Below are 113,525 nucleotides of genomic sequence, written 5' to 3'. Positions count from 1 at the left end.
AATGCTGCCGAGCTGTTTGTGAGCCGCCGGGCCCGTAAACAGTCGATTTCGGACCCCCACCCCGGAGGGACCGCCCCCCGGCCCCCGCACCTGCGGGGGCCGGGGGCGGCGTCGATGGGCGCCCGCGGCAGCGGTCAGCGGCGCAGCGGGCCCTCGCACGAGTAGTCGCTCGTGCCCGCCAGGCCCGACGACCACACATCCACCGACCCGAACGTGCAGTTCATGTCGGCCAGGTTGTTCGCCGCCGCTCCCGCCCGGTCGAGGAGGAAGTAGTCGACGGTCTCCGACATGTCCTTGAAGACCCGGTCGGGGTTGCCGGAGTCGGAGAGGTTGGCCGTGACGCGGCCGGTGCAGGTGAAGCGGACCTTGTTGTCCCAGTCCGCGTTGTCCTTGCAGACAGGGGTGTTGGCGGTGGCCGCGGCGAACGCCGCCTGCACTTCGGCGGCCGTGGCGAACGTCAGCGACCCGTTGGCCGTGTACTGCGTGTCGGGCACGTACAGCGTCGCGACCTGGGCGATCTGCCGGTCCAGGAAGGCGTCGTACTCCCGCTGGAGCGCGGCGTCGGCGCCGGTTCTGGTGCGCCAGGCGTCGAAGCCGGCCGGGTCGTCGGCCCGCTCGTAGCCGTACATCTCGCGCAGCAGCGTCGGGTGCTCGGTCCACAGGAACTCGAAGAACGTGCCCGCGTAGTCGTAGAAGCGGAATCCGTCGCCGTCGTAGGTGGCGTGCAGCAGCTGGTCGACGCTCATCCGCGGGCCGCCGCCCGCGGTGTCGTCGATGACGCCCTGCACCAGGGACTTGCGGACCTTGATGCCGTCGTCGCGGGTGCCGCCGTCGAAGAACTCGGCGGTCCCCTCGTCCATGGCGGTGGTCAGGTCGTTGGAGTACCAGCGGGTGTCACCGAAGGTGCCGGGGACCGCCCAGCGGCCGTTGAGGTAGTGGGTGTACTCGTGGCGGAACAGCTCCTCCAGGGTGAGCGAGGAGTCCTGCGGCACCCGGCGCTGGTAGGTGTAGAAGTTGGCGCCGTCCTCGATGTAGATGCCGCCGTTCTTGGTGCCGTAGCCGGTGAGCAGCGGCTGGAAGACCTCGTAGTCGGCGCGCGACGCGTACAGGTGGATGTGCAGGGTGGTGTTGGTGTCCCCGGCCAGCGGAGTGGAGGTGCCCAGGACGCGCAGGAACTGGGTCTTGACCTGCTTGCTGGCGTAGTAGAGCTGGTCGACGGTGGCCTGGTCGAGGCCGGTGTGGACCTCGATGGCGCCGTTGTCGTACGTGTAGGTGTGGGGGAAGAGCATCGCCTCGATCTGAGCCTTGCAGACGTTGAACCGCGCGCAGTCGTCGTAGTAGTTGAGCCAGGACGCGGCGCTGACCCAGGGCGGGCTCATCCTGCCGAAGGCCGCCTCGGTGGTGCCCAGCAGCGTGCCGAGGTCGTTGACGATCGCCGGCTTGAGGGCGTCGATCTGGCCGAACCGGCCGTACTCGCCGACCGCGTCGCGCGCCACCCAGTCGTTGGTGGTGCCCTTGAGGTGGCCGTAGCCGCCGAACACCCGGAAGGCGCCGCGGTAGGCGGCGTCCGCGGTGGCCGCCGCGCGGAAGGCGGTGTCGTTGTTCCCGGGGTAGACGCCCAGGTAGTTGACGGACAGGGCGGCGAGGACGGCGCCGCCCCAGTCGGCGCTGGTGGCGGTGGCCGCGCCCGGGGCCATGGTGGCGAGCACCTTCTTGATCAGCGGGAGCTGGTACTGGCGCAGGCCGGGCGCGCTGGCGGCGTAGAGCGCCTCGCGCAGCGTCTGGGCGTTCTGCTTCGTCGCGTCGAAGGTGCGCAGAGCGGTCCCGAAGGCGGCGATGGCCTTCTGCATGGCGGCGACCGTCGGGGCGTCGGTGACGTCGATCTCGGTGTGCGAGTAGTCGTGGTACGCGACGGCGTGCAGATACGTGAACATCTCGTACAGGTTGTTGGCGTTGGTGCCCCGGTGTTTCGGCGCGAGCAGGGCTATGCGCTGGGAGACGGCCTGCACATGAGCGTCGGACATGACGGGTATGAGGCGTGGGTCCCAGGTCCAGAGCAGCTTGCTCAGACAGTTCTCCACGGAGACGGTGTAGTTGTCGGCGAGGAAGTCCGCGAAGCGTTTCGGGCGCAGCTTGGTGATGGCGTCGAGGGTGCAGGGCACGGTGCCGCCCAGCGCCTTCGCCGGAGCGGCCGGCTTGGCGCGGGCGGCCACCGCCGGGCCGCCCGCCGGTGCGGACTGGTCGCCGGGCAGCTTGCCCTCGGCGTGCGCGCCACCGCCGGGGGCGGGCGCCTGGTGGGGGGCGACGGTGCCGGCCTTGGCGAGCCGCTGGACCTCGTCGAATGGGTTGCCGTCGGACGCCCGGGCCCCCGCGCCCGGCGCTCCGGCGAAGGTCGCCGGGACGGCCGGAGCGGCGGGAGCGGCCTGCGGACCTGCCGGACCTGCCTGCCCCGCCTGGGCGACGTTCATCATCGGCAGGGTCAGGGACGCCGACAGGGCGGCGGCGAGCAGGCTCTTACGCACGGCGCGGGTGGTGCGGGCAGTGCCGGTGGTGCGGGTGCTTCCCGCGGGACGTGCGGAACGGGCGTGGGACACCAAGGACTCCTCGGAGTGGGGTGGAGTGGGTGGGACACCATCGGTAGGGGCCGTTCGTGATCGGCCGGCCAGGCCCTGGGGCGTGTCTTCACAGCCCCGTCCGGCCGGCGGGCGCGGGCTCCGGGAAGTGGCAGGCGGCCTGCCGCTGTCCCGGGCCGGCGATCTGCAGCAGTGGTGCTTCGGTGCGGCAGATCTCCCGCGCCTTGTGGCAGCGCGGGTGGAAGGTGCAGCCCGCCGGCGGATGCGCCGGGCTGGGGGGATCGCCGAGCAGCACGATCCGTTCACGGGCCCGCTCCGCCGCCGGGTCGGGCAGCGGTACGGCGGACAGCAGGGCCCGCGTATAGGGGTGGGCGGGAGCGCCGTAGACCTCGGCCTTGTGGCCGATCTCGACGATCCGGCCGAGGTACATCACCGCGACGCGGTCGCAGACCCGCTTGACGACCGACAGGTCGTGCGCGATGAAGAGGTAGGCGAGGCCGAGTTCGCGCTGCAGGGTCTCCATCAGGTTGACGATCTGGGCCTGGATGGAGACGTCGAGCGCGGACACCGGCTCGTCGGCGATGATCAGCCGCGGCCGGGTGGCGAGCGACCGGGCGATGCCGATGCGCTGCGCCTGGCCGCCGGAGAACTCGTGGGGGTAGCGGTCGAGATGCTCGGGGATGAGGCCGACCAGCTCCATCAGCTCGGCGGCCCGCCTGCGGGCGTCGGCCGCTCCACTGCCCTGCGCCAGCATCGGGTCGGAGATGATGCGGGCGACCGTCTGCCGGGGGTTGAGGGACGAGAACGGGTCCTGGAACACCATCTGCACATGGCGCCGTACCGGACGCAGAGCGCGCGCGGACAGATGGCTGATGTCGCGGCCGTCGAAGGTGACGGAGCCCGAGGTGGGCTCCAGCAGCCGGACGATCATCCGCCCGGTGGTGGACTTCCCGCAGCCCGACTCCCCCACCAGGCCCAGCGTTTCGCCCGCGTTGATGTCGAACCCGACGCCGTCCACGGCCCGGACGGGGGCGCCCGCGCGCCCGCCGCGGGTGCGGCGGCCGGGGAACGTCTTGACGAGATCGCGGACGGACAGCAGCGGCGGCGCTCCGCCGTCCGCCGGGCCGCCGGTGGCGGCGACCGTCTCCAGGGCGCTCATCGTGATCCTTCCGGGGCCGGAGTCGGGGCCGGAGCTGGGGCCGGAGCTGGAGCTGGAGCTGGGGCCGGAGCTGGAGCTTTGGCCGGAACGGCGGCAACCGCTTCCAACGGGTAGTGGCAGGCCACGCGATGCCCGCCGGCCGATGACGCCGCCAGGCCGAAGGCCGGACGCTCCGAGGCGCACCGGTCCCGTTCCGCCGCGCTCCCGGCCGCCGCCCGCGGGCAGCGCGGCACGTACGGGCAGCCGGGCGGTGGCGCGAGCAGCGAGGGCGGGCTGCCCGGGATGGCGCGCAGCGGCGCGTCGTCGGTGTCGTCGAGCCGGGGCAGCGAGTCGAGCAGCCCGCGGGTGTAGGGGTGCGCGGGCGCGGTGAACAGCTGGTCCACCGGCGCCTGTTCCGCGGCCCGGCCGCCGTACATGACCAGCACCTCGTGGGCGACGCGGGCGACGACGCCCAGGTCATGGGTGATCATCACGACGCCGAGGCCGCGGTCGGCCTGGATGCGGGCGATGAGTTCGAGGATCTGCGCCTGCACGGTGACGTCGAGCGCGGTGGTCGGCTCGTCCGCGATCAGCAGGTCCGGTTCGCAGGCCAGCGCCATGGCGATCATGACGCGCTGCCGCATGCCGCCGGAGAACTGGTGCGGATGGTCCGCCGCCCGGCGGGCCGGCTCCGGGATGCCGACCTCGCCGAGCATCTCGACGGCCCGCCGCCGGCCGACCGCGCGGCTGGCCTTGAAGTGCACCCGGTAGTGCTCGGCCACCTGCTCGCCGACCGTGTAGTAGGGGTGCAGGCTGGACAGCGGGTCCTGGAAGATCATCGCCATCCGGCGGCCGCGCAGCCGGTTCAGTTCACGGTCGGGCAGCGCGGTGAGCTCCCGGCCGTCGAGCGCGATGGATCCGCTGACGGTCGCGTCCCGGTGCAGGCCCATGACGGCCAGCGAGGTGACGGACTTCCCGGATCCGGACTCGCCGACGATGCCCAGCGTGCGGCCCGCCTCGACGGTGAAGCCGATGCCGTCGACGGCGCGGACCGGGCCCGCCGGGGTGGGGAACGTGACCTGGAGGTCACGGACTTCGAGCAGGGGGCCTGGCGCGGCCATCAGTACCTCACTCTCGGGTCGAGAAGGGCGTAGAGGAGGTCGACGACCAGGTTGGCGATGACGATGAAGAACGCCGCCAGCAGGGTGACGCCGAGGATCACGGGTTGGTCGGAGCGGACCAGCCCGTCGTAGAAGAGCCGTCCGACGCCCGGCAGTCCGAAGATGGACTCGGTGATGACGGCGCCGGCCAGCAGGCCGCCGAGGTCCATCCCGAAGAGGGTGAGGATGGGCGTCATCCCGGAGCGCAGCCCGTGCTTGACGATGACGGTGCGCTCCGGCATGCCCTTGGCGCGGGCGGTGCGGATGTACGGCTCGGCCATCGCCTCGATCATCGAACTGCGGCTCTGCCGGGCGTACATGGCGGCGTAGAGCAGGGCCAGTGCCAGCCAGGGCAGGATCAGGTTGGAGGCCCAGTCGAGCGGGTCGGCGGTGAAGTCGGTGTACGTCGGGTACGGCAGCAGGCCGGCGATCCTGATCACGCCGTAGATCAGCATCACCGAGGTGAAGTAGACCGGCATGGAGGCCGCCGCGACCGCGCCCACCATCAGGGTGCGGTCGACGAGGGTGTCCTTGCGCAGCGCGGCCGTCACACCGGCGCCGAGGCCGAGCAGCAGCCACAGCGCGGACGCGCCGACGGCGAGCGAGACCGAGACCGGCAGCCGGTCCATCAGCAGGTCCCAGACCGGGACGGAGTTCTCGTAGCTGTAGCCGAAGCAGGGGAATCCGCAGTGCAGCGCGTGCGGCCCCTCCCCCAGGGTGCGGCCGGAGAAGATTCCGGTGAGGAAGTCGCCGAACTGCCGCCAGACCGGCTGGTCCAGGCCCATGTAGTGGCGGACCAGTTCGAGGCGCTCGGGACTGCAGCTCTTGCCGCAGGCGGCCGCGGCCGGGTCGGAGGGCAGGACGTAGAAGATGGTGAAGGTGATGGCGGAGATCGCGAAGAGCACGCCGGCGACTCCGGCGAACCGGCGGGCGAGGTAGAGGATCACCTGCGGCCTCCCCGGGGATCGAGGATGTCGCGCAGCGCGTCGCCGAGGAGGGTGAAGGCGAGGACGGCCAGGAAGAGGAAGAGGCTGGGGATGATGAAGTACATCGGGTCGGTCTCGTAGAACGCGACGCTGTCCGCGATCATCAGGCCCCAGGAGGGCGTGGGCGGCCGGACGCCGACGCCCAGATAGCTGAGGGCGGCCTCGGTGCTGATCATGCCGGGGATGAGCAGGGTGGTGTACGCGATGATCGGCCCGGAGACGTTGGGCAGGATCTCCCGGCCGAGGATGCGCCAGGCGCCGGAACCGCCCACCCGGGCGGCCTCGACGTATTCACGGTGCTTGACCGAGAGCGTCTCGCCGCGGACGACGCGGGCGATGCCGGGCCAGCCGAAGACGCCGATGATGGCGGTCATCAGGAAGATCCGGTTGACGTCCTGGGCCACCGACATCATCGCGATCATGAAGATGAGGGACGGGAAGGACATCGTCAGATCCATCAGACGGCTGAGCACGGCGTCGGTGCGGCCGCCGAAGTAGCCGGCGGCGATCCCGGTGGCGGTGCCCGCGAGGACGACCACCGCGGTGGCGCTGAGCGAGATCAGCAGCGAGACCTGGGCACCGTTGACGACCCGGGCGAACAGGTCGCGGCCGGTGACGGGTTCGACGCCCAGCCAGTGGTCGGGGCCGATTCCGCCGAGCGCCCCGAGCGGCAGGCCGCCGAGGTAGGGATCGACGGCGGTCTGGTCGAACTCGGTGGGCGACCAGCCGCCGAGCGCGCTGAGCAGCGGCGCGCCGGCGGCCATCACGACCAGCAGCGCCACGACCACCAGGCCGAAACGGGCGGCGGGCCGGCGGCTCAACTGCCGCCAGGCGAGCCGCCACGGCCCGTACCCGGGCGCGGCTCCGGGTGCCGCTTTCGGGGCGGGTTCAGGGGGAGGTACCCGGTCGGGCACCGTGAGGGTGGCCATCGCCGTACGCCCCTCAGCCCTGGCTCTTGGACGGGTCCTTGAGGCCGATGGCCGCGTAGTCGAGCTGGCCCGACCACACCGGGTGGCCGAAGGCGCCCGCGATGTTGGTGCCGACCAGCAGCGGCTTGCGCTCCAGCATCAGCGGCACGGCCGGGGACTTGGCCATGATCTGCGCGTCGAGGTCGATCCAGGCCTGGTTGGCCTTGGCCGCGTCGGACATCGCGGCGATCTCGTCCATCCGCTTCATGACCGCGTCGTCGCGGAACTGCGAGTAGTTGCCCTGGTTGCCCTTGTCCCTGATGGTGCGGCCGTCGAAGACGAAGGGCAGGAAGGTGGAGCCCGACGGGTAGTCGGGGCACCAGCCGGCCATCACCATGTCGGGCGCGCTCTTGATGTCGCCGATCGACTCGTAGTAGGCGGACGGGTCGACGGTGTTGATGGTGACCGCGACCCCGACCCGGGACAGACCCTGCTGGATCGCCTCGCCCCTGGTCTTGTCGCCGGTGGAGACGGTGAAGGTGGCCCCGAAGCCGCCGTCCTTGCCGGCCGCCTTCAGCAGGTCCTTGGCCTTGGCGACGTCGCCGGCCGGCGCGATCTTCAGGGTGTCGGCCTGCTTGGCGCCGGTGAGGGCCGGCGGCAGATAGGCGGTGGCGATGTCGTTGAGCGCGGGGCCGCCGGACGCGGTGAGCAGCGACGCCTTGTCGACCGCGTACTGCATGGCCTCACGGACCTTGGGGTCGTTGAACGGGGCCTTGCTGGTGTTGAGCTGCAGCATCCCGGTGCAGCCGGATGACTCGGCGATCAGCCGGCCCTTGACGTCGGCCTTGGGCAGCACCTTCGGCGCGCTCTCCGGCCGCATGTTGGACCACTCGATCGTGGAGGCGTCGCCGCCCGCGGAGGCGATGACGCGGTCGTCGACCTGGCCGCCCTTGAGCCCCTGGACGAACACGAAACGGTCCGGGTACGCCTTGCGGACGGTGTCGGTGGCGGCGTCCCAGTTCGTGTTGCGGACCAGGACCAGCTTCTTGCCCCGGTCGTAGCTCTCGACCTTGTACGGGCCGGAGGAGAACGGCCGGGCGTCGTACTGCGCGCCCTTCTCCTGGGCCTGCGGTACGGGCGAGAAGGTGGGCAGCGTGGCCGTGGAGGCGAAGTCGGCGACCGGGCGCTTGAGCTTGAAGACGATGGTGAGGTCGTCGGGGGTCTCGATGGAGCTGAGGTGCTTGCCCGTCAGGGGGCCCTGGTAGCCCTTGGTGTCGGCCAGGTACTGGGCGGCGTAGTCGGGTCCGCCGGTGAGGTCGGGGGAGAACGACCGCTCGACGTTGTACTTGACGTCCTTGGCGGTGATCGGGGTGCCGTCCTCGTACTTCAGGCCCTTCTTGAGGGTGAAGGTCCACACCTTGCCGCCCTCGGTGGGCGTGCCGAGGTCAGTGGCCAGGTCGGGGACGATCTCGCTGCCGGCCTTGCCGGGCTCGCTCTTGAAGGTGGTCAGGGTCCGGTAGAGCAGCCGGATCCCCATGTCCATGTTCGGCATCGTCCAGTTGCGGGCCGGGTCCAGGTGCGAGAAGTCCTGGTTGGACAGGACGGTGAGGGTGCCGCCCTTCACCGGGGTGCCGCCGACGACCTGACCTTCGTTGGCCGCTGCCGGGTTCTTCCCCTTGCCGCTCCGACTGCCCTTCGCATCGTCGGAACAGCCCGCGAGACCGAGGGTGAGGGACGCCAGGAGGGCGGTGGACAGGGCGAGTTGGGTGCGCTTGGTCATATGAGTCACTCCGCTGAGAAGAACGGCACTCTAAGATGTGACCCGTAACATAGTAATGTGAAATTGCACTGACAAGATGTGTGCGTCGCCGTTACCGACCCGTGTCCGAAGGAGCTCATCGATGAACGGAACCCCCGCCCGACTGCATACGGGAAGTCATGATCTGCCCACCTCGCCGGCGCTGGACGCCTTCATGGGCGCCGGCTGGGCCGCCACTCCGCTGCCCGACGGCACCCGCGTTCCCGCCTCGCACCTCACCCCTGCCCGCCGCGACCGGCTCTCCCCCCGCTTCCCCGGCGAGCGGCTCGTCGTCCCCGCCGGGCAGCTCAAGGCCCGCTCCAACGACGACGACTACCGCTTCCGCCCGCACAGTGCCTACGCCTGGCTCACCGGCCTGACCGGCGAGGACCAGCCCGGCAACGTCCTCGTCCTGGAGCCGTCCGGTCCCTCCGGGCACGAGGCCGTGCTGTATCTGCGGCCGCGCTCACCGCGCACCGAGGCCGGGTTCTACCGCGACCGCCGCTACGGGGAGTTCTGGGTCGGGCGCCGCCCCGACCTCGCGGAAGCCGAGCGGATGACCGGCATCCGGTGCGAGCACCTCGACGGGTTCGGCGCACTGCCGCCGGGCCGCGACGCCACGACGGACACCGAACTCGCCAGTGCGCTCTCGGAGTTGCGGCTGGTGAAGGACGCGTGGGAGGTCGGCCAGCTGCAACTCGCCGTCGACCACACGGTCGCCGGCTTCGAGGACGCCGTACGGTCCCTGCCGCGCGCCCTGCGGCACGCGCGCGGCGAACGCTGGATCGAGGGGGCGTTCAACCAGCGCGCCCGCGCCGAGGGCAACGGCACCGGGTACAACACCATCGCCGCGTCCGGCGCGCACGCCTGCGTACTGCACTGGATACGCAACGACGGCGCGCTGGACCCCACGCAACTGCTGCTGCTCGACGCGGGCGTGGAGGCCGACACCCTCTACACCGCCGACGTCACCCGCACGCTGCCGCTGTCCGGCATCTTCTCCCCCGTCCAGCGCCAGCTGTACGAACTGGTCCTGGCGGCCCAGGACGCCGGTATCGCGGCCCTCAAACCCGGCGCCAGCTTCCGGGACTTCCACCTCGCGGGCATGCGCGTCATCGCCGAAGGGCTCGCCGACTGGGGCGTGCTGCGGATCTCCGCCGACGAGGCGCTCGCCGAGGACAGCGGCCTCTACCGCCGCTACACGCTGTGCAACAGCGGCCACATGCTCGGCCTCGACGTGCACGACTGCGCCCAGGCCCGCGCCGAGACCTACCTCGACGCGGTACTGGAGGAGGGCCATGTCCTCACCGTCGAACCGGGCCTGTACCTCCAGCCCGACGACGAGACGCTGCCGCTGGAACTGCGCGGCATCGGCATCCGGATCGAGGACGACCTGGTCATCACGTCCGACGGGGCCCGCCTGATGTCGGGGGCACTGCCGCGCGATGTCGCGGGGATCGAGAGCTGGATGGGCGAGCTGCTCGGTTAGCGGGGGCGCCCTGCGGGGCTTTCGCCCTCGCCCCGCAGGGCAACCGGCCTAAGCCTTGCCGAGCTTGCGCTTGAGGACCGGCTCCGGCTTCGCCGCGGCCGGCTCCTCCTTGCCCACCGCCCACAGCGACCGCACATGCCCGAGGTGCCGGGCCATGCACTCCTCCGCGGCCTCCGCGTCCCCGAAAATCATCAGGTCGAGCAGCTCGATGTGCTCCTCGGCCGACGAGACCAGCTCGCCGCGCTCGTCCAGCCGCGTCAGCCCGTACAGCCGGGAGCGCTTGCGGAGATCGCCGACGGCCTCGACCAGCCGCTCGTTCCCGGCCAGGCCGAGGAGGGTGAGGTGGAAACGGCGGTCGGCCTCCAGATAGCCGATGAGGTCGTGCGCCCGGGCGGCGGCGACGATCTCCTCGGCGGCCGGCCGCAGTTCCTCCAGCTGTTCCGGGGTGGCGGTGCGGGTGACCCGGCCGACGGTCGGGACCTCGATGAGGGCGCGGATCTCGGTGTACTGGTCGAGGTCGCGCTCGTTCATCTCGGTGACCCGGAAGCCCTTGTTGCGCACCGGTTCGACCAGGCCCTCGCGCGCCAGGTCGAGCATCGCCTCACGCACCGGGGTGGCGGAGATGCCGAAGTCCGCGGCGAGGGCGGGCGCCGAGTAGACCACGCCGGGGCGCAGTTCACCGGCGATGAGCGCGGCACGCAGGGCGTGGCCCACCTGATCGCGCAGCCGCTCCTGCGCTGTGATCAGGTTGCGCTGCTTCAGGTCACCCATCGCTGTTCCTCCGTCATCGCGCGGAGCTCCAGCGTACAATGTCACGTTGCTTTCGCGGCCCGGAAGATCTCAGCAGCTACGGCGAGATCCTGCCACGCCATACCCGTGCCCTTGAAGAAGCGCGGGCGGCCCGCTTCAGGGCGCAGCCGGCCGGCGACGAGGTCGGCGAGGGTGCCCGCGAGATCCTCCGGCCGGTAGGCGCCCTCCGCGATCGGGACCAGGATGTCCCCCGCCTCGCGCAGCGCGGCCGACCGCGCCTCGACGACGACGGTGGCCCGGGTCACCAGCGCGGTGTCGGTCTCGCGGGCCGACGCTTCGTGCGAGCCGACGGCGACCACGGTCGTGTGCCCGGCGACGGTGCTGCCGTCGAACAGCGGAGTGCGGGCCGTGGTGCAGCAGATCACCAGGTCGGCCTTGGCCACCGCGTCGGGTCCGCCGGTCACGGCGTCCAGTCCGAGCCGGCGGGCGTGGGCCACCAGCGCCTGCGCGGGCTCGGGCCTGCGGGCGACCACGGTGAGCCGGGTCAGCGGCCGGACCGCGAGGGCCGCCGCCAGGTGCCCGTACGCCTGCGGTCCCGCTCCGAACAGGACGAGGTGCGAGGCGTCGGGCACGGCCAGGTGGCGGATCGCGACGGCGGACACCGCCGGGGTGCGCAGCGAGGTGAGGGCGGGCCCGTCGAGCAGCGCGACCGGCTGGAGGGTCGCGCCGTCGAGGAGGAGGTAGCTGCCGGTGATCCGGGGCAGCCCGCGGGCCGGGTTGCCCGGCGCCACCCCGGCGATCTTCACTCCAGCGAAGTCCTTCGTGGCGGCGGGCATCAGCAGCAACTCGCCGGCCGGGACCGGGACGCCGGTGCGCGGCGGCCCGGTCTCCGGGTCGAGCCCGCCGCGCAGCACCGCTTCGACGGCGTCCGCCGCGTCGGCGGGCCCGAGGAGCCGGGCGATGGCGGTGGCGTCGAGGTGCGGCAGTGTCACAGCGGTGGTCCCGTTCCCGGAAGGTCGTCGGAGGGCGGCACCGCGGCCCGGTGAGCCCCTTCCTCCCGACCGTACCCGCCGTCGGTGATCACAGCAGGAACCCGCCGGGGAAGGGGTCGGACGGGTCGAGGAAGTACTGGGAGGTGCCGGTGATCCAGGCGCGGCCGGTGACCGTGGGCACCACGGCGGGCAGCCCGCCGACCGTGGTCTCCTCGACGAGCCGGCCGGTGAAGAACGTTCCGATGAAGGACTCGTTGACGAAGTCGGTGTGCAGCGGGAGTTCACCACGCGCGTGCAGCTGCGCCATCCGCGCCGAGGTGCCGGTGCCGCACGGCGAGCGGTCGAACCAGCCGGGGTGGATGGCCATCGCGTGCCGGGACAGCCGCGCGTCGGAGCCGGGGGCGATCAGCTGGACGTGCTTGACCCCGTTGATGTCCGGGTCCTCCGGGTGCACCGGCCGGTCCGCCGCGTTGATGGCCTCCATGACGGCGAGCCCGGCGGCGAGGATGTCGTTCTTGCGCTCCCGGTCGAAGGGCAGCCCGAGGTCGGCCAGCGGCAGCATCGCGTAGAAGTTGCCCCCGTAGGCGAGGTCGTAGGTGAGCGTCCCGTGGCCGGGGACGTCGACCTTGAGGTCCAGGCCGGCGGAGAACGCCGGGACGTTCCGGAGGGTGACGGCGGTGGCCTCCCCGTCCTCGACCTGGACGTCGACGGTGACGAGCCCGGCGGGGGTGTCCAGCCGGACGGTGGTGACCGGTTCGGTGACCGGCACCATCCCGGTCTCGACGAGGACGGTGGCGACGCCGATGGTGCCGTGGCCGCACATCGGGAGGTAGCCGGAGACCTCGATGTACAGCACCCCGTAGTCCGCGTCGGGCCGCGTCGGCGGCTGCAGGATCGCGCCGCTCATCGACGAGTGCCCGCGCGGCTCGTACATCAGCAGCGTGCGCACCCGGTCGTGGTGCTCCATGAAGTACAGCCGGCGCTCGGCCATCGTGGCGCCGGGGATGACGCCCACGCCGCCGGTGATGACGCGGGTCGGCATGCCTTCGGTGTGCGAGTCGACGGCGTGGTAGATGTTCCGGCTGCGCAAGGGGTCCTCCTTCTCGTCGGAGTTCTCGTTGACTGGCTCATTGGCCAGCTCGTTGGCCAGCCCGTCGGCCAGCCCGTCGGCCTGCTCGTGGGTCAGCCGAGTCCTTCGGCCATCGCCTTCTCGGTCGCGGCGCGGACCACGGCCTCGATGTCGGCCGGGAGCGGGGAGCGCGGCGGACGGACCGGGCCGCCGGGCCGGCCCACGAGGTCCATGGACACCTTGATGGCCTGGACGAACTCGGGCTTGGAGTCCCAGCGCAGCAGCGGGTGCAGCGCGCGGTAGAGCGGCACGGCGGTGTCGAGGTCGCCGGAGAGCGCCGCCCGGTACAGGGTGGCGCAGGCCTCGGGGAACGCGTTGGGGTAGCCCGCGATCCAGCCCACGGCGCCCGCGATGCCGAGTTCGAGCAGGACGTCGTCGGCCCCGACCAACAGATCCAGTCCGGGGGCGAGTTCGGCGATCTCGTAGGCCCGGCGGACATCGCCGGTGAACTCCTTGACCGCGACGATGCTGCCCTCGTTGTAGAGCTCGGCGAGCAGCTGCGGAGTGAGGTCGACCTTGGTGTCGTACGGGTTGTTGTACGCGACGACCGGCAGCCCGGCCCTGGCCACCTCGGCGTAGTGCGCGCGCACCGCCCGCTCGTCGGCGCGGTAGGCGTTGGGCGGCAGCAGCAGGACGGAGCCGGCACCGGCCTCTCCGGCCTGTTCGGCCCAGCGGCGGGCCTCGTCGCTGCCGTAGGCGGCGACACCGGGCATGACGCGGTCCCCGTCACCGGCCGCCTCGACGGCGGTACGGACGACCCGGGCCCGCTCGTCGTCGGTCAGGGTCTGGTACTCCCCCAGGGAGCCGTTGGGAACGACACCGTCGCAGCCGGACTCGATGAGCCAGGCGACGTGCTCGGCGTAACCGTCGTGGTCCACGCGCAGGTCGGCATGGAACGGGAGGGCGGTGGCGACCATGATGCCGTGCCAGGGCTGGTCGCGGGGCGGGGTGTTCGTGGTCACGGTGGTTCTCCCTTAGTGAGATGTGACATTTTACTGTGTCGTGGACGGAGACCACAAGAGGCTCACCGAGGAGAGTCCTACGGTTCTTCCGTGCTCACGAGCGGGGCGGCCCGTCCGGACCGGACAGAGCCGCCGGTCGGGACAGGGCGGCCAGCGGAACGGGACACGACAGCGGTCGGCGGTCGGGGCCGGCGTCCGCATCTGCGTCTGCGTCCGCATCTGCGTCTGCGTCTGCGTGCGAGTCGGCGCGCGCCAGGCAGTCGACCGCCGGGCCGCACATCCGGCCCTGGCACCAACCCATCCCGGCGCGGGTGAACAGCTTGACGGTGCGGGCGTCATGGGCGCCGAGATCGGTGACCGCCGCGCGGACCTCCCCTGCGGAGACCTCCTCGCAACGGCACACATCGGTGTCGTCGCTCAGCCAGTCCGGCCAGCCGGGGCCCGGCCGGTGGGCGGCGGCCATGACCGCCGCGAAGGCCCGCAGCCGGGCTCGGGTACGGCGCAGCGCGACCGCCCGCCGGGCGTCGGGGCGTACCGCGGAACGCGACACGGCCGCGATGGCGAAGGCCGCCAGTTCCCCCTCGGCGAGGGCGAGTTGGGCGCCGCCCACTCCTCCGGCCTCGCCGGCCGCCCAGACGCCGGGCACCGAGGTCCGCTGGCTGTCGTCGAGAGCGAGCGCGTACGTGCCGTCGGGGGTGCGGTGGGTGGCGCAGCCGAGTCCGGTGGCCAGCTCCAGCTGCGGCACCAGACCGTGGCCCACCGCGAGCGCGTCGCAGGCGATGCGGCGGCCGGTGCCCGGCACGGGACGCCAGTCGCGGTCCAGCCGGGAGACGGTGACGGCCTCCACCCGGTCGGTGCCGTGAGCCTCGGTCACCGCGCTGCGGGTGCGCGGGCGCAGGCCGTGGCGCAGCAGGGCGGCGCCGTGCACCGCGCCTTCGAGCAGCTTGCCGGGGTTGGCGGCCAGCGTCCGGGGGCTTCCGGCGTACGCGGTGTACCCGGCCGCCTCGACGACGGCGGGCACCTTCGCGCCCGCGGCGGCCAGCGAGCCGGCGACCGCCAGCAGCAGCGGGCCGCTGCCCGCGACGACGATCCGCCGTCCGGGCAGCACCAGGCCGGACTTGAGCATCGCCTGGGCGCCACCCGCACCGACCACCCCGGGCAGCGTCCAGCCGGGGAACGGCAGTTGGCGCTCGTAGGAGCCGGTGGCCAGCAGCAGTGCGCGTGACGTCACGGCCGCCCGGCCCTGCTCCGGCCCGTCAGGACCGGTCACGGCATGCACCGTCCACGCCGTCGAACTGCCGCGTTCCACCGTCCACACATGGTGGTGGGTCAGGTGCCGGACCTTGCCGGTCCCGGTGTGCCGGCCGAGCCGTCGCACCAGCGCGGCGAAGGCGGCCCAGCCGTGGTGCAGCGCCTCGGGGCGCGCGGCGCCGAGTCCCGGCGCGGGATGGCGGTAGTACTGACCGCCGGGGGCGGCGGCCGCGTCGAGCACGACGACGCTCAGCCCGAGATCGGCCGCGGCCACGGCGGCCGAGAGCCCGGCGGGGCCCGCGCCCACGATCGCGAGGTCGTACTCCGGAGGTACCGGCGGCTCAGACGGCGAGATCGGCACGGCCGTGGCCCTCCTGCGTGGTGACGAGATCGCCCGGACGGGCCGGGACCAGGCAGGCCCGCTGGTTCGGGGCGCCGTTGACGGTGGCGAGGCAGTCGAAGCAGGAGCCGATGCCGCAGAAGGCGCCGCGCGGGCGGCCGTTCACCCGGGTGGTACGCCAGGCGAGGATGCCGGCCGACCACAGGGCGGCGGCGATGCTCTGGCCCGGCAGCGCGGGCAGGACGCGGCCGTCCATCGTGATCTCGAACGACGGCTCGGGGGTGGCCCCGGCCAGCTCGACGGGGTTACGCGCCATCGTCATGTCCTCTCGGGTCCGCGGGTCCGCCCGGTTCCCCGCCGGGAATCGGGTCCGCGGCGGGAAAAGCGGTCGGGGCGGAACGGTGCCAGGTCCAGGGCGGGCCGCTGGCCCCGGATCGCGGCGGTGAGCAGCAGTCCGGTCGCGGGCGCGAGTCCGATGCCGGCGCCCTCGTGGCCACAGGCGTGGAAGAGGCCGGGGGCGCGCGGGTCGGGCCCGATCGCGGGCAGATGGTCCGGCAGATAGGGCCGGAAGCCGTGATAGGCGCGCATCACCCGGACCCCGGCCAGCACCGGGAAGAGCCCGGCGGCCCCGGCCGCGAGCCGGCGCAGCACCTCGACCCGCAGCGTCCGGTCGAAGCCCACCCGCTCCCGGCTGGCGCCGATGAGCACCGGTCCCGAGGGGGTGCCCTCGACCACCGGTGACGTCTGCAGGGCCGCGGAGCCGCTCGCCACATCGGCGACGTAGTCGGCGGCGTAGACCTTGTGCCGGACGATGCGGGGCAGCGGTTCCGTGACGAGGACGAAGCCGCGCCGGGGCATGACCGGCAGGTCCACCCCGGCCAACGCGGCGAGTTCGCCGCCCCAGGTGCCGGCCGCGTTGACCACGGCGGGTGCCGACAGTTCACCGCGGTCGGTGCGCACCCCGCGGACCGCGCCGCCAGGGCCGGTCAGGACGGCGGTGACCTCTTCGCCGAGACACAGCAGCGCGCCGGCGCGCCGGGCGGCGCGCAGCAGATGGGCGGCGGCCAGGGCGGGCTGGACCTGGGCGTCCTGCGGGTAGTGGAAGGCGCCGGCGAGGCCGGGCGCCAGATGCGGTTCGAACTCGTGCAGCCGGTCCGCCGGCACCCGGGCCGCGGTGACACCCGCTGCCGTCTGCTGGGCCGCGAACGTGCTCAGGGCGTCCAGGCGGGCCTCGTCGGACGCTACGACGAGGCCGCCCTTGGACTCGAACTCGATCTCCGGTGGGAGTTCGTCGGCGAGCTCGCGCCAGAGCCTGGTGGACAGCAGCGCAAGGTCGAGTTCAGGGCCGGGCTCCTTGTCGGAGACCAGCAGATTGCCTTCACCGGCGCCCGTGGTGCCGCCCGCGACGGAGCCGCGGTCGACCACGGCGACGGACAGTCCGGACCGGGAGGCGTAGTAGGCGCAGGCCGCGCCGACCACCCCGGCCCCGACGATGACGACGTCCAGCGAGTGTCTCGTGAGCACGGCAGTAATATGTCACATGGCTTACGCGGTGCCAAGGGACGCCGCGGGATCCCGTCCGCGCACGCTTCCCGCGCTACGCCAGGACGGCGATCCCGTCGAGTTCCACCAGCGCTTCCTCGTCCCACAGCCGGACCACCCCGACGACCGCCATCGCCGGATAGTCGCGGCCCGCCAACGACCGCCACAACCGCCCGAGTTCGGCGGCGTGCTCCCGGTAGGCGGCGACGTCGGTGGTGTGGACGGTGATCCGGGCGAGGTCGGCGGGGCCGCCGCCCGCTGCGGCCAGCGCCGCCAGCAGATTGGTGAGCGCCAGCTCGAACTGGGCGGGCAGCGTGTCGCCGACGATCTTGCCCGCCTGGTCGAGGGCGGTCTGGCCGGCCAGGAAGACCATCGTGCGGCCGGTCGCGGTGACGGCGTGGCTGAAGCCGGTGGGCGGCGACAGCTCGCCCGGGTTGATGCGCCGCAGGCTCATCGGTACAGCTCCTTCGCGATGATGGTGCGCTGGACCTCGGTGGCACCTTCGTAGATACGCGGCGCCCGCACTTCACGGTAGAGGTGTTCGAGCAGATGGCCGCGTTCGAGGGCGCGGGCGCCATGGATCTGGACCGCGCGGTCCACGGCGAACTGCGCCGTCTCGGTCGCGTACAGCTTCGCCATCGCCGACCGCTTGGCGATATCCGGCGCCCCGCTGTCGTACGCCTCCGCCGCGGCGTAGACGAGCAACCGTGCGGCCTCCGTGCGGGTCGCGGTCTCCGCCAGCGCGTGGGACACCGCCTGCAGATCCTTCAGCGGCCCGCCGAAGGCGGTGCGTCCGCCCGCGTGCTCGGTGGCGGCGTCGAGCGCGGCCTGCGCCATGCCGACGGCGAACGCCCCGACGCTGGGCCGGAACAGGTTCAGGGTGCCCATGGCGACCCGGAAGCCCCGGCCCGGCTCGCCCAGCAGATCGCCGGGGCCGACCGGGACGCCGTCGAAGGCGAGCCGCCCGATGGGGTGCGGGGAGAGCATGTCCAGATGCTCACCGGACAGCCCCGGCCGGTCGGCGGGGACGAGGAACGCCGTCACCCCGCGCGACCCCGCGCCGGGTGTGGTGCGGGCGAAGACTGTGTAGAAGTCGGCCTGCGGAGCGTTGGAGATCCAGCACTTCTCGCCGGTCAGCCGCCATCCCGTGCCGTCCGGCTCGGCGGCCAGCTCCAGCGCCGCCGCGTCGGAGCCGGCGGCGGGTTCGGTGAGCGCGAAGGCGGCGACGGCCCGGCCCGCCGTGACCTCCGGGATCCAGCGGGCGGCCAGCTCGGCGTTGTGCAGCACCGGGTGCGCGCCCAGTCCCTGCAGGGCGAGGGCCGTCTCGGCCTCGGTGCATTCACGGGCCAGCGATTCCCGCAGCAGGCACAGGTCCATCGCCGACACCTTGCCGCCGGGCGGGAAGACCCGTTCCAGCAGCCCGAGTTCGCCCAGTTCCGCGAGCAACGGGCGGTTGACCCGGCCGGGTTCGCCCGCCTCGGCCAGCGGCCGCAGCCGGCCCGCCGCGAGGGAACGGACCTCGGCGCACCACTTCAGCTGTTCCGGGTCGAGAGCGAACGCGGGCATCCGGCGCCTCCAAGCGGTATCGCGTACCGTTGACTGTCGTCAGCAACACGTTACGCTGAATTCGTCCGCTCTCAGGTGCCAACGAAGGCGGTACCGCCATGGACCTGCTGCCATCCGCCCACGTGGACACCTTCGCGCGGGACCATCTCCCGCCGCGCGACCAGTGGCCGGAACTCGCCTTCGAGCTGCCCGCGCTGCACTACCCCGACCGGCTCAACTGCGCGGCCGAGCTGCTGGCCGGCGGCAGCCCCGGCGCCCCCTGTCTGCGCACCCCCGGCGGCGAGGTCTGGTCCTACGAGGACCTGAACGCCACCGCCGCGCGTATCGCGCACGTCCTGGCCGACGACCTCGGGGTGCGGCCCGGCAACCGGGTCCTGCTGCGCGGCCCGACCACCCCGTGGCTGGTGGCCTGCTGGTTCGCGGTGCTCAAGGCGGGTGCGGTGGCCGTGACCGTACTGGCCGCGCAGCGTTCAGGGGAGCTCGCGACGATCTGCGACATCGCGGCCGTCCGGCACGCGCTGTGCGATCTGCGGTCGGTGGACGACCTGGCCAAGGCCGAGATCCCGGACCTGCGGATCACCACGTACGGCGGAGAGGCGCCCGAGGACCTGTTGCGCCGGGCCGCCGACAAGCCCGACCACTTCACCGACGTCGCCACCTCGTCCGACGATGTCGCGCTCATCGCCTTCACCTCGGGGACCACCGGCCGCCCCAAGGGCTGTATGCACTTCCACCGCGACGTCCTGGCCATCGCCGACACGTTCTCCGCCCAGGTGCTGTGCCCACGCGCCGACGACGTCTTCGCGGGCAGCCCGCCGCTCGGCTTCACCTTCGGCCTCGGCGGGCTGGTGATCTTCCCGATGCGGGCCGGGGCGTCCAGCGTGCTGCTGGAGCAGGCCGGACCGGAGCAGTTGCTGGCGGCCGTCGCCCGGCACCGGGTGAGCGTGCTGTTCACGGCGCCGACGGCGTACCGGGCGATGCTCGGTCACCTGAATGACGCAAGCAGCTCCGCCTCGTACGATGTCTCGTCGCTGCGGCGCTGCGTTTCGGCGGGTGAGAATCTGCCCGCGGCCACCTGGCAGGCGTGGCACGACCGCACCGGTCTGCGCATCATCAACGGCATCGGCGCCACCGAGCTGCTGCACATCTTCATCTCCGCCGCCGACGACGCCATCCGCCCCGGCACCACGGGCCTGCCGGTGCCCGGCTACCGGGCGCGGATCGTCGACGCCGCCGGGGAGCCGGTCCCCGACGGCGAGCCGGGGCTGCTCGCGGTGCGCGGCCCGACGGGCTGCCGCTACCTCGCCGACGAGCGTCAGACCGTGTACGTGCAGGGCGGCTGGAACCTCACGGGAGACACCTATGTCCGTGAACCCGACGGCTACTTCCGCTATGTGGCCCGCGCCGACGACATGATCATCTCGGCGGGCTACAACATCGCGGGCCCGGAGGTCGAGGAGGCGCTGCTGCGGCACCCCGACGTCAGTGAGGCGGCCGTCATCGGCGTCCCGGACGAGGAGCGCGGCCAGATCGTCCGCGCCTTCGTCGTCCTGCGCGACGGCGTACCGCGCGGCACGGCCACGGTGGGGGCGCTGCGCGACTTCGCCAAGGGCGTGATCGTGCCCTACAAGTGCCCGCGCGACATGGTCTTCCTGGACGCCCTCCCCCGCACTCCCACCGGGAAACTGCAGCGCTTCCGGCTGCGCGACCTAGAGTGATCATGTGACCGAGCACACCCCCAGTTCGCTGATCGTGACCTTCTTCGGCGCCTACGGGCGCGCCGAACTGGACGGCCGGGTACCGGTCGCCGCCCTCATCCGGCTGATGGGCGCGGTGGACGTCGACCCGCAGTCGGTCCGCTCGGCCGTCTCCCGGCTCAAGCGGCGCGAGCTGCTGGTCCCGGACCGTGTCGGCGGCGCCGCCGCGTACGCGCTCTCCGACGACGCCCGCCAGCTCCTCGCCGACGGCGACCGCCGCATCTACGGCGGCCCCGGCTCTGCCGAAGGCGACGGCAACAGCGACGGCGACGGCTCCTGGGTGCTCGCCGTCTTCTCCGTCCCCGAGACCGAGCGCCACAAGCGCCATCTGCTGCGCTCCCGGCTGGCCCGGCTCGGCTTCGGCAGCGCGGCGCCCGGCGTCTGGATAGCCCCGGCCCACGTCCAGGAGGAGGCCCGCCACACCCTGCGCCGCCTCGAACTCGACTCCTACGTGGACCTCTTCCACGGCACGCACCTCGGCTTCGAACCGACCGCCACCGCCGTCCGCCGCTGGTGGGACCTCGACGCCATCGCGAAGCTCCACCGCACCTTCCTCGACGCCCACGAGCCGGTGCTCGACCGCTGGTCCCGGCGTCCCGACGTACCCCCGCGCGACGCCTTTCCCGACTACCTCCGCGCCCTCGACTCCTGGCGCCAACTCCCCTACGCCGACCCCGGCCTCCCCACCGCCCTGCTGCCCCCCGACTGGCCGGGCGCCCGCGCCTCCCAGGTCTTCACCGAACTGCACCAACGCCTGCACGCAGCAGGTGCCGCCTTCGTCCGCGCGGCTCCCGGGCCCGCCTGAGCGGGCCGGGGAACCGTCGGGTACCGCACACCGTCTCCCGCCCCATGCGGACACCTTCACCACCCGGCAGGTTCACGCCCTTCGGCTCCCGCCACCGCATGGCCGCCTGGGCACTCGCGGGAATCCACGGTGCGCTCGCCGGCTTTCTCGCCGCCTACCTGGTCCTGCTGGCCCCGGTCTCGTGCCATGCCGGGACGGGCCCGGGTCCCGACCTCCTGCGGCTGTTCGTCCACACCCCGGCGATCCTGATCGCGGCCGTCGCGACCGCGCTCGGCACCTTCGCCCTGGCGGTGCGCATCACCCTCTCCGCGCCCCTGGCCGTCCGGCTGACCGTGCCGCCCTTGCTGCTCTGCACGGCGCTCGCGCTGCTCGTCTGGGCCGACTTCGCGTGGTTCGGAGCGGTCGCCGGGGTACCCAACCCCGGGCTCTGCCCCGCGGACAACGTCCCTCCGTGGTGGCCGCACTGGATACCGGCCTGAGCGCGGGTGCCGGGGCAGGTGATGTCGGCGCCGTCGGCGTATCCATGCCGTGCGCAGCGCCGATGGCTGACCGTGCCACCCCTCATCGACGGGTGCATGATGAAGGCATGAGCGACCGCGACGATTTCCTGGCGTGGGTGAAGACCGACCTGTACGAGGCGGAACGTGCGCTGCACAACGGCGATCCGGCTCCCCGCCGGGCGCTCTGGTCACGCAACGAGCCCGTCAGCGTCCTGGGGGCGTGGCGCAATGCCAACGGTCAGCAGGAGATCGACCAGCTCTTCAGCTCCCTCGGGAAAAGCTTCTCCGACTGCACTTCGTACGTGTTCGAGCTGCAGGCGTACGACGTTCTGGGCGACATGGCCTACACGGCGGGTCTCGAGCACACGTCCGCCTCCGTCGACGGACAGCCGCGCACCTACACGTTGCGTGCCACCCAGGTGTACCGCCGCGAGGACGGCGAGTGGCGGGTGGCCCATCGGCACGGCGACACCGTGACCGAGTGACGGCCGGGTGACGTTCGCGGGCCGAGCGCGGTACCCGGCCGGGGAGGCCGGGTACCGCGCTCGGTCATGACTGCGGAGAGTGCGGCGCGGTCAGCCCTCGGCCGGGAGCTCGTAGACGTTCTTCGGGGTGATGATCGAGGTGATCGCCTTCGCGAAGAGCGTGCTCGGCTCGAAGCCGTCGTGCAGGATGTCGGTGTTGAGCAGGATCACCATGGTGGCGTCCTGCTTCGGCAGGTACATCGTCACGCTCTCGTAGCCCGGCAGCGAGCCGTTGTGCCCGATCCAGCCATGGGTGTTGAAGAGGCCCAGGCCGTACGCGGCACCGTCGAACCCGGGTACCGGGATGAACTTCTCCCGCTGCGCCTGGGTGGCCGGGGTGAGCAGCGTGCCGGTGGCGACCACCTTCGCCCAGTGGTGCAGGTCGTGCAGGTCGGAGATGATCGAGCCGGCCGCCCACCCCCAGCTCGGGTTCCAGTTCGTCGCGTCCTCGACATCACCGGTCAGCGTCTGGTTCGTGTACCCGTGCGCGTGCGGCGACGGGAACTCGGCGCCCTTCGGGAGGAACGTGTGGTTCAGGTGGGCCGGCCCGGTGACGCGCTTCTGGATGAACTCGGCGAGCGGCATCCTGCCGAGCTTCTCCACGAGCAGACCGAGCAGGATGTAGTTGGTGTTGGAGTACTGGAACTCCGTACCCGGGGGGAAGACGTTCGGGTTGCTGAAGGCGTAGGCCAGCAGTTCCTTCGGGGTGAACTGCCGGGTCGGGTCGCTGAACAGCGCCCGGGCGAAGTCCGGGTCGGCGCTGTACGAGAACAGGCCGCTGCGCATCTCCAGCATCTGGCGGACGGTGATGTGCTCGCCGTCGGGCACGCCGTGGAGGTAGGTGGAGATCGGCTTGTCCAGTTTGACCAGCCCCTGGTCGACCAGCTCCAGGACGGCCGTGGCGGTGAAGGTCTTGGTCTCGCTGCCGATCCGCATGTTGAGGTCGGGCTTCATCGGCGCGCCGGTCGCCTTGTCGGCCACCCCCGTCGACCGGATGTAGCTGCCACGGCCGGGCAGCCACAGACCGACGGTCACGCCGGGGACGCGGGCCTCCTTGCGCACGTCCTCGATCGCCTTGTTGAGGCGGGCCACGAGCTTGGGGTCCAGGCCTTGCGGCGGGCAGTCGTCGGCAGACGGGTCGACGGCGGTGACCGCGGCCGTGGGCGGGGCGGCCTGGGCCGCGGACGACGTCAGGGTGAGCGGGACCAGGGTGGAGAGGGCGAGGAGGGCGGTGGCGAGTCGGCGGGTGGGGGCACGACGCATGGCGGGATGCCTCTTCCAGAGGTGAGGGACCCTGCGAGGCCAAGATGACTTATCGCACCGGCCGGGACCCCGCGCCCACGGTCACCACCCGGCAAGTCCACCCGTACGGCCCCGGGGCCCGGCCTCCTGCGGTGGTCCGTCCGCACCGCTCGTTGATCAACGCACCTGGAGTGTGAGGGGCGGCTGATGCACCTGGCGTGTGAGCCTCGGCTGATGCGGCTAGAGCGTGAGCCGGGGCTTCGGGGCGTCCGTGCGGCCGCTCGGGGGGCGGCGGCTGCCTGCCGCGTACTGCTGCGGCCAGGGGGCGGCCGGGCCGCGGTAGTTCTGTTCGGCTGCGGCGTGCAGGGTCCAGTTCGGGTCGTAGAGGTGGGGGCGGGCCAGCGCGCAGAGGTCGGTGCGGCCGGCCAGGAGAAGGGAGTTGACGTCGTCCCAGGAGGAGATGGCGCCGACGGTGATGACGGGGACGCCGAGCTCGTTGCGGATGCGGTCGGCGAACGGGGTCTGGTACGAGCGGCCGTACCGAGGGCGCTCGTCGGCGACGACCTGGCCGGTGGAGACGTCGATGGCGTCGGCTCCGTGGGCCGCGAAGGCGCGGGCGATGGCGACGGCGTCGTCCTCGGTGGTGCCGCCCGGCGCCCAGTCGGTCGCGGAGATACGGACGGTCATCGGGCGGTCCTGCGGCCAGACGGCCCGGACCGCGTCGAAGACCTCCAGCGGGTAGCGGAGCCGCCCGTCGAGGTCGCCGCCGTAGGCGTCGGTGCGGTGGTTGGTGAGCGGGGAGAGGAAGGACGAAAGCAGATAGCCGTGCGCGCAGTGCAGTTCCAGCAGGTCGAAGCCGGCGCGGGCGCCGCGCGCGGCGGCCGCCGTGAACTCCTCTCGGACGGCGGCGAGACCGGCCGAGTCGAGCTCGCCCGGCACCTGGTTGACGCCCGGCCGGTAGGACAGCGGGGAGGGGGCGACGAGCGGCCAGTTCCCGTCCGGGAGCGGTTCGTCCATGCCCTCCCACATGAGGCGGGTGGAGCCCTTGCGCCCGCTGTGGCCGAGTTGCAGGCCGATGGCGGCGGACGACTGCGTGTGGGCGAAGTCGGTGACGCGCCGCCAGGCCGTCTCGTGCTCGTCGGTGTACAGGCCGGCGCAGCCGGGGGTGATGCGGCCGTTCGGGCTGACGCACACCATCTCGGTCATGACGAGGCCGGCGCCGCCGAGTGCCCGCGCGCCGAGGTGCACGAGGTGGAAGTCGCCAGGGGTGCCGTCCACGGCCGAGTACAGGTCCATCGGCGAGACGACGACGCGGTTGCGCAGGGTCAGTGCGCCGAGCCGGAAGGGGGTGAACATCGGCGGGGTTGCGGGTTCGGTGCCGAAGTCCCGTTCCACGGCGTCGGTGAAGCCCCGGTCGCGCAGCCGCAGATTGTCATGGGTGACGCGGCGGCTGCGGGTGAGGAGGTTGAAGGCGAACTGCAGCGGCGGCTGTCCGGTGTACTGCGCGACCTGCTCGAACCATTCGAGGCTGGCGCGGGCCGCGCGCTGGGTGCTTTCGACGACGGGTCTGCGCTCGGTTTCGTACGCCGTCAGCGCGGCCGGCACGTCCGGCTGCTCCTGCAGGCAGGCGGCGAGCGCGAGCGCGTCCTCCATGGCGAGTTTGGTGCCTGAGCCGATGGAGAAGTGCGCGGTGTGGGCGGCGTCGCCGATCAGTACGGTCCGCTCATGCCACCACCGCTCGTTGACGACGGTGGTGAACGCGCCCCAGCGCGAGCGGTTGCCGTGCAGCGCGTGGCCGTCCAGGCAGCCGGCGAAGAGCTTCTCGCAGCGGGCGATCGACTCCGCCTCGTCGAGCCGGTCGAACCCCGCGCGCAGCCAGACGTCCTCCCGCATCTCGACGATGAACGTGCTGGCGCCCTCGCGGTACGGATACGCGTGCCCCTGCATGACGCCGTACTCGGTCTCGGCGATCTCGAATCGGAAGGCGTTCAGGGGGAGGTCGCTGCCGAGCCAGATGTAGCGGCAGCGGTGGCCGGTGAGCCGCGGCCGGAAGACATCGGCGTGCGAGGCGCGGGTGGTGCTGTTGGCACCGTCGGCGGCGATGACGAGGTCGTGGGTCGCGGCGAGCTCCACGGCGGCGGGGCCGGTCTCGCGCAGCCGCAGCTCGACGCCGAGGTCACGGCACCGCTGGTGCAGGATCGTCAGCAGCCGGCGCCGGTCGAGGGCGGCGAAGCCGTGCCCGCCGGAGGTGACCACCTCGCCGCGGAAGTGCACGTCGATGTCGTCCCAGCGGGTGAACTCCGCCTGCAGGGCGCGGAAGACGACCGGGTCCGCGTGCTCGATGCCGCCGAGCGTCTCGTCGGACAGGACGACGCCGAAGCCGAAGGTGTCGTCGGGGGCGCCGCGTTCCCAGACGGTGATGTCGCGCGCGGGGTCGAGGCGCTTGAGCAGGGCGGCCGCGTACAGGCCGCCGGGGCCGCCGCCGATGACCGCGATCCGCATGGCTAGCGCCCTTCCCAGCGGGGCGGGCGCTTCGCGGTGAACGCGGCGTGGAATTCGGCGTAGTCGGCGCTGGTCATGAGCAGTGCCTGGGCGGCGGCGTCCATTTCGACGGCGGCCGCCAGCGGCATGTCGAGCTCGGCGGTGAGCAGCGCCTTGGTCTGCTGGTAGGCGAGCGAGGGGCCGGCGGCCAGCCGTTCGGCCAGCGCGGCGGCCACGGCGTCGGCCTCTCCTTCGGCCGCCGTCTGGCTGACCAGCCCGATGCGCTCCGCCTCTTCGGCACCGACCGTCTCGCCGAGCATCAGCAGCCGGGTGGCGTGGCCGAGCCCGACCATGCGGGGCAGGAGGTACGCGGCCCCCATGTCGGCCCCGGCGAGCCCGACCCGGGTGAAGAGGAACGCGAACCGGGCCGTCGGCTCGACGATCCGGAAGTCGGCGGCCAGGGCGAGCACGGCACCCGCGCCCGCCGCGATCCCGTGCACGGCGGCGATGACGGGGAACGGTGCCTCGCGGATCGCCCGCACGACCTGGCCCGTCATCCGGTTGAAGCCGAGCAGCTCGCCTGTGCCCATGCCGAGGGTGGCGCCGATGATCTCGTCCACGTCACCACCGGAGCAGAAACCGCGGCCCGCACCGGACAGCACCAGCACCCGGGTCTTCCCGTCGTGCGCCAGCTCGGCGAGCAGGTCCCGGAGGTCGGCATAGGAGCCGAAGGTGAGGGCGTTCAGCTTGTCGGGGCGGTCGAGGGTGACGGTGACGACGCCACCGGCGCGCTCCACCCGCAGGTGTTTCCACTGGCCGGTGGGGCTCGCTGAGCTCGGATAGGGACTCAAGGCACGTCCTCCTTGGCGGGGGGAGGGGGTGCGGACGCCCGCAGAGCGAAGTTATCACTCATCTGTGACCGCCGTCACGATTGCGAGATATCGGCGGCGGTGCCGCTGGATCCGCGCGGGCGCCCCGAGCGGGTGCCGCCGGGATCCGCGCGGGCGGCGGGGCGGACCACCGGGATCCGGGCCGCGCCGTCAGGCCAGCGTGGCCACCAGGATCGCCTTGATGGTGTGCATCCGGTTCTCCGCCTGGTCGAACACGACGGAGTGCGCGGACTCGAAGACCTCGTCGGTGACTTCGAGCGAGGTCAGGCCGTGCCGCTCGTAGATCTCCTGGCCGATCTTCGTCCCGAGGTCGTGGAAGGCCGGCAGGCAGTGCAGGAACTTCACGTCGGCGTTGCCGGTGGCGCGGAGCACGTCCATGGTCACCGCGTACGGGCCGAGCAGTTCGATCCGCTCGTCCCAGACCTCCTTGGGCTCCCCCATCGACACCCACACATCGGTGTGGACGTAGTCCACGCCGCGCACGCCCTCAGCGACGTCCTCGGTGAGGGTGACGCGCGCGCCGGTGGTCTCCGCCAGCCGGCGGGCCTCGGCGACCACCGAGTCCTGCGGCCACAGCTGCCGGGGCGCGACGATCCGGACGTCCATACCGAGCAGCGCGCCCGTGATGAGCAGCGAGTTGCCCATGTTGTAGCGGGCGTCGCCGAGGTAGGCGTAGGCGGTCTCGCCGAGCGGCTTGTCGGTGTGCTCGGACATGGTGAGCACATCGGCGAGCATCTGGGTCGGGTGCCACTCGTCGGTGAGACCGTTCCAGACCGGCACACCCGCGTACTGCGCGAGTTCCTCGACGATCGCCTGTCCCGCGCCCCGGTACTCGATGCCGTCGAACATCCGCCCGAGCACCCGCGCGGTGTCCTTGGCCGACTCCTTGTGCCCGATCTGCGAGCCGGAGGGGTCGAGGTAGGTGGTGCTCGCGCCCTGGTCGGCGGCCGCGACCTCGAACGAACAGCGGGTCCTGGTCGAGGTCTTCTCGAAGACCAGCGCGATGTTCTTGCCGGCCAGCCGCCGGACCTCGGTCCCCGCCCGCTTGGCCGACTTCAGCTCGGCCGCCAGCTCCACCAGGTGGCGGAACTCCTCGGGGCTGAAGTCCAGCTCCTTGAGGAAATGACGACCCTTGAGGTCGATGGCCATGGGGACTCCTAGGTAGCGGCAGAGGGGAGGACCTTGGAAGTCTATACGATCAATGACATGTTTATACAGATCTGCTTTTCCGTGCCTAGACCGCCTCGCGTTCGATGGGACAGCTCATACAGCGCGGGCCGCCGCGCCCCCGGCCCAGCTCGCTCCCCGGGATCTCGATCACCTCGATACCGCACTTGCGCAGGAAGGTGTTGGTCGTGACGTTCCGCTCGTAGGCCACCACCACCCCCGGCTCGACGGCGAGCACGTTGCATCCGTCGTCCCACTGCTCGCGCTCCGCCGAGTGCACGTCCTGCGTCGCGGTCAGCACCTGGATGTCGTCCAGGCCCAGCGCCGCGGCGATCGCGCGGTTCATGTGCTCGGCCGGATGATCGGTCACCTTCAGGTCCCGGTCCCCCGCTCCGGGCTCGATCGAGTACGAGCGCAGCATCCCCAGCCCGGCGTACTTGGTGAAGGTGTCGCCGTCCACCATGGTCATCACGGTGTCCAGATGCATGAAGGCCCGCTTCTTCGGCATGTCCAGCGCCACGATCGTGCGGGCGGAACCCGCCGCGAACAGCCCCTGCGCGAGCATCTCCACCGCCTGCGGGGTGGTTCTCTCGCTCATCCCGATGAGCACCGCCCCATTGCCGATGACCAGGACGTCACCGCCCTCGATGGTCGACGGATATGCCGCCTGCCCCTCGGACCAGATGTGGAAGTCACCGCCGGCGAACAGCGGATGGTGCTGGTAGATCGCCTCGAAGTGCACGGTCTCGCGCTGCCGGGCCGGCCAGCGCATCGCGTTGATGCTGACCCCGTCGTAGACCCAGGCGGAGGTGTCCCGGGTGAAGATGTGGTTCGGCAGCGGGTTCAGCAGGAAGTCGTCCAGGCGCATGGCGTGGAAGAGCACCGAGATCGGCTCGGCGAACCGCTCGAGGAACTCCCGTTTGGTCATCCCGCCGACCAGCGCCTCGACCAGGTCGGGCACGGACAGCTCGTCGAACGACGCGCGCAGATGATCGGTGGCCAGCGGCCCGTACTGCTTCTCGTCGAAGACCCGGTCCAGCACCAGCGCCCGCGCCTCCGGCACCGCCAGCGCTTCCCGGAGCAGATCCCCGAAGAGATGGACCTCGACCCCGCGGTCGCGCAGCACATCCGCGAAGCCGTCGTGCTCCGCGCGCGCCCGGCGCACCCACAGCAGGTCGTCGAAGAGCAGCGCGTCCTTGTTGGACGGGGTGAGCCGCTTCAGTTCAAGGTCGGGTCGATGGAGGATGACGCGGCGCAGCCGCCCGGCCTCGGAATCCACGTGAAAGCCCATGGACACAGTCCTTCCCCTCTCACAGGCGCCTCGCACGCCCGGCGCACGCCCCGGTACCGGATGGACGTGTGGGGCGGGATCCACGGTGGCAGGGCGGTAGCCCTGCCGGTGTCCGGCGAGCACCGGGCGCGTGCCCGGCAGGGTGTCACACCTCGTGGCGCATCACCTCCGCCAGCGCGGCGATCTGCTCGGGCCCCACCCGGCAGCAGCCGCCGATCAGCCGGGCTCCCGCGGACCGCCAGTCGCGGACCCGGGAAGCCTCGAAGGTCACCTCGCCCTGCCACTTCCGGGCCTGGGCGTCCCACTCCTCGCCGCTGTTCGGATAAACCACGACGGGCTTGCCGGAGACCTCCGCGGCGAGTGCCACGGCGTGGTCGGCGTCCCGCGGGGCGCAGCAGTTGACGCCGACCGCCACCACATCGTCCCGCCCGGCGGCCAGTGCGAAGGCCGCTTCCAGCGGCTGCCCGGCGCGGGTCAGGTCGCCGTCGATGCTGTACGAGAGCCAGACCGGCACCCCGATCCCCTCGACCGCGCGCAGCAGTGCCTCCGCCTCGTCCGTGTCCGGCACCGTCTCCAGGGCGAACAGATCGGGCCCTGCCTCGGCCAGCGCCTCGATCCGCGGCCGGTGGAAGCGCTCCAGCTCCCGCACGCTCAGCCCGTACCGCCCCCGGTACTCGCTGCCGTCCGCCAGCATCGCCCCGTACGGGCCGACGGACGCCGCCACCAGCACGTCGGTACGGCCGCCCGCGGCGCTCCGCGCCAGCTCGACGCTGCGCCGCAGCAGCGCCGACGCCTCCTCCCGACCGGTCCCCCGGCGGGCGAAGCCCTCGTAGGTCGCCTGGTAGCTGGAGGTGATGAGCACCCGCGCACCCGCCCGGACATAGGCCGCGTGCGCCGCCTCGATCTGCTCGGGCGCGTCGGCCAGCAGCCGGGCCGACCAGAGCGGGTCGGACAGATCACAGCCCTGGGCGGCGAGTTGGTTGGACAGCCCGCCGTCCAGGACGAGCGGGGTGCCCAGGGTCAGGTCGGGCGGCATGACGGTCGCTCCTTGCTTCGGCCCCGGATCGGGTGCACCGGAGGTTCGTTCAAAGGGTCAGATCAGGTCGGTTCAGTGCAGGTGAGGTGAGGTGAGTTCAGTTCGGTTCGGTTCGGTTCGGTTCAGGTGAGTTGGGACTGGACCTCGGCGGAGATCAGTTCCAGATGGTCCAGATCGCCCAGGTCGAGGATCTGCAGATAGAAGCGGGTGGAGCCGGTCGCGGCGTACTGACCGATCTTGTCGATCACCTCGGCCGGGGACCCCGCCAGCCCGTTGGCCTTCAGCTCGTCGACCTCCCGGCCGATGGCCGCGGCACGGCGCGCGACCTCGGCGTCGTTCCTGCCGACGCAGGCGACCAGGGCGTTGGAGTACACCAGCTCGTCCTTCTTGCGCCCCTCCGCCTCGGCCGCCTCACGCACCCGGCCGAACTGCCGCCTGCTGTCCTCGACGGAGGCGAACGGGATGTTGAACTCGTCCGCGTAACGGGCGGCGAGCGCCGGGGTCCGCTTGGCACCGTGCCCGCCGATCAGCACCGGGATCTTCGTCTGGACCGGCTTGGGCAGCGCGGGCGAGTCCTTGAGCTGGTAGTACGTCCCGTCGAAGTCGAAGGTCTCCCCGACCGGCGTGGCCCACAGACCGGTCACGATCGCCAGCTGCTCCTCCAGCCGGCCGAACTTCTCCTTCGGGAACGGGATGCCGTACGCGGTGTGCTCCTTCTCGTACCAGCCGGCGCCCAGTCCGAGTTCGACACGCCCGCCCGACATCTGGTCCACCTGCGCGACCTGGATGGCGAGCACGCCCGGCAGCCGGAAGGTGCCGGCCGTCATCAGGGTGCCGAGCCGGATACGGCGGGTCTCGCGGGCCAGCCCGGCCAGGGTGATCCAGGCGTCTGTCGGGCCCGGCAGCCCGTCTCCGCCACCCATGCTCACGTAGTGGTCGGAGCGGTAGAACGCATCGAATCCGAGGTCCTCGGTGGCCTTGGCAACCGTGAGGAGGGTGTCGTAGGTGGCCCCCTGCTGGGGCTCGGTGAAAATGCGAAGATCCATGCCTCCCATCCTCCACGCCGGACCGCCCCGCACGTCAACCACGCGTCAAGACGTCGTCGATCTTGTGCACCGGTGGGTGTGTCCAGGGCCAACCGGACCCGTCTCCTGAGCCGCGGGCTTCACGAACCGAACGGCTTCACGAACCGAGCGGCCTCATGAACCGAGCGCGCCGAGCAGCGCGCAGACCCGGTCCTTGGATTCCTCGGCGGCGTCCATGGCGTCGATGCACTGCCAGTACACCGCCTCCTCCTCCGCGGAGCAGGCCAGCCCCACGAGGGCAGCGCCCAGCTCCGAGAGCAGGTCCCGCAGTTCCGTCAGCGCACGGGCCGGTTCCCGCACGCAGGTGAGTATCGACGCCCGGACGGTCTCCGGCCGGGCGCCCGGCAGCCCCGAGAGCCCGGCCGGTCCGCAGGCCCGGCCGCCACCCGGCTCGCACACAGTGAACCCGGCGGCCCGCAGCTCCGGCGGTCCGTGCAGGGCCAGATGGCCGCCCACCGCCTCCGCGAGTGCCTGCGCCTGCCACGCCTCCGTGATCAGGTCCTGAACCTGCCACGCCTGTTCGAGGGCGTGCCGGGTGGCCAGGATGAGCCGTACCGCGTCCATGATGTACTCCCCCTGCCGCTGCGTGCTACCGACCTGTTACCCAGAGTGACGGTCGATGGCCGCGAGCGGAAGGGGGGTCCCCGCGCCTGTGGATTACTCGCCGGTTGTGGATATCCCGGTCACCCGGTCGGATGAAGCGTGCCCGGTCCCTCGTCCTCCGCCGGCATCGGGAAGCGCAGTTCATTGCGGTCGATCTTCGCCGAGAGCGCCTTCAGCACATCGATCTCCAGCACTTGGCAGAACTGCAGCAGATACGCCAGGACGTCCGCCACCTCGTCCTCCACCCGGTGCGCGGTCCCGGCGTCCTCCATCACCCGGCCCGCCTCCTCCGGGGTCATCCACTGGAAGATCTCCAGCAGTTCGGACGCCTCGACGCTCAACGCCGCGGCCAGGTTCTTGGGTACGTGATATTGCTGCCAGCGCCTGGCCGCCGCGAAGGCGGTCAGACGGCGCTGCAGCGCCTGCAGATCCTCGCTCATCCGCACAGGTCTACCGCATGGTCGGCGCCGAACGCGCGGGCACCCGCTCCCCGGCACCCTCCCCCGCTTCCGGCCCCGTCCCGGTTCCGGGCTCCTTGCGCGGCTCGGTTCCGGGATCCCCGACGGCCGCCCCCTCCGCCTCCGCCTCCGCCCCCGCCTGCTCCGGCCGCCGCGGGCGGACGAAGTCGATGACCGACACCCCGCCCAACCCCTCGGCGACGGAGGCGTCGTGCACCGCGCCCAGCAGCCGGATATGGCCGCGGCCGGCCGCCATGCCCGCCAGAGCGAGCAGCTCACGGGTCTGCCGGCGGTCCATCCCCAGATCGAAGCCGTCGCTGAGCACGGTCAGCACCTGGGCGGCCGGGAGGAGTTCGGCGCTCGTGTCGACCGCCAGCACTCCCGGCCCGGTCAGCAGGACCAACGCGATGGCCAGGAAGCGCAGTTCCCCGTCGCCCAGCCGGTCCACCGGCACCAGCCCCAGCGGCCCGCGGTCCACCGCCGCGATCACGGACCGCAGTTCGGCCCCCGAATCGGCGCCGGCCGCCCGGGACCGCAGGACGGTCAGCCCGTCGACCGGCGGGCTGCAGACCTCCCGCATCGCCCGCACCAGCGCCGCGTGCCGTGTACGGCACTCGCCTTCGGTCCTGGCCAGGACCGCCGAGAGGTTCTCGCAGCCTCGGCGGAGCATCCCGTCCCCGGCGTCCACCGGCGCCCGCATCGTCTCCGGCCGCGGCTCCACCGGGAACACCCCGCGTAACGCCAGCACCAGTTGTTCCACCGCAGCCAGCACCAGCCGCTGGCCCTCGGTGCGGCCCGCGACGCGCAGCGGCAGCAGCGCCGTCGCCAGCAGATCGTCGGGGAGTGGCGCGCGGGTGACGGGCACCAGGCCCGCCGTGTGCCACGCCGCCTGGACGGTGCGCCGTTCCGGATCGCGCAGCGCGGTGGTCAGCAGCGTCTCCCCGCCGCCGGTCAACCGCTCGCCGACAATGCGCAGTTCGGGCTCGGCCTGCACGGCCACATCCAGCCGGACCGGTCCGACGGGTCCGGTGACCGTGCAGCCGATCCGGAATCCGCGCCGCCCTTCGGCGTCCGGCTGCGCACCCTGCGGCACGCAGGCCGCGGCCCCGCCCCGCACGCTTCCCGTCCCGTTCCCGGACCCGTACCCGGACCCGGACCCGTTCCCGGATCCGTCGAAAACCTCGCTCAGCGTCTCTCCGCCGGCCAGCCGCCCCAGCGCGGTCAGCGCCTCCAGGACGCTCGATTTCCCTGTCCCGCTGGCGCCGGCGAGCAGGGTGAGCGGACCCAGCGCGAAGCTCGCGCCCCGGTGCGACTTGAAGGCGGACAACCGCAGTTCGGTGACAGCGGGACGCTCACTCGTGAAGTTCATATCCGCGAACGTAGCCAGCGCGACTCCTGCCGAACCGTTACGTCAGCCCCCACGTCCTCCGAACGGGCGAAGCCCGGCAGGATGACGGTATGGAGATCAAGGATTCCGGCCCCGCAGCGGGCATCGATCTGACCTCGTTCGGCAGCCACGGCGTGCGCCACGTGAGCATCCACCGGAACGCCGGCCCCGGAACGCCATCCGGGCCCGCGTCACCCGTGGTCGCGGTGGCCCTCATGCACCTGGCCCCCGGCGGCCGCCTCGGCCGGCATCAGGCGACGATCCCGCAGGCGCTGACCGTGGTCGCGGGCGACGGCTGGGTGAGTGGCGCGGAAGGCAGAGCGGTTCCGATCACCGCAGGCCAGGCTGCCTGCTGGGCGGCCGGCGAGGACCACGAGACCTGGACCGACACCGGCCTCACGGCCGTGGTCGTCGAAGCGGCCGAACCACACCCCACCGGCCTGCTCGGGCGCGCCCCGGTCACCGAAGCCTGAGGTTAGAGGTCAGACGTCAGAGGTCAGAGGTCAGAGGTCAGAGGTCAGAGGCATCGTCCGACCCCTGGTCTACGGTGGGCCGCGTGACGAGCTATGTGGCGCTGCTCCGCGGGATCAATGTGGGCGGCAAGAACAAGGTGCCGATGCAGACCCTGCGCGAGCTGCTGACCGGGCTGGACTGTACGGACGTCAGAACCCATCTCCAGAGCGGCAACGCCGTCTTCGGCCACCCCCGGGCCGACCCGGCCGCGCTGGCCACCGGCCTGGAGGCACGCATCACCGAGGAGTTGGGGCTCATCATCCGCTGCCTCGTGCGGGACGGCGCCGATCTCCAGCGGGTGGTCGAGCAGAATCCCTTCGACATGGAAGGCGTCGACCCGTCCCGGTTCCTGGTGACCTTCCTGTCCGGCCCGCCGGAACAGGAGCGGCTGACCGCCATCGATCCCGCGGCCTACACCCCGGAGGAGTTCCGCCTCGCCGACCCCAAGGCCCCGAACGAGATCTATCTGCACCTGCCGACCGGCATCCAGAAGTCCCGTCTCGCCCTGCTGTTCACCGACAGGAAACTGGGGGTGACCGCGACGGCCCGCAACTGGAACACGGTGCTCAAGCTCGCCGCGATGGCGGCCGAGTAACCCGGGACCGGCCGCGCCGGAACCCGGGCGGCCCGGAGCCTCAGGCCGACTTCGCCACCGGCGCCAGGATCGCGACGCACTCCACGTGGTGCGTGAGCGGGAAGAGGTCGAAGGCGCGCAGGGACACCGGCTTGTAGCCCGCCTCCGCGAAGTACGCCAGGTCGCGCGCGAGCGCGGCCGGGTCGCAGGCCACGTAGGCGATGCGGCGGGCGCCGAGCGAGGCGAGGTGCTTGACGGTGGACTTGCCGGCGCCGACCCGCGGGGGGTCGAGGACGATCAGGTCGGCCTCGGTGATCTTGGTGCGCGGCAGTACGGTCTCGACCTTGCCGTGCTCGATCCGCACACGCTCCAGATCGGCCAGGTTGTGCCGGGCGTCCTCCACCGCGCGCTTGCCGGACTCGATGCCGAGCACCGCGCCGGTCTCGCCGACCTTCTCGGCGATCGCGCCGGCGAACAGGCCGACGCCGCAGTACAGGTCGAGGGCGGTGTCGCCGTCACGCGGCTGGAGGCCGTCCAGGACCGCCTCGGCCAGCAGGTCGGGGGCCTGCGGGTGGACCTGCCAGAAGCCGCCGGAGCCGACCCGCCAGGTGCGGCCGACGGCGCGCTCGCGCACGAAGCCACGGCCGTGCACCTTGTGTACGCCGCCCTGCTCGTCGACGCGGGCGACCGAGACCGGCCGGTCCAGCTCGACGATCGGCAGCCGGCCGTCGGGGGTGGGCGTGACGATGACCTGGCGGTCGTTGGAGCCGGTTGCCGCGATGGCCTCGACGGACGCGGTGTCCGGCCACTCACGGGTCTCGATGCCGAGCTCGGTGACACCGGGCGCCGCGATCAGGCACTGGTCGATCCGCTCGATCTCGTGCGAGCGGTGGCGGCGCAGTCCCGCGTAGCCCTCGGCGTCGACGGCGAACTGCACGCGGGTGCGCCACGCGGGCACCTTGCCCTCGACGCCCTTGTCACCGGGCGCGGGCTCGACGGTGCCGTCCCAGCCGGCGTCCTGCGGGCTCAGACCCGCGAGGCGGCTGAGCTGCTCGGTGATGACGTCGACCTTCAGCCGGCGCTGGGCGCCGGGGGCGACGTGCTGCCAGTCGCAGCCGCCGCAGGCGCCGGGGCCGGAGTACGGGCAGGGCGCCGGGACGCGGTCGGGGGACGCCTGGAGGATCTCCACGGCGTCGGCGCGCAGGAACTTGGAGTCCGGTCCGCCCTCGGTGATCTTGGCGACGACGCGCTCACCCGGCAGTGCGTGCCGGACGAAGAGCACCCGTCCTTCGTGACGGGCGATGCAGTGACCGCCGTGCGCGACGGGCCCGACCTCGACCTCGTAGCGCTCCCCGACCAGCTCGTCGGCCTGTTCCTTCGTACGGTTCTGCATGATGAACAGGCTCCTGCGAGAGGTGGTGCGGCGGGGTGGTGCGGGCGGGACCGTAGAACGGCAGCTCACCAGTCTACGTCCCGCCGCACCCCCCGCCTTACGGCCTACTTCTGGCCGGTGTGTTCCTTGTCCCGCTTCGGCGGGCTGACCGGGCCGCGCCGGATCGCGCCGGGGGCGTTCCAGTCGGCACGCTTGCGCGCCCGGACCTTGGCCCGCTCGGAGGAGTCCAGCTGCCACGGCACCGAGGTGACCATGACGCCCGGGGTGAACAGCAGCCGGCCCTTGAGCCGCAGGGCGCTCTGGTTGTGGAGCAGGTGCTCGTACCAGTGGCCGACGACGTACTCGGGGATGTAGACGCTGACCACGTCGCGCGGGCTGGCCCGCCGCAGGCCCTTCACGTACTCGATGATCGGCCGGGTGATCTCGCGGTAGGGCGAGTCCAGGACCTTCAGCGGTACGTCGATGCCGCGCCGGGTCCAGTCGGCCTGCAGGGCCTTGGTGTCGGCCGGGTCGACGTTGATGCTGAGCGCTTCGAGGGTGTCGGAGCGCATCAGCTTGGCGTAGGCCAGGGCGCGCAGCGTCGGCTTGTGGACCTTGGAGACCAGGATGATCGAGTGCACCCGGGACGGGCGCACCTCCTCGTCGGTGCGCTCGTCGCCCGCCGCGATCTCCTCGGCCACCCGGTCGTAGTGGCGCCGGATGGCGGTCATCATCCCGTAGAAGAGCACCATGCCGAGGACCGCGACCCAGGCGCCGTGCGTGAACTTCGTCAGCAGGACGATGATCAGCACCATGCCGGTGAAGAAGGCGCCGAAGGTGTTGATCGCCCTGGACCGGTGCATGTGGCGGCGCTTGGCGGTGTCGGTCTCGCTGCGCAGATGGCGGTTCCAGTGCCGGACCATGCCGATCTGGCTGAGCGTGAACGAGACGAAGACGCCGACGATGTACAGCTGGATCAGCCGGGTCGAGTCGGCGCCGTAGATGTAGACCAGGACGGCGGCGAAGCCGGCCAGCACCACGATGCCGTTGGAGAACGCGAGCCGGTCGCCACGGGTGTGCAGTTGGCGCGGCAGGTAGCGGTCCTGGGCGAGGATCGAGCCGAGGACCGGGAAGCCGTTGTACGCGGTGTTGGCCGCCAGGAACAGGACGAGCGCGGTGACGGCGGCCAGGAAGATGAACGGGATCGAGTTGTGCCCGAAGACGGCTTCCGCGACCTGCGCGATGACCGGGTCCTGGGTGTAGTCGGGGCCCACCGGCTTGCCGTCGACCAGCAGGTCGGTCGCCGGGTTCTCGGCCATCCGGACGTTGGTGTACATGGCCAGCGCGATGATGCCGCAGAACATGGTGACGGCGAGCACGCCCATGGCGGCGAGCGTGGTGGCGGCGTTCTTCGACTTGGGCTTCTGGAACGCCGGGACGCCGTTGCTGATGGCCTCGACCCCGGTGAGCGCGGCACAGCCGGAGGAGAAGGCCCGTAGCAGCAGGAAGACCAGGGCGAAGCCGCTGATGCCGCTGACCTCGGCATGGATCGTGTAATGCGCGGTGGGCGCCTCCATGGTGGCGCCGGTGGCGATCTTGATGCAGCCCCAGACGATCATGGCGAAGACGCCGGCGACGAACGCGTAGGTCGGGATCGCGAAGATCGACCCGGACTCGCGCACCCCGCGCAGGTTCATCACCATCAGCAGGAAGATCATGCTGACCGCGCCCAGCACCTTGTGGGTGGCGAAGAACGGTACGGCCGAGCCGAGGTTCTCGATGCCCGAGGCGACGGACACGGCGACGGTCAGCACGTAGTCGACGAGCAGCGCGCTCGCGACGGTGAGACCGGCCTTCGGCCCGAGGTTGGTGGTGGCGACCTCGTAGTCACCGCCGCCGGACGGGTACGCGTGCACGTTCTGCCGGTACGACGCCACGACGGTGAACATCAGCACGACGACCGCGACCGCGATCCACGGGCTGAAGTGGTAGGCGGACGCGCCCGCGATCGACAGGACCAGCAGCACTTCGCCGGGCGCGTACGCGACCGACGAGAGGGGGTCGGAGGCGAACACCGGAAGCGCCAGCCTCTTAGGGAGGAGGGTTTCTCCCAACTTGTCGCTGCGCAGGGCGCGGCCGATCAAGATCCGTTTCGGCAGGTCAGTCAGTTTGGGCACGGAGAGGATGGTAAGCGCTGCGCCGTACGTGCATGCGACCGCCACCCTCCTAAGAGAAGGCAAAGTCCCGCTCGGGCCGTCCGCAACCTCCCACTGGGGTGCAAGCGTGTGTAGCTTGGGCCGCGGTCTGAGACGCTTATCGGGTATCGGCCAAAAATGTTGACAGCCGGAAGGACGGGCGTGCACGTCGTGATTATGGGCTGCGGAAGGGTGGGTTCCACTCTTGCGCAATCCTTCGAACAGCAAGGTCATACGGTCGCTGTGGTGGACCAGGACCCGACGGCTTTCCGCCGTCTGGGATCCGGGTTCGGCGGGCGCCGGGTGACCGGAGTCGGGTTCGACCAGGACACGCTTCGCGAGGCCGGAATCGAGGAGGCAGGCGCCTTCGCGGCGGTCAGCAGCGGCGACAACTCCAACATCATCGCGGCCCGGGTGGCCCGGGAGATGTTCGGTATCGAGAACGTGGCCGCCCGGATCTACGACCCACGGCGTGCCGAGGTCTACCAGCGGCTCGGCATCCCCACCGTGGCCACCGTGCGGTGGACCGCGGACCAGATGCTGCGCCGGCTGCTGCCTTCGGGCGCCGAGCCGCTGTGGCGGGACCCGAGCGGCGGTGTGCAGCTCGCCGAGGTGCACACCTCGCCCGGCTGGGTGGGTCACAAGATCAGCAAACTGCAGGACGAGACCGGGGTCCGTGTGGCATTCCTCACCCGGCTGGGCGAGGCGATGCTGCCTTCCTCCCAGACGGTGCTGCAGGAAGGCGATCTGGTGCACGTGATGATGCGCACGGACGGAGTCGCCGAGGTCGAGGCCGCGTGCGCCAAGGGTCCTGAGGAGGCGCACTGATGAGAGTCGCCATCGCCGGAGCCGGCGCGGTCGGCCGCTCGATCGCGGCCGAGCTGCTGGAGAACGGGCACGAGGTCCTGCTCGTCGACAAGAATCCCACCTCCATCTCGGTGGAGCGGGTACCGCAGGCCGAGTGGCTGCTCGCCGACGCCTGCGAGATCACCTCGCTGGACGAGGCGGCGCTGCAGCGCTGCAACGTGGTCATCGCCGCCACCGGTGACGACAAGGTCAACCTCGTCGTCTCGCTGCTCGCGAAGACCGAGTACGGGGTGCCGCGGGTCGTGGCCCGGGTCAACAACCCCAAGAACGAATGGCTCTTCAACGAGTCCTGGGGCGTCGACGTGGCCGTCTCGACCCCGCGGCTGATGTCCGCGCTGGTCGAGGAGGCCGTGAGCGTCGGCGATCTCGTGCGGCTGATGCGCTTCAGCCAGGGCGACGCCAACCTGGTGGAACTCACCCTGCCGCCGGAGGCCGCGCTGGTCGGCACCCGCGTCGGCGACGTGGAGTGGCCGCAGGACACCTCGCTGGTGACGATCATCCGGGGCAACCGGGTGCTCACGCCGTCCAAGGACGACGCGCTGGAGGCCGGTGACGAGCTGCTGTTCGTCGCCGCACCGCACCGCGAGGAGCAGCTGGAGGACCTGCTGTCCGTCCAGCGCGAGGACTGACAGGACCGGTCATGACGACGGGCGCCCCCGACCGGGAAGGTCCGGGGCGCCCGTCGTCATGATGAGCGGGGATGAGCGGAATCGAGCGGAATACGCCGAGGTCAGGACGCGGCGGCGGCCTTCTTCGCCTCTTCCTCGGCTTCCATCTCGGCGATCACGTTGATCGGCGGCGGAGCCTTCGACAGGAAGATCCACGTCAGGTAGACGGACAGCAGCATCGGCGGGATGCCCAGCGCGACCTTGACCCAGCCGAGCTGAGTGGCGTCCCCCCACCAGTACAGCGGGAAGAGGATCGCCGACTTGGCCAGCAGGATCAGCCCCCAGGCCCAGCTGGCCTTGGTGTAGGCGCGCAGCCGGCCGGGGTTGCGCTTGCGCCAGGAGAGGTTCTCCTTGAAGACCGGGCCGAGGATCAGGCCCAGCAGCGGGACGCCCGCGATGGCGGTGGCGATGTACGCGACGGCCAGCCCGAGGGTGTACAGCATCCCGGGCAGGTAGAAGTTCTTGGCATCGCCGGACATCATCGCGAAGACCGCGCCGAAGGCCACCCCGAAGACACCGCTGAAGGCGTGCTTGAGGGTGTCCTTGCGGGCCAGCCGGGCGATCCCGAGCAGCACGGAAAGACTGAGCGCGGCGATGGCCGCGATGTGGATATCTCTGTTGATCGTGTAGATCAGGACGAAGACCAGGCCGGGCACGGTGGTCTCCACCATGCCCCGGATGCCGCCGAACGCCTCGAAGAGAGCGGCTTCGGTGATCGCCTTGGAATCGCCGTCCGTACCCTCCCCGGTCCGCGGGTCCTCTGTCTGCTTGTCGATCGACGCCACCGACTACTCCTGTCCGACCGGACGCAGTTCGTACTTGGGATTGAACAGGACGGGACGGCCGTGGTTCATCGAGATCCGGCCCGAAGCGATGATCTTGCGCCCCGGCTCTATCCCGCTGATACTGCGGCGTCCCAGCCACACCACGTCAAGGGCTGCGGAGCCGTCGAACAGCTCCGCCTCCAGCGCGGGCACTCCGGCCCGTGGTCGCAGTGTGACCGTGCGCAGACTACCGGTCACCGTCACTATCTGCCGGTCTCCGCAGTCGCAGATCCGCGTGCAGCCGACGGACAGGGCGTCCTTCTGCAGCTCCTCGGAGTGCAGCTCCTCCTGGGAGGACGACAGGCGGTCTATCATGCGCCGGAAGCGGCCGGTGGGTCGGTCCGAACGGGTGGCACCACTCATGTATCCAGCGTACCGGGCCCGGCCGACAAGGCGTCCGGTACGCCGGACGGCCGATCACCGCCCCGCGGATGTCCGTTCAGTGCCCGAAGGGGCTTTTCAGTGCTCGAAGCGGTAGCCCATGCCCGGCTCCGTGATGAAATGCCGCGGATGCGCGGGATCCGCCTCCAGCTTGCGGCGCAGCTGCGCCATGTAGACCCGCAGGTAGTTGGTCTCGGTGCCGTACGAGGGCCCCCACACCTCCTGCAGGAGCTGCTTCTGGCTGACCAGCCGCCCGGTGTTGCGGACCAGGACCTCCAGCAGATGCCACTCGGTCGGGGTGAGCCGGACGTCGGCGCCACCCCGGTTGACCTTCTTGGCCGCCAGGTCGACGGTGAAGGTCTCGGTCTCGACCGTCGCGGCGTCGTCCTCGGGCCCGCCGGGCGCCGCCCGGCGGACGGCGGCCCGCAGCCGGGCCAGCAGCTCGTCCATGCCGAACGGCTTGGTGACGTAGTCGTCCGCTCCGGCGTCGAGCGCCTCGACCTTCTCGTCGGACGTCTGGCGGGCCGACAGGACGATGATCGGCACCCGGGTCCAGCCGCGCAGCCCCCGGATCACCTCGACGCCGTCCATGTCCGGCAGGCCGAGGTCCAGGACGATCACATCGGGGTGGCGGGCGGCGGCCAGCTGCAGCGCGCTCGCGCCGTCGTGGGCGGCGTCGACCTCGTACTTGCGGGCCCGCAGATTGATCACGAGCGCGCGCACGATCTGCGGCTCGTCGTCCACCACGAGCACCCGGTACATGGAGTTCCTCTTCTCGGTCACATCGGTCACATCGGTCGGATCGGTCACCGTCACATCGGTCGTGTCAGCTGCTTCGGTCGCGTCGGTCACGGTGCTGCTGCCCGCCCTCTCGACGTCGCCCCCGCCGGCAGGTCCGGGCGGGCCGGACGGCCGCCGAGGGCGGCCTGGAGGGTGAGCACCATGGTCAGGCCGCCGCCGGGGGTGTCCTCGGCGACCAGCGTGCCGCCCATGGACTCGGCGAAGCCGCGGGCGACCGCGAGGCCCAGGCCCACGCCGTTGCCGCGCGGTGCGTCGCCGTAGCGCTGGAAGGGCTCGAAGATCCGGTCCTTGGCGGTCTCCGGCACCCCGGGGCCGCGGTCGACGACCCGCACCTCCACCCGGTCGCCCAGCGCGCTGGCGGCCACCACCACCTTGGACCCCGGGGAGCTGTACTTGACGGCGTTCTCGACGACGTTGGCGACGCTGCGCTCCAGCAGGCCGGGATCGACGGCGACCATCGGCAGGCTCTCCGGGATGTCGAGGACGACGCTGCTCTCCGGGACGCCGCCGAGCGCCATCGGCACCACCTCGTCGAGATCGATCTCGCGGATCAGCGGGGTGACCGTGCCGGTCTGCAGGCGGGACATGTCGAGCAGGTTGCCGACCAGGTGGTCGAGCCGGTCGGCGCCGTCCTCGATGCCGGCCAGCAGCTCGGCCTCGTCCTCGTCGGACCAGGCGACGTCGTCGGCGCGCAGCGACGACACCGACGCCTTGATGGCCGACAGCGGTGTCCGCAGGTCGTGGGAGACGGCTGCGAGCAGCGCGGTGCGGATGCGGTTGCCCTCGGCCAGCTCGCGGGCGTGCTCGGCCTCGCCCTCCAGCCGCTGCCGGTCCATGACGACGGCCGCCTGCGCGGCGAAGGCGGAGAGCACCCGGCGGTCCGAGGCGGGCAGCACCCGCCCGGTGAGGGCCAGCGAGAGCCGGTCGCTGACCGGCACCTCGACGTCGGCGTCCTCGGGGCGCAGGCAGGGGCGCTCCCCCACGCTGGCCTCCCGGGTCCAGGCACCGTGGTCGCTGTCGCGGGCCAGCAGCACCACCGAGTCCATGCCGAACGTCTCGCGGACCCGTTCCAGCAGGGCCTCGAGGGAGCTCTCGCCGCGCAGCACGCTGCCGGCCAGGTACGACAGGATCTCGGCCTCGGAGCGCAGCCGGGCGGCCTGCTGGGTGCGGCGGGCCGCGAGGTCCACCACGGAGGCCACCGCGAGGCCCACCACGACGAAGATCACGATCGCGATGATGTTCTCGGGCTCGGCGATGGTGAAGGAGTGGGTGGGCGGCGTGAAGTAGTAGTTGAGCAGCAGCGATCCGGCGAAGGCGGAGGCCAGCGCCGGGAGCAGCCCGCCGACGAGGGCCGCCGCGACCGTGAGGGTCAGGAAGAGCAGCATCTCGGTGGCCTGGCTCATCCCGGGGTGCCAGTTGGTGAGCAGCAGCGCCAGCAGGACGGGACCCACGACCCCGGTGAGCCAGCCGGCCACGACCCGGGAGCGGCCCAGGCTGGCGCCGCGCGCGGAGGGCAGTCCGCGGCCCTTGGCGGCGTGCTCGTGGGTGACGATGTGGACGTCGATGTCGCCGGACTCGCGGGCGACGGTGGAGCCTACGCCGGGCCCCAGCACGTACTGCCAGGCCTTGCGGCGGCTGGTGCCGAGCACGATCTGGGTGGCGTTGACCCCACGGGCGAAGTCCAGCATGGCCTCGGGGATGTCCTCCCCGATGACGTGGTGGAACGATCCTCCGAGGTCCTCCACCAGGGTCCGCTGGGCGGCCAGCTCCTTGGCGGAGCCCGAGGCCAGCCCGTCGCTGCGGACGATGTGGACGGCGAGGATCTCGCTGCCCGAGCCCTTGGCCGCCATCCGGGCGGCCCGGCGGATCAGGGTGCGGCCCTCGGGTCCGCCGGTGAGGCCGACGACGATCCGCTCGCGGGCCTGCCAGGCGGCGGAGATCCGGTGGTCGGCGCGGTACTCCTGGAGGTACTCGTCGACCCGGTCGGCGACCCACAGCAGCGCCAGTTCGCGCAGCGCGGTGAGGTTGCCGGGCCGGAAGTAGTTGGACAGCGCCGCGTCGACCTTGTCGGAGGCGTAGATGTTGCCGTGTGCCATCCGGCGCCGCAACGCCTGTGGCGACATGTCGACCAGCTCTATCTGGTCGGCACGGCGCACCACCTCGTCGGGCACGGTCTCGCGCTGCCGGACGCCGGTGATCGACTCGACCACGTCGCCCAGCGACTCCAGGTGCTGGATGTTGACCGTCGAGACGACGTCGATCCCCGCCTGGAGCAGTTCCTCGACGTCCTGCCAGCGCTTGACGTTGCGCGAGCCGGGCACATTGGTGTGCGCGAGTTCGTCGACGAGCGCGACCGCTGGATGCCGCGCGAGCACCGCGTCCACGTCCATCTCGGTGAACTCCGCGTCGCGGTACTCCAGCTCCCGGCGCGGGATCTGCTCCAGGCCGTGCAGCATCACCTCGGTGCGCGGGCGCCGGTGGTGCTCGACGAAGGCGACGACGAGGTCGGTGCCACGCTCGGTACGCCGGTGCGCCTCGGAGAGCATGGCGTAGGTCTTGCCCACGCCGGGGGCCGCTCCGAGGTAGATGCGCAGTTTGCCGCGTGCCATGGCCCCATCGTTCTGCTCGGATGCGCCTGTCGCCCGGACGCGCGTGCGGCGCTTGTCTCGACCTTAGAACGACCGAAGGGGACATATGGGACCGGGGTGGCCGCCGGGGAGTACCTTGACGGCGCCTTAACCCCTCCGGGTGACCCTCCGGACCCTTGCCGGCCGCAGGGTTCCCCGTTCATCAGGGGGCCGCGATGGGCCGCGGCAGCGTGTGACAAACCGCGTTCGCAGGACTGCCATACGGACGTAACGCCGGACCGTTGACCCGCCGCGCGCCGCCAGCGAGCATCGGCGCATGCCCTCCACCGACCGCCCGCCATGGCTCGTCGCCCTGCCGTCCGTGCCCGCGCCGGCCGCCGGCCGCGGCGGCGAGGGCGGCGCCACCGGGGCGGTGCTGCGGGCCGTGCTGCGGGGCGGTCCGGTGGCCAGGACCGCGCTGGCGCGGGACACCGGGCTGAGCCCGGCCGCCGTCTCCCGGCACACGGCCGAGCTGATCGGGCTCGGGCTGCTGCGCGAGCTGCCGCCGCCGGACGGTCCGCCACGGGCCGGCCGCCCCCAGGTGCCGGTGGACGTCGACCCCGCCCACCACGCCGTCTGCGGGGTGCACATCGCGCTGCCGCACACCACCTTCGCCGTGGTGGACCTGCGCGGGCGGGTGACGGCCCAGGAGCGGTTGCCGCACGACGGCTCGGTGGGCGACGTCCTGGGCGGGATCCGCGGCCATCTGCCCGGGTTCCTGCACCGGCACGCCGCCGGGCGCCGCCGGGACGTCCGGCAGCGGCAAGGTCACCCTGCGGAGCGGTTTCCAGGGACAGAGCGTGGCCACCACGCTCAAGGCGGCGGACGGCGGCTGAGCCCCGGTGCTCAGGCCGCCGGCTCAGCTCTCGTCGACGATCCGGCCGTCGCGCAGTTCGAGCACCCGGTCGGCCAGGGCCAGCAGCTGGGCGTCGTGGGTGGCGACGAGGGCGGTGACGCCCTCGCTGCGGACGACGGCGCGCAGCAGTTCCATGACGGCGAGGCCGGTCTCGGCGTCGAGCTGACCGGTCGGCTCGTCCGCGATGATCAGGACGGGCCGGTTGGCCAGGGCGCGGGCGATGGCGACCCGCTGCTGCTGGCCACCGGACAGCTCGCCGGGGCGCTGGGCCGCGTGGTCGGAGAGCCCGACGAGCGACAGCAGCAGCTCCACGCGCTCCTCGCGCTCGCGCGGCGGCACCTTGCGCAGCCGCATGGGGACGCCGACGTTCTCGGCGGCGGTGAGGATCGGGATCAGTCCGAAGGACTGGAAGACGAAGCCGATTCGGTCGCGGCGCAGCGCCAGCAGGCCGTTGTCGCCGAGCCCGGCGAGGTCGGTGCCGTCGAGCGTGATCCGGCCGCCGTCCGGCGAGTCCAGGCCGCCCACCAGGTTGAGGATGGTGGTCTTGCCGGAGCCGGATCGGCCCTTGAGGGCCACCAGCTCACCGCGCGGCACCCGGAAGGAGACACCGCGCAGCGCGTGCACGGCCGTCTCCCCGCTGCCGTAGGTGCGGCGAAGGTCCTCGACGACGACCATCTCCCCCGTCGCCGGCCCGTCCGCGACCGCCGTCCCCGCGTGCCCCGTCGACTGCTCGCTCATGCGCTGTCCCCCTCCTGACCCGGATCACCGGGCCACACCCCGTTGTGGTCGTTCCCGGCCGTGCGCCGCACCCGTCGGCCCCGGCCGCCGTACTGCTACTGCGTGTACGCGCTTGCCAGCTGGAGCCTATCCACCTGGTCAAGGATTTCCCGGCCCGGGCTCCTCCGGACATGGCGAAGGGCCGGATCCGTGATCATGGATCCGGCCCCTGGCCGTGGTCGGTCATCCGACGCACCGGTGGAACGGGGTGCGGCGGGTTCTAGGGCGTGTTGCGAAAGTCCCGCCTGGCCCACGGCGTCTGGCACGCGCCCTCGCTGCGTTGTCGGGCTCGTCCCAGTACGTCCAGTACGAGGACGACCCTCCGCCTTGCGAGCGCACGCACCAGACGCCGTGGGCCACGCCCTCCGGGCGAACGGCGCTACTTTCGCAACCCGCCCTAGTGTTCTGAGTCGGGAATTTTGTTCAGATGTGTAGGCTTGGCCTATGGCACGGATGGGGCGGCCGAAGGCCGAGTTGACGCTGTCGGATGAGGAACGGGCCGCGCTCGAGGAGTGGGTGCGGCGTCGTTCCACGCCGCAGGCGTGGGCCCTGCGGTGTCGGATCGTTCTGGCGTGTGCTGACGGTGTCCCGAACAAGGACGTGGCGGCTCGACTCGGTTCCACACCGCAGGCGGTGGGGCGCTGGCGGGCCCGGTTTGTACAGTTCCGGATTGCCGGCCTGGGTGACATGCCGCGTCCGGGTGGCCCCAGGACAGTGACGGACGAGCAGGTCGCCGCGGTGGTCACCAGGACGCTGGAATCCACGCCGAAGAACGCGACGCACTGGTCGACCCGTTCGATGGCGAAGGAAATGGGCTTGTCGCAGTCGACGGTGTCGCGGATCTGGCGGGCGTTCGGCCTGCAGCCGCACCGGTCGCAGACCTTCAAGTTGTCGACGGATCCGTACTTCGTGGACAAAGTCCATGATGTCGTCGGTCTCTACCTGGACCCGCCCGAGCGGGCCCTGGTCTTCTGCGTGGACGAGAAGTCGCAGATCCAGGCCCTGGACCGGTCCCAGCCCGTGCTGCCGATGATGCCCGGAGTTCCCGAGCGAGCCACCCATGACTACGTCCGTGCCGGCACCACCACCCTGTTCGCCGCGCTCGAGGTCGGCACCGGCAAAGTGATCGGGTCCCTGCACCGCCGCCACCGGGCCGAGGAATTCAAGAAGTTCCTGATCAAACTCGACAAGGAAGTGCCGGCCGGCCTGGACGTTCATCTGATCTGCGACAACTACGCGACCCACAAGACACCTGCGATCAAGAAGTGGCTGCTGGCCCACCCCCGCTTCCACCTGCACTTCACCCCGACCGGATCGTCCTGGCTGAACCTTGTCGAGCGGTGGTTCGCCGAGCTGACCAACAAACAGATACGGCGAGGCGTCCACAAGTCCGTCCAGGCCCTGGAGAAGGACATCCGTAACTGGATCGCCGCATGGAACACCGACCCGAAGCCCTACCTCTGGACGAAGACCGCAGACGAGATCCTCGAACGCCTCGCCTCATATCTGAACAGAATTCCCGACTCAAAACACTAGTGGATCTGGGTGATCTCCGGGCCGCGGCGCAACGGGTCGAGCCCGTCGCCGAACTTCGGCCCCTCGGTCTCCTCCTGCGCGATGCCCTCGGGCACCATCTGGGCGTCGGTCGGCAGCTTCAGCACGATCGGGTCGCGCGGCGCCATCGGCGTCTCGCCGCGCACCACGACGGTGTCGCGGAAGACGGTCTCCAGCAGGCCCGCGGCCTCCGGCTGCACCGCTCCCTGGCCGGAGATGACCCCGCGCAGGAACCAGCGCGGGCCGTCACAGCCGATGAAGCGGACCAGCTGCACACCGTTCGTACCGTCCGGCAGCTGTACGGGCACCTGCGCGCGCAGCTCCCAGCCCAGCGAACCTTCGATCTCGTCGACGATGCCGCCCTGCTTGGTGATGCCGGACGCGATCTCGTCCCGGACCTCGCCCCAGATGCCCTCGGACTTCGGGGCGGCGAACGCCTGCAGCTGGACAGCGCTGTCGTTCAGCACCACGGTCGCGGCGACGATCGACTCACCGGCCACCTCGACGCGCAGCTCCATGCCCTCGACACCGGGCACGAACAGTCCGCCGAGGTCCACCCGGCCCTCGCCGGGCTGCTTGACCTCGCTCAGGTCCCAGGGCCCGTCGGGCCTGGGGGCGGGCGGAAGGTTGTACCGACCCGATTCGCCGGAGTCGTCGGACTCCCCGGCGTCTTCGGCGTCCTCGGCCAGCTCGTCCGGGCTCGCGCCCTCGAGCTCGTCGAGGGCGTCTTCGCGCTCCTTGCGACGACGACGGAACACGGTCACTGTCCTTCCCGGTCTGCAACGACCGAAGCGAATCCATTACTGGTCTGGCCGTCGGGGGCATCACCTACCGAGGCATGCCCCCCGGTGGAGCCGAAGCCCCCAGCGGCCCTGGCAGAACCGGGAAGTTCCGCGACCTCGTGGAAGCGGACCCGTTCGACCTGCTGGACGACCAGTTGGGCGATCCGGTCTCCCCGTTCGAACCGCACGCTCTCGCGTGGGTCCAGGTTGACCACGATCACCTTGATCTCCCCACGGTACCCGGCATCGACCGTTCCCGGGGCATTCACGAGGGTCACTCCGCACCTGGCCGCGAGGCCCGAGCGGGGGTGCACGAAGGCCGCATACCCGTCCGGCAGCGCGATGGACACGCCGGTGGGGAGCACCGTTCGTTCGCCGGGGGCGAGTTCCGCGGCCTGGGTGGTCACCAGGTCGGCTCCCGCGTCGCCGGGGTGCTCGTACGCCGGAATGGGCACCGAGTCGTCGAGACGGCGGATGAGAACGTCCACGGGACGCCGTGCCGCTTCACTCACGGGTTCACCTCGAAGGCGCGGGCGACCTTGACCTGGTCGGGGTCGGACATCGCGGCCTGGATCTCCTCGGGACGTCCGTTGTCCGTGAAGTGGTTGAGCTTCACTTCCAGGAACAGGGCCTCGGCGCGGACCGCGACCGGGCCGTCGGGGGCGCCGATCCGGCCCTCGGCGGTGCTGTAGATCTTCCGTCCGGCGACCGCGCGGCAGTGCGCCCGCAGATACAGGGTGGTGCCGACGGGCACCGGGCGGACGAAGTCCGTCTCCAGCCGGCCGGTCACCGCGATGACCTGCAGCAGCCAGTTCAGCGAGCCGAGCGTCTCGTCCAGCGCCGAGGCCAGCACGCCGCCGTGCGCGAGGCCCGGCGCGCCCTGGTGGGCGGTCTGTACGGTGAATTCCGCGGTGACGCTCACGCCATCACCCGCACGGGATTCCAGGTGCAGTCCGTGCGGCTGTCCCTCGCCGCAGCCGAAACACTGGTCGTAGTGCGCCCCGAGCAGTTCGCCGGGCGCGGGCGCACCGGGATGCCGTACGGGCAGGCCTGCGTCTGGCGGCGGCTTCAGGCCCGGCCGGCCAGGGCTCTCGGATGCGGTAGCTCCACTCACGCCCGAGACCCTACCCTCCTGCGGGATCCTTTCCCGTCGGCCGTCCGTTGACCCGTACCGGCTTCCACCCCACCTTGACCGGAGCGCACATGAGTCCCAAGTCCGTCGTCGTCACCGGAGCCGGCCGAGGCATCGGCCTCGCCGTCACCCTCGAGCTCGCGCACGCCGGATTCGACGTGATCGGCACGGTGCGGACGCCGGAGAAGGCCGAGACACTGCGGGCGGTGGTGGAACGTACGGGGGCGGCGGTGCGGACGGTACTGCTGGACGTGGCCGACGCGACGTCGTGCGTCCAGGCGTTCACGGAGATCGCGATGATGACGGACGGCGGCCCCTGGGCGGTGGTCAACAACGCGGGTTTCGCCCAGCCCGGTGCCGTCGAGGACGTGGGCGACGAGCAGGTGCGGCGCCAGCTGGAGACGAACCTGATCGCCCCGGCCCGTATCGCCCGGCTGGTGCTGCCGGCGATGCGGGAGCGCCGGGACGGCCGGATCGTCAACATCTCGTCGGTCGCCGGCCGGGTCTCGCTGCCGATGCTGGGCTGGTACTGCGCCAGCAAGCAGGGCCTGGAGTCGGTGACGGACGCGCTGCGCATGGAGACCGAGTCCTTCGGTGTGAAGGTCGTGCTGATCGAGCCGGGCTCGCACCGCACCGGGATCTGGGAGCAGGGCGCGGAGCTGCTGCCGGCCGGGCGGACCTCGGCCTACCGCGACCAGTACTCCGGCGCCGACCAGGTGGTGCGCGACGCCCGGACGCTGCCCGGTCCGCGTCCGGTGGCCCTGGCGGTCCTCAAGGCGCTGAACGCCCGGCGCCCGCTGGCGCGGTACCTGGTGGGCGGCGGCGCCCGCTCCGCGGCGGCCCTGGACGTGCTGGCGCCGACCGTCGCGACGGACTGGGCCAAGCAGCTCGCGAGCGGTCTGCGGGCCGCCCCGCCGCGGGTGGCGCGGGCGGTGGACCGGCTGCGCGGGAAGTGACCGGCCGGGCGGTGGACGGCCGGAAAGCGTCTGCCAAGCTGGGTGCCATGCAGCCCTACGACGAACGCCTCACCGTCCCGCGCTCCTGGTGGCTCCTGGCTCTGGGGGCGGGAGTCTCCGCCGCGCTGATCCTTTTCCCCTTCGGGGTGCTGCCGATGCTGGCGGGTCTGGCCGGCGGGACCGCGCTGGCGGCGATGGGCCTGAGTTCGTACGGTTCGGCGCGGATCCGGGTGGTGGCCGGCTCGCTGGTCGCCGGCGAGGCGAAGATCCCGGTCGCGGCGTTGGGCGAGGCGACGGTGCTGGACCCGGCGGAGACGATCGCCTGGCGCGGGCGGAAGGCCAACCCGCGCGCCTTCATGCTGCTGCGCAGCTACGTGCCGACCGCGCTCAAGGTGGAGATCACGGACCCGGCGGACCCGACGCCGTATGTCTATCTGTCGACGCGCTCCCCGGAGCGCCTGGCACAGGCCCTGGAGGCCGTCAGAGCTCGATAGCGGGAGGCGGGGGAGCCTGGGGCAGCTCGGGGCCGGGCAGCGCGTCCCAGGGGATCTGAGCGGCACGCAGGTCCTTTCGGACCTTCTCCGCGAGCCTCTTGGTGTCGCGCCGGTTCATCGTGGCGCCGACGGCCGCGCCGATCATGAACGGGGTCAGCGTCGGCAGGTTCCGCACCGTGCGCTTGATGAGCTGCTGGCGCAGCTCCCGCTTCATCTTGCCGCCGAGTGCGACGTTGAGCGAGGACAGCTTGAGCACGTCGATGCCGCGCTGCTCGGTCCACGACCACAGGTAGGCGGTCGCGCGCTCCCGTACGGTGCCGGCCGCACGGAGCCCGTAGACCTCGTGCAGCTCGGCGATGAGCTTGTACTCGACCGCCGCGACGCCGAGCGTCTCCGCGGCCAGCTCCGCCGGCATGGCGGGCGGGGTCGGCAGCATCGCCGCCGCTCCCACGCCTGCTCCGACGGTCATGGTGCCCTTGACGGCACCGGCGATGAGTTTGTCCGCGATGTCCTCGGGACCCAGACCCGGGAACTGCTTGCGCAGTGTGTCCAGGTCGCGCACGGGGATGCGCGGGGCCGCGTCGCCGAGCGGCTCGGCGAGCGAGCCCATACCGACCCGCGCGCCCCTGCCGCCCTTCCTGGCCCCGCTCTTCACCCCGCGCCCTATGGCGGCCGCGAGCGAGGCCGCACGGCCCCGCTCGTCGTCCTCCCGGCCCTCAGGCGAGCCCTTCACGGCTACCCGCTGCCTCAGGCCGCGCAGTCGCGGCAGATCGGGTCGCCGTTCTTCGCCTCGCCGGCCAGCTGGCTGCGGTGGTGCACCAGGAAGCAGGTCATGCAGGTGAACTCGTCCGCCTGCCGGGGAAGCACCCGGACCGAAAGCTCCTCGTTGGAGAGGTCGGCGCCGGGCAGCTCCAGGGACTCGGCCTGGTCGAACTCGTCGACGTCCACCGCGGACGTGGACTTCTCGTTCCGGCGAGCCTTCAGTTCCTCGATGCTGTCCTCATTGACGTCATCGTCAGTCTTGCGTGGTGTGTCGTAATCCGTTGCCATGTGTCGCTCTCCCCCTCTGGGTATCTGCTGGTGTCTGCGCACGTAACGCGCGGGAGGCCGGACTTGTGCCCGACCTGAGGCGGAGATTTTGCCTCACATCAAGGCCTGTTACTCAATCGACACCCAACGTCACCCCGGATGAGGTGATCGTGGCAGTGGCCGATCAGGACCTGTTCCGGTCTGAAAGTCGCACATCACTCGTGCCAACACGTGTACTTCCCGTGATCATGACCAGCGGAAACATGGATTTTCCGGTCTTTTTTCGGGCGTAGTGATCACGCAGGGTAGGCAGGACCGGAATTCCAGGTGTGATCAATCACACCAGCTCCCCTCGATTCACAGACCGCGAAATTACTCGCAAAGCGAACACGATCCGACCCTCACGAGGGGTTCTGCGGCCCTCGGAAGACCCTTCGGAAGACTTCGGCCGACCACGGCGGACCCTGCCACCGGGTCCGCCGCCGGGTTCGCGGTCAGAGCGGGATCACCACCCGCATGACCAGGCCACCGCCCTCCCTCGGCTCCGCCGAGATGAAGCCGCCGTGAGCGCGCGCCACGGAGCGCGCGATGGACAGCCCCAGGCCCACGCCCTTGTCGCTGCCCGTTCGCTCCGTACGGAGCCGGCGGAAGGGCTCGAAGAGGTTGTCCACCTCGTAGGCGGGCACCACCGGGCCGGTGTTCGTCACTATCAGCAGGGCCTGGCCCGCCTCGGTGCCGGTCGTCACCTCGACCCAGCCGTCGGCCGTGTTGTACCGGACGGCGTTCTGCACCAGGTTCAGCGCGATCCGCTCCAGCAGCACGCCGTTGCCCTGCACCACCGCCGGCCCGAGCTCGCTGCGCAGCTCCACGCCCTTGGCCTGCGCCTCGGCGCGGGTCTGGTCGAGGGCCTGGGAGGCCGCCTCCGCGACGTCCACCGGCTTGCGGTGCACGATCTCGTTGTCGCTGCGGGCGAGCAGCAGCAGGCCCTCCACGAGCTGCTCACTGCGCTCGTTGGTGGCGAGCAGAGTCTTGCCGAGCTGCTGGAGGTCGGCCGACGCCTCCGGGTCGGCCAGCTGCACCTCCAGGAGCGTGCGGTTGATCGCCAGTGGCGTCCGCAGTTCGTGCGACGCGTTGGCCACGAAGCGGCGCTGCGCGTCGAAGGACCGCTCCAGCCGGTCGAGCATGTCGTCGAAGGTGTCGGCGAGCTCCTTGAGCTCGTCGTCAGGGCCGTCGAGCTCGATCCGGCGCTTGAGGTCGGAGCTGACCACGCCGCGCGCGGTGCGGGTGATCCTGCCCAGCGGCGAGAGCACCCGCCCGGCCATCACGTAGCCGAAGGCGAAGGCGACCACGGTCAGCCCTATGAGGGCCATCAGCGAGCGCCTGAGCAGCGTGTTGAGCGCCAGCTCGCGCTGGTGCTGCATGCAGATGTTCAGCGCGGCGTTGAACTGGTCGATGGTGCTGCTGCCGCTGCTGCTCTGCAGATTGGGACACGCGTCCGTCGGCTGCACATTGGCGCCCAGCAGCCGGAAGGGCAGCTCCATGCCCTGGTGCAGCGCCTGTGCGGCCAGCAGGTAGTTGATCCACAGCAGCAGGACGCCCGCGATCAGGAACATGCCGCCGTACAGGACCGTCAGCCGTATCCGGATCGTCGGCCGCAGCCACGGGGGCGGCGCCTCGGCCGGCAGCAGGTCCCAGCCGGGGCGGCGGGGAGCGGCCCGGTCGGCGGGTGGCCTGGCGGGGGGCGGGGGCGGGGCGGAGGAAGTGGTCACGCCGGTCAGATCCGGTATCCGGAGCCCGGCACGGTGACGATCACCGGGGGCTCGCCGAGCTTGCGGCGCAGCGTCATGACCGTCACCCGCACCACGTTCGTGAACGGGTCGGTGTTCTCGTCCCACGCCTTCTCCAGGAGCTGCTCGGCGGAGACCACCGAGCCCTCGCTGCGCATCAGCACCTCCAGCACCGCGAACTCCTTCGGCGCCAGATGCACCTCGGCGCCGTCCCGGAAGACCTCCCGGCGGTTGGGGTCGAGCTTGATGCCGGACCGCTCCAGGACCGGCGGCAGGGCCGTGGTCGTCCGGCGGCCCAGCGCGCGGACCCGTGCGGTCAGCTCGCTGAACGCGAAGGGCTTGGGGAGATAGTCGTCGGCGCCCAGTTCCAGCCCCTCCACCCGGTCGCTCACATCGCCGGCGGCGGTGAGCATCAGCACCCGGGTCGGCATCCCCAGCCCGACGATCTGCCGGCAGACGTCGTCACCGTGGACGACCGGAAGGTCACGGTCGAGGACCACGACGTCGTAGTCGTTCACCCCGATCCGCTCCAGGGCGGCGCCACCGTCGTACACGACGTCGACGGCCATGGCCTCGCGGCGAAGTCCGGTGGCAACCGCATCGGCGAGCAGTTGCTCGTCCTCGACGACCAGTACGCGCAAGGCGCTGTTCCTTCCGTGAGCAGTACGAATGTGCTCCCATCCTGCACCGGACGGCCGTAAACCGGCGGTAAGTGGCGACCGGACCGGAATTCGTCGTCCGCTCGAGGTTTCCTCGTCGCCGGGCCCGGGGAGGACCCGTCGTACACCCACCAACCAAGCCCCGACGCGCTTCCCGCCGCGCCGTTATGGGCTTTGACACACCCCGTGTCAACGACGACGACGAGGGGGCGCCAGCTGATGGACGCATTCACCACCGGAATCCTGCAGCGGATACACAGCACTGAATCCGACCTCCACCACGCCCGTGAGGCCGGCGACGAGTTCCTTGCCGAGGTCGAACAGGGCGAGCTCGACGATCTGCGGCGCCTGGCCGCGGAACACGGCGTGCACATCCAGTCCAAGGTCGCCTGACCAGTACGCCCGGCCGGGCCGCCAGGCCCTGGCCCCCGAACCGGAACGGCAGAGCAGCAGCCGTCGGCACGCCCCGGACACCTCCCTGGTGCCGGGGCGCTTCCGTGCCCGCTGCCGCACCCGGACGGGCGTGCGGCAGCGGGCGGTCGTCGGCCGAGCGGTCAGACGGAGTGGTAGCCGAGGACGTCGACCACCAGGTCGATGTTCCCGCCGCTGCCGTTGAAGAACGAGATCTTGCCGTCCCCGATCGGGACGACGACCTGGTTCGGGACCGTCTGACCGGCGATCCAGTTGATGTTGGAGGCCACCGGCTTCTGCCGCCCGTGCGGGTACACCGTCAGAAAGCCCGGTGCGCCCGTGCCGGTCACCGTCACGTTGAGCGTGAGCGACGTGGTATCGGAGGTCTGGTAGCAGTTGAGGGCGACATCGAGCGTCCCGCCGGGCGGGATGACGGCGGCCGGACGGTCCTGGTCGGTGCAGTCGCTCAGGTCGGCCTTACGGGTGTCCAGCACCCGGAAGGGTGTCTCGGCGTGGAAGGTGTTGTGCCCCTGGCCGCTGTAGTAGCCGGCCACATCCGCGATGACCTGCACCGTGCCAGGGCCGGTGCCGCCGCTGTAGAAGGACACCTTGCCGTCCACCACGGGGACCGTCACCAGGTTGGCGACGGTCCTGCCCGGCGCCCAGTTGAGGTTCGAAGCGACCGGACGGGTCGCGCCGTGCGGGTACACCGTCAGGAAGCCGTAGGCGGTCGGCGCGGTCGTCGTCACGTTCAGCGTCACCGCGGTGACGCCGGTCGCCGGGACGCCGTTGGTACCCGCGATCTGGAGATCGACGGAGCCGCCGGAGCGGACCGCGCCCTGCGGCGCGCCCGTGCCGTTCCTGGTGTCCATTGCCCGGGTGGGGCCCGCGGTGGTGAAGACGCTTCCCTTGGCGCTGTAATAGCCCGCCAGGTCGGCGATCACATCGGTGGTGCCCTGACCACCGCGCTGGATGGTGATCCGGCCGTTGTCGTCCACCGGAACGGTCACCAGGTTGGCGACGGTGTCGCCCGCCGCCCAGTTGAGGTTCGAGGCGATCGGCTTCGAATAGGTCGGGTAGACGGCCAGAAAGCCCGCGCCGGTGGTACCGGTGGCGGTGACGTTCAGGGTCACCGCGGTGACGCCGGTGGCCGGCACCCCGTTCCGGCCGGTCACCTGAAGCTGCATGGAGACGGCCGTCGGCAGCTGCGTGGCGTCACCATGCGACGAGCGGGTGTCCAGCAGACGCGTCGGCCCCTGCGGGGTGTAGAGGCTGCCGACGTCCAGCCACTCCCGGGCACCCCGGTCCCGGTGGCCGCCGCCGCTGTTCGGCGTCAGCGGGTCGTCCACCGCCTTGTTGCCCTGGGAGTCGACGTCGAGCATCCCGGGGGCGGTGATGTCCGCCGAGTCGATGGCCGGCAGCGGCTTGGCGTGCTTGTCGCCCTTCCAGGGGACGAGCGGATCGGCGAAGAAGTCGTGCGTGCCCTGGCCGGTCGCGGACCTGAAGGCCGGCTGGTACCCGTACGCGGTGCCCGCCCAGTTGTACGCCGACCGGCCGTCGATCGTGCTGAGGACGTTGTAGTCCGTCTTCGTTCCGGTGACGGAGCCCGGGGCCACGGTCAGGCGGGTGGGGTGCTCCGAGAAGCACTCGAAGGAGTCCCAGCCGGGCACGTCGGTCGGCGCGATGACGTTGTTCGCGATCGTCGCACCGGAGGAGGCCCCGGCCAGCACGATGCCGTCGTGGCAACGGCTGAAGACGGAGTTGCCCACCACGACCGCGCCGGGTGAGTCCGTGACGGAGATCCCGTCGCCGTCATACGCGTTCACGTGGTTCGTGGTCAGCACGGCGCCCTTGACACCGGGGTCCACCACGATGCCGGGACCGCTGATGACGTCGAGGTTCAGGCGCCCGACGGTGACCTTCTCGGAGGTGCCGAGCACGTGGACGGCGGCCGTGGCGGCCCCGGTCACCCATCCGCTGACGTACGACACGTCCGAGGAGTTCTCGATCCGCACCCCCTCGTCGACGGCGGCGAAGTTGAGGCTCTTGATCCGGATGTGCTGGGCGCCGCTGATCGTCAGCCCGCGGGCCGTACCGCCGGCGTCGCGCTTGCCGATGGTGGCCGAGTAGTAGGCGCTGGACCACACCCCGGATGAGGACACGGGGTCCCCGACGAGAGTGATCGGGGCGGCCTCCGTGCCCGACTTGGTGAGATTGACCTGCTCGGGATAGGTCCCCTGCGGCGCGATGTGCACCGTCTGGCCGGGCTGCACCGCGGCGACCGCGGCGGAGACGGTGCAGAACGGCTTGGCCTCCAGGCCGGAGCCGGTGTCCGTGCAGTGCGCGGACGCCGCGTTGTTGACATACAGGTTGGCCGGAGCGGCGGCCGCGGCCGGCTGCAGGACGACCGGAAGGGCGACCGCCCCCAGCAGTGCGGCGGCGCCCCACGCGCCTATGCGAATGTTGATGATTCCCCCATGAACGATGCTGAACGGCCCCCCTTGAGCCGCTCGGCGATCATTTCACAGGGCCCTGACACAGCACCCGGAGCGCCCTTCCCGCGAGCGCTGCCCGACCCGCTGCCGCCCGCGGACGGCCGTGCCGGTCCAGGTCAGTCGTGCCAGGCTCCCAGGTCCTCCAGCAGGCCCTGGAGCGCCTCGAAGAGGCCGGGTCCCGCGGCGACGGTCAGCTCGTTCGAGGGAGCCTGCCCGGGGCGCCCGCCGGTGCGGACGCCCGCCTCCCGGGCGAAGAGGGCGCCGGCCGCGAAGTCCCAGGGATTCAGGCCGCGCTCGTAGTACGCGTCCAGCCGTCCGCAGCCCACGTCGCAGAGGTCGATCGCGGCGGATCCGCCGCGCCGGATGTCGCGCACCTTCGGCAGCAGGGTGCGCAGCACCTCCGCCTGCGTCACCCGCCGGTCGGTGAGGTAGCTGAAGCCGGTGCCCACCAGGGCGTGCGCGAACTCGGGCACCGGGCGCGGCCGGGCCGGGGTGTCGTTGACGAAGGCGCCCTGCCCGAGGACCGCCCGGTAGGTCTCGCCGCGCATCGGGGCCGCGACGACTCCCACCACCGTCTCGCCGTCCACTTCGGCCGCGATGCTCACGGACCAGGAGGGCAGCCCGTACAGGTAGTTGACGGTGCCGTCGAGCGGATCGACGACCCAGCGCACCCCGCTGGTGCCCGGGCTCTCGGTGCCCTCCTCGCCGAGGAAGCCGTCCTGGGGACGGTGCTTCGCGATCAGTTCGGTGATCAGCTTCTCGGAGGCGATGTCCATCTCGGTGACGACGTCGATCGGGCTCGACTTGGTGGCCGCCACCCCGAGGTCGGCCGGCCGGCCGGTGCGCAGCAGTTCGCCCGCCTTGTGGGCGGCTTCCAGCGCGATCTCCAGCAGTTCGGTGCTCACGGCTCTCCTCAGTCGGTGCCCGCGACAGCGGGCTTGGGGCTCCGGGACGGGCAGCAGCCCGCCGGGCAGACGTCGTGGCTCGGACCGAGCGAGCCCAGCGCGCAGGGCCGCGGTGCCAGGCCGCGCTCGCTCGCCGCCCGCTCCAGGACCAGGTCGCGCACGGCGGCGGCGAACCGGGGGTCGGCGCCCACGGTCGCGGCCCGCGCGACCGGCAGCCCCAGTTCGGCGGCCTTGGCGGCCGCCTCGGTGTCGAGGTCGTACTTGACCTCCATGTGGTCGGAGACGAAGCCGATCGGCACCATGACGACGGCGGGCACGCCGCCCTCGTGCAGCTCCGCGAGGTGGTCGCAGATGTCCGGCTCCAGCCACGGGATGTGCGGGGCGCCGCTGCGCGACTGGTAGACGAGCTGCCAGGGGTGCTCGGTGCCGGTCGCCTCCCGTACCGCGTCGGCGATCACCCGGGCGGTGTCCAGGTGCTGCGCCACGTAGGCGCCGCCGTTCCCGTGGCCCTCCACCGGGCCCGAGGTGTCGGCGGCGGCGGTCGGGATGGAGTGCGTGGTGAACGCCAGACGGGCGCCGGCCCTGACCTCGACGGGCAGTTCGCCGAGCGCGGTGAGGACCGCGTCGGTCATGGGTTCCACGAAGCCGGGGTGGTTGAAGTAGTGCCGCAGCTTGTCCACGCTCGGCACCGGCCGGCCCTCGGCCGCGAGCTCGGCGAGGGCGCCGGCCAGGTTCTCCCGGTACTGGCGGCAGCCGGAGTAGGAGGCGTAGGCGCTGGTGGCGAGCACCAGGATGCGGCGGTGCCCGTCGTCGGTCATCTCGCGCAGCGTGTCGACCAGGTAGGGCGCCCAGTTGCGGTTGCCCCAGTAGACCGGCAGGGCGAGGCCGTGCTCGCCGAAGTCCTTGCGCAGCGCGTCGAGCAGCTCGCGGTTCTGCGCGTTGATCGGGCTGACCCCGCCGAACAGGAAGTAGTGCTGCCCGACCTCCTTGAGCCGCTCCCGCGGGATGCCCCGGCCGCGGGTGACGTTCTCCAGGAACGGGACGACGTCGTCGGGTCCCTCGGGGCCGCCGAAGGACAGCAGGAGCAGCGCGTCATAGGGCACGGCCGCGGGACCGGCCTCGTTGTGATCGGACATGGGTCCGATCCTGCCACTGGTGCCCGGCGTCCAGAAAAGCGATTGCCCTGCCACGTAACCTGTGGAGGACAGTCACAAGCCTTACCGACGCCGGCGAAGACGCCGTGGAGTGCCCGTGTCCAGCCCGTATCGCGCGATCTTCGCAGCACCTGGAACCAAGGGTTTCTCGGCCGCCGGTTTCATCGGCCGGCTGCCGCTGTCGATGCTGGGCATCGGCATCGTGACGATGATCTCCCAGGTCACCGGCCGCTACGGGCTGGCGGGCGCGCTCTCCGCGACGCTCGCGATGTCCGGCGCCGTGATGGGCCCGCAGGTGTCCCGGCTCGTCGACCGCTACGGGCAGCGCCGCGTGCTGCGCCCGGCGGCCGGGGTCACCGTGATGGCCGTGGCGGGGCTGCTGCTGTGCGTCGTGTGGGACGCGCCGGACTGGACGCTCTTCGTCTTCGCCGTCATGGCGGGCGCCACTCCGAGTCTGGGCGCGATGGTCCGGGCCCGCTGGGCGGTGATCCACCACGGCACCCCCGCGATGCACACCGCGTACTCCTTCGAGTCGGTGGTCGACGAGGTCTGCTTCATCGTCGGCCCGATCCTGTCGATCGGGCTGTGCACCGTCTGGTTCCCCGAGGCCGGCCCGCTGCTCGCGGCGGTCTTCCTCGCGATCGGCACGTTCCTGCTGACCGCTCAGCGCTCGACGGAACCGGTCCCGCACCCCACGGCCTCCCACGCGGGCGGCTCGGCGCTCCGCTCCCCCGGCCTCCAGGTGCTGGTGACCACCTTCGCCTGCACCGGCGCGATCTTCGGGTCGGTCGAGGTCACGACGGTGGCCTTCGCCGACGAGCTGGGCCACAAGGCCGCGGCCAGCCTGGTCCTCGCGGTGTACGCGTTCGGCTCCTGCGTCGCGGGGCTGGCCTTCGGGCTGCTCCGGCTGAAGGGGCCCGCCTCCCGGGGCTTCCTGGTGGGTGTGTGCGTGATGGCTGTGAGTATGATCCCGCTCCTACTGGTCGGAAACTTGTGGTTCCTGGCCGTAGCGCTGTTCGCCGCGGGCCTGTCCATCGCACCGACGATGGTCATCACCATGGCCCTGGTCGAACAGCTGGTACCGCGTGCGAAGCTGACCGAAGGCATGACGTGGGTGAGCACAGGCATCACGGTCGGCGTGGCTCTCGGAGCCTCGGTGTCCGGGTGGGTGATCGACTCGTCGGGGGCGGAGGCGGCGTTCGCGGTACCGGCCGCCGCCGGGGCACTCGCCGTGGTGGTGGCGGTCCTGGGGTTCCGCCGGCTGCGGCCGGCGCCGGAGCAGGAGGGGGCGCGTACGTATGAGCACGACGAGCACGATGAACGGAACCGCCGAGAAGGCGTGGCGTAACTGGGCGGGGAACGTCACCTCCCAGCCGCGGCGCAGTGTGTCGCCGGCCTCGGTGGACGAGCTGTCCGCCGCCGTTCGCCAGGCCGCCGAGGACGGGCTGACGGCGAAGGCCGTGGGCACCGGGCACTCGTTCACCGCCGCGGCCGCCACCGGTGGGGTCCTCATCCGGCCGGACCGGCTGGCGGCGATCCGGGAGATCGACCGCGAGCGCGGCACGATCACCGTGGAGGCGGGGGTTCCGCTCCACCAGCTGAACGCGGCGCTGGCCGCCGAGGGCCTGTCGCTGACCAATATGGGCGACATCATGGAGCAGACGGTGGCGGGCGCCACCAGTACCGGCACCCATGGCACCGGCCGTGACTCGGGATCGATATCCGCCCAGATCAAGGGCCTGGAACTGGTGCTGGCCGACGGCTCGGTGCTGACCTGCTCGGCGGACGAGAACGCCGATGTCTTCGCGGCGGCCCGGCTCGGGCTCGGCGCCCTCGGGGTGATCAGCGCGATCACGTTCGCGGTCGAACCGCTGTTCCTGCTCACCGCCCGCGAGGAGCCGATGGGCTTCGACCGGGTCATGGCGGAGTTCGACCAGCTGACGACGGAGAACGAGCACTTCGAGTTCTACTGGTTCCCGCACACCGACAGCTGCAACACCAAGCGCAACAACCGCAGTCAGGGCCCGGCCGCCCCGCTCTCCCCCGTCAAGGGCTGGATCGACGACGAGCTGCTCTCCAACGGCCTGTTCCAGGCCGCCTGTTCGCTCGGAAAGGCCGCTCCCGGCACCATCCCCGGCATCGCGAAGGTCTCCAGCCGCGCGCTGTCGGCCCGTACGTACACCGACATCGCGTACAAGGTCTTCACCAGTCCGCGCCGGGTGCGGTTCGTGGAGATGGAGTACGCCGTGCCGCGCGAGGCCGCGGTCGGGGCGATCCGCGAGCTCAAGGCGATGGTCGAGTCGTCGGGGCTGCGGATCAGCTTCCCGGTGGAGGTGCGGATCGCGCCCGCCGACGACATCACCCTGTCCACCGCCTCCGGCCGCGACAGCGCGTACATCGCCGTCCACATGTACCGGGGCAGCCGCTACCAGGAGTACTTCACCGCGGCCGAGAAGATCATGACCGCGCACGAGGGCCGGCCGCACTGGGGCAAGGTCCACACCCGTGACGCGGAGTACTTCTCCGGGGTCTATCCGCGCTTCGGCGAGTTCACCGCCCTGCGCGACCGGCTGGATCCGCAGCGGCTCTTCGGCAACGACTACCTGCGGCGGGTGCTCGGCGCGTAGGACCGCTCAGGGTCCGCCGCGCACAGGGCTGCGTCCCGGCGCCCGCGGCGGCCCCCTGGGCGCCGGGAGACGCGCTGCCGCCCGCCCCGCCCTTGCCGTCGTCCGAGGACTGGCCGGGGTCCGGGGTCGGCGAGGTGCTGGTGCTCGGGCTGCCGCCCGAGGACGGGGAACCGCTGGGATCTGGCGTCGGCGAGCCGCTGCCGCTCCCCGAGGGGGTCGGTGACGGCGACGAGGACTCCGAAGGAGTCGTCGACGATCCGGGCGAGGGGGTGTCCCCGGGGGTGCGGGCCGGATCGGAGGCCGGGGCGCTCGGCCGGTCGGCCGGCGGCCGGTGGTGCGATCCGCCGCCGTCGAAGACCGCCGTGACCGACGGCTCCGATCCGGTGGCCAGCTCGATCGAGGTGACGGTGCCCATCGCCAGCACGAAGACGACCACGGCGCCGATCGCCGACTTGCGCCAGCCGCGCTTGGTCGTGCCGTGCACGGTCGCCTCGCCGTACTCCCCGTCGGGGATCCCGTCCTCGCCCGGTGGCGGCAGCTCTTCCAGCAGCCGGGCGGAGCCCGCCTCCGGGTCCGTCCCCGGGACGGAGACCGGCAGGTGCCGGGTGGACACCGTGCGGATCTGCTCGCCGGTGCGCCGGAAGAAGTGCTGGAAGACCGTGCCGCCCGCGGTGGCCACGATGCTGACCACGCCGGCGCCGATGATCGTCCCGTACACACCGAGCTGCGACGCCAGGAGTGCCGCGGTCACGGCCGCCAGCGCACTGCCCGCCACTTGGGGGACGCTCAGGTCCAGCCGTCCCCGCTGGGACGTTTCCTCGCGCTCGTCCTTTTCGTCCATATCCATACCTGGGTAGCCGATCTCATCCTCCTTGCACAGAGAAGAGACATATGGGCGAAGGCAGTAGTTCCACTTGCGGCCATTCTGTGAGCCTCGCCACTCAACTCCCTTGTCGCGGAAGAACTTCGGCAGCGCCGCAACCCACCCCAGTGGCCCGAATGGAGTACTGTGGCGAATCCTGGCTCCGGCTTCCCGTCCGGTTGCCCGGACCAACGGGAGGGGAGCCCGGAGGCGGTGCTCATCCCGGGGTGCCGCGTTTGGTCACTCTGAGTGGTCAACTGGTCACCGTCCCATAACGGCGAGTCACGGCACCTGCCCGACACGCCGGGTAACCCTGCAAGGTTGTGGCGTGCCGCACCTGGGCAGGCCACACTCGTCCAACGGGAGCAGCGACGCACGTGACGTCGGCAGGCACCACCCGGGAGGTTCCCATGCCCGAACTGCGTGTCGTGGCCGTCAGCAACGACGGCACACGACTGGTGCTCAAGGCTGCAGACAGCACGGAATACTCGCTCCCCATCGACGAGCGACTCCGGGCAGCGGTACGCAATGACCGTGCCCGCCTCGGCCAGATCGAGGTCGAGAGCCACCTGCGGCCAAGGGACATCCAGGCACGGATACGAGCCGGAGCCTCAGCGGAAGAGGTCGCCCAGACCGCCGGTATTCCGGTGGAACGGGTCCGCCGCTTCGAGGGTCCGGTGCTCGCCGAGCGCGCCTTCATGGCCGAGCGGGCCAGGAAGACCCCGGTGCGGCGGCACGGCGAGAGCGCCGGACCGCAGCTCGGTGAAGCGGTCGCGGAGCGGCTGCTGCTGCGCGGCGCCGAGAAGGAGACCGTTCTCTGGGACTCCTGGCGGCGCGACGACGGCACCTGGGAAGTCCTGCTGGTCTACCGGGTGGCCGGTGAACCGCACTCCGCGAGCTGGACGTACGACCCGCCCCGGCGGCTCGTCCAGGCCGTGGACGACGAGGCACGGGCGCTGATCGGCGAGACCACCCAGCAGGAGACCCCGGAGACCCAGGACTCCAAGGAGCCGCCGAGCTTCCCCTTCGTGCCGCGGATCGCCCGGCTGCCCAGGGACCGCCCGCTGGACCGGGCGCTCGACCGGCAGCTGGAACGGCCCGACCGGCCGCAGGAGCGCAGTGCCGAACGTGCCGAGGAGGACCGGGACTCGCTGACCAGCCTGCTGGAGGCGGTGCCGAGCTTCCGCGGCGACATGGTCGTACCGTCACCGCCGTCCGCGCCCCCGGAGACCGCTCCGGCGGAGCAGCCGGAGGAGCCGGCGGCCGAGGAGGCCGCTCCGCCCGCGGCGAGCACGGGTGCGGGCTCCGCTTACGCGGACGTCCTGATGCCGCGGGCCGTCGCGGGCCACCGCGACCGGCTGGTCGGCACCACGGACCGGCAGGCCGAGGCGGACGGTGTCCGGCCGGGACGCCGGGCGACGGTGCCCAGCTGGGACGAGATCGTCTTCGGCAGCCGCCGCAAGAAGCAGGAGTAACCGCAGAAATCGACGGTAAGGGGCGGCGCACCTGGTGCGCCGCCCCTTACCTGTTCGCCCTACCCCTGTCCGGGGCCCTGTTCCGAGGTCAGCCCGGCTGCGCGCCGGTGGCGACCGGGCGGTCCGGGTCGGCCGTCCATTCGCTCCACGAACCCACGTACAGCGCGGCGGGGATGCCCGCGACCGCCAGCGCCAGCACCTCCTGCGCCGCCGAGACGCCGGAGCCGCAGTAGACGCCGACCTCGGCGGAGTCCTTGGCGCCCAGCTCCGCGAACCGGGCCGCCAGCACCTCGGCCGGCAGGAAACGGCCGTCCGCCGCGAGGTTCTCCGTGGTCGGAGCGCTCACCGCGCCCGGAATGTGGCCGGCGACGGGGTCGATCGGCTCGACCTCGCCCCGGTAGCGCTCGCCCGCCCTGGCGTCGAGCAGCAGACCGCGCCGGGCCAGCGCCGCCGCGTCCTCGGCGGTCAGCAGCGGGGTCGATCCGACGGCGGGGGTGAAGTCACCGTGGGCGGGATCCGCCGTTCCGGTCTCCAGCTGCAGCCCGGCGGCGGTCCAGGCGGCCAGCCCGCCGTCCAGGACCCGGACCCGGGTGTGGCCGGTCCAGCGCAGCATCCACCAGGCGCGAGCGGCGCCCCAGCCCTGCGCGGCATCGTAGACGACCACGTCACGGTCGGCGCTGACACCGGCCGCGCGCATCGCGGCGCCGAAGATCTCCGGGTCGGGCAGCGGGTGCCGGCCGGCCGCGCCGGGTTCGCCGGCCAGCTCGGATTCGAGGTCGACGTAGACCGCTCCGGGAATGTGGCCCGCCTCGTACTCCGGACGGCCCGGAGGGGCCCCGAGCTGGTAGCGGACGTCGAGGACGGTGGTCCGGCTCAGCTCGCTCGCGAGTTCGACTGCAGCGATAATGGGTTCCATACGTCCATTGTGGGCCTCACACGTTGGACGTTCGACTGATCGCCATCGCGCGGCCACCGTCTCAAAACGGAAGTCAAATACCAAAACGGGCACTATTCAGCACTTAGGGGTTGGATGCGGCGCGGCCGGGGCGCGCCGCGGGCCCGGTGGTGGAACCATCGACTTCGGCACCTCCCCCGAATGCCCCGCGCGCCGGCCCCGAGGAGAGAATTCAATGACCGAGGTACCGAGCCGGCGTCCCCCCGGCACGCCCTGCTGGGTCAGCTTGATGGCACACAATCTGGATGCGGCCCAGGAGTTCTACGGTGCCCTGTTCGGATGGGAGTTCCACGAGGGACCGCAGCACCTCGGCCCCTATGTCCGGGCCGAGCTGGGCGGGCGGCAGATCGCCGGGATCGGAGACGGCCCGAAGGACCGGCATCTGCCGGTCTCCTGGACCACGCTGCTGGCCTGCGACGACGCGGACGTCACCGCGGAGCTGATCCGTGAGTGCGGCGGCACGGTGGGCGTCGGCCCGCTGGACGCGGACCACGAGGGGCGGATGGCGGTGGCCGTCGACCCGTCGGGCGCGGTCTTCGGCATCTGGCAGGCCCAGCGCCACCCCGGCGCCGACGTGATCGGCGAGCCGGGCACGCTGGCCTGGAACGAGCTGGTGACGCGCGAGTCGTCGACCGTCGCGAAGTTCTACACCGATGTCTTCGGGTACGAGACGGAGCCCGAGGCGGCGGCGGACTTCGACTACCTCACCCTACGGCTGAAGGGCCGCCCGGTGGCCGGGATCCACGGCGTCGGCCAGTCGCTGCCCCGCGACCGGGGCGCGCACTGGATGACGTACTTCGCCGTGGCGGACACCGACGCGGCGACCCGCCGGGTGGTCGAGCTGGGCGGCCGGGTGCTGCAGCCGGCCCGTGACTCCGGCTACGGGCGGCTGGCGACGGTGGCCGATCCCGAGGGTGCCGTCTTCACCGTCATCGACGCGGCCCGCTGACCCCGTTCCGGTCGACTGCCTGGTCCACCGGCAGGACGTCCGGGGACAGGGTCGCGGCCTGAGCGCTCGCCGCCGTCATCCGCCGGGTGTGGTGACGGCGGCACAGCACCTCGTAACCCACCTCGCTGGCCGGGCGGTTGACGTCGCCGACGACGACCTGCGCGCCTTCGACGACCATCTGGCCGTCTATGGTGCGGGCGTTGTGGGTGGCGCGGGCCCCGCACCAGCACAACGCCTCGACCTGCAGGACCTCGATACGGTCGGCCATCTCGACGAGCCGCTGCGATCCGGGGAAGAGCTTGGTCCTGAAGTCGGTGGTGATGCCGAAGGCGAAGACGTCCAGGCCCAGGTCGTCGACGATCCGGGCGAGCTGGTCGATCTGGGCGGGCGCGAAGAACTGCGCCTCGTCGACCAGGACGTAGTCGGCACGGCCGCCGCCCGACAGGTGCGAAACCACATAGCCGTAGAAGTCGACGTCGTCGGCGGCCTCGATCGCCTTGGTGGACAGGCCCAGCCGGGAGGAGAGCACGCCCTCGCCCGCCCGGTCGTCGCGGGTGAAGATCATGCCCTGCAGCCCCCGCGTCGAGCGGTTGTGCTCGATCTGAAGAGCGAGGGTGCTCTTTCCGCAGTCCATCGTTCCGGAGAAGAACACAAGCTCGGGCATGAGGAGGACGTCGGCCTTTCGGGAAGCAGGACGGAGGAGGGGCTGCGCTGCGGGTCAGGAACGTACTTCGAGCAGCGGTACCTGCTGCTCGACGGGGGTCATCGAGCCGTGCAGGCCGACCATCTGGGACTCCCCCGCCTCGGTGCGGCTCGCGATGACCGCGATGTCGTCGCGGGCCACGGCGATCACATCGCCGATCCTGCCGAGCACCCGTTCGTCGACGGGGTCGCCGGGGCGGCCGAACCAGCCTGCCGCGACGGCCTCTTCGCGGGTGGCCACCCACATCTGCTCGCCGAGCACCTCGCTCCACACCGTGTACACGTCGGCAGCGGCGCCCGGCACGGCGTAGACATGGCGGGCGCGGGCCTCGCCGCCGAGGACGGCGACGCCGGCACTCAGCTCCCAGTCCTCGTCGAAGTCGATCCTGGACTCGTCGTCGAACGGGATGTCGATCATGCCGTGGTCGGCGGTGATGTACAACGCGGAGCGCGGCGGGAGTTGCTCGGCCAGCCGCTGGGCGAGCCGGTCGACCATCATCAACTGGCCGCGCCAGGCGTCGGAGTCGACGCCGTGCCGGTGGCCCATGGAGTCCAGCTCGCTGTAGTACGTGTAGACGAGCGTCCGGTCGGCGGCGCCGAGCCGGTCGGCCGCCAGGTCCATCCGCTCGTCACCGGTGAGCCGGCCGTGGAAGGTGCCGCCGCTGAGCGCGATCTTCGTCAGCGGGGTGTGCTGGAAGTTCGGCGAGGACACCTGGCACGTCTCGACCCCGGCGGCGTCGGCGAGCTGGAAGACGGTGGGGTACGGCTGCCACACGTGCGGATCGGTCCAGGGCTGCCAGCGCAGCTGGTTCATCAGCCGGCCGGAGGACGGATCCAGGACGGTGTAGCCGGCGAGCCCGTGGCGGGCCGGCGCCAGGCCGGTGCCGACCGAGGCGAGCGAGGTCGCGGTGGTGGACGGGAAGCCCGCGGTGAGCGGCTGCCCGGTGCCGCCGGTCGAGGTGTGCATCAGGGAGGCGAGAAAGGGCGCCTCCTCGGGGTGCGCGCGCAGCAGTTCCCAGCCCATGCCGTCGACCAGGAAGACGCAGACGCGGTCGGCGGGGGCCAGTTCGAGGCCGGTGACGGGCATCCCGGGGACGGCGAGCCCGGCGGTGGCCGCGGGGAAGAGGTCGCAGAGCGAAGCGGTGCCGTAGAGCGGTGCCGGTGCGGTACGCGGATCCAGTGGCGCGGGGTCGTAAGCGGGTACGGCGTGCACCATCAGCGGTCGGCCGCCGTCGCCTCGGAGAGCGCCTGCGCGAAGGCCAGGGCCTGGCGTACCGCGTCGGGCCCGTCGCCGGCCTCGCTGACGCGGAGTGACAGGTCGTCGGCGGTCGAGGAGCCGGTGTAGCCGTGGTCGGCGTCGCAGTTGGGGTCGCCGCAGGCGGCGGGCTCCAGGTCCAGCCGGCTGACGGCGCCCCAGCCGATGGTCAGCACGACCTCGCGCGGCAGCGTGCCGGGTACGTACGCCTCGGGGTTGGCCACCACGCGGCTGACCACCACGGACGAGATCCGGCCGATCTTCACGGACTCGGTGGAGGTGGTCGCGTACGGGGTCGGGGACGTGTCGTCGGCGGCCTGCTCGTCGGTGTGGCTCACGATGAAGCGGTGGTCGGTGATGACCAGCACCGTCACATGCCGGCGCACCTCGTTCGCGTCGAACGTCGTCTCCTGATGGACCAGGTACGACGCCACCGGTTCGCCGCCCACCGCTGCCTCGACGGCCTCGGCCACCAGGGCCGGGTAGTAGCCGCTGCGCTCGATGGCCGTGCGCAGGCCCTGGGTCGTCATACCGGTCTTCGCCATGGGGTCCATCTTAAGGGCGGGTACCGCTCAGAAGGACGACAGTGCGCGTGGTCCGAGATCGGTTCTGGCGGGCGGCCGGTCGAGCCGGACGGATGCTCCCAGCACCGTGAGGCCGTGGGCTGCGACGACCACCGGCTCCAGGTCGACGGCGACCACTTCCGGGAGGTCGTCGACCAGCAGCGAGACCCGCAGCAGCAGCTCCTCCAGGGCCGCCGTGTCCACCGGTTCGCTGCCGCGCCAGCCGAAGAGCAGCGGGGCGGCCTTGATGGAGCGCACCAGTTCCGCGGCGTCCCGGTCGGTGGCCGGCACCAGCCGGTGCGAGGTGTCCCCCAGCAGCTCCGAGGGGGCTCCGGCCAGGCCGAACGAGAGCACGGCGCCGACCGCCGGGTCGACCGTGGCGCGGACGACGGTGTCCACCCCGCGCGGTGCCATCGCCTGCACCACCAGCAGCAGCTCCTCCGGTTTGCCGAGCCGCGCGGTCAGCTCCTCGTAGGCCCGCCGCAGATCGCCCTCGTCGGCGAGGTCGAGCCGGACCCCGCCGAGGTCGGCCCGGTGCCGCAGGTGCGGCGCCGTCGTCTTGAGCGCCACCGGGTAGCCGAGCCGCCCCGCGGCGGCCAGCGCCGCGGCGATCCCGGGCGCGGGCAGCGCGGACCGCACGGTGATCCCGTAACGCCCCAGAAGCGCGGCGGCGGCCGCCTCGTCGAGGACGACGCCGTGCTCGCCCTCGGTCTCCCCCGCGTCCAGCAGCCGTGCCACATCGGCGGCCGCCGCGCTCTCCTCGATGTCCGTGAACTGCGGCACCCGGCCGGGCGTCTCGGCCCCCTGCCGCCACCGCGCGTACTCCACCGCCTCCGCCAGCGCCCGCACCGCACGGTCGGCGGCGGGATACGCGGGAACCCGCGCCTGGGCGGTCCCGTCCGCAGCGGCTTCGGCCCCGTCGGACGCGGCCTCCGGGACCGGGGCGCCCAGCCGGTCGGCCATGGTCTCCAGGGCGAGATGGGCGACGACGACGGGTTTGCCGGAGCCGGCCGCGGCAGCGCGCAGCGCGCGGGCGAGGGCGGGGTCGTCGCCGGACTCGGGGTCGGGGGCGTCCTCGCAGCCGACCCGGGGGATGGCGGTGACGACCACCGCGTCGCTGCTGTCGTCGGCCAGTGCCGCGGTGAGCGCGGTCCTGAAGTCGTCGGGGCCGGCCGAGGTGGTGAGGTCGATCGGCGCGATCGGCCGCAGCCCGGCGGTCAGGGCCGCGTCGTAGGTGAGCAGGCCGAGGGAGTCGGAGTTGCCGAGGATCGCGACCCGGCCGCCGCGCGGGATGGGCTGGAAGGAGAGCAGCAGGCCCACGTCCAGGAGTTCGGTGACCGTGTCGACGCGGATCACCCCGGCCTGCCGGAAGAGCGCGGACACCGTGCTGTCCGGGATCCGGGTCGGGGACACGGCGTGCCCGGCCGGGGTGGTGCCGGAGTGCAGGGCGCCCTTGACGACCACGACCGGCTTGCTCGCGGCGGTCCGCTTGGCGAGCCGGGTGAACTTGCGCGGGTTGCCGAAGGATTCGAGGTACATCAGGACCGCGTCGGTGTCCGGGTCGTCCTGCCAGAACTGCAGCAGGTCGTTGCCGGAGACATCGGCCCGGTTGCCCGCCGACACGAACGAGGAGAGGCCGGCGCCGCGCCGGTGCAGTCCGGAGAGCAGCGCGATGCCGATCGCGCCGGACTGGGTGAACAGCCCGAGCCGTCCGGTGGCCGGGACCTCGGGCGAGAGCGAGGCGTTGAGGCGTACGCCCGCCGCGGTGTTGACGATGCCGAAGGCGTTGGGGCCGATGACCCGCATGCCGTACGAGCGGGCCTGGCGCACCAGTTCGCGCTGCCGCTCCCGGCCCTCGGGGCCGGATTCGGCGTAGCCGGCGGTGACCACGACCAGCCCCTGGACGCCGTGTTCGCCGCAGGCCGCGACGGCGGCGGGCACGTTCTCGGCGGGCACCGCGATGATCGCCAGGTCGACGGGTTCGGGGATCCCGGCGACGGTGCGGTGCGCGCGGACGCCGTCGAGGGTGCTCTCGCCTTCGGGGAACGAGCGGTTGACCGCGTGCACCCGGCCGGTGAAGCCGCCCGCGACCAGGTTGCGCAGCAGGGTGCGGCCGACGCCGCCGGGCCGCCGGCCCGCGCCGATCACCGCCACCGACCGGGGGGTGAGCAGCCGCTGCACCGACCGGGCTTCGGCGCGGTGCTCGCGGGCCCGCATCACCTGGACCGACGCCTCGGTGGGCTCCAGGTCGAGTTCGAGGTGGACGACGCCGTCGGTGAAGCTGCGCTGCTGGGTGTAGCCCGCGTCGGTGAAGACCTTGACCATCTTGCGGTTGGCGGGCAGCACTTCGGCGATGAAGCGCAGGATGCCGCGCTCGCGGGCGACCGCCCCGATGTGCTCCAGCAGCGCGGAGGCCACCCCGCGGCCCTGGTGGGAGTCCTGGACGAGGAACGCCACCTCGGCCCGGTAGGCGTCCCCGCTGGCCGGCCGGCCCTCCGCGTCGATGCGGTCGTAGCGGACGGTGGCGATGAACTCGTCGCCGATGGTGGCGGCCAGGCCCACCCGGTCGTCGTAGTCGTGGTGGGTGAAGCGGTGCACGTCGCGGTCGGAGAGCCGGGGGTACGGCGCGAAGAAGCGGTAGTACTTCGACTCGTCGGAGACCTGCTCGTAGAAGTCCACCAGCCGCTGGGCGTCGCCGGGCCCGATGGGCCGGATGTGGGCGATGCCGCCGTCGCGCAGGACGACGTCCGCTTCCCAGTGCACCGGATACGGGCGGGGGGCCGGAGTCGTCATGGGGCCAGGGTATGCGGACAGGTGTCCGGGCGCGCCTTGCTGACCGGGCTGCTGTCCGGGTGTGCCCGGATAGCGTGGGGTCATCGCAGCGGGCAGGCTGAACTGCGTCGAGGTGCCTGAGCAGTCTTCCGCCCGTGCGAGACTGGTCTAGACAACAGGAACGACCTGAAGGGCTACACCATGGTTGAGCGCCGTGTCACCGTCGGCTGGGCCGAGGGCCTGCACGCCCGCCCCGCTTCACTCTTCGTCCGCGCGGTGACCGCCGCCGGCGTCCCGGTGACCATCGCGAAGGCGGACGGCAACGCCGTCAACGCGGCCTCGATGCTGGCCGTGCTCGGCCTGGGCGCGCAGGGCGGCGAGCCGATCGTGCTCGCGTCGGAGGCCGATGGCGCCGACGCCGCGCTCGACCGGCTGGCCAAGCTGGTCTCCGAGGGCCTCGAGGAACTCCCCGAAGCCGTCTGAGCCCATGGGCGTAGGCCCGTGCAGGAATTCGGCGGGGCCGCGTTGTCCGAATGGATAACGCGGCCCCGCCTTTCTTTATTCAGGGCCACGATAATTCTGCCCACTTGTATACGGCGCCATTGTTAATTCCGCCGCCGCGCCGCGTATACAGGGTGTTTCGGAGTCCTCACCGCGACCGCGCGCTCCACATGCCCGGCCGAGATCTTCCGGGCCCGTTCCGCGTCGCCGCGGGCCACGGCGTCGACTATCGCGCCGTGCTCCTCCCAGGACTCCACCGCCCGGCCGGGGTCACCCTCCCCGTACACCCAGGCGATCTTGTGCCGCAGCTGGGTGAGCAGCGCGGCCAGGGTGGGGCTCCCGGAGGCCTGGGCGAGCGTCTCGTGGAACCAGCCGCTCAGGGACGGCAGATCCGACAGCTGGCCCTGCTGGGAACGTTCCTGGCCCAGCCGCACCAGCCCGCGCAACACCTTGAGGTGGGCGTCCGTGCGCCGCTGTGCGGCCCTGGCGGCCCCCAGCGGCTCCAGGAGGCCGCGGATCTCCAGCAGGTCGGCCGCCTCCTGCTCCGTCGGCTCCGCGACGGAGGCGCCCGCGTGCCGGCGGGTACGGACGAACCCCTCCGACTCCAGGGTGCGCAGCGCCTCACGCACCGGGACCCTGGAGACGCCGTACCGCCTCGCCAGCAGCTCCTCGGTCAGCCGGCTGCCCGGCGGATAGAAACCGCCGACGATGTCGTCACGGATCGCGGTGCACACGACCTGTGCGGAGATACGACGCCCCGCGCCGTCCGTCCCGTTCACATCCGATTCCGCATCGCCGGTCTCCATTCTTTTCCCCGTATTCTTCGGCGACTCTATTCCAGCACAACCAGGATTCCGACCGCAGTCCAGAATTCATGGATTATTTTTGGACAGCACGAAGGCCCCGACGGGGAGCCGGGGCCTTCGAGGGGGACGGGGGTGCTGGTCTCGGGTGGATCAGATGGAGACGCCGTGCGAGCGGAGGTACGCCACGGGGTCGATGTCCGAGCCGTAGTCGGCCGTGGTGCGGGCCTCGAAGTGCACGTGCGGTCCGGTGACGTTGCCGGTCGCGCCGGACAGGCCGATCTGCTGGCCGGTGGTGACGGTCTCGCCGACCGACACGCTGAGCGAGGACATGTGGGCGCACAGCGTGTAGATGCCGTCGCTGTGCCGGATCACGACGTTGTTGCCGTAGGCCGAGTCGAAGCCCGCGGTGACGACGGTGCCGGCGCCCACGGCGTGGACCGGGGTGCCGGTGGACGCGGTGAAGTCGACGCCGGTGTGGTAGCCGGAGGACCACATGGAGCCGGGGACCTTGTAGCCGGTTCCGATGCCGCTGTTGACGGGCAGCACGAAGGAGTTGAGCTTCCTCCGCTCCTCCGCGGCACGGGCGGCGCGGGCCTCGGCGGCGCGCTCTGCCTTGATCTTCGCCTCGGCGGCGGCCTTCTTCTTGGCGGCCTCGGCGGCCTGGGCCACGCGCTTGGCCTCATCGGCCTTCCGCTTGGCCTCGGCGGCCTTGCGCTTCGTCTCGTCGGCCGCCTTGTGCTGGGCGGCGGCCTGGGCGGCGAGGGAGTTGGTGAGGCCCTCCGAGGCGTCGAGGGCGCGAGCGAACGACGTGTCCTCGATGGTGTTGGGAACGACGGCGCGTTCCGGGGTGGAGAGCGCGGTGGCCGCGGTGGCGCCGAAGGTGCCGGCTGCGGTCAGAACGGCTACGCCGGCCAGGGTGGTCCCGGTGCGGAGTGCGGCACGACGGGGACGGCGGTGCTTCCCGCTGGGCGCGGGCAGAACAGTGAACGCCATGGGTACGGCGAGATCCTTTCCTTCCTTCTCGCCTACCGGGTTAGCTGACGGGTTCGGAGCAGGAAGGTCTCCTACGGGCTGCCTCGTGTGGTGAAGACGGCCCGATTCACCCCAGGGACGTGGGTCCCCGGCTCCCCAGGCTCGCGCTGACGGGGACTCGGCGATCACTGCCCGGTTGCCGCTGGTCGCGGCGGATGGTGACGGACAGCAGAGCAGGACGCTAATCGGACCGCGTCGGTTACGGCAAACAGATCAGGTGATTTGTTGCGTTCGCCACAAGGGAGGTTTGCGGGCCGATAGAGATCCAAAACGCCCGGAACCCCGGCGCCCCAAGGGGTGCGCCAGGGTTCCGCCGCGCATCGGGACGGCGCCCGCGAGGAGGGCCGTCCACCCGTCCCCGGTAGGGGACGGCCGCCGCCGGAGGCCGGTCAGCCGGCCGCGATGACCTTCACCGGGCCGAGTCCCAGCTCCGTGACGGGTCCCTCGATCGCCGAGGCGTCGCCCACGAGGACGACGACCATGCGTTCCAGCGGGAAGGCGCTGACCACCGCGGCGGTCGCCTCCACGGTGCCGGTCCGCGCCAGCCGCGCGTACATCTGGGCCTGGAAGTCGTCCGGCAGGAACTGCTCGACCTGGTCCGCGAGCGTGCCGGCGACGGCCGCCGCCGTCTCGTAGCGCAGCGGAGCCACCCCGACGAGGTTCTGCACGGCGACGTCGCGCTCGTCGTCGGTGAGCCCCTCGGCCGCCAGGGTGCGGATGACCTGCCAGGCGTCGGCGAGCGCGGGTCCGGTGACCTCGGTGGCCACCGAGCCGCTGATGGCGAGCAGCGAGGCGCCCGTCCCCTCCTGTGTGGACAGGAGCACCTGGCCGAAGGCCCGCACGCCGTACGTGTAGCCCTTCTCCTCGCGCAGCACCCGGTCCAGCCGGGAGGTCAGGGTGCCGCCCAGGCAGTACGTGCCGAGCACCTGGGCCGCCCAGACCGGGTCATGGCGGTCGGAGCCGGTACGGCCGATCAGCAGCTGGGTCTGCACCGCGCCCGGCCGGTCCACGATCACCACGCGCGCGGTGTCGTCGGCGGTGATCTGCGGCAGCGGGCGGGGCTCCGCGGTCGAGCCGGTCCACTCGCCGAGCGTCTCGTCCAGCAGCGCGACCAGGTCGATACCGGTCAGATCACCGACGACGACGGCCGTGGTGGTGGCGGGACGCACGTACGCCTCGTAGAACGCCCTGACGGCCGCGGCGTCGATCCTCGCCACCGTCTGCTCGGTGCCCTGGCGCGGGCGGGAGCAGCGCAGATCGGCGGGGAACAGCTCCGCGGAGAGCGCCATGGAGGCGCGGCGGGCCGGGTTGGCCAGCTCGTGCGGGATCTCGTCGAGCCGGTTGTTGACCAGCCGCTCGACCTCGCTGTCGGGGAACGCGGGGGCGCGCAGGGCGTCCGCGAGCAGCCCGAGGGCCTTGTCCAGCCGGGAGGCCGGGACCTCCAGCGAGACCCGCACGCCCGGGTGGTCGGCGTGCGCGTCGAGCGTGGCGCCGCAGCGCTCCAACTCGGCGGCGAACTCCTCCGCGGTGAGCTTGTCGGTGCCCTCGGAGAACGCGCGGGCCATGATCGTGGCCACCCCGTCCAGGCCCTCGGGTTCGGCGTCCAGCGGCGCCGAGAGCAGCACCTCCACCGCGACGACCTTCTGGCCGGGACGGTGGCTGGTGAGCACGGTCAGCCCGTTGCCGAGCGTCGACCGGTCGGGGGCCGGGAAGGCCCACGGCTTGGGGGCGCCCGGCTGCGGCTGGGGGTGGAACGTCATGGTCGCGGCGACGTCGGTCACTGGTCCGCGCCTTCCTGCTCGGTCTCGTCGGCCGCCTCGTCGGGCGAGCCGGTGGGCTCGTAGACCAGGACGGCTCGGTTGTCGGGGCGCAGCCGGGCCGCGGCGACGGCCTGCACTTCCTCGGCAGTGATCTCCAACACCCGCTGGACGGCGCTGAGCGCCAGCTGCGGGTCGCCGTAGAGCACCGCGAAACGGCACAGCTCGTCGGCGCGGCCGGCGACCGTCGCGAGCCGGTCCAGCCACTCGCGCTCCAGCTGGGCCTGGGCCCGTTCCATCTCCTGCGGGGTGGGCCCCTCGGCGGCGAAACGGGCCAGCTCCTCGTCGACCGCGGCCTCGATGTCGGCCAGTTCGACGCCGCTGGACGCCTTGATGTCCAGCCAGCCGAGCGACGGCGCGCCGGCCAGCCGCAGCAGGCCGAACCCGGCCGCCACGGCGCTGCGGTCGTGCCGCACCAGCCGGTTGTGCAGCCGGGACGACTCACCGCCGCCGAGCACGGTCAGCGCCAGGTCGGCGGCGTCGGACTCCCGGGTGCCGTCGTGCGGCAGCCGGTACGCGGCCATCAGGGCGCGCGAGGGCACGTCCTCCTCGACGATCTCGCGGAGCTGTCCGCCCATCACGTCGGGCAGTGATCCGTCGCGGGGGGCGGGCTTGCCGTCGTGGCCGGGGATGGTGCCGAAGTACTTCTCGACCCAGGCCAGCGTCTGCTCGGGGTCGATGTCGCCGACCACGGCCAGCACCGCGTTGTTGGGCGCGTAGTACGTGCGGAAGAACGCCCGCGCGTCCTCCAGGGAGGCCGCGTCCAGATCGGCCATCGAGCCGATCGGGGTGTGGTGGTACGGGTGGCCGTCGGGGTAGGCCAGCGCGGTCAGCCGCTCGAAGGCCGTGCCGTACGGCACGTTGTCGTACCGCTGGCGGCGCTCGTTCTTGACGACGTCGCGCTGGTTCTCCAGGCTCTCCTCGTCGAGCGCGGTGAGCAGGCTGCCCATCCGGTCGGCCTCGAGCCACAGCGCCAGCTCCACCTGGTGGGCCGGCATCGTCTCGAAGTAGTTGGTGCGTTCGAAGCTGGTGGTGCCGTTGAGCGAACCGCCGGCGCCCTGGACCAGCTCGAAGTGACCGTTGCCCTTCACACTGGACGAGCCCTGGAACATCAAGTGCTCGAACAGGTGGGCCAGTCCGGTCCGGCCTTTCACCTCATGACGGGAACCGACGTCGTACCAGAGGCACACCGAGGCGACCGGGGTGAGGTGGTCCTGGGAGAGCACCACACGCAGGCCGTTCGCCAAGCGGTGTTCGGTTGCTGTCAGGCCGTCGGAGTCCTGCGGCTGTGTGCCGTCCGACGTGGCCGTGAGACCCATGGGCAAGCTGTCCTTCCGGTCGCGTGCACTTGTCTTGGTCGAGTGCTGACACTCTAGGCAAGCGTGCCGACACCACGCGAAGTTCCCGCTAACGGCACGCTTGTGCCGGGCGGTGGTCACCACTGTCAGTGAGCCGGTCCACAATGGTCCGCGTCAGTCCCGCTCAGGTCCAGGAAAAGGAGCAGCAGCCGCGATGGCCCGCCGCACCACGAAGACCCCTCCTCCCGACGACTTCGAGGAGCGCATCCTCGACATCGACGTCGTCGATGAGATGCAGGGCTCCTTCCTCGAGTACGCCTACTCGGTCATCTACTCGCGCGCCCTGCCCGATGCCCGCGACGGGCTCAAGCCCGTGCACCGGCGCATCGTCTACCAGATGAACGAGATGGGGCTGCGCCCCGACCGCGGTTACGTGAAGTGCGCCCGCGTCGTCGGCGAGGTGATGGGCAAGCTGCATCCGCACGGCGACGCCTCCATCTACGACGCCCTGGTGCGGATGGCGCAGCCGTTCTCCATGCGGCTGCCGCTGGTCGACGGGCACGGGAACTTCGGCTCCCTGGGCAACGACGACCCGCCCGCCGCGATGCGTTACACCGAGTCGAAGATGGCCGGGGCCGCCACGCTGATGGTGGAGTCCATCGACGAGGACACCGTCGACTTCTCGCCCAACTACGACGGTCAGGAGATGGAGCCGGTCACGCTCCCGGCCGCCTACCCGAACCTGCTGGTCAACGGCTCGTCGGGGATCGCGGTCGGCATGGCGACGAACATGCCGCCGCACAACCTCGGCGAGGTCATCGCCGCCGCCCGGCACCTGATCAAGCATCCGGGCGCGGACCTCGAGACCCTGATGCGCTTCGTGCCGGGTCCCGACCTGCCCACCGGCGGCCGGATCGTCGGCCTGGCCGGGGTGCGGGACGCGTACGAGACCGGCCGTGGCACGTTCAAGATCCGTGCCACCGTGGCCGTCGAGGACACCTCGCCGCGCCGCAAGGGCCTGGTCGTCACCGAGCTGCCGTTCACGGTCGGCCCGGAGAAGGTCATCGCGAAGATCAAGGACCTGGTCGGCGCGAAGAAGCTCCAGGGCATCGCCGATGTGAAGGACCTCACCGACCGGTCGCACGGCCTGCGCCTGGTGATCGAGGTCAAGAACGGCTTCCACCCCGAGGCCGTGCTGGAGCAGCTCTACAAGCTGACGCCGATGGAGGAGTCCTTCGGCATCAACAACGTGGCGCTGGTCGACGGGCAGCCGCTCACGCTGGGCCTCAAGGAGCTGCTGGAGGTCTATGTCGACCACCGCTTCGAGGTGGTCAGGCGGCGCAGCGAGTTCCGCCGCACCAAGCGCCGGGACCGGCTGCACCTGGTCGACGGCCTGCTCGTCGCCCTCATCGACATCGACGAGGTCATCTCGATCATCCGGTCGAGTGACAATTCGGCGCAGGCCAAGGAACGGCTGATCGCCCACTTCTCGCTGTCCGAGATCCAGACCCAGTACATCCTGGACACCCCGCTGCGCCGGCTCACGCGGTTCGACCGCATCGAGCTGGAGTCCGAGCGCGACCGGCTCAACGCCGAGATCGAGGCGCTCACGGTGATCCTGGATTCGGACGCCGAGCTGCGCAAGCTGGTCTCCAACGAGCTCGCGGCGGTAGCCAAGCAGTACGGCACCGACCGCCGCACCGTCCTCCTGGAGTCGGCGGGCGCGCCGGTCTCGGCCGTCCCGCTGGAGGTCGCCGACGACCCGTGCCGGGTGCTGCTGTCCTCGACGGGGCTGCTGGCGCGGACCGCCAACGGCGAGGAGTTCGACGACGGCGAGGGCAAGCGGGCCAAGCACGATGTGATCGTCTCCGCGGTGCCGACCACCGCGCGCGCCGACGTCGGCGCGGTCACCTCCGCCGGCCGGCTGCTGCGGCTCACGGTGATCGACCTGCCGATGATGCCGGACACGGCGGGGGCGCCGAACCTGGCGGGCGGCGCGCCCGTCTCGGAGTTCCTGTCCCTGGAGACCGGCGAGCGGGTGCTCTGCCTGACGACGCTCGACGAGTCCTCCCCCGGTCTCGCGCTCGGCACCGAACAGGGCATCGTCAAGCGGGTGGTCCCGGACTATCCCGCGAACAAGGACGATCTCGAGGTCATCGGCCTCAAGGACGGCGACCGGGTCGTGGGCGCCGTGGAGCTGCGCACCGGCGAGGAGGACCTGGTCTTCATCACCGACGACGCCCAGCTGCTGCGGTACCCGGCCTCGCAGGTGCGCCCCCAGGGGCGCCCGGCGGGCGGCATGACCGGCATCAAGCTGACCGACGGGGCGAAGGCGATCTCCTTCACGGCCGTCGACCCGGCCGTGGACGCGGTGGTGTTCACCGTGGCCCGTGCCGAGGGAACGCTCGACGGTTCGGTCCAGGGCACCGCCAAGCTCACCCCGTTCGAGCAGTATCCGCGCAAGGGCCGGGCGACCGGCGGGGTGCGCTGCCAGCGCTTCCTGCGCGGTGAGGACGGTCTGGTGCTCGCCTGGGCGGGCGCGGTCCCGGCCCGCGCCGCGACGGCGACGGGCCTGCCCGCCGACCTTCCCCCGAAGGACCCCCGCCGGGACGGTTCAGGGGTGGCGCTGGCCAAGCCGATCACGGTGGTGGCCGGACCGGTCTAGGCACCGGGTTCACCCGGGAGCGAGCGAACAGGGCGCGGCACCGTCGGTGCCGCGCCCTGTCGCGCTCCGGTTAGGCTGCCCTGTGTGAGTACGTGCACGAACGCTTCGGCGGAGCTGGCCGAACCGCTCGCCGCCACCGCCGCCACCGCCAGAACATGGCTCCTGCTCGAACAGCCCGGTCCCTGGGGCGCGAAGGCCTTCACCGCGAGCCATCTGGATCCGGTGGTGGGCCGGGCCCTGGAGAAGGCCGCGGACGGCACCGGCGTCAGGGTCGCGCTGATCCGGCGTCCGGGACGCCACGCGGACTGCCACGTCCCGTCCCGGCACCACGTGCTCGTCGCCCATGTGGTTCCCGGGCGGTCCTGGGTCCGGCAGGACGTGATCGACGATCCCGCCGCCCTGCTGGAGCTGGATTTCCCGGCGCTGGGCGCCGGGGCGCATCAGGAATTCGGCGAGCCGCACCACGAGCCGGTCGCGCTCGTCTGCACCAACGGCAAACGTGACCGCTGCTGCGCCCTGTACGGCCGCCCGCTCGCCGCGCGGCTGGCGGCCGAGGGCGTCAGCGACGTCTGGGAGATCACCCATATCGGCGGCCACCGGTTCGCCCCCACCATGCTCGTCCTGCCGTCCGGCTACGCCTACGGGCGGGTCGACGCGGACCTGGCGCACGGAGTGCTCAAGGCGGCCCGCGACCACCGGATCACGCTCGACGGCTGCCGGGGCGCCTCCGCCTGGGACCGGCCGGGCCAGGCCGCCGACCTCGCGGTGCGTTCCCTGACCGGCGAGGTCCGGGCGGGAGCGCTCGTGGTGACGCGCACGGACGGCTCGGCGCCGTCCTGGACGGTGCGGGTGACGCACGCCGACGGCCGGGCCTGGGACGTCGGCGTCACCGGGTCCGCGGCGCTGCCGCCGCGCCCGGAGAGCTGCGGAGCGGCCCTCGGCTCGCCCGCCCGGATGGATGTCACGGGGATCAGGGCGGTGGCCGGGGGCCGCTGACAGCGGCGGCGCGGGGGCCGGACGGGGTGCGGATCAGCCGGCCTTCTTCACGAACTCCGAGGTGTAGGTCTTCTCCAGGTCCACCGTGGCGTGCTGCAGAGTCGGGTTGAAGGCCTTGAGGACCTTCTCGACGGTCTGCGGCCCGTCGGCCGGCATGACGCCGTCCTTGGTGAACATCGGCAGCGTGGCCTTGATCGCCTGGGCGTACAGCTCCTTGCCGCCCTGCGCGTAGTCGGCCGGCATCTTCGCGGCGATCTCCTCCGGGGTGTGCGTGGACATCCAGCCGAGCGTCTTGACGAAGGCGTTGGCCATCTTCTGCACCGTCGCCTTGTGGCTGTTCACCCAGTCGGTGCTCATGTAGAGGCTGGACGACGGGTAGAGGCCGCCGAGCGCCGCCTTCGAGCCCTCAGGAGTGCGCATGTCGTACAGCACCTTGCCGATGCCCTTGTCGAGGATCTGCGCGACGGTCGGGTCGGTCGTCATACCGCCCTGGATCGAGCCCTGCTGCAGGGCGGCGATGAACGTCTGGCCCGCGCCGACGGCGACGGGTGTGAAGTCGCTGACGTCGACGCCGTTCTTGACGGCGAGGTACTTGGTGAGGAAGTCGGTGGAGGAGCCGAGGCCCGTCACGCCGAGCTTCTTGCCCTTGAAGTCCTTGGCCGAGGAGATGTCGCCGGCCGCCTTGGTGGAGACCACCTCGACCTCGCCGGGGGCCTGCGCCAGCTGAACCACGGACTCGATGATCTTGCCCTTGACCTGCAGGTCGAGGGTGTGGTCGTAGAACCCGACGACGCCCTGCACATCGCCGGAGACCAGCGAGGTGGTGGCCTGCACGCCGGCCGGCTCGGTGAGCAGCTGGACGTCGAGGCCCTCGGCCTTGAAGAAGCCGAGCTGCTGGGTGAGCATCGCGGGCAGGTAGATGACCTTGTCCAGGCCGCCCACCATGATCTTGACCTTGCCGTTGTCGCCCGCCGCCGAGGAGTCGCCGCCGCAGGCGGTGAGGGTGGTGAGGGCGAGCGCTCCGGCGACCGCGGCCGCGGAGATTCTGGCCATGCTGCGCATGTTCACGTCCTTGTGAGGGGGTGGAGAAAGTGGAGGGGGTACGGGGATCCGGGTGTTCGGGTCTCGCGGGACCGGGCTCACGTCCGCGGGGTCCCCGCGTCCGGATCCCGGTCGATCGGATGTCAGCGTTCGGTGCCTGGCTCCGCCGGCTTCCAGCGGAACAGCCGTTTCTCGCCGAACGTCAGCAGCCCTTCGGCCAGCAGTGCCACCACGGCGAGGATCACCATGGCCGCGTACACCCCGGCCGCGTTGAAGGTGCCCTGCGAGGCGGAGACCAGCAGGCCGAGGCCCTTGGTCGCGCCGATGTACTCGCCGACGATGGCGCCGATCAGCGCGAAACCGAACGAGACGTGCAGGCTGGTGAAGATCCATGACGTGGCGGACGGGATGACCACCTGCAGCGTCACCCGGCGGTTGCTCGCGCCGAGGATCCGGGCGTTGGAGACCAGGTTGCGGTCCACCTCCCTCGCCCCCTGGAAGGCGTTGAAGAAGACCGGGAAGAAGACCAGGACGACCGCGGAGGCGACCTTCGAGGCCGGGCCGAGGCCGAACCAGATGAGGAAGATCGGCGCCAGCACGATGCGCGGCAGCGCGTTGAGGACCTTGATGTACGGGCCGAGGACGTCCGCCAGGAAGCGGACCCGGCCGAGCGCGATGCCCAGCAGCACACCGGCGATGACGCCGATGATCCAGCCGAAGAGCGCCTCGTAGAGCGTGTACCAGATCTGCTCCCACAAGGAGCCCTGCGCGGTGCCGTGCAGCGCCCACTCACGGATCTGGTCCCAGATCTTCGACGGCATCGAGAAGTTGAACGGATCGATGATCCCGGCGCGGGCGAACCACTCCCACAGGCCGATCACGGCGACGAGCAGCAGCAGACGGGTCCCGTAGACCAGGACCCGGCGGTTGCGGGCGGCCCGCGCCCTGGCCTGGGTGCGCTCGGTGGACGCCTTGGCGGGCCGGTCCTTGGTGGTGACGGTGTCGGCGACGGCGGTTTCAGGCTGCATTGCCGGCTCCCCTCTCGCGGGTGATGCGGACCTCTTCGCCCAGCGAGGACCAGATCTCCCGGTAGATCTCCAGGAACCGCGGTTCCATCCGGACCTCCTCGACCTTGCGCGGCCGTGGCAGGTCGATCGTGAAGACCTCCTTGACGGTCGCGGGTCCCGCCGTCATGACCACGACCTTGTCGGCGAGGGCGATGGACTCCTCCAGGTCGTGCGTGACGAACACGACGGAGGAGCCGGTGCCGGCCCACAGGTCCAGCAGTTCGTCCGACATCAGCGCCCGGGTCTGCACATCGAGCGCCGAGAAGGGCTCGTCCATCAGCAGGATCTCGGGATCGTTGACGAAGGTCGCGGCGAGCGCGACGCGCTTGCGCTGGCCGCCCGACAGCTGGTGCGGATAGCGGTCCTCGAAGGACGTCAGGCCCACCCGGGCCAGCCATTCGCGGGCCCGTTCCTTCGCCTCGGCCTTGGGTGTGCCGCGGAAGCGCGGACCGGCCATCACGTTGGACAGCACGGTGCGCCAGGGGAAGACGGCGTCCTGCTGGAAGACGAACCCGACCTTGTCGCCGATGCCGCGGACCGGCTCGCCGGCCACCAGCACCTCGCCCTCGGTCGGCTCCTCCAGGCCGCTGACCAGGGTCAGCGTCGTGGACTTGCCGCATCCGGTCGGTCCGACGATCGCGACGAACTCGCCGCGCTCCACGGTCAGGTCCAGATCACGTACGGCGGTGTGCAGCGCCCCGGACGGGGTCCGGAACGCCTTGCTCGCTCCCCGCAACTCGATGGCGGGACTCGTTTGACTGCTCATGGGGCGGGACGCTAGGCGCGGCCCGGGTCGTGGCGGCAGCCTTGTGAGCACAGGGCGCCTTCTGCTCACAACCGCTGTTCTGCTCGTTTTGCTCGCTCCCGCACAACGAAAGCGAAACGGAGGGTGGGCATCCGCCTCTATGGCGTTTACGTTGCGTTCACAGCCGGGACACGGCGGCACGCCGTGGCAGCGAACCGTTGTGAATCATCCGTTATCACCGCACATCACCACAGCAGAAGGAGACCGCATGCGCATCCGGTGGCCGCGTCGCGTCTCCGCACAGGTTCTGCTGACCCAGGTCGCGATCACCACGGGCGTCACCGTGCTGGCCACCGGGCTCTTCCTGGCGCCGCTGAGCCACCAGCTCGACGACCAGGCGATGCGTCGCGCCCTGTCCATCGCGCAGACCGCCGCGGCCGAACCGCAGATCGCGGATTCGCTGCTCACGTCGGAGCCCACCCCCGACGGGCCGGTCCAGGCCGAGGCCGAGCGCATCCGCCACGCCACCCGGGCCGAGTACGTCGTCGTGATGGACCTCAACGGAACGCGCTGGTCGCACACGACGGAGGACCGGATCGGTGAGCATGTCTCCACCGATCCCGGCGAGGCGCTGGCCGGTCAGGAGGTCATGCAGATCGACAACGGCACCCTGGGCCGCAGCGCCCGGGGGAAGGTGCCGCTGCGCGACAGCAGCGGCCGGATCGTCGGCGCGGTCTCCGTCGGCATCGCCTACGACAGCGTCCGCGACCGGCTGCTGGGCGCGGTCCCTGGGCTGCTGCTGTACGCGGCCGCCGCGCTCGCGGTGGGTGTGCTGGCCGCGATCGGCGGCTCCCGAAGGCTACAGCGCCGCACCCACGGGCTCGCGTTCGCCGACATCTCCTCGCTGCTCGACGAGCGCGAGGCGATGCTGCACGGCATCCGGGAGGGCGTCGTGGCGCTCGACCGGCAGGGCAGGATCCGGCTGGTCAACGACGAGGCCGGGCGGCTGCTCGGGCTCGGCCCCGACGCCACCGGACACGTCCTGGACGACGTCCTGCCGCCGGGCCGCACCACGGACGTCCTGACCGGCCGGGTCGAGGGCACCGACCTGCTGACGGTGAGCGGCGGCCGGGTGCTGGTCACCAACCGGATGCCGACCGGTGACGGCGGCGCGGTCGCCACCCTGCGCGACCGTACGGAACTGGAGCTGCTCGGCCGGGAGCTGGACAGCACCCACGGGCTGCTGGACGCGCTGCGCGCCCAGGACCACGAACACGCCAACCGGCTGCACACCCTGCTGGGCCTGCTGGAACTGGGCCTGCACGACGAGGCGGTGGAATTCGTCGTGGAGGTCGCCGACACCCACCGGTCGTCCGCGGAGCAGATCGCCGAGCAGGTGCGGGACCCGCTGCTATCCGCCCTGCTGGTCGGCAAGGCGGCCATCGCCGCCGAACGCGGGGTCGCCCTGCGGATCTCCGCCGCGACCGGGCTGCCCGACCGGGTGGTCGATCCACGCGATCTGGTGACCGTGCTGGGCAACCTCATCGACAACGCCCTGGACGCGGCGTCCGCGCACCGCACCGCCGACTCCTTCGTGGAGGTCGAGCTGCGGACCGAGGAGGACACCACCGCTGTCCTGCGGGTCTCCGACACCGGCCCCGGGGTGCCGCCCGAGGCCCGCGACCTCATCTTCACCGAAGGCTGGTCCACGAAGGAGCGGCCCGCGCACCGCGGCCGGGGGCTGGGCCTGGCGCTGGTCAGGCGGCTCGCCGAGCGGTACGGCGGCATCGCCCGGGTCACCGCCCGTGCGGGCGGCGGCGCGGTCTTCACCGTGGTGCTGCCGGAGGCTCTCGTCGCGGAGGACGTCAGCGGCCGCCTGACCGGCCACCCCACCGAACGCGATCAGCTCGCCGCGCTCACGGAGCTCACCGGCGCAAGGGAGACACGATGATCGAGGTACTGGTCGTGGACGACGACTTCCGCGTCGCCGAGATCAACGCGGCCTACGTGGCGAAGGTCCCCGGCTTCCGGGTGGCCGGCCGCGCCCACACCGCCGCCCACGCGCTGGCGACCCTGGAGCGCACCCGGATCGACCTGATCCTGCTCGACCACTATCTGCCGGACGAGACGGGCCTGACGCTGATCCGCCGGCTGCGGCAGCTCGGCCACCACGCCGACGTGATCATGGTGACCGCCGCCCGCGATGTCGCGACCGTCCAGGCCGCGATGCGGTACGGCGCGCTGCAGTACCTGGTCAAGCCGTTCACGTTCGCCGGGCTGCGGGCCAAGCTCGACGGGTACGCGGCGCTGCGCCGCACCCTGGACGGGGTCGGCGGGGGCGGCGAGGCCGGCCAGGAGCAGGTCGACCGGATCTTCGGTGCGCTGCGGACGGCGGGAGCGGCCTCGGCCGAACTGCCCAAGGGCCACTCGGCGCCGACCGCGGAACTGATACGGCGGGTGCTGCGCGAGGCCGGGCATCCGCTGTCCGCCCATGAGGTCGCCGAGCTGGCCGGGTTGAGCCGCTCCACGGCGCAGCGCTATCTGAAGTACCTGGAGCAGGCCGGGCGGATCGGCCTGACCCTCAAGTACGGCGACACCGGCCGCCCCGAGCACCGCTACGCCTGGGCGGCGGCGGACTGACCCGGTGCACGGGCCGTTCCGCCGCCGCGTCACACCGCTCCGGCGCCGGTGAGGGAACGGACCTCCGTCTCCGCGAACTTGGCCCCGTCCCCGGGTTCCGGGAAGAGCACGGTGCCCAGCCAGCCCGCCAGGAAGCCCAGCGGGATGGAGACCAGTCCCGGGTTCTCCAGCGGGAAGAGATGGAAGTCCACACCGGGGAAGAGGGCGTCGGGCCGTCCGGAGACGACGGGCGACAGCACGACGAGGAGCAGTGCGGGGATCAGCCCGCCGTAGATCGCGCAGACCGTTCCCCGGGTGGTGAAACGGGGCCAGAACAGGGAGAACAGCAGCGCGGGCAGGTTCGCCGAGGCGGCCACCGCGAAGGCGAGGCCCACGAGGAACGCGATGTTCTGCCCCTGCGCGAACAGGCTCAGCGCGATCGCCACCGCGCCGATCCCGACCGCGGCGAAGCGCGCCACCCGCACCTCGTCGTTCCCGGACGCGGGGCCCGCGTGCTTCCCGCTGCGGCGCAGCGTGGCGTACAGGTCATGCGCTACCGAGGCGGACGAGGCCAGGGTGATCCCGGCGACCACCGCCAGGATCGTCGCGAAGGCCACCGCGCCGACGACGGCGAACAGAACCGTTCCGCCTGTGGAACCGGCTCCCCCGCCCAGATCCTGGGCCAGCAGCGGTACGGCGGTGTTGCCGGCCGCGTTGGAGGTGCGTACGGCGTCCGAGCCCACGACCGCCGCGGCGCCGAAGCCGAGGACGATCGTCATCAGGTAGAAGGAGCCGATCAGCCCGATCGCCCAGACCACCGACCGGCGGGCGGAACGGGCGGTGGGCACCGTGTAGAAGCGCGACAGGATGTGCGGCAGCCCGGCCGTGCCGAGCACCAGGGCGATCCCGAGGCTGATGAAGTCCAGCTTCGAGGTCCAGCTCCCGCCGTACTTGAGGCCGGGCGCCAGGAAGGCGCTGCCGTGTCCGCTGCCGGCCGCCGCGGAACGCAGCAGGCCGTTCAGATCGCCGTGGAAGCGGATCAGCACCAGCACGACGAGCGTGATGGTGCCGCCCATCAGCAGCACGGTCTTGACGATCTGGATCCACGTCGTCGCGCGCATGCCGCCGAACGAGACGTAGACGACCATCAGGCCGCCGACCCCGATCACCGTCCAGGTCCGGGACGCGCCGCCCTGCCCGCCGAGCAGCAGCGCCACCAGGCTGCTCGCGCCGACCATCTGCGCGACCAGGTAGAGCACCGAGACGATGACCGAGGAGGTGCCGGCCGCGATCCGGACGGGCCGCTGCCGCATCCGGGCGGAGAGCACATCGGCGAGGGTGTAGCGGCCGCAGTTGCGGACAAGTTCCGCGACGAGCATGAGGACGACGAGCCAGGCGACCAGGAAGCCGACCGAGTACAGCAGGCCGTCGTAGCCGAAGAGCGCGATGAGACCGGAGATGCCGAGGAACGACGCCGCCGACATGTAGTCGCCCGCGATGGCGAAACCGTTCTCCATGGGGGAGAAGAGCCGGCCCCCGGCGAAGAACTCGACCGACGAGCTGCGTCGCCGGCCCGCCCAGGCGGTGATGGCCAGGGTGACGGACACGAAGATCGTGAACAGGACGAGAGCGAGCCCCTGGTGCTCGTTCGCCGGATCTGCCAGGTACCGGACCATCAGCGCATCCGCTCCTGGGTGTCCCAGCGCAGGTCGAGCGCCGCCCGGTCCCTGCGCAGCCGCGCATGCCGCGAGTAGGCCCAGGTCAGCAGGAACGTCGTGGCGAACTGCGCCAGTCCCGCGACCATCGCCACATTGAGCTCACCGGCCACCGGGCGGCTCATCAGACCCGGCGCCACCGTGGCCGCCACCACGTAGAGCAGATACCAGGCGAGGAAGGCCGCGACCGCCGGAAAGGCGAACCGGCGGTACTGGCCGCGCACTTCCTGGAACGCGGCGCTCTGCTGCACCTCCAGGTAGACCGCGGCCCGGTCCTGCTCCGCCCCCGCGACGGGCGCCGCAGACGGCGCCGGCACGGGTGACGGTGCCGGCGTCGTCGGGTCCGGAACCCAGAGACCGGCGGCCAGGGCGTCGTACCAGGGGTCGTCCACCCGCAGCGCGCCCGGGTCGCCCCCGTCGTGCTTGTCCACCGAACTCTCCTCGCTTCACAAGCCAATTGGCCGTGCGCCCAAGCATGGACAGAGTGGGAAGATCCGGTGCCATCAAGCTGAAACGTTCACCCCATCAGGTGATGCCGTGCCGGTAGGCATATCCGACGACCTGTGAAAGCAGCGGTGCTCCCCCACCCGGGGGGGTGGGGGAGCACCGGTCGGCCTGCGGGTGCGGCTAGGCGTCGATGCGGGACCGGTCGAGCGTCGCCGCCGAGTTGGTGATGAACTCCTTGCGCGGTGCGACCTCGTTGCCCATGAGCAGGTCGAACGCCTGCTCCGCGGCCTCGAGGTCGCTGATGTTGATCCGGCGCAGGGTGCGGTGGCGCGGGTCCATCGTGGTCTCCGCGAGCTGGTTGGCGTCCATCTCACCCAGCCCCTTGTAGCGCTGGATGCCGTCCTTGTAGCGGACGTTCCGGCGCTGCAGGTCGAGCAGCGTCTGCCGCAGCTCGCTGTCCGAGTAGGTGTAGATGTACTTGTCCTGCCCCTTCTTGGGCTGGACGAGCTCGACGCGGTGCAGCGGCGGCACGGCGGAGAAGACCCTGCCCTGCTCGACCATCGGACGCATGTAGCGCTGGAACAGCGTGAGCAGCAGGCACCGGATGTGCGCGCCGTCGACGTCGGCGTCCGCGAGGAAGATCACCTTGCCGTAGCGCGCCTGGTCGATGTCGAAGGTCCGGCCCGACCCGGCTCCTATCACCTGGATGATCGCGCCGCACTCGGCGTTCTTCAGCATGTCCGACACCGACGACTTCTGGACATTCAGAATCTTGCCGCGGATCGGCAGCAGCGCCTGGAACTCCGAGTTCCGGGCCACCTTGGCCGTGCCGAGTGCCGAGTCGCCCTCGACGATGAACAGCTCGGTGCGGTCCACGTCGTCGCTGCGGCAGTCCGCCAGCTTCGCCGGCAGCGAGGAGGTCTCCAGCGCCGTCTTCCGGCGCTGCGCGTCCTTGTGCTGGCGGGCCGCGATGCGGGTGCGCGCGGCGGCGACGATCTTCTCCAGCACCGCCCGCGCCTGGAGCTTCGTGTCGCGCTTGGCGGAGGTCAGGAACTCCTTGAGCTCCTTGGCCACGACGTTGGCCACGATCCGGTTGGCGGCCGAGGTGCCGAGCACCTCCTTGGTCTGGCCCTCGAACTGCGGCTCGGCCAGCCGTACGGTGACGACCGCCGTCAGACCCTCCATGGCGTCGTCCTTGACGACGTCGTCCTCGGCGACGCGCAGCAGCTTCGCGGAGCGCAGCACCTCGTTGACGGTCTTGGTGATGGCCCGCTCGAAGCCCGTGACGTGCGTGCCGCCCTTGGGGGTGGCGATGATGTTCACGAACGACCGCGACACGGTGTCGTACCCCGTGCCCCAGCGCATCGCGATGTCGACGCCCAGCTCACGGGTGACCTCGGTCGCCGTCATGTGGCCGCGGTCGTCCAGGACCGGGACGGTCTCCTTGAAGCTGCCGCTGCCGGTCAGCCGCAGGACGTCGCAGATCGGCTTGTCCTGGGAGAGGTACTCGCAGAACTCGCTGATGCCGCCGTCGTAGTGGAAGACGTCCTCGACGGCCTTGCCGTCACCTTCCAGGTCGCGCTCGTCGCGGACGACGATGGTCAGCCCCGGCACCAGGAAGGCCGTCTGGCGGGCGCGCTGGTGGAGGTTCTCCAGCGAGATCTTGGCGTCCTTGAGGAAGATCTGGCGGTCCGCCCAGTACCGGACGCGGGTGCCGGTCCTGGCCCTGGGGACCTTCTTCGACTTGTTCAGGCCACTCGCCGCGTCGAAGGAGGAGTCGGGACCCGCTCCGGAGAAGGAGCCGGGGACACCGCGCCGGAAGCTGATGGCGTGCGTGTGACCGCTCCGGTCGACCTCGACGTCGAGGCGGGCGGACAGCGCGTTGACGACCGAGGCGCCGACACCGTGCAGGCCGCCGGAGGCCGCGTAGGAGCCACCGCCGAACTTGCCGCCGGCGTGCAGCTTGGTCATCACGACCTCGACGCCCGACAGCCCGGTCTTGGGCTCCACGTCGACCGGGATGCCGCGGCCGTTGTCACGGACCTCGACCGAGGAGTCGCTGTGCAGGAAGACCTCGATGCGGTCGCAGTGACCGCCGAGGGCCTCGTCGACGGAGTTGTCGATGATCTCCCACACGCAGTGCATGAGGCCACGGCTGTCGGTCGACCCGATGTACATGCCGGGGCGCTTGCGGACCGCCTCCAGCCCCTCGAGGACAAGAAGATGCCGCGCGGTGTAGTTGGAACCGTCGCGATCTGCGCCCGTCAGCAGCGCGGAGGACGGCACGGATGTTTCGGCGGTCACGCGGGCAGCTCCTCGATAAAGTTCTTCGGCTGTGTCGGTGAGAGGGTACCGAGACCTGGTACGCCGGTTGTGCCGCGACCCGGTATCCGGGCCCCAGAGTAGCCCCGTATCGATCGTACGTTCGATACCTCATTTGAGTGATACCCATGTCACGTTCCCATTGAGGCATGAACCATTTAGGCTCCGGGCACGTCCTCACCAACAACCGGCAACCCAGTCGGTGGACACAACCGGACAAGCGCCCCAAAAGCGACAACTAACGCATCAGAGGCCAATCAGCTACCAACAGGTAGCATCCAGTCACTTCGAAGTCAGATTTCGAGGAAAAGCCACGAGCGGGAACGTTTTCGGCCTGGTTGGATGTTGACCCTGGTACGACAGCTCGTCGAGCTAGAGAAGAGGCGACGTGACTACAGTTCTGACCCCCGCGAGCCCGCTGACGGCGGCGGACCGCTGCGACCGTTGCGGCGCCCAGGCATACCTGCGCGTCGTCCTCATCAGTGGCGGCGAACTGCTCTTCTGCGCGCACCACGGGCGCAAGTTCGAGCCCGAACTCAAGAAGATCGCTGCGGAAATACAGGACGAAACCGGCCGACTCACCGACACCCCGGCGCAAACGGTCGAGGACGAGCACTGACACATCGCACCTGCGACGAGCTCGGACCGACGGGCGGCCGGACCCCACCAGGGGCCGGGCCGCCCGTCGGCTCTTCCGGGCCCGTCAACGGTGCCGGGTGCCCATGGCGCTCGTGACCAGTGCGCGGACCGCGGAGATCCGGGTGTAGACCCCGGGATGCCCGGCCTCGGCGCATCCGGTGCCCCAGGAGACCAGGCCGACCAGCTTGCCGCCGACGACCAGCGGCCCGCCGCTGTCGCCCTGGCAGGCGTCCTTGCCGCCCTGCGGCTCCCCGGCGCACAGCATGGTCCTGCTGAGGTAGGTGCCGTCCGCGTTGCCCGGGTAGGCGCGCTGACAGACCGCGTCGTCGAGCAGCACCACCTCCGCGGACCGCAGGACCGGTGAGTACGCCCCGGCGCCTGTGGTGTCCCCCCAGCCGGACACGAGGGCCTTCGAGCCCGCCAGGTAGTCCTGCGGGTCGCCCGCCCCCGCCATCGCGATGGCCGAACCTGCGGGCAGCGGCTTCTCAAGTGTGATGACCGCCACATCGCCGGCATGGGTCACCGGGTCGTATCCCGGGTTGATCCGGACCTGTCGCAGCCGTATTTCCTGGCCGTTCACGCCCCTGAGGTCGAGCCGGCCGGCTATGACGCGCAGATCCCGGGCGTTCCGCCAGTCCCCGCCGAGCACATCGCGGCCGAAGCAGTGCGCCGCGGTGATCACGGTCGAGGCGGAGACCACCGCCCCGCCGCAGAACTGGCCGGATCTCGTCGGTCCGAAACGGTCACGGCTGGCCAGCGCCACCACCCAGGGCTGCTGCCCGGCGACGACCTGGTCGCCGCCTATGACCACCGCCTCGGCCTTCGGCCCGGCGCCGGCGACCCCGAGCGGCACGATCAACGTGGCCAGCGCCACCGCCGATCCGCTGAGCAGCATCCGGAACGTGGAACGCATACGGCCTCCTGACCCTGTGGATCCCTCTGGAAACCCAGAGTGATCCATAGGACCGGAGGCCGCATCCGCTGGATTCGGAAGGATCAGTCCAGATAGTCCCGCAGCACCTGCGAGCGCGACGGGTGCCGAAGCTTCGACATCGTCTTCGACTCGATCTGGCGGATCCGCTCGCGCGTGACCCCGTAGACCTTGCCGATCTCGTCGAGCGTCTTCGGCTGTCCGTCCGTGAGGCCGAAGCGCATGGAGACCACGCCCGCCTCCCGCTCGGACAGGGTGTCGAGCACCGAGTGCAGCTGCTCCTGCAGGAGCGTGAAGCTGACCGCGTCGGCCGGCACGACCGCCTCGGAGTCCTCGATGAGGTCTCCGAACTCGCTGTCGCCGTCCTCACCCAGCGGGGTGTGGAGGGAGATCGGCTCACGGCCGTACTTCTGGACCTCGATGACCTTTTCGGGGGTCATGTCGAGTTCCTTGGCCAGCTCCTCCGGGGTGGGCTCGCGGCCCAGGTCCTGGAGCATCTGGCGCTGCACACGGGCGAGCTTGTTGATGACCTCGACCATGTGCACCGGGATACGGATGGTGCGGGCCTGGTCGGCCATCGCGCGGGTGATCGCCTGGCGGATCCACCACGTGGCGTACGTGGAGAACTTGAAACCCTTCGTGTAGTCGAACTTCTCGACCGCACGGATCAGGCCCAGGTTGCCCTCCTGGATCAGGTCCAGGAAGAGCATGCCGCGGCCGGTGTAACGCTTGGCCAACGAGACCACGAGGCGGAGGTTGGCCTCCAGCAGGTGGTTCTTGGCCCAGCGGCCGTCCTCGGCGATGATCTCCAGCTCGCGCTTGAGCTTGGGAGCGAGCTTGTCAGCCGCCGCCAGCTTGTCCTCCGCGAACAGGCCGGCCTCGATGCGCTTGGCGAGCTCGACCTCCTGCTCCGCGTTGAGCAGCGGAACCTTGCCGATCTGCTTCAGGTAGTCCTTGACCGGGTCGGCGGTGGCCCCGGCCACCGCGACCTGCTGGGCGGGAGCGTCGTCCTCGTCGTCGTCGGAGAGCACGAAGCTCTCGGACTCGGGCTTGTCCGACTCCTCGTCACCCTTGCCGGGCGTGGTCGTCTCGTCGGCTTCTTCACCGTCGGCGGCCTCGTCGTCGCCCGAGGTCTTCTTGGCGGCGGTCTTCTTGGCCGCCGTCTTCTTGGCGGCGGCCTTCTTGACCGCCGTCTTCTTGGCCGCCGGCTTCGCGGCGGGTGCGTCGGATTCGTCGACCGAATCCACCGTCTCGGCCTCCACAGCCCCCGCGGGAGCGGTGGCGGCCTTGGCGGCGACGGTCTTCTTGGCGACGGTGGCCTTGGTGACGACCGTCTTGGTGGCGGTGCGCTTCGCCGGGCTCTTGGCTGCGACGCTCTTCCGAGTGCGCTTGGGCTCCTCAGCGGCACTGACCATCAGCGTCACACCTTCCTCATCGAGGACCTGGTTGAGGCTGCGCAGAACGTTCTTCCACTGGGTTGCCGGAATCTGGTCCGCTTCGAAGGCCCGACGCACGTCATCGCCGGCGATCTGCCCCTGAGCCTTACCCCGCTCGATGAGCGCCATCAGAGACTCGGACTCGGCGATCTCCGGCGGGAGCGTACGGGATGTGCTGGCCGACACGAACAACCTCTCGGAACGATGGGAACGACTCGGTGGAACCGCTCAGGAACACAGCGTCAGAACTGTCGCTGCTATTCCTTGTGCGGCCATCACCTCTTAAGTCATCGCGCTGCCTCGCCAAGCGTTACGCCCGGCCCACGTGGCCCGAGTCACACCCCATACCAACGGTAACGGTCGGATAACAGGATATTCTTCGCGCATCGGCTGCCGCCGGCCCCGGACCGTGGGTCCGGGGCCGGCTGCGGTTCGGCCGTACGGTCAGTGCTCGCGCGGAGCCGGGACGACGTGATCGGTGGCGGCGACCTCGGTGTGCACGGCGAGGAGCTGGCGCATCGTGGCCTCGGCGCCGACCCCGTCGCCCGAGGCGAGCGCGTCGACGATCCGCCGGTGCAGGGTCACGGCGGGCTCTCCGGGCCGCTCGCAGCCGGTGACCGGGCCGCCCGACACGTGCAGGGCGGAGGAGACGATGCCGGCCAGGTGCTCGAGCATCCGGTTCCCGGCCACCTGCAGGAGCAGGGAGTGGAACTCCGCGTCCGCCCGGGAGAACGTCAGGGAGTCGCCCTGGGCGGCGGCGTGCCCCATGATCTCCACCATGTCGGCGAGGCGCTGCTGGACGTCCTCGCGGCCGTGTCCGGCGGCGAGCCGTGCGGCGAGCGGCTCGATGGTCCAGCGCAGCTCGAACAGTTCGCGGCGCTGGTCGTCACGCTGCGGGCCGAAGGCCCGCCATTCGATGATGTCGGGGTCCAGCAGATTCCAGTCGGCGACCGGGCGGACCCGGGTGCCGACGTTGGGCCTGGCGCTGACGAGGCCCTTGGCCTCGAGGACGCGCAGGGACTCGCGCACCACGGTGCGGGAGACCTCGAAACGCTGGCCGATCTCCTCCGGGACGAGCGGCCGGTCGGCGCCCAGGTCGCCGGAGACGATCATCTGTCCGAGCTGCTGGACGAGTTGGCCGTGCAGCCCGCGGCCACGACTGCCGCCGGCCCGGCGGCCGACGCGGCCCATGTCCGAGTCGGCGCCGTCCCAGGAGGGAAGGCCGGGGCGGTCGACACCTGAGGCGTCGGCATACGAGTAGCGGTCGAGCTCGGCCGGGCCGACGATGCTGGAGTCGGCGGAACGAGCCGTGGTCATCAGGGTGTGCGCAAGGGTACTCACGCATCCTTTGTCGGCGATGCCACGGCGGGCCTTGAGGGCTTTGCTGAAAAGCACACGAAAGGGTGAGCACTCATCACCTGATAATTGACGCTTTATCGGAACGAAACGCCCTGCATGACAGGCCAGAGAGACAGTTCCGTTTATCCGACCGCGAGTTGGGCGGCGTCAACGTCGGCGACCCCGCAACACCGTTGCGAGGTGGGCGCAGAGCAGCACGGTGAGCGACAACACGAAGGCACAGCCGACCTCGTCGGCCAGCCGGTGGAGCAGGATTCCGTTCCGGTAGGCGATCTCCCCGATGTGCGCGGAGGTGGTGCCGTAGATCACCAGGCGGCTGCCGGTCGCCGCGGCGATCTCGGCGCCGCCGTCGGTCAGTACCCCGGCGAGCCGCTGGGCGTGCGGGGAGTGGACGGCCACATGCGGGCGCAGCCGGGTGCGGGTGAACTCCTCGGCGGACTGGTCCGCCACCAGGCGGCCGCCGTCGATCGTGACGACCCGGTCGGACGTCCTGGCCATCGCCTTGGCATCGCGCCCGGTGACCAGGACGGCTCCGCCGTCGGCCGCGTAGGCCCGCAGCAGCGCATGCACCCAGGCGGCTTCACGGGGTGTCAGGCCGAACGACGGTTCGTCCAGGAAGAGGGTCCGCGGTTCGGCGAGGAGCGCCGCGCCGAGGCCGAGCCGCCGGTCCATGCCGAGCGAGTAGGTGCTCAGCCGCTGGTCCGCGAGGCCGGTGAGGCCGACGACGTCGAGGACTTCGTCGGCCCGCTCCGCCGGCACGCCGAGGGCGGCGGTGAGCATACGGAGATGGTTCCGCGCGGTGCGGCCGGGGTGCCCCGGCACATCGCCGAGGAGGATGCCGACCTCGCGGCTCGGGTGCCGGACTCCGTGCAGGGGGGTGCCGTTGAAGAGGGTGACGCCGCGGCCCGCCTCGAGTTCGAGCATCAGGCGCAGCGTGGTCGATTTCCCCGCGCCCGGCGCGCCGAGCAGGCCGGTGACCTGCCCGGGGCGGACCTCGAAGGTGAGGTCGTCGACCGCGGGCGGACCGTTACGGCGGGGCATGCTGGTCAATCCGATGGCCTGGATCACCCTTGCACCATAACGCCCTAAATCAGACCTCTGGTCGCAACATGGGCGGATTGAGCAGAGCAGCCCCTCCGGCCTGGAACAGCTGGGCGGGGCGGCCGCCCTGACGGGTCGTCGTACCGCCGGTCGGTACGAGGAATCCGACGGTGCCCGTCACCTTGCGGTGGAAGTTGCGGGGATCGAGGGCCACCCCCCACACCGCCTCGTACACCCGCCGCAGCTCACCGACGGTGAACTCGGGCGGGCAGAAGGCGGTTGCCAGGGAGGAGTACTCGATCTTCGACCTGGCACGCTCGACCCCGTCGGCCAGGATCCGCGCGTGGTCGAAGGCCAGCGGAGCGGCCTCGCCCGCCGTGTCGAAGCCGTCCTGCTCCAGCAGCGAGCCGACCGGGGCCCAGCGGGCGCTGCGCGCGTCGCCGCCCGCGCGGGGCGCGGGCAGATCGGGCGCCAGGACGAGATGGGCGACGCTGACGACCCGCATCCGGGGGTCGCGGTGCGGGTCGCCGTACGTGGCCAGCTGTTCGAGATGAGCGCCGCTCTGGGCGCGCAGGCCGGTCTCCTCGGCGAGTTCGCGTGCCGCGGCCTGGGACAGGTCCTCGTCCGCTCTGACGAACCCGCCGGGCAGCGCCCAGCGCCCTTGGTAGGGCGGCTCGCCCCGGCGGACGGCGAGCGCGCACAGGGCGTGGTGCCGCACCGTGAGCACGACCAGGTCGACGGTGACGGCGAAGGGTGGAAAGGCCGACGGGTCGTAGGGCGACATGGCGCGATCATAGTCGTCTGCCTGACGATAAACAGCAGGATGGCCCCCTGCGCCCGCCCTTGTTTCACCCTGCCTCCCCCGCCACGGCCCGCCCCACAGGCCACAGGGGTGCCGGAGGTGCGTGGGTGCCGGGGTGCTGCCCGTGGACGACACGCCGACGGGCGCACCGGGTCGCCTGCGGGCCGCGTCGCCTGCGGGCCGCGTCGCCTGCGGGCCGCGTCGCCGCTCACGCGCCGAGCTGGAGGGCGGGGGCGGCCTCCTCGACCATCGCCATGCCGAGCCTGCTGACCCGCACCGCGAACGGCTGCTCGTCCACCCGCAGCCCCGAGAAGCGCACCGCGCCCAGCGGGGCGGTACTCATCGGGCGCACCGCGACGACGCCTCCCGGAGCGTCGGGGCGTACCCCCGCGAGCGAGGTCAGCAGATGGACGGCGCCCGCGGCGGCGACGGCGGACGGGCGGCAGGCGGTGGGGTGCGGCAGCGGTGTCCGGTCGGCGGCGCGCTGTTCGCCCGCGTACATCTCGGGCAGCTGCCGTCCGAAGGTCCGGGCCGCGTCCAGGACCCCGCGCAGGAGGGCGCCGGCCTCCTTCTCGTATCCGGCGGCGGCCAGCCCCGATACGGCGAGGGCGCTCTCATGGACCCGCACCGCACCACCCCGGTGGCCGAACGGACTGTGGCCGGGCGCCCTGGCCGAGAGCGTCCGCAGACCCCATCCGGAGTCGAGGTCCGGGGCTCCGAGCCGCCGCGCCAATTGCCCGGTCCGCGCCTTGCCGAGCAGCCCCTCGGCGAGCGTGCCGCCCCCGAGCAGTCCGGTGTCGAGCAGGTGGACCGCGGCCGAGCCGAGATGGATCACCTGCCTGCCGCCAGGGGTGAGCGCCGCGGCGGGCCGGCCGCCGCCGAGGTCGTCGACCCAGAAGTCCTCCTGGAACCGCCCGCGCAGCTCGGCCGCGTACTCGCGCCACGCGGCGGCTCCGGGGCGGCCGTGGGCGTCGAGGAGGTCGGCGCCGTGCAGCGCGGCCCGGTGGGCGTGGGCCTGCACCTCGCAGCGGAACGGGCCGCCGGGGGCGGGATCCGGCACATAGCCCGCCGCCTCCGCGACCGTGCGCAGCCAGCCGAGACAGCGCTCGGCCGCGGGCAGCAGCAGCTCGGCCTCCCGCTGCGGCATCCCCCAGCGCCGGGCTTCCGCCAGGACGGTGACGAACAGCAGCGTGGCCTCGACCCCGGAGCAGGTGGGCGGCAGATGCGGTCCCGCGTGCCGCAGCGCACCCGGGATCCGGCCGCTGTCCTGATCCTGGAGCCGCGCGAGGGTGCGCAGGGTGCCGGCGGCCAGCCGGGTGCCGAGCGGCAGCAGCATCCTGGCCGCCCACAGCGCGTCGGCGGGCGCCAGCCCCATCCGCCAGGGGGCGCCCGCCGCCACATGGACGTCGGCGAGCCGCGCGGGGTCGCGCAGCAGCAGCGCCCGCAGACCGTCCAGGCTGCCCCGCAGCAGCTCCTCGCCCCTGGCGTCGTCGCCGGACAGCTCCGCAGCGGACCAGGGCACGGGCGCCCGGTCACCCCGTACGGGCGCGGAGACGGCGGACCCGTGTGCCGCGGATTCCCGGGACACCCGCAGCTCGATGGTCCGCCCGGCGCCGGGCGGCACCGCCAGCTCCCAGCGCAGCACACCGGCCGAAGCCAGCACCCCGGCGGGGGCCGGCCGCGCGGTGACCCTGACGCCGATACCGGCATGCGACCAGCGCAGCCCCGCGTCACAGACGCTGGCCGGCAGATCGGGCCCCGCCCGCCCCGCGGCGGCCGCTCCGAGTTCGGCGAGGTCGGTGCCCAGCGCCACTTCGAGCGGCAGCCGGAGCACGGCCGGCCCGGTGTTGAGCACCGTGATGCGCTCGGTGCCGTCGGCGTCCCGCAGCCGTTCCACCGTGACCGCCGGATCGGGACCGGTGTCACCCGGAGTCCTGACCACCGCCACGAACCGGGCCCGGTCCGCGCTGAGCAGCGTGCCCAGCACGGGGATCGGCTCGGCTCCCGCGAGCCGCACCTCGCAGCGCGCCAGCACCCGCCGGCCCTCCTGATAGAAACCGTCGAGCCCCTGCCCTCTCAGCTGTCCGTCCTCGGCGGAGACGACGAGCGAAGGGGCGGCGACACAGATCACCGAGGTGTGCACGGGCTGCGGGCCGGAAGCGGGCCTGGTCAGGGCGGTGGGAGCGGGAACGGTCGGGGCGGTCGGCGGCGGGTTCACATCCCGGTGAACGGCCGGGTGGGCACCCGGGTCACGGCCCGTCTACCGTTCCTGGACAGGGAGCGCATCCCCGGTATCCGCCCGCACCACCGGAAAGAGACGCCATGGCCGTGTACCGCCAGCCCGGCACCGTTGTGACCGACCACGCTTTCGACGTACCGCTCGACCACGCGGCCCCCACCGGGGAGCGGATCCAGGTGTACGCCCGTGAAGTCGTGGCCGCGGGCCGGGAGGGCGAGCCGCTGCCGTGGCTGCTGTTCCTGCAGGGCGGTCCCGGCGGACGCTCCCCGCGCCCGCTCGGCCGGGACGGCTGGCTGACCCGGGCCCTGGACGACTACCGGGTCCTGCTGCTCGACCAGCGCGGCACCGGCCGGTCCACCCCCGCCAACCGGCAGACGCTGCCCGCGCGCGGCGACGGCACCGCGCAGGCGGAGTATCTCTCGCACTTCCGGGCCGACTCCATCGTGCGGGACTGCGAACTGATCCGCCGTGAACTGCTCGGCGCCGAGGGGCGGTGGAGCCTGCTGGGGCAGAGCTTCGGCGGCTTCTGCGCGCTGACCTATCTGTCGCTGGCCCCCGACGGTCTGCGGGAGGTGTTCGTCACCGGCGGCCTGCCGGGGCTGCGCAGCAGCGCCCGCGACGTCTACCGCTCGGCGTTCCCCCGGGTGGAGCGCAAGAACACCGAGCACTACGACCGCTATCCCGGGGACGTGGAGACCGCGCGCTCCGTCGCCCGTCATCTGCGCGACCACGACGTGACGCTGCCGGACGGCGGCCGGTTCACCGCGGAGGCGTTCCAGTCGCTGGGTCTGATGCTCGGCACGGGTACCGGCTCGCACACCCTGCACTATCTGTTGGAGGACGCCTTCCTGCCCGGCACCGACGGCCCGGTGCTCTCGGACGGCTTCCTGACCGAGGCGCAGGGTCATCTGTCGTTCGCGGCCAATCCGCTGTACGCCGTGCTCCACGAGTCGATCTACGGACAGCGCTCGGTGTCCGCCGCGGGCACCGGCTGGGCAGCGCAGGCCGCGCATCTGGAGTTCCCCCAGTTCGATGTGGACAAGGCGCTGGCGGGCGAGGGCCCGGTGCTGTTCACCGGCGAGATGATCTACCCCTGGATGTTCACCGGCGACCCAGCACTCGTCCCGCTCCGCGACGCGGCGAACCGGCTGGCGCTGCGCGAGGGCTGGCCGGACCTGTACGACCTGGCTCAACTGGCCCGGAACGAGGTACCGGTGGCGGCGGCGGTCTACCACGACGACATGTACGTCGAGACCGCCGATTCGCTGGCCACCGCGCGCGCGGTGCGCGGTCTGCGCACCTGGGTCACCGACGAGTACGAGCACGACGGTCTCCGGGTGAGCGGCGGCCGGGTCCTCGACCGGCTGATCCGACTGGTCCGCGGCGAGCTTTAGACGCGTCGATCACCCGCTGCCGCCGCTCCTGGCGCAGGCACTGGCGCAGCGGCTCGGGGTCGAGCCCCTCGTTCACCGAGTGATGGAGCAGCCGGGCGAAGGTGTAGCCGGGATCGAGGTCGAGCGCGCGGCCGAGCGCGACGCGCGCTTCCGGTTCGTCCCCGGACGCCCAGGCGACCCAGCCGGCCAGGGTCAGCGGGGCGGCGGCATGGTCCTCGTACGGTCCGACGCACCGCCGGGCGAGGGCCCGCCACAGGCGCAGCGCGGGGTCGGTGTGCGGCGGCTCCATCCACTCCGCCGCCCGGTCCCGCGCGGCGCGGTCCTGGAGGCCGAGGATGATCTCGGCGGCCTCGTCGTCGCCGAGCAGCGCGTCGTCACGCTGGTCGCTGCGCTGCGTGTCCCCGTCCGCCGGGGTGGCGCGGAAGCGTTCGAGCGCCGCGCCGACCAGGGTCAGCGTCCGGTGCCGCACCGCCTCGCAGTCGCCCACGTCCAGGATCCGCGGGACGAGTTCGGCGCAGGCCATGTCGAGCGCCCGGGCCTGCCCGGAGGTCCGCTCGGTGGCCGGCGGGACGAGCCGGGCCTCCATCTCGCGCAGCGAGCCGCGCACGTTGATGCCGGCGTACGCGGCGGCCGCGGCCATCACGGAGTCGCCCGAGGTCGCGATGGTGAAGCCGTCGGCAGGACAGCAGTCGGTGCCGGGGCAGCAGTAGGACCACCAGCGGCCCGCCGAGACGCACAGTGCCTCGACGACCGGCACGTCCAGGGCGCCGCAGGCCGTGCGCAGCCGCTGTGCCAGCGGCCGCAGGCGCTCCATGACCTGGGCCGGCCGCTCGGTCGCGGACGGGTCCTGGCACAGGAACAGGACGATCGAGGCGGCCCGGTCGCCGCGCTGCTCACTGCCTCGTACCAGACAGTCCGCGAGCTGCGAGGCGACCTCGGGCCATTCCGCGGAATCCTCGGGAATGCCCAGGCGCAGCCGGCCGCCGAAGCGGCCGTGGTCGCCGTGCAGGGCGACCATGACGATGGAGTCGCTGGGGTGAAATCCCATCAGGTACGGCAGGGCGTCGGCCAGGTCGGCCGGGCTGCGCAGGGTGACCTTGGGATCGTTCTCGGACCGGGGCGATTCGATGTGCTGTGTCATGGCCCGACAGTCCCGCAGGCCGGTGATCTCCGCCAGACCCCCCAAAAACCTGTGGATAACTTTGGGGCCGAGTTGTCCACAGGTTCGGTGCGCGGTTCGCGTGTTGTCGGTGGCATCAGGTTGCATGGGGGGCATGACTGACTCCCCCACCGCGCTTCGTACCGCGGCCGACACCGTTCTGAGCCGCCTCGTCGGTGACTCCACCGGCACCGCCCGGCTGCGCGAGGACCAGTGGCTGGCGGTCGAGTCGCTGGTGGCGCACGGCCGCCGGACGCTGGTCGTGCAGCGCACCGGCTGGGGGAAGTCCGCGGTGTACTTCGTGGCCACCGCGTTGCTACGCCAGCGCGGCGGCGGCCCCACCGTGATCGTCTCGCCGCTGCTCGCGCTGATGCGCAACCAGGTCGAGGCCGCGGAACGGGCAGGAATCCGGGCCCGGACGATCAACTCGGCGAACACCGAGGAGTGGGACACCATCGAGGCCGAGGTCGCGGCGGGCGAGGTGGATGTGCTGCTGGTCAGCCCCGAGCGGCTGAACAACCCCGATTTCCGCGACCAGGTGCTGCCCAAGCTCGCGGCGACGACCGGGCTGCTGGTCGTCGACGAGGCGCACTGCATCTCCGACTGGGGCCATGACTTCCGCCCCGACTACCGGCGGCTCCGCACCATGCTCGCGGACCTGCCGCCGGGGGTCCCGGTGCTGGCCACCACCGCCACCGCCAACGCCCGGGTGACCGCGGACGTCGCCGACCAGCTCGGCACCGGCACGGCCGGGACGGGCGAGGAGGGCGCGCTCGTGCTCCGCGGCCCGCTGGAGCGCGAGAGCCTGTCGCTCGGGGTGCTGCGGCTGCCGGACGCGGCCCACCGGCTGGCCTGGCTCGCCGATCATCTCGACACCCTGCCGGGCTCCGGCATCATCTACACCCTCACGGTCGCCGCCGCCGACGAGATCACCGCGTTCCTGCGGCAGCGCGGGTACCCGGTGGCCTCGTACTCGGGCAAGACGGAGAACGCCGACCGCATGGCCGCCGAGGCGGATCTGCTGGCCAACCGGGTCAAGGCGCTGGTCGCGACGTCCGCGCTCGGCATGGGCTTCGACAAGCCGGACCTCGGATTCGTCGTGCACGTCGGATCGCCGTCGTCCCCCATCGCCTACTACCAGCAGGTGGGCCGCGCCGGGCGCGGGGTGGACCACGCGGAGGTGCTGCTGCTGCCGGGGCGTGAGGACGAGGCGATCTGGCGCTACTTCGCGTCCCTCGCGTTCCCCACCGAGGAGCAGGTGCGCCGCACCCTGGAGGTGCTGGCCGACGCGGGCCGCCCGGTGTCGGTCCCGGCGCTGGAGGCGCGGGTGGATCTGCGCCGGTCCCGGCTGGAGATCATGCTCAAGGTCCTGGACGTCGACGGGGCGGTGCACCGGGTACGCGGCGGCTGGACCTCCACCGGGCAGCCGTGGGCGTACGACACCGAGCGGTACGCGTGGGTCGCGCGGCAGCGTGAGGCCGAGCAGCAGGCGATGCGCGACTACGCGTCGACCACCGCTTGCCGGATGGAGTTCCTGCGGCTCCAGCTGGACGACGAGGAGGCCGCGCCGTGCGGCCGTTGCGACAACTGCGCGGGTGCCCGGTTCGGCATCGAGGTCTCCGGCGCGGCGCTGGACGCGGCGCGGGCGGCGCTCGGCCGTCCCGGCATCGAGGTGGAACCGCGCAAGATGTGGCCCACCGGGCTGCAGGCGATCGGGCTCGACCTCAAGGGCCGGATCCCGGCCGGTGAGCAGGCGGCGTCCGGGCGGGCGCTCGGCCGGCTCTCGGACATCGGCTGGGGCAACCGGCTGCGCCCGCTGCTGGCCGACGGCGCACCCGACCAGGCGGTACCCAGTGACGCGGCGGACGCCGTGGTGCGGGTGCTGGCGGACTGGGCCAAGGGCCATGGAGGGTGGGCGAGCGGTGAGGCGGACGCCCCGCAGCGGCCCGTCGGCGTCGTCACCGTCGCGTCCCACACCCGTCCGCAGCTCATCGGAACCCTGGGCGCGCGCATCGCCGAGATCGGACGGATGCCGCTTCTCGGCCAGATCGCGTACACGATGGACGACGGACCCGGCCGGGTACCGCGCAGCAACAGCGCGCAGCGGCTGCGGGCGCTGCACGGCGCGTTCACCGTCCCGGCGGAACTGGCCGCGAAACTGGCCGCGACCCCCGGTCCTGTGCTGCTCGTGGATGATCTGGCCGACACGGGCTGGACGCTGGCCGTCGCGGCCCGGCTGCTGCGCAAGGCGGGCGCGACCGCGGTGTTCCCGCTGGTCCTGGCCGCGCAGGGGTGATGGGTATCGACGATTGAGACGATGAGTAGGATCTATCAGACGCAGGCGTCCATAACCGGTCAGAAGCTTCGAGTGCCCGTTGCCGCTCGCAGCCATGCGGGGAAGAATTGGCGCTGGATCCCCGACCGGCTCATCGAGCCCCCTGACCGGCGTGCGCCCGCGCCCGGTCGACGGGTGCGTCCACCGAAGGGAGGAACGTGACCATCGGTTTCGCTCCGGAGACCACTACGCGTGCCTCCTCCCGACTCTCCCGCAGCCTGGAACCAGCCGAGTGGACGGCCGCGGGAATCCCGTTGCTCGCCAATCCGCGTGAGGTCGTCAAGGATCTGCAGTCCCGGCACCTCCCCACTCCGGTCACCGCCGTGGTCGCGGTGTTCGAACCGGAGGGCCGGCTGACGGCGAGTGCCTCGTTCACCGGCAGTACCGGGGTCGTCGACGGCTGGGAGCACCGTAACGCGATCCTCGCGCATCTGCGCCGGGTGCTCCCGCACGATCTGCGGCGGCGCGCACCGGTACGGACCGCGGTGCTGCTGCTGTGCCGCGACGGCACCCCCGGCTGGACCGAGAAGGACGGCGCCTGGATGTGGGGCCTGCGCGACGCGTGCATGCTGCACGGGCTGCGCTGCGGCGCCTACGTCACGCTCACCCGGGACGGCTGGCAGGTCCTGGGCGAGAACCGCGGTGGCCGCACCCCGAGTTCCCAGCCCTTCGCCGAACAGCCGGGCGGCACAGCGGCCCTGCGCCCGCACGGGGCGCCGGAAGCGCTGCGCCGCACAGCTGCTCGTTGACCAGGCCTTCGGCCAGGCCCTCGACGGCCGAGCGTTCATCAGCCGGGCCCGCACCGACCAACCCCTCACCGACAGCACCCTCACGGACAAGGCCCTCACCGGCAGGACCGCGTCGGTCAGGCCTTCGCGGCGACCGCCCCGTTGATCAGCCCGGGGTCGCCGCACACGATCAGCAGGGTGCCCGCACGGGCCAGCGCGGTGGGCAGTCCCAGCGCGGTGGCCTCGACGGTTCCGCCGTTGACCGCGACGACCACGACCTGACGGCCCGCGGCACGTTCGGCCGTGATGCCGGCGTAGAAGACGTCGTCACCCGCGTCGTGCTGCGACCAGTAGGACGTCTCGCCGAAGGACAACTCGTGGGCGGCCCACGGGTGGTGCTCGCCCGTGGTGAGCACCAGGATCTCGCCCGGCGCGCGGCCGGTGTCCAACAGCAGGTCGACCGCCTCGTCGGCGGCGTCGATCGCGCCGTCGGCCGGGGCCGGGATGAGCTGGATCTGCGCTGTAGCGGTAACGCCCCCGGTTCCGCCGGGCGAACGCGGCACCGACGGCGCGGCGGCCGTCACGGTGGCGGAGGCGGTCGGGGCGGGCCCACGGGCCGGACCGGGCCGGCCGGGCCCGGCGTTGGCCGCGTAACCGGGGCGCGGCGGCCCGGGGCGGGGTGTAGGACGGGGACCGGGGACAGGACGGGGGGTCGACGCGCTGCGGCCTGCGGCCGGAGCTGAGCGGGGACCCGGGACACTCTCGTGAATCTGAGGCTCCTCGGGGATGAGAGGCATGGGCTGATGTCTATCAAATACGCCGCGGTTGCGCAGCGGTGGGTCGTCAAAAATCGAAACCGAGCTGCTCCCCAGGGTCGGCGGGAGCCCGGACCTTCTTCAGGTGCCGCCAGCGCGGCAGCGCGTCGAGGTACGACCAGGACAGCCGGTGGTGCGGTGTGGGGCCGAGTTCCTCCAGGGCCGCACGGTGTACGGGCGAGGGGTAGCCGGCGTTGTCGGCGAAGCGGAACGGCTCGTGTTCCGCGCCCAGTTCGGCCATCGCGGCGTCGCGGTGCACCTTGGCGATCACCGAGGCCGCGGCCACCGCGACGCAGGACTGATCGCCCTTGATGACGGTGCGCACCCGCCAGGGCCCGCCGAGGTAGTCGTGCTTGCCGTCCAGGATCACCGCGTCCGGGCGCTCCGGCAGTCCTTCGAGCGCGCGGACGGCGGCCAGCCGCAGCGAGGCGGTCATGCCGAGGGTGTCGACCTCCTCGACGCTCGCGTGACCGAGGGCGTAGGACGTCACCCAGTCGGCCAGCAGCGCGGCCATCGAGGCGCGGCGCTGGGCGGGGATCAGTTTCGAGTCGGTGAGTCCTTCGGGCGCCCGGCGCAGGCCGGTGACGGCCGCGCAGACGGTGACGGGCCCGGCCCAGGCGCCGCGTCCCACTTCGTCGACGCCTGCGACGATCTTCGCCCCGAGGGTGGCGCGCAGGGAGCGTTCGACGCTGTGGGTGGGAGGTTCATACGGCATGGCGGGGACCAGGGTACTCCCCTGTCAGGGGCGGAGCAGCGGGAGCATCACATGATCGACCAGATCGGCCATGTCCTGCTCCCCGATCCGGTGGTCGCCGATCTTGGCGCGGTACATCATCAGGGCGGGCGCCACGTCGGCGACGATGGCCGCGGTGGCGTCGGCGCGCACGGTGCCGCGGGTGATCCCGCGCCGCACCACGTCCAGGATGAGTTCCTTCCCCGGTTCGATCACGCCCTGGATGATCAGGTCGACGAAGGGCTGGGCGGCGGCGTGGTCGCACTCGTCCAGAACGGCCCGCAGCGCGATGCCGCCCTGTGAGTACATCGCCTCGCGCATCCGCATGACGAGGCACAGCAGATCCTCCCGGAGGGTGCCCAGGTCCGGCGGGGCGCCGATCTGCGGCAGCCCGAGCCGCAGCGCGTCGGCGACCAGCGCCTCCTTGGACGGCCAGCGGCGGTAGAGCGCCGCCTTGCCCGTCCGGGCGCGCGCCGCGACGCCCTCCATGGTCATCCCGCCCCAGCCGACGGCACCCAGCTGTTCCAGAGCCGCGTCGAGGATCGCGCGTTCGAGGACCGACCCCCGGCGGCGCGGCAGAACCGGTGCCCCCGACCGGATCCGCGGCGAAGTACCCATCGAAAAACCTCCGTTGAAGCATATAGTGAACGGTGTCGTTCACTAAATCACTGATGGGGGATCATCTGTGACGACCTCTCAAGTACGCGAGTCACGTCCGCCCGGCACCGCCCGGCGCGAGGGACGACCCGGTATCGCTCTCGCAGTCATCGCCGCCTGTCAGCTCATGGTGGTCCTCGATGCCACGATTGTGAACATCGCACTTCCCCACATCAAGGACGCACTGTCCTTCTCCACCACAGATCTGTCCTGGGTGCTCAACGCCTACACCCTCACCTTCGGCGGCCTGTTGCTGCTCGGCGGCCGGGCGGGCGACATCCTCGGCCGGCGACGGGTGTTCATCTTCGGCATCCTGCTGTTCTCGCTCGCGTCGCTGCTCGGCGGCTTCGCCCAGGAACCCTGGCAGCTGCTCGCGGCCCGCTCGCTGCAGGGCGTCGGCGGCGCCATCGCCTCACCCACCTCACTGGCCCTGATCACCAGCACGTTTCCCGAAGGCCCGGAACGCAACCGGGCGTTCGGCGTGTTCGCCGCCGTCTCCGCGGGCGGCGGCGCCATCGGCCTGCTCGCCGGCGGCATGCTCACCCAATGGCTCGACTGGCGCTGGGTGCTCTTCGTCAATGTGCCCATCGGCCTGCTGATCGCCTTCCTCGCACCGCTGTTCATCAACGAGTCCGACCGGCGGACCGGGCGCTTCGACATTCTCGGCGCCATCACCTCCACGGGCGGTATGGCGTCGCTCGTGTACGGCTTCATCCGGGCCGCGGACTCCGGCTGGAAGGATTCCGTGACGCTCGCCGCCTTCGGGGCGGCCGTCGTGCTGCTCGCCCTGTTCGTGGTGGTCGAGCGGCGGGCCGCCGATCCGATCACGCCGCTGCGGATGTTCGCCGACCGCAACCGTTCCGGCACCTATGTGATCATGCTGAGCCTGGCCGCGGCGATGTTCGGCATGTTCTTCTTCATCGTCCTGTTCGTACAGAACGTCCTCGGGTACAGCCCGATCGACTCCGGGCTCGCGTTCCTCCCGATCACCGTCGCGATCGTGACCGGCGCGGGCCTCTCGACGCGGCTGCTGCCCGTGCTCGGCCCGAAACCGTTCCTCGTCACCGGCACCCTGCTGACCGGCGCCGGCATGGCCTGGCTCACCCGGCTCGATCCGGGCAGCGGCTATCCCGGCGGGGTGCTCGGTCCCATGGTGCTCTTCGGCTTCGGCATGGGGCTGAACTTCGTGACGCTGACCCTGACGGCCGTCTCCGGGGTGGCCCAGCACGAGGCGGGCGCCGCGTCCGGGCTCCTCAACGCCACCCAGCAGGTGGGTGGCTCGCTCGGGCTGTCGATCCTGGTCACGGTCTTCGGCACGGCGAGCAGGAACGAGTTCGGCGACCAGCTGCCGGACTTCCTCGCCAAGGCCACCCCGCAGCAGCGGGACGAGTTCGCGCGGACCCATGAGCTGCCCGCCCCCTGGGGGCACGACGTGCTCTCCCAGGGGATATCCACGGCCTTCATGGCGGGCGTCGGCTTCGTCGTGCTGGCGGTACTCACCGCGCTGTTCGTGGTGCGGGTGCGCAAGAGCGACCTGGAAGCGCTCAGCGGGAAATCCGCCGCGCCGGCGGCCTGACACCGCTCCGCCGCCCGGCCCGGTGAACGGGGCCGAGCGGCGGAGCGGAGATGGCCAGGGAGGGGACCGGCCCGGGTACGTCCGGGCTCAGGCCTCCGCGGGCGCCGCCACCCACAGCGGCAGCGGCTCGGTGCGCTCCAGCCACTCGGCCGGCGGCTGCCCGGTCGGCCGTGCGGCGATGATCCCGCCGACGATCGCGCAGGTGGTGTCGACGTCACCGCCCGCCTTGGCCGTCGTCCAGAACGCCTGCTGATAGTCGTCCAGGTGCCGGGCCGCCGACCACAGCGCGAACGGCACGGTGTCGTGCGCGCTGGTGCGCCGGCCACAGCCGAGCACCGCTGCCACCGTGGCCACGTCCGCGTAGTCGAGCATGTCGCGCGCCCGCCGTATGCCGGCCTTCACCGCGCTGGTCGGCACCAGGTCCAGCACGGCGCCGAGCAGCGCCGAGGGGTCCTTCGGGCCGTCCGGGTCGGCGACCAGCGCCGCCATGGCCGCGACGGCCATCGCGCCGACCACGGCCTCACGGTGCTGGTGGGTGGTGTACGCCGAGATCTCGGCCTGGTGTGTCGCCTGCTCGGCGTCGCCCGCGTACCAGGCGCCCAGCGGGGCGACCCGCATGGCGGCGCCGTTGCCCCACGAGCCCTGGCCGTTGAACAGGCCCGCGGCCAGCTCACGCCAGTCGGCGCCCTCCTGCCGGATCAGGCGCAGCATGCGGTTCACGGCCGGGCCGTAGCCGCGGTCGAAGTCATGGTGCTCCGCGAAGGACATCGCCAGGGCGTCCTGGTCGATGCGGCCGTGGGCGGCCAGCACGGCCAGCACGGAGCAGGCCATCTCGGTGTCGTCGGTCCACTGCCAGACGCCGGGCGGCAGCCCGCCGTTCTGGAGGGCCTGGTAGTTGGAAGGGACGAAGAACTGGGAGCCGAGGGCGTCGCCGACGGCGAGCCCGCGCAGACTTGCCAGGGCGCGGGAGATGTTTTCGGAGTCAACTGGGTGAGCGGTCATCGCGTCGGAAACTCTGACATCGTGCCTGATCCCGGTCAATCACCCTGTGCGCAAACTCACCTGCGGAATCCTTCGTCCACCATGGGGTCGGGAAGCCGCCACCGCGCGAAGGGGCGGTCGAGGGTGTAGCGGCCCGAGGGTCCGATGAGCAGGACGCGGCTCTCGGCGTTGCCCGGGTTGGACAGCGACTCGAACTCCTCGACCGTCCAGTGGAACCACCGCATGCAGAACAGCCGCATGGTCAGTCCATGCGTGACCAGCAGGACGTTCGGCGGGAAGTCCGGCTTGTCGAAGGCCCGGTAGAGGGTCTCCAGGAACGCACCCACCCGGTCGTACACATCGGCACCGGACTCGCCCTGCGCGAAGCGGTAGAAGAAGTGCCCGTAGGCGTCCCGGGCCTTGCGCTGGCGCTGCACGTCGTCGACGTCCTGCCAGTTACCCCAGTCCTGCTCCCGGAGCCGGGGCTCCTCCATCGCGTGGGTCAGCGACGGGTCGAGGTCCAGCCCGCGGAAGGTCTGCCAGGTGCGGCGGTAGGGCGACACGAACGCCTGGACCGGCTCGTCGCCGAACAGCGCCCGCAGGTTCTCCCCCGCGTCCGCGGCCTGCCGACGGCCGGTCGCGGTGAGCTCAAGAGCGTGGTCCGGCACCCTCTCGTAGATGGTGTCGTCCGCATTGCCCTGAGACTCTCCGTGCCGGATCAGCACGATGTGGCGAGGTCGGCCCATGGTGATCAGCCTATTCCCGCGACGGATCCCGGGCGCGCCGGTACGGCCTCTGCGGCCGCCCGGCTCCCCGTGACCCGGCTCCCCATGGTGACCCGGTCCCTCATGGCCTCGACGCTCCCGGCCGCCCGCGACCCCGTCACACCGTCCACGCCTGCACGATGTCCACGACGTCGCCCGCCACCGAGACCACATCGGTCTCCAGCTCGGTGCGCTCCGCCAGCCTCGTCATCGCGGCGGGGCGGTACTTGCCGCGCTCGTTCGCCGAGATCCACAGGGACAGCACCAGGAAGTCGCTGTCCGGCCCCTCGGCGAAGGCCCCGCGCAGCAGTCCTGGCGACCCGGCCATCGCCGGGTTCCACACCTTCTTCTGCATCTCGGCGAAGTGCTCGCCGCGTCCGGGCCGCACCTTCGAATGCGCGACACGCAGCAGATCGGCGTCGGCGAAGCGCGCCTCGAAGCCCACCCGCACGTCCAGCAGGTGCTCGAAGAGCAGCACCCCGAGGTTCTCGTACGAGTCGGCCTGCGATCCGGCGAGCTGGTCGTGCCCGCCCGTCATGAAGGCGTCGTAGGCCGCCCTGCTGTCCCAGAACGCGAACAGATGCGCCACACCCGGCTGCGCGCGGCTCCAGCCGCCGCCCTGCCCCCGGAATCCTGGCTGCCCCCGCAGCCCCGCCCACTTCCGCTGCCCCCGTTCGAACCCCGCCCGGTCCACGACCCCACAGCGAATCCACTTCACCAGCACCGCGCCATCCTAAGTCCGACGAGGGCCCCTCCCGCGCCCGCTCACCCGCTCAATTCCCCTGCCGGGGTGGCGAATATGATCGATCAATGGACGCACTTCATCCCCGCCTCCTCGTGGAGGACTTCGCCACCGCCGCCGAATTCTGGACCGCGGCGCTCCGCGACCTCCTGGGCATCGAGCCCGTGAAGGTCATCCCCGAAGCCGGATACGCCAACTGGGACCTGAACGGCGAGGGCGTCCTCGTCCTGTTCTCCCGTGCCGCCGTCGCGGCGGTGGTCGGCACCCAGGCCCTGCCGGCCCGGCCCGCCGGGCAGGACACCTCGATGCTCGTCTTCCGGGTGGACAGCGTGGACGACGCCGCCCCGCTCCTCACCGCGCACGGCGCCAAGGTCGTCACGGGTCCCCAGGACCGGCCGGCCTGGGGACCCGGCCTCCGTACGGCGCACCTGCGCACGCCGGACGGAACCCTCGTCGAGTTGCAGTCCTACTGAGCCGGACCCCGTCCCACGACCGACCGCACCTCCCTACCGGGCCGGATCGTGCAGACGGCCCAGCCGTTCGGTGTCGGCCGCGGCGAGGACGAGGCCGAAGGTGCTCTCCAGCACCTCGGGCAGCTCCCCGGCCGGCACCTTCCGCCGCTCCTCCGCGCCGTCCGCGGCACCCGCGCGCGTCACCGTCAGCTCGTCCCGCACCAGGGAGTACCGCGCCTGCGGCGTCACCCGCTGCACCACTGCCTGGCCGGTGAACCGGGACAGCGGGTGCGTCGACGTGTAGTGGTTCAGGACGACGAGATCCACCGGGTACAGCGGGCTGGGCGCGAACGCGTACAGGTCCGACCAGCCCCGCGCGCCGAGCGAGCGCAGCACGCGCACGCCGCCCGCTTCCTCGGCGACCTCGAAGGCCCAGCCGCCCTGCCACGCCGGGGTGCCGACCCGCAGCTCGACCGGCTCCAGGGTTCCCGGACCGCCGAAGCCGGTGTCCGAGATCCATTCCGCGCCGTCCACGACGACCCGCAGCAGGACGTGCGTGATGGGCCGCAGCGTCGGGCCGGCGGTGCGGACCCGGGCGCCGTGGGCCGTGAAGACGAAGCCCAGGCGTTCGAGCACGGCCGCGAAGAGGGAGTTCTGTTCGTAGCAGTAGCCGCCACGGCGCTCCGTGACGAGTTTGCGCTGCACACTGTCCAGGTCGAGGCGGACCTCGCGCTCCAGCGCGACCTCCAGGTTCTCGAACGGGATCGCGGCGGTGTGCGCGCGGTGGAGTCCCCGCAGGGTCTCCGCCGTCCGCTCGAGGCCGCCCGTGTACCCGGTCCGCGCCAGATAGGCGTCCAGGTCGAGCCGGTCACCGCTCCAGACGGACTCCGCGACGGATCCGGCCGCTGTCTCCCGCTCCGCCACCGGCCCCGCCGGGGTCGCCGTCATCGCGCGGTCCCGGACTCGAAGCGCTCACCGGGCTTCAGCAGATGCAGGCGGTCGCTGATCCCCGCCCGCTCGAAGGCGTCCACCAGGGTGTCGCCGTTCTGTGTGAAGTGCCCCCAGTGCTCGAAGTGCAGCGGTACGACCTGCCGCGCGCCGAGGATCTCCGCCGCCTCGGCGGCGTGGACGCTGCCGAGCGTCAGATCGGCGCCCGGAAGCAGCGGGGTCTGCGCGGCGCCGGCGAACAGCACCGCGACGTCGAACGGTCCGAACCGCTCAGCGATCTCCCGTACGACCTGCAGCGACGCGTTGTCCCCGCTCACATAGACCGTCGGGAGGCCCTCGCCCGAGAGAACGAATCCGGTGACCTCGCCGACGACGGGCTCACTGCCGTCCGGCCCGTGCTGCGCCGGCACCCCGGTGATATGCAGCGTTCCCCCGTCCGGGCGGGTCAGCTCGGTGTGCTCCCAGTTCGGCAGTGCGGTGACGTTTCCGCCGATCCGCCCCAGCGCCGAACCGGTGGACAACGTCAGCGGCGCACTCGCCAGATACGCCCGCCCCGAGGTGTCGAGGTTGTCCGGGTGCTGGTCGTGCGAGAGCAGTACGGCGTCGACGGCCCCGACCGCGTCCGCATCGACCGCGGGGCCGGTGGTCTTCACCAGCGCCCGGTTGCCCATCGGGTACTCCCCCGGCGCGTCGAACGTCGGGTCGGTGAGCAGCCGCAGACCCCCGATCACGATCACCGCGGTCGGCCCGCCCACGTAATGGATATCCAGCTCGGTCATCGCAACTACCCCCTGTCATCAGCGGAAACGGCGGCAGCACACCGTACGGGCACCCCGCCCGCGACACCGCCCCCGTGTCGTCACCGATCACAAGTCCTTCAAGATCACACCTATTCCCGGCACGGAAAAAGGTCCGGTGCCGACTCCCGTCGGCACCGGAC

General features: G+C 71.6%; 101 protein-coding genes, 1 pseudogene and 1 riboswitch. Of the genes and pseudogenes, 28 read left to right on the top strand and 74 right to left on the bottom strand.

Annotated elements, in window-relative coordinates; all coding sequences use genetic code 11:
- Window positions 1-134: 134 nt before the first annotated feature.
- The 6 genes from O3W51_RS04800 to O3W51_RS04775 all read right to left on the bottom strand — a co-directional run bounded on the left by O3W51_RS04800 (window position 135) and on the right by O3W51_RS04775 (window position 8,545).
- Window positions 135-2,471: a collagenase gene (locus tag O3W51_RS04800; protein ID WP_269284065.1), complete on the bottom strand. Its 2,337-nt coding sequence runs from the start codon at window positions 2,469-2,471 to the stop codon at window positions 135-137.
- Window positions 2,472-2,682: 211 nt separating this feature from the next.
- Window positions 2,683-3,732: an ABC transporter ATP-binding protein gene (locus O3W51_RS04795; RefSeq protein ID WP_269283977.1), complete on the bottom strand. Its 1,050-nt coding sequence runs from the start codon at window positions 3,730-3,732 to the stop codon at window positions 2,683-2,685.
- Window positions 3,729-4,832: an ABC transporter ATP-binding protein gene (locus O3W51_RS04790; protein WP_138356545.1), complete on the bottom strand. Its 1,104-nt coding sequence runs from the start codon at window positions 4,830-4,832 to the stop codon at window positions 3,729-3,731. Before O3W51_RS04790 ends, O3W51_RS04795 begins: the two co-directional genes overlap by 4 nt.
- A complete protein-coding gene (locus tag O3W51_RS04785) occupies window positions 4,832-5,818 on the bottom strand; it encodes an ABC transporter permease (protein ID WP_269283975.1) in 987 nt (328 codons plus the stop codon). Before O3W51_RS04785 ends, O3W51_RS04790 begins: the two co-directional genes overlap by 1 nt.
- Window positions 5,815-6,786, bottom strand: a complete 972-nt coding sequence (locus O3W51_RS04780; RefSeq protein WP_269283974.1) for an ABC transporter permease — start codon at window positions 6,784-6,786, stop codon at window positions 5,815-5,817. The genes O3W51_RS04785 and O3W51_RS04780 overlap by 4 nt, the downstream gene beginning before the upstream one ends.
- Window positions 6,787-6,799: 13 nt before the next feature.
- Window positions 6,800-8,545 (bottom strand): ABC transporter substrate-binding protein, encoded by a 1,746-nt coding sequence (locus O3W51_RS04775; protein ID WP_138356542.1) that lies wholly within the window; start codon window positions 8,543-8,545, stop codon window positions 6,800-6,802.
- Window positions 8,546-8,666: 121 nt separating this feature from the next.
- Here O3W51_RS04775 and O3W51_RS04770 point away from each other — a divergent pair, with 121 nt between their 5' ends.
- Entirely contained in the window at window positions 8,667-10,052 is a 1,386-nt protein-coding gene (locus O3W51_RS04770) for an aminopeptidase P family protein (protein ID WP_269283972.1), read from the top strand.
- A gap of 48 nt (window positions 10,053-10,100) precedes the next feature.
- On the opposite strand, the gene O3W51_RS04765 is transcribed toward O3W51_RS04770, so the two are convergent.
- The 9 genes from O3W51_RS04765 to O3W51_RS04725 form a co-directional block, all read right to left on the bottom strand.
- The gene (locus O3W51_RS04765) at window positions 10,101-10,823 is read right to left on the bottom strand and encodes a GntR family transcriptional regulator (RefSeq protein WP_138356540.1); all 723 of its coding nucleotides are present in this window, start codon (window positions 10,821-10,823) and stop codon (window positions 10,101-10,103) included.
- 41 nt (window positions 10,824-10,864) lie between these two features.
- The gene (locus tag O3W51_RS04760) at window positions 10,865-11,794 is read right to left on the bottom strand and encodes an ornithine cyclodeaminase family protein (protein WP_244809474.1); all 930 of its coding nucleotides are present in this window, start codon (window positions 11,792-11,794) and stop codon (window positions 10,865-10,867) included.
- An 88-nt stretch (window positions 11,795-11,882) separates the two neighbouring features.
- Complete coding sequence (locus tag O3W51_RS04755) at window positions 11,883-12,884, bottom strand: proline racemase family protein (RefSeq protein ID WP_198359087.1); 1,002 nt, start codon at window positions 12,882-12,884, stop codon at window positions 11,883-11,885.
- Between the two features lie 92 nt (window positions 12,885-12,976).
- Complete coding sequence (locus tag O3W51_RS04750; RefSeq protein ID WP_138356562.1) at window positions 12,977-13,840, bottom strand: dihydrodipicolinate synthase family protein; 864 nt, start codon at window positions 13,838-13,840, stop codon at window positions 12,977-12,979.
- Between the two features lie 139 nt (window positions 13,841-13,979).
- Complete coding sequence (locus O3W51_RS04745) at window positions 13,980-15,497, bottom strand: NAD(P)/FAD-dependent oxidoreductase (RefSeq protein WP_138356538.1); 1,518 nt, start codon at window positions 15,495-15,497, stop codon at window positions 13,980-13,982.
- A complete protein-coding gene (locus O3W51_RS04740; RefSeq protein WP_138356537.1) occupies window positions 15,478-15,792 on the bottom strand; it encodes a (2Fe-2S)-binding protein in 315 nt (104 codons plus the stop codon). Before O3W51_RS04740 ends, O3W51_RS04745 begins: the two co-directional genes overlap by 20 nt.
- A gap of 2 nt (window positions 15,793-15,794) precedes the next feature.
- Window positions 15,795-17,000: an NAD(P)/FAD-dependent oxidoreductase gene (locus tag O3W51_RS04735; RefSeq protein WP_269283968.1), complete on the bottom strand. Its 1,206-nt coding sequence runs from the start codon at window positions 16,998-17,000 to the stop codon at window positions 15,795-15,797.
- A gap of 73 nt (window positions 17,001-17,073) precedes the next feature.
- On the bottom strand, window positions 17,074-17,472 hold the full coding sequence (locus O3W51_RS04730; RefSeq protein WP_138356535.1) for a RidA family protein: 399 nt from the start codon (window positions 17,470-17,472) through the stop codon (window positions 17,074-17,076).
- Entirely contained in the window at window positions 17,469-18,584 is a 1,116-nt protein-coding gene (locus O3W51_RS04725; protein ID WP_164294552.1) for an acyl-CoA dehydrogenase family protein, read from the bottom strand. The genes O3W51_RS04730 and O3W51_RS04725 overlap by 4 nt, the downstream gene beginning before the upstream one ends.
- A gap of 98 nt (window positions 18,585-18,682) precedes the next feature.
- Between O3W51_RS04725 and O3W51_RS04720 the strand changes: the two genes are divergently transcribed.
- From O3W51_RS04720 to O3W51_RS04705, 4 genes are all read left to right on the top strand, one after another.
- Window positions 18,683-20,302, top strand: coding sequence for an AMP-binding protein (locus O3W51_RS04720; protein ID WP_269283965.1), 1,620 nt, complete (start codon window positions 18,683-18,685; stop codon window positions 20,300-20,302).
- A gap of 4 nt (window positions 20,303-20,306) precedes the next feature.
- Window positions 20,307-21,146 carry a PaaX family transcriptional regulator gene (locus tag O3W51_RS04715; protein ID WP_138356532.1) on the top strand — a complete coding sequence of 280 codons (840 nt, stop codon included), beginning with the start codon at window positions 20,307-20,309 and terminating at the stop codon, window positions 21,144-21,146.
- A gap of 98 nt (window positions 21,147-21,244) precedes the next feature.
- Window positions 21,245-21,625, top strand: coding sequence for a hypothetical protein (locus tag O3W51_RS04710; RefSeq protein ID WP_138356531.1), 381 nt, complete (start codon window positions 21,245-21,247; stop codon window positions 21,623-21,625).
- A gap of 107 nt (window positions 21,626-21,732) precedes the next feature.
- Entirely contained in the window at window positions 21,733-22,131 is a 399-nt protein-coding gene (locus O3W51_RS04705; protein ID WP_138356530.1) for a nuclear transport factor 2 family protein, read from the top strand.
- 90 nt (window positions 22,132-22,221) lie between these two features.
- On the opposite strand, the gene O3W51_RS04700 is transcribed toward O3W51_RS04705, so the two are convergent.
- From O3W51_RS04700 to O3W51_RS04655, 10 genes are all read right to left on the bottom strand, one after another.
- The gene (locus tag O3W51_RS04700; protein WP_138356529.1) at window positions 22,222-23,433 is read right to left on the bottom strand and encodes a serine hydrolase domain-containing protein; all 1,212 of its coding nucleotides are present in this window, start codon (window positions 23,431-23,433) and stop codon (window positions 22,222-22,224) included.
- Between the two features lie 219 nt (window positions 23,434-23,652).
- Window positions 23,653-25,914: a bifunctional salicylyl-CoA 5-hydroxylase/oxidoreductase gene (locus O3W51_RS04695; RefSeq protein WP_269283962.1), complete on the bottom strand. Its 2,262-nt coding sequence runs from the start codon at window positions 25,912-25,914 to the stop codon at window positions 23,653-23,655.
- A gap of 2 nt (window positions 25,915-25,916) precedes the next feature.
- On the bottom strand, window positions 25,917-26,744 hold the full coding sequence (locus tag O3W51_RS04690) for an enoyl-CoA hydratase family protein (protein ID WP_138356527.1): 828 nt from the start codon (window positions 26,742-26,744) through the stop codon (window positions 25,917-25,919).
- A gap of 189 nt (window positions 26,745-26,933) precedes the next feature.
- Window positions 26,934-27,932 (bottom strand): ornithine carbamoyltransferase, encoded by a 999-nt coding sequence (argF, locus tag O3W51_RS04685; protein WP_138356526.1) that lies wholly within the window; start codon window positions 27,930-27,932, stop codon window positions 26,934-26,936.
- An 85-nt stretch (window positions 27,933-28,017) separates the two neighbouring features.
- A complete protein-coding gene (locus O3W51_RS04680) occupies window positions 28,018-29,241 on the bottom strand; it encodes an arginine deiminase (RefSeq protein ID WP_269283958.1) in 1,224 nt (407 codons plus the stop codon).
- A 145-nt stretch (window positions 29,242-29,386) separates the two neighbouring features.
- Entirely contained in the window at window positions 29,387-30,277 is an 891-nt protein-coding gene (gene mmuM, locus O3W51_RS04675) for a homocysteine S-methyltransferase (RefSeq protein WP_138356524.1), read from the bottom strand.
- Between the two features lie 122 nt (window positions 30,278-30,399).
- The gene (locus O3W51_RS04670; RefSeq protein WP_138356523.1) at window positions 30,400-31,323 is read right to left on the bottom strand and encodes an LLM class F420-dependent oxidoreductase; all 924 of its coding nucleotides are present in this window, start codon (window positions 31,321-31,323) and stop codon (window positions 30,400-30,402) included.
- Window positions 31,324-31,476: 153 nt separating this feature from the next.
- Complete coding sequence (locus O3W51_RS04665) at window positions 31,477-31,926, bottom strand: DUF6099 family protein (protein WP_138356522.1); 450 nt, start codon at window positions 31,924-31,926, stop codon at window positions 31,477-31,479.
- A gap of 119 nt (window positions 31,927-32,045) precedes the next feature.
- Window positions 32,046-32,405: a nucleotide pyrophosphohydrolase gene (locus O3W51_RS04660; protein WP_138356521.1), complete on the bottom strand. Its 360-nt coding sequence runs from the start codon at window positions 32,403-32,405 to the stop codon at window positions 32,046-32,048.
- A gap of 10 nt (window positions 32,406-32,415) precedes the next feature.
- Window positions 32,416-33,792 carry an AAA family ATPase gene (locus O3W51_RS04655; protein ID WP_244809472.1) on the bottom strand — a complete coding sequence of 459 codons (1,377 nt, stop codon included), beginning with the start codon at window positions 33,790-33,792 and terminating at the stop codon, window positions 32,416-32,418.
- 89 nt (window positions 33,793-33,881) lie between these two features.
- Between O3W51_RS04655 and O3W51_RS04650 the strand changes: the two genes are divergently transcribed.
- Both O3W51_RS04650 and O3W51_RS04645 read left to right on the top strand, forming a co-directional pair.
- Window positions 33,882-34,283 carry a hypothetical protein gene (locus tag O3W51_RS04650; protein WP_138356520.1) on the top strand — a complete coding sequence of 134 codons (402 nt, stop codon included), beginning with the start codon at window positions 33,882-33,884 and terminating at the stop codon, window positions 34,281-34,283.
- Between the two features lie 83 nt (window positions 34,284-34,366).
- Window positions 34,367-34,918 carry a DUF1697 domain-containing protein gene (locus O3W51_RS04645; protein ID WP_138356519.1) on the top strand — a complete coding sequence of 184 codons (552 nt, stop codon included), beginning with the start codon at window positions 34,367-34,369 and terminating at the stop codon, window positions 34,916-34,918.
- A gap of 40 nt (window positions 34,919-34,958) precedes the next feature.
- Here the strand turns inward: O3W51_RS04645 and O3W51_RS04640 are convergent, their stop codons facing one another.
- Window positions 34,959-36,290 (bottom strand): class I SAM-dependent RNA methyltransferase, encoded by a 1,332-nt coding sequence (locus O3W51_RS04640; protein WP_138356518.1) that lies wholly within the window; start codon window positions 36,288-36,290, stop codon window positions 34,959-34,961.
- Between the two features lie 104 nt (window positions 36,291-36,394).
- Window positions 36,395-38,446, bottom strand: coding sequence for an APC family permease (locus tag O3W51_RS04635; protein ID WP_138356517.1), 2,052 nt, complete (start codon window positions 38,444-38,446; stop codon window positions 36,395-36,397).
- A 180-nt stretch (window positions 38,447-38,626) separates the two neighbouring features.
- Between O3W51_RS04635 and O3W51_RS04630 the strand changes: the two genes are divergently transcribed.
- Together O3W51_RS04630 and O3W51_RS04625 are read left to right on the top strand one after the other, a co-directional pair.
- Window positions 38,627-39,292 carry a potassium channel family protein gene (locus O3W51_RS04630; protein WP_138356516.1) on the top strand — a complete coding sequence of 222 codons (666 nt, stop codon included), beginning with the start codon at window positions 38,627-38,629 and terminating at the stop codon, window positions 39,290-39,292.
- Window positions 39,292-39,960 (top strand): potassium channel family protein, encoded by a 669-nt coding sequence (locus O3W51_RS04625; protein WP_138356515.1) that lies wholly within the window; start codon window positions 39,292-39,294, stop codon window positions 39,958-39,960. Before O3W51_RS04630 ends, O3W51_RS04625 begins: the two co-directional genes overlap by 1 nt.
- Window positions 39,961-40,061: 101 nt before the next feature.
- Here O3W51_RS04625 and O3W51_RS04620 read toward each other — a convergent pair whose 3' ends face one another.
- The 6 genes from O3W51_RS04620 to O3W51_RS04595 all read right to left on the bottom strand — a co-directional run bounded on the left by O3W51_RS04620 (window position 40,062) and on the right by O3W51_RS04595 (window position 46,226).
- The gene (locus O3W51_RS04620; RefSeq protein ID WP_138356514.1) at window positions 40,062-40,784 is read right to left on the bottom strand and encodes a DUF3159 domain-containing protein; all 723 of its coding nucleotides are present in this window, start codon (window positions 40,782-40,784) and stop codon (window positions 40,062-40,064) included.
- Window positions 40,785-40,787: 3 nt separating this feature from the next.
- Window positions 40,788-41,186, bottom strand: a complete 399-nt coding sequence (locus O3W51_RS04615; protein WP_138356513.1) for an OB-fold nucleic acid binding domain-containing protein — start codon at window positions 41,184-41,186, stop codon at window positions 40,788-40,790.
- A 96-nt stretch (window positions 41,187-41,282) separates the two neighbouring features.
- Window positions 41,283-41,966, bottom strand: coding sequence for a response regulator (locus O3W51_RS04610; protein ID WP_138356561.1), 684 nt, complete (start codon window positions 41,964-41,966; stop codon window positions 41,283-41,285).
- An 86-nt stretch (window positions 41,967-42,052) separates the two neighbouring features.
- Entirely contained in the window at window positions 42,053-44,614 is a 2,562-nt protein-coding gene (locus tag O3W51_RS04605) for a sensor histidine kinase (RefSeq protein ID WP_269283944.1), read from the bottom strand.
- A 181-nt stretch (window positions 44,615-44,795) separates the two neighbouring features.
- Window positions 44,796-45,404, bottom strand: a complete 609-nt coding sequence (locus O3W51_RS04600; RefSeq protein WP_138356511.1) for a hypothetical protein — start codon at window positions 45,402-45,404, stop codon at window positions 44,796-44,798.
- Between the two features lie 87 nt (window positions 45,405-45,491).
- Window positions 45,492-46,226: an ABC transporter ATP-binding protein gene (locus O3W51_RS04595; protein ID WP_138356510.1), complete on the bottom strand. Its 735-nt coding sequence runs from the start codon at window positions 46,224-46,226 to the stop codon at window positions 45,492-45,494.
- Window positions 46,227-46,718: 492 nt separating this feature from the next.
- Here O3W51_RS04595 and O3W51_RS04590 point away from each other — a divergent pair, with 492 nt between their 5' ends.
- On the top strand, window positions 46,719-47,801 hold the full coding sequence (locus O3W51_RS04590) for an IS630 family transposase (RefSeq protein ID WP_269284061.1): 1,083 nt from the start codon (window positions 46,719-46,721) through the stop codon (window positions 47,799-47,801).
- On the opposite strand, the gene O3W51_RS04585 is transcribed toward O3W51_RS04590, so the two are convergent.
- From O3W51_RS04585 to O3W51_RS04575, 3 genes are read right to left on the bottom strand one after another with little or no spacing between them, the layout of a single operon-like run.
- Window positions 47,798-48,577 (bottom strand): DUF3710 domain-containing protein, encoded by a 780-nt coding sequence (locus O3W51_RS04585; RefSeq protein WP_138356508.1) that lies wholly within the window; start codon window positions 48,575-48,577, stop codon window positions 47,798-47,800. The genes O3W51_RS04590 and O3W51_RS04585 overlap by 4 nt on opposite strands.
- A 2-nt stretch (window positions 48,578-48,579) precedes the next feature.
- On the bottom strand, window positions 48,580-49,113 hold the full coding sequence (gene dut, locus O3W51_RS04580) for a dUTP diphosphatase (protein WP_138356507.1): 534 nt from the start codon (window positions 49,111-49,113) through the stop codon (window positions 48,580-48,582).
- Window positions 49,110-49,715 carry a PaaI family thioesterase gene (locus tag O3W51_RS04575; protein ID WP_138356506.1) on the bottom strand — a complete coding sequence of 202 codons (606 nt, stop codon included), beginning with the start codon at window positions 49,713-49,715 and terminating at the stop codon, window positions 49,110-49,112. The genes dut and O3W51_RS04575 overlap by 4 nt, the downstream gene beginning before the upstream one ends.
- A gap of 89 nt (window positions 49,716-49,804) precedes the next feature.
- On the opposite strand from O3W51_RS04575, the gene O3W51_RS04570 reads away from it, so the two are divergent.
- Window positions 49,805-50,689: an SDR family oxidoreductase gene (locus O3W51_RS04570; RefSeq protein WP_138356505.1), complete on the top strand. Its 885-nt coding sequence runs from the start codon at window positions 49,805-49,807 to the stop codon at window positions 50,687-50,689.
- Window positions 50,690-50,736: 47 nt separating this feature from the next.
- Complete coding sequence (locus tag O3W51_RS04565; RefSeq protein WP_138356504.1) at window positions 50,737-51,183, top strand: DUF3093 domain-containing protein; 447 nt, start codon at window positions 50,737-50,739, stop codon at window positions 51,181-51,183.
- Here the strand turns inward: O3W51_RS04565 and O3W51_RS04560 are convergent.
- The 4 genes from O3W51_RS04560 to O3W51_RS04545 form a co-directional block, all read right to left on the bottom strand.
- On the bottom strand, window positions 51,170-52,012 hold the full coding sequence (locus O3W51_RS04560) for a hypothetical protein (protein WP_443048240.1): 843 nt from the start codon (window positions 52,010-52,012) through the stop codon (window positions 51,170-51,172). The two genes, O3W51_RS04565 and O3W51_RS04560, sit on opposite strands and share 14 nt — an antisense overlap.
- Window positions 51,931-52,233 carry a DUF4193 domain-containing protein gene (locus O3W51_RS04555; protein ID WP_138356502.1) on the bottom strand — a complete coding sequence of 101 codons (303 nt, stop codon included), beginning with the start codon at window positions 52,231-52,233 and terminating at the stop codon, window positions 51,931-51,933. Before O3W51_RS04555 ends, O3W51_RS04560 begins: the two co-directional genes overlap by 82 nt.
- A 473-nt stretch (window positions 52,234-52,706) precedes the next feature.
- Window positions 52,707-53,981, bottom strand: coding sequence for a sensor histidine kinase (locus tag O3W51_RS04550; RefSeq protein ID WP_381585986.1), 1,275 nt, complete (start codon window positions 53,979-53,981; stop codon window positions 52,707-52,709).
- Window positions 53,982-53,986: 5 nt separating this feature from the next.
- The gene (locus O3W51_RS04545) at window positions 53,987-54,640 is read right to left on the bottom strand and encodes a response regulator transcription factor (protein WP_138357505.1); all 654 of its coding nucleotides are present in this window, start codon (window positions 54,638-54,640) and stop codon (window positions 53,987-53,989) included.
- A gap of 237 nt (window positions 54,641-54,877) precedes the next feature.
- Between O3W51_RS04545 and O3W51_RS04540 the strand changes: the two genes are divergently transcribed.
- Window positions 54,878-55,051, top strand: coding sequence for a hypothetical protein (locus tag O3W51_RS04540; RefSeq protein WP_187145045.1), 174 nt, complete (start codon window positions 54,878-54,880; stop codon window positions 55,049-55,051).
- 161 nt (window positions 55,052-55,212) lie between these two features.
- Here O3W51_RS04540 and O3W51_RS04535 read toward each other — a convergent pair whose 3' ends face one another.
- The 3 genes from O3W51_RS04535 to O3W51_RS04525 all read right to left on the bottom strand — a co-directional run bounded on the left by O3W51_RS04535 (window position 55,213) and on the right by O3W51_RS04525 (window position 59,605).
- Entirely contained in the window at window positions 55,213-57,438 is a 2,226-nt protein-coding gene (locus O3W51_RS04535; protein WP_269284054.1) for a right-handed parallel beta-helix repeat-containing protein, read from the bottom strand.
- A 242-nt stretch (window positions 57,439-57,680) separates the two neighbouring features.
- Complete coding sequence (locus O3W51_RS04530) at window positions 57,681-58,469, bottom strand: inositol monophosphatase family protein (RefSeq protein WP_269283935.1); 789 nt, start codon at window positions 58,467-58,469, stop codon at window positions 57,681-57,683.
- Between the two features lie 8 nt (window positions 58,470-58,477).
- Window positions 58,478-59,605 carry a ferrochelatase gene (locus tag O3W51_RS04525; RefSeq protein ID WP_198358093.1) on the bottom strand — a complete coding sequence of 376 codons (1,128 nt, stop codon included), beginning with the start codon at window positions 59,603-59,605 and terminating at the stop codon, window positions 58,478-58,480.
- Window positions 59,606-59,720: 115 nt separating this feature from the next.
- Here O3W51_RS04525 and O3W51_RS04520 point away from each other — a divergent pair, with 115 nt between their 5' ends.
- Together O3W51_RS04520 and O3W51_RS04515 are read left to right on the top strand one after the other, a co-directional pair.
- Window positions 59,721-60,971 (top strand): MFS transporter, encoded by a 1,251-nt coding sequence (locus tag O3W51_RS04520; RefSeq protein WP_198358092.1) that lies wholly within the window; start codon window positions 59,721-59,723, stop codon window positions 60,969-60,971.
- On the top strand, window positions 60,922-62,250 hold the full coding sequence (locus tag O3W51_RS04515; RefSeq protein ID WP_187145044.1) for a D-arabinono-1,4-lactone oxidase: 1,329 nt from the start codon (window positions 60,922-60,924) through the stop codon (window positions 62,248-62,250). Before O3W51_RS04520 ends, O3W51_RS04515 begins: the two co-directional genes overlap by 50 nt.
- Here O3W51_RS04515 and O3W51_RS04510 read toward each other — a convergent pair.
- Window positions 62,174-63,091, bottom strand: a complete 918-nt coding sequence (locus O3W51_RS04510) for a hypothetical protein (protein ID WP_269283930.1) — start codon at window positions 63,089-63,091, stop codon at window positions 62,174-62,176. The genes O3W51_RS04515 and O3W51_RS04510 overlap by 77 nt on opposite strands.
- 431 nt (window positions 63,092-63,522) lie before the next feature.
- On the opposite strand from O3W51_RS04510, the gene sepH reads away from it, so the two are divergent.
- Window positions 63,523-64,587, top strand: a complete 1,065-nt coding sequence (sepH, locus tag O3W51_RS04505; protein WP_138357500.1) for a septation protein SepH — start codon at window positions 63,523-63,525, stop codon at window positions 64,585-64,587.
- 88 nt (window positions 64,588-64,675) lie between these two features.
- On the opposite strand, the gene O3W51_RS04500 is transcribed toward sepH, so the two are convergent.
- Window positions 64,676-65,503 (bottom strand): sulfurtransferase, encoded by an 828-nt coding sequence (locus tag O3W51_RS04500; RefSeq protein ID WP_269283925.1) that lies wholly within the window; start codon window positions 65,501-65,503, stop codon window positions 64,676-64,678.
- 214 nt (window positions 65,504-65,717) lie between these two features.
- Between O3W51_RS04500 and O3W51_RS04495 the strand changes: the two genes are divergently transcribed.
- Complete coding sequence (locus O3W51_RS04495) at window positions 65,718-66,491, top strand: VOC family protein (RefSeq protein WP_138357498.1); 774 nt, start codon at window positions 65,718-65,720, stop codon at window positions 66,489-66,491.
- Here O3W51_RS04495 and O3W51_RS04490 read toward each other — a convergent pair.
- The 4 genes from O3W51_RS04490 to O3W51_RS04475 are packed head-to-tail and all read right to left on the bottom strand — an operon-like array spanning window position 66,472 to window position 71,804.
- Entirely contained in the window at window positions 66,472-67,155 is a 684-nt protein-coding gene (locus tag O3W51_RS04490; protein ID WP_138357497.1) for a thymidine kinase, read from the bottom strand. The genes O3W51_RS04495 and O3W51_RS04490 overlap by 20 nt on opposite strands.
- A gap of 54 nt (window positions 67,156-67,209) precedes the next feature.
- The gene (locus tag O3W51_RS04485; protein WP_198358091.1) at window positions 67,210-68,409 is read right to left on the bottom strand and encodes an alkaline phosphatase family protein; all 1,200 of its coding nucleotides are present in this window, start codon (window positions 68,407-68,409) and stop codon (window positions 67,210-67,212) included.
- Entirely contained in the window at window positions 68,409-68,993 is a 585-nt protein-coding gene (locus O3W51_RS04480; protein ID WP_138357495.1) for a DUF5998 family protein, read from the bottom strand. Before O3W51_RS04480 ends, O3W51_RS04485 begins: the two co-directional genes overlap by 1 nt.
- A 27-nt stretch (window positions 68,994-69,020) precedes the next feature.
- Window positions 69,021-71,804 (bottom strand): bifunctional acetate--CoA ligase family protein/GNAT family N-acetyltransferase, encoded by a 2,784-nt coding sequence (locus O3W51_RS04475; protein WP_269283920.1) that lies wholly within the window; start codon window positions 71,802-71,804, stop codon window positions 69,021-69,023.
- A 180-nt stretch (window positions 71,805-71,984) separates the two neighbouring features.
- Between O3W51_RS04475 and O3W51_RS04470 the strand changes: the two genes are divergently transcribed.
- Window positions 71,985-72,266 (top strand): HPr family phosphocarrier protein, encoded by a 282-nt coding sequence (locus O3W51_RS04470; protein WP_138357493.1) that lies wholly within the window; start codon window positions 71,985-71,987, stop codon window positions 72,264-72,266.
- 122 nt (window positions 72,267-72,388) lie between these two features.
- Here O3W51_RS04470 and O3W51_RS04465 read toward each other — a convergent pair whose 3' ends face one another.
- The 4 genes from O3W51_RS04465 to O3W51_RS04450 form a co-directional block, all read right to left on the bottom strand.
- A complete protein-coding gene (locus tag O3W51_RS04465; protein WP_164293664.1) occupies window positions 72,389-73,090 on the bottom strand; it encodes a GntR family transcriptional regulator in 702 nt (233 codons plus the stop codon).
- A 150-nt stretch (window positions 73,091-73,240) separates the two neighbouring features.
- Entirely contained in the window at window positions 73,241-74,083 is an 843-nt protein-coding gene (locus O3W51_RS04460; RefSeq protein ID WP_138357491.1) for a M23 family metallopeptidase, read from the bottom strand.
- A gap of 15 nt (window positions 74,084-74,098) precedes the next feature.
- Window positions 74,099-74,256: riboswitch (cyclic di-AMP (ydaO/yuaA leader) on the bottom strand.
- Window positions 74,257-74,511: 255 nt separating this feature from the next.
- Window positions 74,512-75,903, bottom strand: a complete 1,392-nt coding sequence (locus O3W51_RS04455; protein ID WP_138357490.1) for a M16 family metallopeptidase — start codon at window positions 75,901-75,903, stop codon at window positions 74,512-74,514.
- Complete coding sequence (locus O3W51_RS04450) at window positions 75,900-77,258, bottom strand: M16 family metallopeptidase (protein WP_138357489.1); 1,359 nt, start codon at window positions 77,256-77,258, stop codon at window positions 75,900-75,902. The genes O3W51_RS04455 and O3W51_RS04450 overlap by 4 nt, the downstream gene beginning before the upstream one ends.
- 193 nt (window positions 77,259-77,451) lie before the next feature.
- Between O3W51_RS04450 and O3W51_RS04445 the strand changes: the two genes are divergently transcribed.
- Both O3W51_RS04445 and O3W51_RS04440 read left to right on the top strand, forming a co-directional pair.
- On the top strand, window positions 77,452-79,902 hold the full coding sequence (locus O3W51_RS04445; protein WP_138357488.1) for a DNA gyrase/topoisomerase IV subunit A: 2,451 nt from the start codon (window positions 77,452-77,454) through the stop codon (window positions 79,900-79,902).
- Window positions 79,903-79,986: 84 nt separating this feature from the next.
- The gene (locus O3W51_RS04440; RefSeq protein ID WP_138357487.1) at window positions 79,987-80,898 is read left to right on the top strand and encodes a sucrase ferredoxin; all 912 of its coding nucleotides are present in this window, start codon (window positions 79,987-79,989) and stop codon (window positions 80,896-80,898) included.
- A 33-nt stretch (window positions 80,899-80,931) separates the two neighbouring features.
- Here O3W51_RS04440 and O3W51_RS04435 read toward each other — a convergent pair whose 3' ends face one another.
- The 3 genes from O3W51_RS04435 to O3W51_RS04425 form a co-directional block, all read right to left on the bottom strand.
- Window positions 80,932-81,960: an ABC transporter substrate-binding protein gene (locus O3W51_RS04435; RefSeq protein ID WP_269283910.1), complete on the bottom strand. Its 1,029-nt coding sequence runs from the start codon at window positions 81,958-81,960 to the stop codon at window positions 80,932-80,934.
- Window positions 81,961-82,082: 122 nt separating this feature from the next.
- Window positions 82,083-82,967 carry an ABC transporter permease gene (locus O3W51_RS04430; RefSeq protein ID WP_164293661.1) on the bottom strand — a complete coding sequence of 295 codons (885 nt, stop codon included), beginning with the start codon at window positions 82,965-82,967 and terminating at the stop codon, window positions 82,083-82,085.
- Window positions 82,957-83,772, bottom strand: a complete 816-nt coding sequence (locus O3W51_RS04425) for an ABC transporter ATP-binding protein (RefSeq protein WP_138357484.1) — start codon at window positions 83,770-83,772, stop codon at window positions 82,957-82,959. Before O3W51_RS04425 ends, O3W51_RS04430 begins: the two co-directional genes overlap by 11 nt.
- A 247-nt stretch (window positions 83,773-84,019) precedes the next feature.
- Here O3W51_RS04425 and O3W51_RS04420 point away from each other — a divergent pair, with 247 nt between their 5' ends.
- Together O3W51_RS04420 and O3W51_RS04415 are read left to right on the top strand one after the other, a co-directional pair.
- Window positions 84,020-85,702 (top strand): sensor histidine kinase, encoded by a 1,683-nt coding sequence (locus tag O3W51_RS04420; protein WP_269283903.1) that lies wholly within the window; start codon window positions 84,020-84,022, stop codon window positions 85,700-85,702.
- Window positions 85,699-86,391 carry a response regulator gene (locus O3W51_RS04415; protein WP_164293659.1) on the top strand — a complete coding sequence of 231 codons (693 nt, stop codon included), beginning with the start codon at window positions 85,699-85,701 and terminating at the stop codon, window positions 86,389-86,391. The genes O3W51_RS04420 and O3W51_RS04415 overlap by 4 nt, the downstream gene beginning before the upstream one ends.
- Window positions 86,392-86,420: 29 nt before the next feature.
- On the opposite strand, the gene O3W51_RS04410 is transcribed toward O3W51_RS04415, so the two are convergent.
- The 3 genes from O3W51_RS04410 to O3W51_RS04400 form a co-directional block, all read right to left on the bottom strand.
- On the bottom strand, window positions 86,421-88,046 hold the full coding sequence (locus tag O3W51_RS04410) for a solute symporter family protein (protein ID WP_138357481.1): 1,626 nt from the start codon (window positions 88,044-88,046) through the stop codon (window positions 86,421-86,423).
- Complete coding sequence (locus O3W51_RS04405; RefSeq protein WP_138357480.1) at window positions 88,046-88,516, bottom strand: DUF485 domain-containing protein; 471 nt, start codon at window positions 88,514-88,516, stop codon at window positions 88,046-88,048. Before O3W51_RS04405 ends, O3W51_RS04410 begins: the two co-directional genes overlap by 1 nt.
- Before the next feature lie 196 nt (window positions 88,517-88,712).
- Window positions 88,713-90,836, bottom strand: coding sequence for a DNA gyrase/topoisomerase IV subunit B (locus O3W51_RS04400; RefSeq protein WP_269283896.1), 2,124 nt, complete (start codon window positions 90,834-90,836; stop codon window positions 88,713-88,715).
- A gap of 406 nt (window positions 90,837-91,242) precedes the next feature.
- Here O3W51_RS04400 and O3W51_RS04395 point away from each other — a divergent pair, with 406 nt between their 5' ends.
- Window positions 91,243-91,473 (top strand): DUF7455 domain-containing protein, encoded by a 231-nt coding sequence (locus O3W51_RS04395; protein WP_138357478.1) that lies wholly within the window; start codon window positions 91,243-91,245, stop codon window positions 91,471-91,473.
- An 84-nt stretch (window positions 91,474-91,557) separates the two neighbouring features.
- On the opposite strand, the gene O3W51_RS04390 is transcribed toward O3W51_RS04395, so the two are convergent.
- The 6 genes and pseudogenes from O3W51_RS04390 to O3W51_RS04365 all read right to left on the bottom strand — a co-directional run bounded on the left by O3W51_RS04390 (window position 91,558) and on the right by O3W51_RS04365 (window position 99,280).
- Entirely contained in the window at window positions 91,558-92,406 is an 849-nt protein-coding gene (locus tag O3W51_RS04390) for a S1 family serine peptidase (protein ID WP_138357477.1), read from the bottom strand.
- A gap of 83 nt (window positions 92,407-92,489) precedes the next feature.
- The gene (locus O3W51_RS04385; RefSeq protein WP_138357476.1) at window positions 92,490-94,046 is read right to left on the bottom strand and encodes an RNA polymerase sigma factor; all 1,557 of its coding nucleotides are present in this window, start codon (window positions 94,044-94,046) and stop codon (window positions 92,490-92,492) included.
- Window positions 94,047-94,304: 258 nt separating this feature from the next.
- Window positions 94,305-95,255, bottom strand: a complete 951-nt coding sequence (locus tag O3W51_RS04380; protein ID WP_269283889.1) for a FadR/GntR family transcriptional regulator — start codon at window positions 95,253-95,255, stop codon at window positions 94,305-94,307.
- Window positions 95,256-95,441: 186 nt separating this feature from the next.
- A pseudogene (locus tag O3W51_RS04375) lies at window positions 95,442-96,287 on the bottom strand (ATP-binding cassette domain-containing protein); the annotation flags it as partial.
- A gap of 22 nt (window positions 96,288-96,309) precedes the next feature.
- Window positions 96,310-97,044, bottom strand: a complete 735-nt coding sequence (locus O3W51_RS04370; RefSeq protein ID WP_138357287.1) for an NUDIX hydrolase — start codon at window positions 97,042-97,044, stop codon at window positions 96,310-96,312.
- A 226-nt stretch (window positions 97,045-97,270) separates the two neighbouring features.
- Window positions 97,271-99,280 (bottom strand): glycogen debranching N-terminal domain-containing protein, encoded by a 2,010-nt coding sequence (locus O3W51_RS04365; RefSeq protein ID WP_381585968.1) that lies wholly within the window; start codon window positions 99,278-99,280, stop codon window positions 97,271-97,273.
- 104 nt (window positions 99,281-99,384) lie between these two features.
- Between O3W51_RS04365 and O3W51_RS04360 the strand changes: the two genes are divergently transcribed.
- Window positions 99,385-100,695, top strand: a complete 1,311-nt coding sequence (locus O3W51_RS04360) for an alpha/beta fold hydrolase (protein ID WP_198358085.1) — start codon at window positions 99,385-99,387, stop codon at window positions 100,693-100,695.
- Here the strand turns inward: O3W51_RS04360 and O3W51_RS04355 are convergent.
- Complete coding sequence (locus O3W51_RS04355; RefSeq protein ID WP_138357289.1) at window positions 100,607-101,836, bottom strand: DUF4192 domain-containing protein; 1,230 nt, start codon at window positions 101,834-101,836, stop codon at window positions 100,607-100,609. The genes O3W51_RS04360 and O3W51_RS04355 overlap by 89 nt on opposite strands.
- Window positions 101,837-101,969: 133 nt before the next feature.
- On the opposite strand from O3W51_RS04355, the gene O3W51_RS04350 reads away from it, so the two are divergent.
- Both O3W51_RS04350 and O3W51_RS04345 read left to right on the top strand, forming a co-directional pair.
- Window positions 101,970-104,150, top strand: coding sequence for a RecQ family ATP-dependent DNA helicase (locus O3W51_RS04350; RefSeq protein WP_138357290.1), 2,181 nt, complete (start codon window positions 101,970-101,972; stop codon window positions 104,148-104,150).
- A gap of 197 nt (window positions 104,151-104,347) precedes the next feature.
- The gene (locus tag O3W51_RS04345; protein WP_138357291.1) at window positions 104,348-104,938 is read left to right on the top strand and encodes a hypothetical protein; all 591 of its coding nucleotides are present in this window, start codon (window positions 104,348-104,350) and stop codon (window positions 104,936-104,938) included.
- Between the two features lie 116 nt (window positions 104,939-105,054).
- Here the strand turns inward: O3W51_RS04345 and O3W51_RS04340 are convergent, their stop codons facing one another.
- From O3W51_RS04340 to O3W51_RS04330, 3 genes are read right to left on the bottom strand one after another with little or no spacing between them, the layout of a single operon-like run.
- Window positions 105,055-105,714, bottom strand: a complete 660-nt coding sequence (locus tag O3W51_RS04340; protein ID WP_138357292.1) for a hypothetical protein — start codon at window positions 105,712-105,714, stop codon at window positions 105,055-105,057.
- A 46-nt stretch (window positions 105,715-105,760) separates the two neighbouring features.
- On the bottom strand, window positions 105,761-106,447 hold the full coding sequence (locus O3W51_RS04335) for a ribonuclease HII (protein WP_138357293.1): 687 nt from the start codon (window positions 106,445-106,447) through the stop codon (window positions 105,761-105,763).
- Window positions 106,448-106,471: 24 nt separating this feature from the next.
- Entirely contained in the window at window positions 106,472-107,083 is a 612-nt protein-coding gene (locus O3W51_RS04330; RefSeq protein WP_138357294.1) for a TetR/AcrR family transcriptional regulator, read from the bottom strand.
- Between the two features lie 67 nt (window positions 107,084-107,150).
- On the opposite strand from O3W51_RS04330, the gene O3W51_RS04325 reads away from it, so the two are divergent.
- Window positions 107,151-108,698: an MFS transporter gene (locus O3W51_RS04325; protein WP_138357295.1), complete on the top strand. Its 1,548-nt coding sequence runs from the start codon at window positions 107,151-107,153 to the stop codon at window positions 108,696-108,698.
- Between the two features lie 87 nt (window positions 108,699-108,785).
- Here the strand turns inward: O3W51_RS04325 and O3W51_RS04320 are convergent, their stop codons facing one another.
- The 3 genes from O3W51_RS04320 to O3W51_RS04310 form a co-directional block, all read right to left on the bottom strand.
- Window positions 108,786-109,700, bottom strand: coding sequence for an ADP-ribosylglycohydrolase family protein (locus tag O3W51_RS04320; protein WP_164293594.1), 915 nt, complete (start codon window positions 109,698-109,700; stop codon window positions 108,786-108,788).
- A gap of 56 nt (window positions 109,701-109,756) precedes the next feature.
- Complete coding sequence (locus O3W51_RS04315) at window positions 109,757-110,425, bottom strand: histidine phosphatase family protein (protein WP_138357297.1); 669 nt, start codon at window positions 110,423-110,425, stop codon at window positions 109,757-109,759.
- Window positions 110,426-110,561: 136 nt separating this feature from the next.
- The gene (locus O3W51_RS04310) at window positions 110,562-111,167 is read right to left on the bottom strand and encodes a YdbC family protein (RefSeq protein WP_138357298.1); all 606 of its coding nucleotides are present in this window, start codon (window positions 111,165-111,167) and stop codon (window positions 110,562-110,564) included.
- Between the two features lie 86 nt (window positions 111,168-111,253).
- Here O3W51_RS04310 and O3W51_RS04305 point away from each other — a divergent pair, with 86 nt between their 5' ends.
- On the top strand, window positions 111,254-111,658 hold the full coding sequence (locus O3W51_RS04305; RefSeq protein ID WP_138357299.1) for a VOC family protein: 405 nt from the start codon (window positions 111,254-111,256) through the stop codon (window positions 111,656-111,658).
- Between the two features lie 33 nt (window positions 111,659-111,691).
- Here the strand turns inward: O3W51_RS04305 and O3W51_RS04300 are convergent, their stop codons facing one another.
- Both O3W51_RS04300 and O3W51_RS04295 read right to left on the bottom strand, forming a co-directional pair.
- Window positions 111,692-112,585 carry an arylamine N-acetyltransferase family protein gene (locus O3W51_RS04300; RefSeq protein WP_138357300.1) on the bottom strand — a complete coding sequence of 298 codons (894 nt, stop codon included), beginning with the start codon at window positions 112,583-112,585 and terminating at the stop codon, window positions 111,692-111,694.
- Complete coding sequence (locus O3W51_RS04295; protein ID WP_269283872.1) at window positions 112,582-113,364, bottom strand: MBL fold metallo-hydrolase; 783 nt, start codon at window positions 113,362-113,364, stop codon at window positions 112,582-112,584. Before O3W51_RS04295 ends, O3W51_RS04300 begins: the two co-directional genes overlap by 4 nt.
- Window positions 113,365-113,525: the final 161 nt, after the last annotated feature.

It is taken from the genome of Streptomyces sp. H39-C1, from assembly GCF_027158125.1.
Classification (GTDB): Bacteria; Actinomycetota; Actinomycetes; order Streptomycetales; family Streptomycetaceae; genus Actinacidiphila; species Actinacidiphila fildesensis.
Note: the sequence above shows the minus strand (reverse complement) of the source record. Positions and strands in the feature narration are given on the sequence as shown.

Excerpts from the sequence above, each read along its gene's own strand:
- O3W51_RS04470 (WP_138357493.1), top strand. The coding sequence starts at position 71,985 with ATGGTTGAGCGCCGTGTCACCGTCGGCTGGGCCGAGGGCCTGCACGCC.
- O3W51_RS04795 (WP_269283977.1), bottom strand. The coding sequence starts at position 3,732 with ATGAGCGCCCTGGAGACGGTCGCCGCCACCGGCGGCCCGGCGGACGGC.
- O3W51_RS04480 (WP_138357495.1), bottom strand. The coding sequence starts at position 68,993 with ATGGCGAAGACCGGTATGACGACCCAGGGCCTGCGCACGGCCATCGAG.
- O3W51_RS04515 (WP_187145044.1), top strand. The coding sequence starts at position 60,922 with ATGAGCACGACGAGCACGATGAACGGAACCGCCGAGAAGGCGTGGCGT.
- O3W51_RS04665 (WP_138356522.1), bottom strand. The coding sequence starts at position 31,926 with ATGGACGCGGTACGGCTCATCCTGGCCACCCGGCACGCCCTCGAACAG.
- O3W51_RS04300 (WP_138357300.1), bottom strand. The coding sequence starts at position 112,585 with ATGACGGCGACCCCGGCGGGGCCGGTGGCGGAGCGGGAGACAGCGGCC.
- O3W51_RS04355 (WP_138357289.1), bottom strand. The coding sequence starts at position 101,836 with ATGACACAGCACATCGAATCGCCCCGGTCCGAGAACGATCCCAAGGTC.
- O3W51_RS04750 (WP_138356562.1), bottom strand. The coding sequence starts at position 13,840 with ATGGTCGCCACCGCCCTCCCGTTCCATGCCGACCTGCGCGTGGACCAC.
- O3W51_RS04695 (WP_269283962.1), bottom strand. The coding sequence starts at position 25,914 with ATGCGGATCGCGGTCATCGGCGGCGGCCCCGGCGGCCTGTACGCGGCC.
- O3W51_RS04420 (WP_269283903.1), top strand. The coding sequence starts at position 84,020 with ATGCGCATCCGGTGGCCGCGTCGCGTCTCCGCACAGGTTCTGCTGACC.
- O3W51_RS04725 (WP_164294552.1), bottom strand. The coding sequence starts at position 18,584 with ATGCCCGCGTTCGCTCTCGACCCGGAACAGCTGAAGTGGTGCGCCGAG.
- O3W51_RS04555 (WP_138356502.1), bottom strand. The coding sequence starts at position 52,233 with ATGGCAACGGATTACGACACACCACGCAAGACTGACGATGACGTCAAT.
- O3W51_RS04335 (WP_138357293.1), bottom strand. The coding sequence starts at position 106,447 with ATGCCGTATGAACCTCCCACCCACAGCGTCGAACGCTCCCTGCGCGCC.
- O3W51_RS04340 (WP_138357292.1), bottom strand. The coding sequence starts at position 105,714 with ATGCCTCTCATCCCCGAGGAGCCTCAGATTCACGAGAGTGTCCCGGGT.
- O3W51_RS04570 (WP_138356505.1), top strand. The coding sequence starts at position 49,805 with ATGAGTCCCAAGTCCGTCGTCGTCACCGGAGCCGGCCGAGGCATCGGC.
- O3W51_RS04460 (WP_138357491.1), bottom strand. The coding sequence starts at position 74,083 with ATGGCGTTCACTGTTCTGCCCGCGCCCAGCGGGAAGCACCGCCGTCCC.
- O3W51_RS04590 (WP_269284061.1), top strand. The coding sequence starts at position 46,719 with ATGGGGCGGCCGAAGGCCGAGTTGACGCTGTCGGATGAGGAACGGGCC.
- O3W51_RS04390 (WP_138357477.1), bottom strand. The coding sequence starts at position 92,406 with ATGCGTTCCACGTTCCGGATGCTGCTCAGCGGATCGGCGGTGGCGCTG.
- O3W51_RS04780 (WP_269283974.1), bottom strand. The coding sequence starts at position 6,786 with ATGGCCACCCTCACGGTGCCCGACCGGGTACCTCCCCCTGAACCCGCC.
- O3W51_RS04525 (WP_198358093.1), bottom strand. The coding sequence starts at position 59,605 with ATGTCCGATCACAACGAGGCCGGTCCCGCGGCCGTGCCCTATGACGCG.
- O3W51_RS04510 (WP_269283930.1), bottom strand. The coding sequence starts at position 63,091 with ATGGACGAAAAGGACGAGCGCGAGGAAACGTCCCAGCGGGGACGGCTG.
- O3W51_RS04465 (WP_164293664.1), bottom strand. The coding sequence starts at position 73,090 with ATGGAGACCGGCGATGCGGAATCGGATGTGAACGGGACGGACGGCGCG.
- mmuM (WP_138356524.1), bottom strand. The coding sequence starts at position 30,277 with ATGCCGCCCGACCTGACCCTGGGCACCCCGCTCGTCCTGGACGGCGGG.
- O3W51_RS04610 (WP_138356561.1), bottom strand. The coding sequence starts at position 41,966 with ATGTACCGGGTGCTCGTGGTGGACGACGAGCCGCAGATCGTGCGCGCG.
- O3W51_RS04495 (WP_138357498.1), top strand. The coding sequence starts at position 65,718 with ATGACCGAGGTACCGAGCCGGCGTCCCCCCGGCACGCCCTGCTGGGTC.
- O3W51_RS04765 (WP_138356540.1), bottom strand. The coding sequence starts at position 10,823 with ATGGGTGACCTGAAGCAGCGCAACCTGATCACAGCGCAGGAGCGGCTG.
- O3W51_RS04445 (WP_138357488.1), top strand. The coding sequence starts at position 77,452 with ATGGCCCGCCGCACCACGAAGACCCCTCCTCCCGACGACTTCGAGGAG.
- O3W51_RS04360 (WP_198358085.1), top strand. The coding sequence starts at position 99,385 with ATGGCCGTGTACCGCCAGCCCGGCACCGTTGTGACCGACCACGCTTTC.
- O3W51_RS04790 (WP_138356545.1), bottom strand. The coding sequence starts at position 4,832 with ATGGCCGCGCCAGGCCCCCTGCTCGAAGTCCGTGACCTCCAGGTCACG.
- O3W51_RS04605 (WP_269283944.1), bottom strand. The coding sequence starts at position 44,614 with ATGGCACGCGGCAAACTGCGCATCTACCTCGGAGCGGCCCCCGGCGTG.
- O3W51_RS04415 (WP_164293659.1), top strand. The coding sequence starts at position 85,699 with ATGATCGAGGTACTGGTCGTGGACGACGACTTCCGCGTCGCCGAGATC.
- O3W51_RS04720 (WP_269283965.1), top strand. The coding sequence starts at position 18,683 with ATGGACCTGCTGCCATCCGCCCACGTGGACACCTTCGCGCGGGACCAT.
- O3W51_RS04295 (WP_269283872.1), bottom strand. The coding sequence starts at position 113,364 with ATGACCGAGCTGGATATCCATTACGTGGGCGGGCCGACCGCGGTGATC.
- O3W51_RS04700 (WP_138356529.1), bottom strand. The coding sequence starts at position 23,433 with ATGCGTCGTGCCCCCACCCGCCGACTCGCCACCGCCCTCCTCGCCCTC.
- O3W51_RS04775 (WP_138356542.1), bottom strand. The coding sequence starts at position 8,545 with ATGACCAAGCGCACCCAACTCGCCCTGTCCACCGCCCTCCTGGCGTCC.
- O3W51_RS04670 (WP_138356523.1), bottom strand. The coding sequence starts at position 31,323 with ATGGATCTTCGCATTTTCACCGAGCCCCAGCAGGGGGCCACCTACGAC.
- O3W51_RS04490 (WP_138357497.1), bottom strand. The coding sequence starts at position 67,155 with ATGCCCGAGCTTGTGTTCTTCTCCGGAACGATGGACTGCGGAAAGAGC.
- O3W51_RS04475 (WP_269283920.1), bottom strand. The coding sequence starts at position 71,804 with ATGACGACTCCGGCCCCCCGCCCGTATCCGGTGCACTGGGAAGCGGAC.
- O3W51_RS04450 (WP_138357489.1), bottom strand. The coding sequence starts at position 77,258 with ATGGGTCTCACGGCCACGTCGGACGGCACACAGCCGCAGGACTCCGAC.
- O3W51_RS04680 (WP_269283958.1), bottom strand. The coding sequence starts at position 29,241 with ATGGGCTTTCACGTGGATTCCGAGGCCGGGCGGCTGCGCCGCGTCATC.
- O3W51_RS04730 (WP_138356535.1), bottom strand. The coding sequence starts at position 17,472 with ATGAGCCTGCGGCGCATCAACCCGGGCGAGCTGTCGCCGCCCACCGGC.
- O3W51_RS04500 (WP_269283925.1), bottom strand. The coding sequence starts at position 65,503 with ATGGAACCCATTATCGCTGCAGTCGAACTCGCGAGCGAGCTGAGCCGG.
- O3W51_RS04770 (WP_269283972.1), top strand. The coding sequence starts at position 8,667 with ATGAACGGAACCCCCGCCCGACTGCATACGGGAAGTCATGATCTGCCC.
- O3W51_RS04540 (WP_187145045.1), top strand. The coding sequence starts at position 54,878 with ATGGACGCATTCACCACCGGAATCCTGCAGCGGATACACAGCACTGAA.
- O3W51_RS04800 (WP_269284065.1), bottom strand. The coding sequence starts at position 2,471 with ATGATGAACGTCGCCCAGGCGGGGCAGGCAGGTCCGGCAGGTCCGCAG.
- O3W51_RS04705 (WP_138356530.1), top strand. The coding sequence starts at position 21,733 with ATGAGCGACCGCGACGATTTCCTGGCGTGGGTGAAGACCGACCTGTAC.
- O3W51_RS04650 (WP_138356520.1), top strand. The coding sequence starts at position 33,882 with ATGGAGATCAAGGATTCCGGCCCCGCAGCGGGCATCGATCTGACCTCG.
- O3W51_RS04595 (WP_138356510.1), bottom strand. The coding sequence starts at position 46,226 with ATGAGCGAGCAGTCGACGGGGCACGCGGGGACGGCGGTCGCGGACGGG.
- O3W51_RS04330 (WP_138357294.1), bottom strand. The coding sequence starts at position 107,083 with ATGGGTACTTCGCCGCGGATCCGGTCGGGGGCACCGGTTCTGCCGCGC.
- O3W51_RS04410 (WP_138357481.1), bottom strand. The coding sequence starts at position 88,046 with ATGGTCCGGTACCTGGCAGATCCGGCGAACGAGCACCAGGGGCTCGCT.
- O3W51_RS04660 (WP_138356521.1), bottom strand. The coding sequence starts at position 32,405 with ATGAGCGAGGATCTGCAGGCGCTGCAGCGCCGTCTGACCGCCTTCGCG.
- O3W51_RS04315 (WP_138357297.1), bottom strand. The coding sequence starts at position 110,425 with ATGGGCCGACCTCGCCACATCGTGCTGATCCGGCACGGAGAGTCTCAG.
- O3W51_RS04625 (WP_138356515.1), top strand. The coding sequence starts at position 39,292 with ATGAGAGTCGCCATCGCCGGAGCCGGCGCGGTCGGCCGCTCGATCGCG.
- O3W51_RS04710 (WP_138356531.1), top strand. The coding sequence starts at position 21,245 with ATGGCCGCCTGGGCACTCGCGGGAATCCACGGTGCGCTCGCCGGCTTT.
- O3W51_RS04655 (WP_244809472.1), bottom strand. The coding sequence starts at position 33,792 with ATGAACTTCACGAGTGAGCGTCCCGCTGTCACCGAACTGCGGTTGTCC.
- O3W51_RS04350 (WP_138357290.1), top strand. The coding sequence starts at position 101,970 with ATGACTGACTCCCCCACCGCGCTTCGTACCGCGGCCGACACCGTTCTG.
- O3W51_RS04740 (WP_138356537.1), bottom strand. The coding sequence starts at position 15,792 with ATGGCGCGTAACCCCGTCGAGCTGGCCGGGGCCACCCCCGAGCCGTCG.
- O3W51_RS04615 (WP_138356513.1), bottom strand. The coding sequence starts at position 41,186 with ATGAGTGGTGCCACCCGTTCGGACCGACCCACCGGCCGCTTCCGGCGC.
- O3W51_RS04640 (WP_138356518.1), bottom strand. The coding sequence starts at position 36,290 with ATGCAGAACCGTACGAAGGAACAGGCCGACGAGCTGGTCGGGGAGCGC.
- sepH (WP_138357500.1), top strand. The coding sequence starts at position 63,523 with ATGCCCGAACTGCGTGTCGTGGCCGTCAGCAACGACGGCACACGACTG.
- O3W51_RS04320 (WP_164293594.1), bottom strand. The coding sequence starts at position 109,700 with ATGACCGCTCACCCAGTTGACTCCGAAAACATCTCCCGCGCCCTGGCA.
- O3W51_RS04425 (WP_138357484.1), bottom strand. The coding sequence starts at position 83,772 with ATGAGCAGTCAAACGAGTCCCGCCATCGAGTTGCGGGGAGCGAGCAAG.
- O3W51_RS04435 (WP_269283910.1), bottom strand. The coding sequence starts at position 81,960 with ATGCGCAGCATGGCCAGAATCTCCGCGGCCGCGGTCGCCGGAGCGCTC.
- O3W51_RS04565 (WP_138356504.1), top strand. The coding sequence starts at position 50,737 with ATGCAGCCCTACGACGAACGCCTCACCGTCCCGCGCTCCTGGTGGCTC.
- O3W51_RS04485 (WP_198358091.1), bottom strand. The coding sequence starts at position 68,409 with ATGGTGCACGCCGTACCCGCTTACGACCCCGCGCCACTGGATCCGCGT.
- argF (WP_138356526.1), bottom strand. The coding sequence starts at position 27,932 with ATGGCCATCGACCTCAAGGGTCGTCATTTCCTCAAGGAGCTGGACTTC.
- O3W51_RS04370 (WP_138357287.1), bottom strand. The coding sequence starts at position 97,044 with ATGTCGCCCTACGACCCGTCGGCCTTTCCACCCTTCGCCGTCACCGTC.
- O3W51_RS04430 (WP_164293661.1), bottom strand. The coding sequence starts at position 82,967 with ATGCAGCCTGAAACCGCCGTCGCCGACACCGTCACCACCAAGGACCGG.
- O3W51_RS04305 (WP_138357299.1), top strand. The coding sequence starts at position 111,254 with ATGGACGCACTTCATCCCCGCCTCCTCGTGGAGGACTTCGCCACCGCC.